Genomic DNA, 112738 nt, shown 5'->3' with positions numbered 1-112738 from the left:
ACTACATCACCAAGGGCGGCTGGGGTTACTACTACGTCAAAAGCAGCAGCCCGACCATCTCCGGAAACGTCGAAAGCACCGACGGACATTTCCCCGACCAGGGTCCCACTCCGACGCCGACACCCGATCCGACACCCGATCCGACGCCGACGCCTCCGCCGGTTACAGGCACCAGCGGCAATGACGTGATCAAGGGCACGAGCGGCGCCGATGTGATGGTGGGCGGCACCGGCAATGACACCTACACGGTCAATCACACCGGGGACAAGGTCGTCGAACTGGCGGGGCAAGGCACCGACAAGGTCGAAAGCACGATCAGTCACACGTTGGCCGACAATGTCGAAAATCTTCAGTTGATGGGCTCCAATGCGATCAACGGCACTGGCAACGCCCTGAACAACACGATCATCGGCAATGACGCTGCCAACATCCTGAAGGGCGGCGATGGCAATGACAGGCTCAACGGCTGGGGTGGCAAGGATGTCCTTTATGGCGGAGCCGGCAAGGACGTCTTCGAGTTCAGTAGCCAGTTTAGCGCCAATGGCGACAAGGTGATGGACTTCGTGCACGGCACCGACAAACTCGACTTTTCGCTGATCGATGCGAACACGTCGAAGTCTGGTGATCAAGCCTTCGTCTTTGACGGCTACCAGAATGGCGGCCAGAACGGTCACCTTTGGGCGGTTGAAGACAGCACCTCAAACGTGACCCACGTCTACGGAAAGGTGGGTGGCTTCCAGTTCGTGGTTGATCTGCAGGGCGTTCACCACGGACTTACGGCATCGGACTTCTACCTTTAAGTCCAGCTCCTACGGGGCCCGGCTTGGTATCCAGGCAGGGCCCTGCCGTCGACAAGTACTGAAGCTGACGGAGACCACTTCTTCGTCATCTAACCGACGCACCAAAAGCGGTCCCGGCACTCGCCGGGGCCGTTGCCCTCTTGTTCCACTCTGACACTTATCGATCGGTCAGCATTGCAAGATCGTTCAGCGGCAAGCTCTCGCAATTCGGTGTGGCGATGGCGGCGAGAACAGGCCGGTCCGGCGCGCTGAGGCCGAGATAGCGATTCAGCTTTCGCCAATAGTAGTGAGCCCGCGTCCGGAGGATCGGCTGCTCCGAATACATTTGCCCTTCAAAGAAATAGAAAAGCTGGTTGCCTTCGGCCATTCCGGTGACCAGAGCCTGATGCCAACCCTGCGGAGCGATGGGGGCGATCAGCACGCGGCACTCCTCGCCGATATTTCCCTCCACCCACAACAGATCGTAGTCGGAGGTGTTCTGTCTCACCTGAAAGCCTCGTTGCTCGAGCAAGCTCGCAACGTCCCGCGGGACCACATTCGGCTCGGCGACCGCGATATCAACATTTCCCGGCAGCTTGAGCGCGAGACTCGCGATCAATGCAAGGCCAAAAAGCCCGCTAAAGGCGAACCGGGGATGCACGTCTCATTCCCATCAGACAAATGCCGACGGTCGCCACGAGAATGATCCAACTCGCCACCGTCGAGCCAACCGGACCGTGGAGCAGCTCGAAGTGTTCAGGATAAAGACCTATCAAGCTGATGCGCGCAACATTGATGACCACGACCGCGGCACACGCAGCTACCACCCAGCCAATGTCTCGGATGGAGGTCGGACGATCAAAGACCTTGGAAAGCGTTACCCAACACAGAATGGCCAGAGAGATATTGGCCAGAGACGAACAGGCCGGTGCGATCCAGAGAACCCCCTCCCCGTTTGCAAACTCGATTGCGTTACCAATCCGGGGAGTTCCGACGACCCATCCGACCAAGGCCGCATCACCTTGCAGGATGGTATCGCTAAACGTCGCGAACAGAAGACGCCCCCAGAACATCGGAATGGTCAATGCCAGCACGATCCAGGCCCCTCGATGAAGGAAGGTCGAACCCTGCGACGTTCGAAGGATGTAGATCGCGAGTCCGGACATAACGAGCCAGCTCAGCGGAGCCACGGGCACGAGGAAAGCGACTAGGGCACAAGCAGCAGCGGCGATGTCAAGGCGCGTCATGGGCCGCGCAGGCTCGCGCAGGATAAATGAAATCGCAATCGCCAAAGCGCTCCAGACAATGACGCTGGTATCGAAAGTGCTCAAGAGCGACGCGCCAATTCCATTCTCCGTCACAGAGACAATCACGCGTTCGCTGATGCCATTGCAAAAGCCGAGTACGACGAGACCGGCAAACAGCTCGTTTCGTGAAACGCCGGTCCCTTTTGCTTGGCGCTCACCAGACTTTCCCTCCGCCCCAAGGGGCGAAGGGGAAATTCCTGTATCCGCAAGCATGGGATACGCTGGTCGATTGAACGACATGCAATCACGTCATTCTACGAGATTCGGTTTGCGGTACCGCCGGATCAAAGCATATCCGCCAGCGATCAGAAGGAAGGGCAAGCCGGCTCCGGCGATTGGACCGGGAGTCCCTTTCGACCCGCCACGTCCCCAGCCGCCTCCGTGCCAGCCACCGCGTCCCCAGCCACCGTGCCCGTTGTCACCATGCCCCCAGCCCCAGCCCCAGCCTGAACGATTCCCGCGGTCTGACGGCCCGGCGGTGGCGGCAGTGGCAAGCGTCAAGACGCAGAGTGCGGCCGCTGCGGGAAGGATCTTTTTCCAGGAAACCATAGAAACCTCCTCCAGAGCAGAACCCTCGATTGAGCAACCATACTCCGCGGGTTGGTCATCTTCGCAAAGCGCCCAAAATGGGTACTCGTGGAATCTTTGGAGGGTGAAGGGAGCGCCACTGCGACCAATCAATCGTTTGGCGTATCGCAAAAGCAGCAACCGGTCAGTCAGATGTGGAAGCGTACTTTTCGAGACTTAATCGCACACTAGCTAAGCGCCCGACATCATTCCAAACCGCGGCAAGGATACCCGAAATGACCGGGACTTTCTGTATTTTCCGGCTACGGTTATTGCCGAGGTACTACGGCTCACGGCCAAGCGCTTCGCTCATTGGCGCAGCCGGTCTTGCTGTTGCATTGTTCGCTTTCGCCTCGCCCGCCGATGCTGCGATGGTCGAGCTTTTCGCGAATAAAAGAGACATTTTGCCTTCCGGCCAGAATTTCGAGCTCATCACGAGCGCGTCGTCTCAAAGGCGCGTGATTCCTTCCGGCTTTCCGGATGCTTCGAACACGGGTGTTCCTGCTGGCGTTATTCTGACGCCGTCGGGGGGTATCACGGTCACGAAGGCCGGGACGGTGATCGAGGGTCTGGACATCAAGGGCCCGGTCAATATTCAAGCGGCGAACGTGATACTGAAGAACTGCAAGATCACCTCGTCGGGCTATGCGCCGGTCAACATCAAGTCGGGTCTGACGGGCGTTGTCGTACAGGATTGTGAAATCAACGGCACGGGCAGCAACAACGACGGTTCGCACGGCATCGCCGGACAGGGAACCTTCCTGCGCAACAACATCTACAATGTCGAGAACGGCATCAACGTGCAGGGCAACAACACCGTGATCGACGGCAATTACATCCACGATCTCAACGCTTCCGGCGCGCCGCACTATGATGGCGTCCAGATCGATGGCGGCGTATCCAACGTCACCGTCACCCACAACACCGTCATCAACAACCAGCCGGGTGTTTCGGCTGTGATGGTCGACAACTACTTCGGCGCCGTTTCGAACATCAAGATCGACAGCAACTACCTCGCCGGCGGTGGCTTTCCCCTCTACTCCGACGGAAACTTCACCGGCTCGGCGATGACGAACGTGTCCTTCACCAACAACCACATCGTCAAGGGTGGCTGGGGCTACTACTACGTCCGCGACAGCAGCCCAACCATCTCCGGAAACGTCGAAAGCACCGACGGAGATGGGCCTTAGGGTTTAAACCGTTTTCCTCCTGGGTCGATCATCGCGGGCGGGCGCTTTGCTCCGCGCGGCGGGTCATCCTTTCCCTCAAGAAGCCACACCCCACTCCCCATCAAGAAAATGAACAGGGCATACGTGGCATTCCAGAAATGAACGGTCCATCCGACAATAAAAAACCCGGCCATGACAAAAAGATATGCGGCCCGATATTCACAGCGTTTGTCGCTCAATCCCTTTTTGAAACTCACTGACCAAAAAAGCGATCCGAATGCGAGCAGCATGAGAAATGCTGCTGGAATGCCGAAGTAAACAGCATGGATGAGCCAGAACATGTCGATGCTCGGCGGCATCCAGTCTGGACGATCCCATTGACCCAGCCCCACGCCAAAGAGTGGATGGTTGAGGACGGATTCAGATCCAAACCTCCATATTAGAACGCGATAATATGCAGACAGCTCATCGAAACTGAAATGGGTAATGTAGAATTCAGGAACTGATTGATTCGAGATCAGTGCTATGAACAGGTAGGCCATAAACAGCAGACCCCAGAGAATTTTCCATCTGCCTGTGTTTTTCTGCAGAGTCCGGTTCCAGGTCATCAACATGATCTGGGTTGCAACAGCGGTCAAAGGCCCTGCGGACAAGGACAAGAACGCAGTCGCCGCAATAACTCCCGATCTCTTCAGGCGTTGCAAGAATGGCTTGCCGTAACCCAGCACCAAATGCGTCATCGCAAGGATGCTGCCCGTGAAAACTCCGTACAAAATCGGATGTTCGAGAAAGGCCTGCACTCTCCTGTAGCCCCATCGCGGCTCATAGACGGTATCCGGCGGCGTCGGGAATATCAGGCCGAATAGCTCCAGCGTGATATTGCGGCCGGTAATCGTTTCGAAGAGTGCGAACGGAAGGAATATCGCGATAGCCCTAGAGAGTAGAAGGGTCATATTATAAAAATCATCCTCATCGCGAATGTAGCAGCGGGCGAGAAAATATGGCCCAACCGTCTCGAGAACGATGATTGCGCCCGGCTGAACAGCGAGGCCCCACGGGTGAAGAACGAAGAGGCCGAGAGCGCACCAGAGAGAAAATAAAATCAGCGCAGTATCGGCGATCCTGACTTTCCCCGCCTTTCCCATCACCCACATGACCAACGAAGGCGCCAGCGTCGCAAGCAGAACGAACCTGTAGAGGGAAAGGCGTGCCGGGCCGATCTGAATGATCCATGGCACAACAAGAGTGGCGAGAAAAAGCGAAGCCGCCCAGGGCAGTTTCTTCCGCCGGCCCAGTTCGGAAATGGGCTCTTCAGGATCCGTGGAACTGTCGCCTTTTCCGAGTTGACGCCTGCGCCGCGCTACCGTTTCGTCCGGTGGACTCGTGTGTAACGCAGAATGAGCGCCTCTTCGTTTGACGCGGAGTTGCATATTATGGCTTGTCCCCGGTCGCCGGCTCAACAAGGCGTGTGTTTTTGGTCGACCGGAACGGTGGCGACGGCGCGAAGAACTCGCGGGCTGTCAAGAGCAGGAACTCGGCATTTGTCGTCAAGTATCGCCGCCACATTCGGCGCGGCTCCTGCAGGAGGCGGAATGCCCATTCCATACCCATTCGTTGCCAGCGGACCGGTGCGCGCCGCGTGATGCCGGCCAGAACATCAAACGATCCGCCGACCCCGTGTAGGATGGGAACGTCGAGAGCATCCTTGAACGAGCCGAGAAAAATCTCCTTCTTGGGGGAGGCCATCCCGATAAAAAGCATATCCGCTCCTGAGTTGCGGATATCTGCCGCGACTCGTGCCGCCTCGCTATCGGGGAAATAGCCGTCGTTGCGGCCGACGATTTTCAATCCTGGAAACCGCTCTTGCAGTCGCATCTCAAGCAGTTCGAGCACGTCCGCGCGCGCGCCAAGCAAATAGACGGAAAGTCCTTCACGGTGAGCAAGCCCGAGCAATTTCTCAAAGAGGTCGATTCCTGTCACACGCTCCGGAAGTCGGCGGCGGAGAAGCGTGCTCGCCCACACTACTGACTGGCCGTCGGCAAGGAGAAGATCGCATTCGAGGAGAGAAGCGCGAAGCACCGGATCCTTCCGCAGCTTAACCACCTTTGCGGCGTTGAGAACCCCGAGAAGAAGCGGACTGCGCTTTGTAAGCGCCTGACGGCAACGCTCCAGCACCTCATCCATCCTGAGCGGATCGAGATACAGACCGAAGAGAAGCCGCCGATTGTCTTGCCCATCGGGACGCTCTTGGGGGACGACGTCGGACAACGCCTGCTTCAGATCGTCCATAGGCCACAAGCCTTTCGCTAAGATCGGCGTCCGATCATGCTCCAATCCAACACCGCGCCTATTCGCAATGGCGACTTACCCCTATCAAGCACAACAACGGACGGCGTTCGGATACCGATCTGGCTATTGTGACGGAGCCGCACTCGACACAACGCCGACCCGCGGCCGCGATCGTTGGTTGATGGTGACTTTCACCACATCTCCCGGCAAAAGCAGCGTCGATTCCGATCCAGCCACCTCGTCGATCTTGCCCTGCGTCTGTCTCACGATCGCAAATGACAAGCTCGGCTCTGCCGTGTCTTCGTTCTGGCGGTCATTTGTCATCGAGGACCCGTTGACGATCAGAACTTTCTTAAGGACGTCTTCCTTGATCTTCAGCCGATCCAGATTGGCTTGTGCATCCTGCATGTCGGCAGCGATATCCGTTTGATGTTTGTCGCGCAGACTTAAGGAGTTGCGCGTCGCTTCGCTGAGGTTCTGACGGGCCCGCATTGCGGCCGTGACTTCATCGAGCCGGTTCGACTGCAGGCCCGCAACGGCCCGTTCCAACTCCGATCGACGGGAAACCGTCGCGATGCCGCGATCAACAAGGGACTTAACGCCGGCAAGCTCGTCCTCGACAAGCTTGATTCCTTTGTCGAGTGTCTCTGTCTTTGTTCCGAGAATGTCTATTTCAGCGGAAAACAACCCCCTTAATTCGGACAGATTGTCGAGTTGGCGTTCCAGCCCTTTTGTGCGCGCAGCAAAAATGATTTGCTCCTGCGCCATAATCTCGGCAGCCGTTTTGTCGTCTTGAATCGCGGTCAGTTCAGAAGGGAAATGGATCTCCTTGGCGTCTGCCGCTTCGGCCTGCAGCCGCGCGATCCGCCCCAGCGTGCGCAGGATATCGTTGCGGGCTTCCTGCAACTCGCCGAGCATCCCGATCTCGCCCTTGGACCCTCCCTCGGTGTTGGACCGATATCGACCACCACTGAGTGCCAGCGCCTGAAGCACGGTCATCCCGGGCTTGAACTGGTACGCTCCCGGAGTCGTCACGCTTCCGACCATATAAATCTGAGGATATTCCAGGATCTCCACCGTCGCATCGGGAGTATTGATCAAGCCGGTCTTGGCCTTCAGGCGCTCGGCGATCTCGGTCGCCAGGTCCGAGCTATCGATGCTTGTCACATCCATGGACCCGATCAGCGGCAGGGAAATCGTCCCAGCCGCCGAGACGACGTACTCGCCGCCGACAGGCTCCCATTTTTGATACTCGCCCTTTGCCGGAATCCATTGCACCACGGTCACGCGCAACTTCGTCTGCGGCGCGAGAGGGTAGCTATCCGCATAGCCTGGCTGAGGACATGCCATTGCAAAGGCGATGCCGACAACTGCCGTTATCGTACGACGCGCGAGCTTTTGCGTAGCGAAACTTGAACTCCGCATCGTTACGACCATCCCGCCAACATCAAACAGATCCATCGGGTCACAGACCGCGCCTGCGTTGACAACATGGACCCCTATCGTCAGAGGGACAACATCATCTCTTCGAGTTAGTCCTTATGGATCTTTTGAGTATAAGCTTGCGCTCTATAACCATATCGAGATTGCGCCTATAAGGACAGGAAGCATAGCCGAATGTGGAATGAGCCGTGACTGCCACTTCACTCATCCCGGGCCAATATTCGCTCATGACAGGCGGACCAGTAATTGATCGCAGTTGAACTTCCAGAAAGATACGATCTCGTCCGCGGATAGCTTTGAATTAAGTGAGCTTGCAATGAGCAATATCGACCTTCGATTCTATCTCTCGATTTTCCTCAGACGCTTTCCCTATTTCATTGCAATCGTCATTCTCGTTTCAGCGGCTGGATTGGCGCTCGCCTATGTTCTGCCGCCGGTCTATCGGGCCGATGCAAGAATCCTCGTGGAATCCCCACAGATCTCAACAGATCTCGTCCGCTCCACGGTCCCTGCCGAGATCGTCAAGCAGCTTCAGGTCATTGAGTTGCAAATGATGACACGTGAGAACCTGCTCGCACTTGCAGACAAACTCCACCTCTATAGTGACCGGCCGAATTTTTCCGCGAACGATATCGTGGACGATATGCGCTCAAGGGCCACGATTGAGCCCATTCGGTTTGATACGCCACGAGGATCGGACGGCGCCACCGCATTCTCTGTGTCCTTTAAAGCAAAGAACCCAATCGTCTCCGCTGATGTCGTCAACGAATTCGTCAAGCTGATTTTGCAAAGGAATGTTCGTTTTCGCACAGACCAAGCCAGCGACACACTCTCATTTCTTCAGCAAGAGACAGAAAAGCTCAGCGTCAAGCTCAATGAGATTGAGGCCAAGATCCTCGCGTTCAAAAACGATAATAGGGATGCCCTGCCGGAAAATCTGGGCTTCCGTCGCACACAGCAGATAAATTTCCAGGACCGTCTTTTGCAGCTTGAGCGAGAGGAGGCTTCTCTTCGCGAAGGGCGCTCCAGGCTCGTCCAGATTTTCGCGAGCACTGGCCGCATATCGAACGCCTCGATGTCTCCTGCCGAACAGACATTGGAGCAGTTTCGCCGCATCCTAACCGAACAGAGGGCTGTCTTTTCCGAGACGAGCCCTAGCATCGTTGCGCTTCAATCCCAGATATCGGCGCTCGAAAGGCAGATCCAGACCGAAGCGGCAAGCGGCACCGACAGTACCGGCGGCCGGAGGCGTCCTCTTGAAATGGACATGCAACTCGCGGAAATGGATCGCCGGCTCACACTCATCGCTCAAGAGAAGACCGCGCTTAAACAGGACCTTGCAGAGCTCAATCAGTCGATCTCTGCAACCCCAAGCAATGAAATGGCGTTGAACGCCCTGGAGCGGCAGCGCCAGACCATTCAAACCCAATACAACATGGCGAATGCGCGGTTGGCGGATGCCTCCGCAGGCCAGCAGATCGAACTCCGGTCGAAAGGAGAGAGGCTATCTGTATTGGAACTGGCGACACCTCCGCAGCGCGCCATTGGCCCCAATCGTCTTGGGATTGCTTTTGGAGGCTTGGTCGCAGGCGTTGCTCTCGGCCTTGGCTTCATCGTGTTGCTGGAATTGTTGAACAAGACCATTCGCCGGCCGATCGAGCTCGTCGAAATGCTGGAGATCCAGCCCTTGGCTACGATCCCCTACATTCGGACCAGAGGTGAGGCCCATTCGCGAAGCCTGATGCTTCTTCCAGCAACGCTTCGCCGGACATTGAGAATTTAGGCGTATCCCATGGAACGGACCCAAGCAGCCGCCGAAAAGTCGGAACGCGAGAAGTCCCTCTTTGCCTTCCCAGAGGCGTCGGCGTCGCCACGGGCAACGGGGGATGACGTGTGGGCGAAGCTGGCGCCGCTTAATCTTGACAAGAAGCGCATTGCGCAGCGGCGGATCGTGACCTTTGACCGATCCGACAATGCAAGCGTCGCGTTCGACATTCTGCGAACGAAAGTCCTCAAGACCCTGCGCCAGAATAACTGGACTTCAGTCGCCATCACCTCACCGACGCAAGGCTGCGGCAAGACTCACGTCGCTCTCAATCTCGCCTTCAGCTTCGCCAGTCTGAAGGATTTCCGCACCGTCCTTGTCGACCTCGATCTCCGCCGACCGCAGGTCGGTCAGACTTTGGGTATCGAGAAAGGATACTCGATGGAGCGGTTTCTGAAAGGAACAAGCTCCGTTGAGGAAACCTTCGTTCGGTATGAGAACAATCTCGCTGTCGGCGCCAATGGCCAGCCTGTTTGCTATGCCGCCGAGCTGCTCCAAAGCCCCGATACGCCGCCCATTCTTACCAATTTGAGAGATCGCCTGAAGCCCGATATCTTGCTCTTCGATCTGCCTCCAATGCTGGCCAACGACGATGTCCTGGCGTTTCTCCCCAACGTCGATTGCGTCGTTCTGATCGCTGCCGCCGAGGCAAGTACCCTCGGCGAAATCGATATCTGCGAGCGAAGCCTCTCGAAAGAATCCAATTTCCTCGGAGTGGTTCTCAATAAATGCCAGTATCGTCTGGAGGAGCACGGTTACTGACCGACCGATCGTGCAGCGTCGCTCGCTGCCGTTCAGGGGAGCGAGGAAATGCATCAGGGGAGTTCAGCCGAACTCCCCTCGTTTTATTGGCGGGCCATGTGAACCGGTCCTAGCCCGCAACGACCGCCGCTCTGTGGGGATCATCTGAGCCTAGCGTTAAGAATATTTTCAGTCGATAGCGGCTTTGCCTTTTTGCAAACAGCATTCCTTTTTCTGCAAGCTTCTCACCGTCATGATATTTCAAAACATTGACTTTAAGGTTCAGCGCTTGGGCACGCGAATATCCAAACGTCATGCTGAACGGGGTCTCAGCCCTTGCCGCCCGTAAAGAAGCGTTTAAGGTCATTGGCTATGTTATAGCATTAAATGCGGACAACACCGCAGAACCTTGGGGGCAACCAATGACCATCGTCACCGAATGGGGAAGCAAAGATCCCTTCCTGATCAACACCACGACAGATCTGAGCCAGAGCAAGGGAAGGGTGGTTGCTCTCAAGGACGGGACGTTTCTGGTGGTTTGGGAGCATACCCGCCTGACGTCGCCCGGCGCCACATCCTCTGAAACCGATATTTACGGCCAGATCTTCAATGCGGACGGCACGAAGAAGGGGGGGGAGCTCGTCATCAACGGCCGGGCGGGAAATCAGATGGATCCGAAGGTGGCGGTTCTGGCTGATGGTCGCGTTGTCGTGACGTGGGTGGACAAGAGCGGCTTCTCGGAAGCCGGCGGAGACATTCGCGCTCAGGTTCTGAACGTGGATGGCACGCCCAGCGGCAGCGATTTCGCCGTCAATACGGCGACCGCCGGCATTCAGCAGGACCCGGTCATCGCCGCTTTGGCCGATGGTGGTTTCGTGGTCAGCTGGACAACTTGGGCCGGCTCCGACCCCGATATCAGATCCCAGGCTTTCAAGGCTCCCGTCGGCACGGCCGTGCCGGAGAAGGCGAGCCCGACGGAAGTCAATGTCAACACGACGACATTTCTTCCTCAAATGACTCCCACAGTCGCAGGTCTCAGCAATGGCAACTATGTCGTTCTCTACTACGACGTGAGCGGCGGTACTTCCGGGCTTCCACCGACGATCCGCGGGCGCATCCTCAAGCCGGATGGCACCCCCGCCGTCGATGCGTCAAACAATCCCATCGCCGAGTTTGCAGTCGCAAAATCCCTGGGCCAAAAAAGCCTCCCGAAGGTGGTTGCCCTGGCCGATGGCCGTTTCCTCGCTACGTGGAATTATGACGATCCGGAGAGCGGCGACGGTTCCGGCTTCAGCGTCAAGGGGCAGCTCTTCAATGCGGACGGAACGAAAGCTGGTGGCGACTTTGTGGTCAACACGTCGACCGAAGGAAACCAGAAATTCTCCTCGATCGTAGCACTGTCGGATGGCGGGTTCGCTGCAGCGTATGCGGATTTCGGGCCTCAGACGGGGATCCGTGTCGCCATTTTCAACAGCAAGGGCCTTCGCGCGGATGAGGACTATTTCCTCCCCATGCCAATCGTTGAATCGGTTGACGAAACCAAGCCCCTTCCAGGGAAAGCAAACGTTGCTGCGAACGCGATTTCTCTCGCCGCACTTGAGGATGGTCGCCTTGTGTTGACCTGGGCCGAGAATGGATGGCGGCCTGAGGATATGGCTGGCGTCTACGGCATCATTCTGGAGCCCCGCAACAAGGGCGTGACGCTGGGCGGCAATGGGCTCGACAACAACTACATCGGCACGAAGTATGCCGACGTCATGTTTGGCCAAGCCGGAATCGACAATCTTCGGGGCGAAGATGGCGACGATATTCTCGTCGGCGGCAGTGGGGCCGACGTGCTCAACGGAGGCAGTGGTCGAGATACGGCTTCCTACGTCGATGCGGCGGCTTCCGTCACCGCAAACTTGCGCACGCCCGGCCTCAATACGGGTGATGCAACCGACGATACTTATATTTCTGTCGAAAACCTGACCGGTTCGGCCTTCGGCGATACGCTCAGCGGCGATGATGGCGATAACGTTCTCGACGGCTGGAGCGGAAGCGATAGCCTGGTCGGCGGCGGTGGGGCCGATGTCCTGATCGGTGGCGACAGCGCCACGGATACCGACAATGACGATACCCTCGATGGCGGTATCGGAGCCGATACCATGATCGGCGGCAAGGGTAACGACACCTACTACGTGGACAACGCGGGCGATAAGGTCGTCGAGGCCGTGGGCGGCGGACGGGATGTGGTTCACACCTCCGTTAGCTATGCCCTTGAAGCCGGTCTCGAGATCGAGGAGCTGCGAGCCGCGGGCGGCACTGCCGTCATCAACCTGACTGGCAATGAATTCGCCAACAGCCTCTATGGCAACGGCGCTGCGAATGAGCTCAATGGCGGCGCCGGAGCCGATTACATGGAAGGCGGCGCCGGCGACGACACCTATTATGTCGACGACCAGGGCGACGTCGTTGTCGAGGCCTTCGACCAGGGTGTCGATACTCTCGTCATCACCAAGGACTTCGCGAGGGACAGCACCTACAATCTCGGTGCTTACGCGAACATGGACGACATGCGGGCCTTCAATGAGGCCGGGAACGTCGCCCTCATCGGCAACAGCGGCGCCAACCGGATCACTGGCAACGACGGCCACAACCGCCTGGACGGTGGTAACGATACGCTCGTCGATACGCTCGCCGGCGGCAAGGGTGACGACACCTATGTCATCCGTCACGAGGGCGACGTTCTGGTCGAGTTGAACGCGGAGGGCACGGATACCGCCCTTGTCGCCACCAGCAGCTTTACGCTCCGCAAGGATGTCTCGATTGAAGTCATTCAGGCCGACAAGAGCAGTGGCGTCACCAACTTCACGCTGACCGGCAACAATCTCGCCAACACCATCAAGGGCGGCGATGACGACGACGTTCTCGATGGCGGCGGAGCGGCCAACGATGCGGCTGACAGGCTCGAGGGTGGGCTCGGCAACGATACGTATCATGTCCGCCATGGTGGCGACGTGGTCGTGGAGGCTGCCGATGGAGGTGCCGATGACAAGATCATCGCCCATACCAGCTATACGCTCGGGGCTGGCGTCTTCGTGGAAACGCTCGAGGCTGCCACGGGCAGCGCGACCATCGCCCTGACCGGTAACGCAGAAGGCAACGTTATCATCGGCAATGCCGGCGACAACGTGCTGGAAGGGCGTGGCGGCAATGACACCATCGACGGCGGCGGCGGCTTGAACACCGTTGTCTTCACTGGCGTGAAGGCGGATTACACCATCACCAAAAACCTCGACGGCACCGTTACCATTGCCGACAAGCAAGCCGGCCGGGATGGTACCGACCTCATCAAGAGCGTGAAATATGCTCGCTTCAGTGACGAAATCGTCGATCTGCAGGCGCGTCCGACTCTCTCCATCACAGCCACCGATGCGGTAAAGCTCGAGGGCAGCGACGGGAGCTGGGTGGATTACACCTTCACCGTGACCCGCAGCAACACGGAGGGCGGCCCCACGGCCCGTTGGACGGTTACAGGCCTCTCCGACGACGAGATCCTGGCCCGGGAAGGAACCGTCACCTTCAATCCCGGTGTCACTACCACAACCATCACCATCAAGATCAAGGCCGATACGCTGATCGAGGACAACGAAGTCTTCACGGTCGCCTTGTCCGATGCAAGCGGCGCGACGATTGCCAACGGCACGGCGACGGGCACGGTCATCAACGACGACACGCTGCCCGCGCTGTCGATCGTGGCCGAGGACGCGGTGAAGCTCGAAGGCAATGACTCTGCGTTCACCGAATTCACCTTCGTCGTCACGCGCAGCAGCGGCTTTGGCCCGTCTTCCGTCAATTGGACAGCGTCGGGCTATGGCCCGAACCCCACTTCGGACGATGACTTCGAGATCAACCCGCTAACCGGGAAGGTGTCCGGCACGGTGGTTTTCGCCAATGGCGAGACCTCGAAGATCATCAAGGTGAAGATCAAGGTCGACACGCAGTTCGAGCAGAACGAGGGCTTCATCGTCACGCTCTCCGATCCCACGGACGCTGTCATCGCCAACGGCAGCGCCACTGGCGTGATCCTGAACGACGACGCGTCTTCGGCGGCGGATACGGCGCCGACCGATCTTCGCCTGACGACGGGCGAAGCGGTCGCATCGATCAACGAGAACCTGGCAGCGGGGCAAATCGTTGCCCGCGTCATGGCCAATGACAATGCTTCCGCGAGCGAGCTTCGCTACTACATCGCGGAGAACGCCAATTTCGTGATCGATGAGCTCACAGGTGAGATCAAGGTCAAGCATGGGGCCGTGCTCGATTACGAGAAAACCAAGACCTATACGATGGCGGTGACAGTGAAGGACCGGAATGGTGCCGGTCAGCAAACCACCGAGAATATCGTCATCAACCTCGTTGACGTGAACGAGGCTGCAACGGATATCGCCTTCACCAGCCTACAGGTCGTAAAGGCGGGAATGACGTCCGCAGGAGCGAATGTGGTGCTGGCGACAGCGATCGATCCGGATGCTCCCGCAGAGTTCCAAAAGGCCCTCTACCGGTTTGCCAACGGAGCGACGACGGACGGGATCTTCTCCATCGACGTCAACACCGGGCAGATTGTCACGAACCGGGCCGTCTCGGCCGAAGACGTGGGAGAGCATACGCTCAACGTGGTGACCTATGACGCCACGAACATGATACTCTCCTCCACGAAGTCTTACACCGTCAAAGTCGCGCCTGCGGCCAACCAGGCTCCGTCGAGCATTGCTCTGACGACAGGCGGCACGGTGGCCCTCGCTGACGAACACACCTGGGGCGGCACCATCGTGGCCCAGGCCGTCAGCTACGACGATGGCGGCGCGGCTGGCTTACGTTACTCGATGACCGACAACACCTTCGAGATCGATGCCCTCACTGGCCAAATCCGGGTCAAGAGCGGGCTTGTGCTCGACTTCGAAGCCCAAAGCACCCACACGTTCGCGGTCACTGCAACGGATGCTGAGGGCCTCAGCACAACCGGGAACATCACGATCAATATCGTCGACAAGCTCGATATCTGGAGAGGCACGGCGCGCAAGGACGTGCTCGTGGGGACCAATGGTCCCGACAGGTTCTACGGTGGCAGCGGCAACGACAAGCTCATCGGCGGCCAGGGTCAGGACATCTTCGTGTTCGACTCGAAGCTCGGCACGGCCAAGACGAATCCTAAGAAGAACTTCGACACGATCGTTGACTTCAACGTCGCCGATGACGGGATCTGGCTCGACGACAAGGTGTTCAACAACAAGGACATGAAGAAGCTGGGCAAGGGTGCGAACGAGCTCAAGCCGAAGCAGCTGAACAAGAATTTCTTCAGCCTCGACAAGGCCAAGGACGCAAACGATTACATCGTCTACAACAGAAAGACTGGTGTGTTGTACTACGATCCCGACGGCTCGGGCGACAAGCAGGCGATCGCGATAGCCAAGCTCAGTAAGAAATTGAAGATGACCTATAAGGACTTCTTCATCGTCTAAGCCGGGTCTCCGGTCCAGCACGGCAAAAAAGCCCCTTCCGCCGGAAGGGGCTTTTTTGATTCAAGGGAATAATCGGGCGACCGGTTCTCCGCGCCTGCGCGCGAACAGTGCGGCGCCAAAATGGGACCTGGCGGCAAAGCGGCTGAAAGTCGCCGCTTTCGAGCCTTCTTATGCGTTGACGCGACGTTCGGCGTCCCGCAAAAGCGCGGCCTGAGCGTGTTTGTTCGCTCGCCCGGCTGCTCACGATGCTCTTTAATTCCTTCGCGTTCCTGCTGCTCTTTCTGCCCGCCGCGCTGCTGCTCCACTGGCTCGTGGAGCGGTTCCGTCCAGACTGGCGGCTGCCGCTGCTGCTGTTCCTATCACTGGGGTTCTACAGCTATTGGGATTGGCGCTTCGCGCCACTGCTCGCGACCTCTGTGGTGGTCAACTGGCTGGTGGCACAAGCCTTCATCCGCACAGGGCGGGACATCCTGATCCCGCTTGCGGTTATCACGAATCTGCTCGTTCTCGCGATCTTCAAGTATTTCAATTTCTTCGCCGACATGGCGAACCTGATCCCCGGCATGCAGGCGTCTCATTGGGATCTCGCCCTCCCGCTCGGCATTTCCTTCTTCACCTTCCATCACATCATGTATTTGACGGATCTGAAGAAGGGCAAAGCACCCCGCTACGATCTCGTCCGCTACGGGCTCTACATCGCCTTCTTCCCGCAGGTTCTCGCAGGACCCCTGGTGCGCTGGAGCGAGATCATGCACCAGTTCGAGGGGCGGCCCTATCAGCGCCCCGACGCGGAAGAGCGCTTCGCCCGCGGCCTGATGCTTTTGGTCATCGGCCTCGCCAAAAAAGTGTTTTTGGGCGATCAGCTGGCGCAGCTTGCCAATCCGGTGTTTCAGGCGGCAACAAACGGCGCATCGGTGACGATGGCGGATGCCTGGCAGGGGACGCTGGCTTTCACCTTCCAGATCTATTTCGACTTCTCCGGCTACACGGACATGGCGCTCGGTATCGCGCTGTTGTTCGGCATCGTACTGCCGCAGAATTTCGATGTGCCTTATCGCGCCACCTCGCTGCAGGACTTCTGGCGGCGCTGGCACATGACGCTCTCGCGCTTCCTGCGTGATTATCTCTACATCCCCATGGGCGGAAACCGGCACGGGCTTGCGGTGCAACTCGGCGCGCTCTTCGCGACCATGGCGCTCGGCGGCCTGTGGCACGGGGCCAATCTCACCTTCGTCGCCTGGGGAGCGCTGTTCGGCCTTGGCCTCGGGCTCGGCGTGCTGTGGCGGCGTGCGGGCGGGCTGATGCCTGCTATCGCGGGCTGGGCGTTGACCTTTCTCTTCGTCGCCTTCGCCTGGGTGCTGTTTCGCGCACCGACCTTCGAGGGGGCGCTGAAAATCTATCGTGGCCTCCTTGGTCTCAGCGGAATCGGCAGCGGCTTCAAGTGGCGGACCATTCTCATCGCTGCGGCCATTGCCACCATCGGCCCGACAACCTGGGATTTCGTGTTCAAACTGCCGGCCCGGCGCTGGCTCGTGAACACCTCCGCCATCCTCTTTGCGGTGCTTTTTGCATTGGTCATGCTCAAGCTGGGCGATGACGGCAGCTACGAATTCATCTATTTCCAGTTCTGACGGGCGCTGCAGCAGGGATCCTGATGGTGGGCACTTTCCCGCAGGGATTGAGGGATGACGAACCAGCGGGCGACCAGAGCCGCGCGGTCTGGGCCGTGTTCCCGCTTTTATTCGCTGGCCTGACGGCCCTCATCCTTTTCTCCGCCACGGGCTGGTCGCTTCTGATCGATCCCTACTGGGCTTTCCGGGCCGACCCGCCGTGGCTGAAAGCGACGCAAGGCGCGAACCGTCTGCTCGATACGGAGGACCGGCGGGCGAAGCCGCTGCAATTCGTGACGCGGACGACGCCAGACACCGTGCTCGTCGGAAGTTCCGTGGTCTATCGCGGCATCGATCCCGACGATCTCTCGCCGGAGAGCGGCAGGGCATTCAATTTCGGCCTCTCGGCGCTGATGTCCTACGAGCTACCGACGCTCGCCCGGCTGATTGCGGCAAAGCCCTCACCACGCACAGTGGTGATTGGCCTCGATTATTTCGCCTTCACGAATTTTCCCGTGCATGTTCGCGTCGCGCCTAACCTCGACACATGGACGGGACGCATGGCGCTCGTGACGTCCTCGGTCCTGAGCTGGACGAGCGTCAGCAGCGCTCGCTCAGGCTATCTTGCGCAGACCTATGAACCGGGCGGATGGAAGCCGAACGGCTTTCGCCATACGCCCGACCGCAGCGCATCCGCGACCCTTGAGGAAAACCGCATTCAGGCGGTCAACCTGCGAGGTTTCGATCCGACGCTCGTCCTTCACCTCACGGGTGCGCTGACAACGCTGCGTGACCGCCGCGTCATTCTCTATCTCACGCCTTTGAGCAAGGCGCAGCGCCGCATCTTTGCGCAAAAGGGACGTTCGGAGGATTGGGAGCGTTGGCGCGAAGCCATGACAGCGACCGCGCGCACAATGGACGTGCCGCTGCACGATCTCTCTCACACGCCACAATTCGATGATTTCGATCCGGCGCAGGGATCATCACGCTATTGGTACGACAACCTGCATTTCAAACCCATCGTCGGGCGCTGGGTTCTGCAACGGATCGGATTGGCGCGGCCTTAGAGCATGATCAGAGCAAGTGGATACCGGTTGTTCGCCCGGATCATGCGGCAATAATGAATCGGCCGCGCCGTTACTTTCTTATTTGCGCTGATAGCTCGCCTTCATGACGTGTCGCCACGTACTGTCCTCGTTGAGCATGCGCGAGGTCAGCACGCGCCGGTCGTCGCTTTCGAAGGTGATGATGTCCTGATACTTTGCGCGCCGTCCTTCAGACCAGAAATCGGGACCTTCCGTGTCGAGCGTCAGCACATTGCCGTCGACAATACCCTCGTAGATCCACATGTGGCTCATCATCGAACCGACCCAGGAGCCGATATAGCGGCTCCTCTTCGGATCGAAGCCGAGCGTCATGATGGTGGTCGCCGCGCCGCCGCCGGGCATTTCGCCCTGGCCTTCGGCGACGAACCAGAGGCCGTCGAGAGAGCGCACGCTCTCCGACCAGGTGGGCATGTCATCCGACGTCGCGGTCCAATCGCCCGCGAGCCTCTGTAGCCACTGGTGTTCTTTCGTCGGCTTGGCCTTCATCATCTCCTCCGTATCAGAGATTATGCATCGGCGGTGCAGCACGCGTGCATCTTTGCTGTGTTCTCGTATTCGTCATGGCGGCGCACCCAATCCATGATCGTCTTCTCGTTGCGACCCTTGGGCGCACGATCAAGAAACATGAAAGCGCCAAGCATTTCTTCAAGACCGCGCGCATAGGTCGAGTAGGTGTGAAACACGTTGCCCGCATCATCCTTGGCGAAGACGCTGAGGCCCGGAAGCTCTTCCGGCATGCCCTTCGCATCGAGTTCTTCGAAATTGTAGGCGAGCTTGCCGCTGGCGAGCTGATCCTTCGTGAAGGAGACGTGGTAGTCGAAGTTGAAGTCGGTGCTAGCCGACGACGCCCAAGGGAAAGTCCAGCCCATGCGCTTGCGATAGGCTTCGATCTCGGCAAGCGACGCGCGCGACACGGCCATCAGCGTGACATCGTGATGATTGAGATGAATGCGCGCGCCCTCGAAATGATCGGCAACGAACGAGCAGCTCGGGCAACCCGCACCCCAGCCGGAGCCGAGCATGAAGTGATAGACCAGAAGCTGGCTGCGACCGTCAAAGAGCTCGGCCAGGGTCTTGCGCCCGCTAGGCGTGTCGAAGACATAGTCCTTCTCGACCTTCACCCAGGGCAGGGACATGCGCTCGGCGTTGAGTTGGTCGCGGAAGCGCGTAAATTCCTTCTCGCGTGCAAGCAGCGCCTTGCGCGCGTTCAGCCATTCTTCCTGCGAGACGACCCGGTTGTGCGACATCATTTCATCCTCCGGCTCGAGATATTCTGTTGCATTGTGTCTTGACAAGTTACGTTGATATCAACATTACTGGATCATGTCAAAATTGGTCAATGTTCCCTTTGAAACAACCCTTTTCGTCCGAGACTCGTGCCTGTGCCTCTATGTGCAGCGGGCGGCCCGCGCACTGGCGCGGCGGTTTGACGACGCGTTGCGGCCTGTCGGCCTGACGAACGGCCAATTTTCCCTGCTGATGTCTCTGAATCGGCCTCACCCGCCAAGCATGGGCGCGGTATCGTCGCTTCTCGCCATGGACCGCACGACGCTCACCGCCGCGCTCAAGCCGCTGGAGCGGCGCGGGCTTGTGACGATCGCCCCCGACCCGAAGGACAAGCGCAGCCGGCTGCTGACATTGACGCTGGAGGGCCGCCGCGTGCTGGCAAGCGCGGTGCCGATTTGGGAGAGCACGAACGCCGCAGTCGAGACTCTTCTGAAACGGAGCGACCCGGCTGCGTTCCGAGATGATCTTCGCGCCCTGTCGTGATCAAACGAACGCGAATTGCTTCTCGATGGCCTGCCGGAAGAGATCCGGTTTTCCGTAAAATTGTTGATGCGGTAGAGCGTAAAGCTGGCCCTCGTGCTCCAGAATGAGGCTCGGGAATCCGCCAAGCCCTAGCTGCGCCATGATGCCCCGCGTCTCGTCGATATGCGCATCGACGGGCACAGCGCGAAGAGCGTCGGTGAAAGCAGCCTCGGGCAATCCGATCCCAGTGGCGAGCGCAATCAACACTGGCTCTTCGACGACACGCTTTCCGTTCACGTAATGCGCGCGCTGAATCGCGCTGAGCATCGTGAGCGCCTTACCCGCATCGAGACTCTGCGCAGCGAGAACGGCGGCGATGGTGGGACGTGAATAGAAGACCGTGGTCTCATCCGGCAAAAGACCGTCGAGGTAGGCCGGGCCGAAGGTCTGGCCGGTCATGGCGGCAATGCGCGCGTCGGCCCCGCGGATCATCTCGCGCTTGGCGGGCGGCAGATGCGTCGGCTCGGCCCAAAGCCCGCCGCCATGCAGCGTGATGGCAAGACCCGGCATTTCACCGAGCGCATCGACGAGAGGCTTGGCCGCATAGCACCAGCCGCAAAGCGGATCGTAAAAGTAATGGACCACCGCCATAGCGTTCTCTGGTCTCGACTAGGTGTCAGGTGGTTGCGCTGTAGCCGAAGATCGACTTGATCTCCAAAAATTCTTCCAACCCATAGCGGCCCCATTCGCGGCCGTTGCCGGATTGCTTGTAGCCGCCGAACGGCGCGGCGTTGGTGCCGGCGGCGCCGTTGAGATGCACCATGCCCGCCCGGATCTGCCGCGCGACGCGGCGCGCGCGCTCGACATCGGCCGAGACCACGTGGCTCGAGAGGCCGTAGGCCGTGTCATTTGCAATCGCGATGGCCTCTTCCTCGGTGCGGTAAGGCAGGATGCTGATGACCGGCCCAAAGATTTCTTCGCGCGCGATGGTCATGTCGTTGCGCACGTCGGCGAAAACCGTCGGGCGGACATAGTAGCCGCGGTTGAGCCCGGTGGGGCGGCCGGTTCCGCCGGTGATAAGCCGCGCGCCTTCCGCGATGCCCTTGGCGATGAGGTCCTGGATACGGTTGAACTGAATCTCGCTGACGACGGGACCCATGGTCGTCGCCTCGTCACGCGGATCGCCAACGATCTGGCTTTCCGCCAGACGGCGCGCGATGTCGATGGCTTTGTCCTGCATGCTCTCGGGCACGAGAAGCCGCGTCGGTGCATTGCAGGATTGGCCGCTGTTGCGGAAGCAGATGCGCGTACAGGTCGAAAGTGCGGCTTCGATATCCCCATCATCGAGAACGATGAAGGGCGATTTGCCGCCGAGTTCCTGAGCGACGCGCTTCACCGTGTCCGCCGCCGCCTTCGCCACCTGGATGCCCGCGCGCGTGGAGCCGGTGAAGGACACCATGTCGATGCCCGGATGACTTGCGATGGCATGACCGACGGTGGGCCCGTCGCCGTTCACCAGATTGAACACACCTGCCGGAACACCCGCCTCGTGCATAACCTCAGCAAAGACAAGCGCGGAGATAGGCGAAACCTCGCTCGGCTTCAGCACCATGGTGCAGCCTGCAGCAAGCGCCGGGCCGACCTTGCAGGCGATCTGGTTCAGCGGCCAGTTCCACGGGGTGATGAGGCCGCATACGCCGATGGGCTCGCGGGTGACGAGCGCGGCCTCAACGACCTCGTCGAACTCGTAAGTCTTCAGCACCTTGATGATGCGCGTCAGATGCGAAAGTCCCGCCGCCGCCTGTGCGGAGCGTGCAAGCGTCAGCGGCGCGCCCATCTCGCGCGAGACGGCCTCCGCGATGTCGTCGCTGCGGCGGCGATAGATGGCGAGGATGGATTCCAGAAGCTCCAGCCGCTCCTGACGCGTCGTGCGCGCATAGGACGGGAAAGCGCGGCGGGCGGCCTCGACTGCCCGGTCCACATCGCGGGCATTGCCAAGCGCGATGCGGGTGAAGGGCTCTTCCGTCGCCGGATCGATTACGTCGAGGAGACGAACCTCATCGGGCGCAACCCACGCGCCATCGATATAGAACCGGTCATGCTGTGCCATGGTGCTCCCCGTATGCGGCTCAAGCGCCAGGCGCGAGCGTCGCGCTCGCGATCAGCTCAGAAGCCGGTATTGAACGAATAAGACACGGTCAGGCCGACAGTGACCTGGTTCTCCGAGCCGAGGCGCTTGACGATGGGGCTGTTCGCGGCATCGCCGACAAGGCGCTTATAGGTCACAAAGGCGGTGGTGGACCATCGCGGCGACCAGTCATAGGTCAGACCCGCCGTCGCGCCAACCGAGGTTACGCCGCCAGTCGGATTAAAGGGCGTCACGAGGCCGTTCAGCGAAGCCTCGAAAGGCGTCACGCCAAAATAGGTCTTCGTGAATTCGGTGTCGCCGAGGGCGACGCGGGGGCCGAGAGAAAGCGTGAAAGCGCCAAGCCGCCGCACGTAGTCGAGGCCGAGATCCGCGACGAAACCGTTGTGGCCATTGATGCCGTGGCGCAGTTCCACGCGAGCGCGCAGAAAGCTCACGGGCCAGTATTCGACGAAGACGCCGGGCTCCACGGCCCAGTTGATCTTGTCCAGGCCGAAGAGGCGGTGGTCGGTCTGGAGGTAGCGCCCGCCCTGGAAGCGGCCGACGACGCCCACGCGCAACGCGGAATCGTCGAGAATCGAGAAGCTGAACCCGTCATCGGGCGCGCTGAAACGCTCCGGCGTGCCCGCGCGGCGAAAGCTGAGGGACGGATAGCCGAACACGGTTAATTTGTCCGCGCCCGGATAGGCGGGGCCAACTTGCACATTGCCCTTGACGGTCGCGATCCAGCCGGTCTCAGCGACAGGAGCCGCAGGCGGCTCGGCCGCGAATGCGGGTGTCAAAGCCGAACCGACGGCAAAAGACGCGAGGACGGGCAAAATCTTTGACGAACGCATGACGTTTCCTGCACGGAGCTGAGCGGCTCGTTCAGACCCCAAAATAGGCATAAGGTCAAGCATCGCCTGCCGTGGTACCCACGCCGTCGCTCACGCGACCTCGGCACTCAACTGGCGGGGCGCGAGCGAGAAAACGAGCTCCTTCAACGGCTTCGGGAACCCGAAATAATAGCCCTGCACCTCGGTGCAGCCGGCCGCGCGAAGTTGGACGAACTGATCCTCCGTTTCGACGCCCTCGGCGGTTGTGGACATCCCGAGGCTTTCCCCGAGCCGCGTGATCGATTGCACGATGGCCAGGCAATCCGCGCGCGTGGACAGTTCGCGCACGAAGGATTGGTCGATCTTGATCTTGTCGAAGGGAAAACTGCGCAAGTAGCTCAGCGAGGAATAGCCCGTGCCGAAATCGTCGAGCGCGATGCGCACGCCAAGGCCGCGCAACTCGTGGAGGATGGTGAGCGTCGCGTCGTTGTCCTGCAACAGCACCGACTCGGTGATTTCCAGCTCCCGCCGATCGGGCGCAAGGCCCGAGGCCGAGAGCGCATTGACCACGCTCGTCACGAGACCCTTGTTACGAAACTGGACCGGCGACAGGTTGACCGCAACCTTGAGGTTTCCCGGCCAGGTCATCGCATCCTTGCAGGCCTTGGCGAGAACCCATTCGCCGAGCGGGGCGATCAGGCCGGTATCCTCCGCAATCGGAATGAACTCGCCGGGCGGGATGAGGCCGCGCTCCGGGTGCCGCCAGCGCAGAAGCGCTTCGAAGCCGCTGATTTCGCTCGACGCGATATTGACCTGAGGCTGGTAGAACGGCTCGAACTCGCCGTTGGCGAGCGCCTTGCGCAAATCCAATTCCAGCACCCGGCGCGCCTGGAGCTGCACGTCCATGTCCGGCTCGAAGAACCGATACGTGCCGCGTCCCTGCGATTTCGCGCCGTAGAGCGCGAGATCCGCGTGCTTCAACAACTGATCGGGCGAGACCGCGCCATCCGCCGTCAGCGCGATGCCGACGCTCGCGCCGATGACGACTTCCTGTCCCTCGAGATCATAGGGCGCGCCCAAGGTTTCCACGATGCGCGCAGCGAGCGACGCGCTGGCCTGAGCCTCAGTGACTCCGATCTGGAGAACCGCGAATTCGTCGCCGCCGAGGCGCGCGACCACATCGCCGTCACGCACACAGCTCAACAAACGCGCCGCGACCTCCTTAAGAAGCAGGTCTCCGGTTTCATGGCCGAGGGAGTCGTTGACGTCCTTGAAGCGGTCGAGATCAAGGCACAGAACGGCAATCGTGACGTTCTGGTTCTGCGCGGTGGCCAGCGCGTCCTCCATGCGCTCACGGAAGAGGACGCGGTTGGCGAGATCCGTCAGCGCATCGTGATGCGCCATGTAGGCGATCTGCGATTCCACCCGACGTCGCTCGGTGATGTCTTCATAGGTCGCGACCCAACCGCCGGTGGCCATGGGCTGATGCGACACGGCGAGCGTGCGGCCATCGGGATGGCCCTGGATGAAGGAGGCACTGCGCCGGCTGCGGATGAGCTCCTGCTGCTCGACACAGATCTGCCTGAGGGCGTCGGCCCCCTCCCACCCCTGCAATTCGGCCTGCATCACCAGCGCGCTGAGCGGCGTGCCGGGCTGGACGGTCCTGTCGAGGCCGAAGAGCTGCGCGAAGCGCGCGTTGAACACGATGATCCGGTCGGCGGAATCGACCATGCAGAGGCCGTGCGACATGTTGTTGAGCGCAGCGTCGAAACGCTCGTTCTGGGTGCGCAGCTCCTTGCCCTGGATCTGCAGCGCCTCGTTGCGGACCTGCAGCTCCTCATAGGCATCCGCGAGCGCCTTGTTGGCCCGGGCCAGTTGAGCCGATGTCTGCCGCAGATCTTCTGCCAGATCATGCAACTCGCGATGCGCGCGGCCCAACAGCCGGTTGTGCCAGCCGAGGAGACCGATCATCAGGAATCCGCACAGGATCAATCCGCCCGCAAGCGCTGAGAACAATTGGTGCAGGCGGATGAGTTCGTGCTGGTCCTCGGCCACGCGCTGCGCGCCATAGTGATTGGCAGCGGAGGCAAGTTCGACGATCTTGGTCTCGAGCGGAGTCAAAATCTCAAGCGCGGTTTGGGCCGCGCCCGGGGCTTCGATGTTCGCGATCAACGGTTCAAGCGCGACCAGCGCCTCGTTCAGCCGCTGGACTGTGGCCTGCCGCTCGGGATCGCGCTTGATGAAGTCCTGAAATTCTCCGTCGCTCATCAGATTCGAGCGATTGAGCAGAATCTCGAAACGCAGCTCCAGATCGTCCGGCACTCCGCGGACGCCGGGGACGCTCAAGGCGACCAGGCGCTGCTCAAGCCGGGTCAGTTCGGAAACCGCCTGGCTCGCGAGCCAGGAGGTGTTGTAGCGCGCCACCTGCTTCAGAGCGTCCTGACGCTCGACGATGGTGTGCGAAATGTAAGCCGCCGACAGAAGGAAGAAGCCGATGACGACTGAAAGCAGAAGTTTGAGTATGCGCAGCGACAAAGGCTCCCCCCTTCAACGCCGTCACTTGATGATGATTTTCGCGACCTGCCAGACCGAGCGGCCGTAGAAGGTCTGGCTCTTCAATTCCGGATGATTGTCGAAAGGATAGATCACGAACAGGGGACCCTTGTCGCGGACCGGCATGTATTCACCGTTCCGCTTGAGCGCCAGGATGACGTTGTATTTGGCGAAATCCTCCACCGGGATCTCGCTGCTGTAGTCGTTGAGCGCGACGAAGATCGCGCGCTGCCCGTCGGCTCCCACATGCTTCAAGAGCGTGGCGATGGGCACGCCCTCGAACTTCACCGCACCGTTGTACCACGGCGTCGTCGTCTCCACGGTCACCATGCCGAGCGCTTCCAGCATGGGGCGGTCGAACTGGGCGCTGTCATCCTTGTTCGTGGTGTCGATCTTGCCGGAAATGGTCAGGATCGGCTTTTCGGCCGGTGTCCCCAGCGAGCCGGCCTGAGCGGTGCTGACCATGAGGAAGCCCATGGTGCCGACCAAGGCCAGAGCAAGTTTTCGTCCGATTTTTAGGCCAAGCATACCATTCTCCGGCTTGTGTCTTACGAAACCAACGCAGAAGCGTATCATTATCTCCGCATTCTTCCTATTATTCTCAAAGTATGGGATATAATTCCCCCTAATACCGGGGTCTATTCGCCTCTATCGCCACAACGTACCAGCGTCTATTTAATAGGACGTTAGGGAAAGCGTGAGTATTTGAAAAGCGGCCATATATAGGACAGACATGAATTTTCACAACCGTGACGTGAAACTCTCGCGACTCTGCAATGAAGCATTGGACGAACCGATCGACGACGCCGAACGGGCGGTCATGATCGCGTCCGCAGCAGAGAAGCTCGAAGAGCTTTTCGACATTCTACGCATCGACCATCAGAACGATCACAACACCCGCGATACCCCTCAGCGCGTGGCCAAGATGTTCGTCGAGGAGATCCTGCAGGGGCGCTACACGGCGCCGCCGCGCATCACCGAATTCGAGAACGCACGCGCCTACGATCACCTCATCATCACCGGCCCGATCGAGCTGCGCTCCATGTGCGCGCATCACCTCATGCCGATCTACGGTCATGCCTATGTCGGCATCCTTCCCTCGGCGGAGGGCAAGATCATCGGCCTGTCGAAATACGACCGTATCGTCGACTATTTCGCCTCGCGGCTGCAGATCCAGGAAGAGTTGGTCAAGCAGATCGGCGACTACATCGTGGAGATGACGAAGCCGCGCGGATTGGCCGTGCGCATCAGCGCCGTCCATATGTGCAAGACGCAGCGCGGCGTCCGCTCGAGCCACCGCAGCCGCATGGTCAATACCTGCTTCTGGGGCGACCTTGCCGCGTCGAGCGAGCTGAAAAGCGAATTTCTGAACGAGTGCATCGCGCTGGACCGCGCCGGTTCGGAATAAGCGCCGGGAGAGAGTGCCCATGAACATGACCGTCGCCCCTCCCTCGCTCAGCCACGATCGCGCACCGACGGCGCGCGCGGTCTATCGCTCGACCAAGACCTACGACCATATCGAGGGTCTTTCCTGCTGCTTCCGCCAATGGCGGGCAACGCATTCTCATTGCCGGCTGATGCACGGCTATGCGCTCGCCTTCCGGTTCGTCTTCGCCACGCATGAGCTCGACGAGCGCAACTGGTGCTTCGATTTCGGCGGCCTCAAGCCGGTCAAGGAATGGCTGAAAACCATGTTCGACCACACGCTGCTGGTGGCCGAAGACGATCCCGAGCTGCCGCGCTTCATGGAGCTTCAGCAGGCGGGCCTCGTGGACCTGCGCGTGCTGCCCGCCGTCGGCTGCGAAGCAACGGCCAAGTTCGTGTTCGACTATGTTGCTGCCTTCGTCCGTGAGCAGACGAACGCCCGCGTCTGGCTCGAAAGCGTCGAGGTCAAGGAGCACGGCGGCAACTCCGCCATCTACGGCTAAGACTCACGGATAACGGCGCAAGATGCGGCCGCCAACGGCGGCTCTAGATTCCTCCCCTCGGCGGGCGCGAACGGTTTCGCCACCGCCGTTTGAGGACGCCTCGATGCCGATGCTCGATAGCGGGATCTCCTCCCGCTCAGCCCTTCCAGCCGAACCCGAGAGGCGCGGATTGCGCGACCTCCAGCAGGCCGCGCGCCCCGTTCTCGTAGCGCTGCCTGCCCTCGGCCTTGCGCTCGGCGCTTATGCCTTCTTCTTCGGTGCCAAAAGCTGGGCCGGCCCAATCTGGGCCATCGCGACGCTTCCCGTCCTCGTGATGCTGCTGATCGAGATCGTCGCGAGCCTGCGGCGCGGCGATGTCGGCCTCGATATCGTAGCCGCGCTCTCCATGACCGGCGCTCTCGTTTTCGGAGAATATCTTGCCGCCATCGTCGTCGCGCTGATGTATGCGGGCGGGCAATATCTCGAAAGCTATGCCGAGCGTCGCGCCAACCGCGAGATGACGGCGCTTCTATCCCGCGTGCCGCGCAAGGCCATGCGCTATCGCGATGGCCAGCTGGAAGAAGTCGGCCTCAACGCCGTGGCGCCGGGCGATCGGCTGCTGATCCGGCGAGGCGATATCGTCCCCGTCGACGGTACTGTGGATGCCGGCATCGCCATTCTCGATCAATCGGCGCTCACCGGCGAATCGATCCCCGTGCAGCAGCGCGCTGGCGATGCGGTGATGAGCGGCGCGACCAATGTGGGCGATGCGTTCGATCTTTTGGCGACCTATCGGGCCGATCAGAGCACCTATGCCGGCATCGTGCGCCTGGTTGAAGCGGCGCAGCGCTCGAAAGCACCGATGGCGCGGCTGGCAGACCGCTTCGCGATGGTTTTCCTCGTCGTCACGATTGTGCTTTCTGGCGGAGCATGGTTCCTCACGGGCGATCCCATCCGGGGCCTTGCGGTGCTCGTCGTCGCAACCCCTTGCCCGCTCATCCTCGCGGTTCCGGTCGCCATCGTCTCCGGCATCTCGCGCGCGGCAAAGACGGGCATTTTGGTCAAGGGCGGCAAGGCGCTTGAAATCATGGCGCGGGTGTGCGCGCTCGTCATCGACAAGACCGGCACACTCACCCACGGCGAGGCGCGCGTGACTCATGTGCAATCGCTTAGTTCTTTGAGCGCGGACGAACTCTTACGCATCGCTGCGTCGCTCGATCAGGCCTCAAAACACATCATCGCCCGCGCACTGGTGCAGGAGGCGCAGCAACGAGACCTGCCGCTGGCGCTGCCGACCGACGTGGTCGAAACTCCGGGCGAGGGCCTGACCGGCCGCGTGGACGGTATGAGCGTGATCGTCGGCGGACGCACCTTCGTCGCCACGCGCACACCGGGCGCAAAGGAAGCCTTGGCAAGGAGCAAGCACCCGTCAGGCGCGGTGACGGTCGCCGTCGCCGTGGATGGACGGATCGCAGGCATCCTCGTCCTCGCCGATGAATTGCGCTCAGGCACGGCGCATCTGCTGCGCGACCTGCGCGCGGAGGGCGTGGAACGTATCGTGCTCGCGACCGGTGACCGGCCCGACGTCGCTCAAGCCGTCACCGCCGGTCTCCCGCTCGATGCGATCCACTCGGAGCTGACGCCCGAGAACAAGATCGCTGTCGTGAAAGCGGAAAAGCCACACGGTCCGGTGATGATGGTCGGCGACGGCGTCAACGATGCACCCGCGCTGGCGGCCGCCGATCTCGGCGTCGCCATGGGGGCGAAGGGCGCAGCGGCCTCGGCGGAGGCGGCCGATGTTGTGCTTCTGGTCGATCGTCTCGACCGCCTGCTGCTCGGCATCCGCATCGCGCGCCGCTCGCGGGGAATCGCGCTGCAGAGCGTTCTGGTGGGAATCGGCCTGTCCTTCGTTGGCATGATCACCGCCGCCTTCGGCTATCTCACGCCTGTCGAAGGCGCGCTGATCCAGGAAGGCATCGACGTGGCGGTGATCCTCAATGCGCTGAGGGCGCTGGGCGGTGGGGTGAGAGCAAACCCCAGCTGAAATCCTTTCACCCCTCGCCCGGTGTAACGAAACGGCCTATACGGCTTCCAACACAGGGGAGCATCGCAATGACCTACGGCGTTGGCGTTCTAGGTCTTGGCGTCATCGGACGCCGGTTGATCGAAGGGTTTAGGGCCAACCCGCATTTCACCGTCGTTGCAGGCTACGATCCGAGTTCGGTCGATGTGGACGTGCCACGCGCAGCAAGCGCGCAGGACCTTATCGACGATCCGGCGGTCGATTGCCTCTACATCGCGACGCCGCCAGCGACGCATGAAGAATTGGTTCGTGCTGTCGCGCAAGCGGGCAAGGTCATCTTTTGCGAGAAGCCGCTTGCGGCGACGCCCGCCTCCGCGAGGGCTTGCGTTAAAGCGACGAAAGAAGCGGGCGTTTCGGCCGCCATCAACTTTCCTTTCGCGACAGCTCCCGCCGCCGTGCGGCTGAAGGAACTGGTGGAGACCGGGGCGCTCGGAGAAAATCTCTCCGCGCATCTCACATTGCGATTCAAGACCTGGCCGCGCGGCTGGCAGCATGGCGCGGTGGGTTGGCTCGCGGGCCCCGAGCAGGGCGGCTTCACCCGCGAAGTCGTCTCGCATTTCATGTTTCTGGCACAGCGTCTCTTCGGCCCGGGCAGGCTGATCGAAAGCCAGGTCGAACGTGGACTGTCTGGCACAGAAACGCGCGTCAATGCGACCGTGCAATTCGCCCGTGCGCGCCTCGTGATCGACGGCGCGGTCGAAGGCGACATCGGCGACCTCAACCGGTTCGAGGTGAAAGGCTCCGAGGGCTCCGCCGTGATGAGCGACTGGTACCGCCTGCGCCATGCCGATGAGCACATCGAACCCGCGCGGGCCGATGGTGGCCAGATTGCCGAACTCGCCAAGCTCCTGGCCGGCGAGCCCTGCCGCCTCGCGACAATGGAGGAAGCGGCTGCGGTGGTCGATATCATTGAGGGCATTCTTGCACGATCACAGGACCTGCCATGAGCACAGTGCCTTTCAAATCCGCCCAGGGCAGATCTCGCGACGTCGTCACCACCGCTGCCGTCGTCGTAACGGTCCTTGCCTGGGCTTCGGCGTTTCCGGCCATCCGCGCCGGCCTTGCAGCCTTCGGCCCGATGGAGCTGGCCGCGTTGCGCTTCACCATTGCCGCCATTCCCGCGGCGCTCTTTCTCATCGTCGTGCGCCCCGGATGGCCTGCGCTGACGGATATCTGGCGGCTTGCCGTCGGAGGCACCGTTTTCGTGGCGCTCTATGCCGGTCTGCTCAACATGGGCGAGAAGACCGTGTCGGCGGGCGCCGCGAGCTTCATCATCAACGTCAATCCCATCATCACGGCGGGACTTGCGATGGTCGTGCTTGGCGAGCGTTTCAGTGCACGCGCCTGGGCCGGCACGGCTTTGTCGTTCCTTGGCATCGGCCTTATCGCGCTCGGTGAGGGCGGGGGTCTGCGGCTCGACACCGGCGCGCTGCTCATCCTCGGCTCGGCTTTCTGCGCCTCGATCAGCACGGTGGTGCAGAAGTCGCTGTTCTCCCGGCACAAGCCGCTGACGGTTTCGGCCTGGAACATGGTGGTCGGGGCGGTCGCGCTTGGCCCCTGGCTGCCGAACGGGATGAACGAGTTCTCGGCGGCCTCCACTGAGGCCATCGTTGCCGTGGTCTATCTCGGGATCGTGCCCAGCCTGATCGCCTACGGCACCTGGGCCATCGCGCTCTCGCGCCTACCGGCAAGCCGCGCTTCGAATTTCATGTATTGCGTCCCGCCGGTCGCGACGCTCCTCGGCTTTCTCTGGCTTGGCGAAGTGCCGACGCCGCTTGGAGCTATCGGCGGCGCCATGGCGCTTGCGGGTGTCGCGATCGTGAATTTGCGTCAGAAGAGGGCATGAAAAAGCCCCTCCCATCGGTTGGCGAGAGGGGCTGTGAGGACACCTAGAGCGGCTTCAAGCCCGCTTCGATCTGCGCACGGCGCGGCTCCAGGAAAGGCGGCAGGGCGAGGCGTTCACCGAGCTTGTCCATGGGCTCGTCGGTGGCAAAGCCCGGCCCATCGGTCGCGATCTCGAACAGGATGCCGTTCGGCTCGCGGAAATACAGGCTCTTGAAATAGTAACGGTCGATGGGACCGCTGGAGGGAGCCCGGATCGCCTGCAGCCGCTCGGCGCATTCCATGTAGGTCTGCTCGTTCGGCGTGCGGAAGGCGACATGATGCACGCCGCCCGCGCCTGGCTGGGCTGGAGGCAGATGCGGCTCGACCGCTACATGAAGCTCGGCCGCGGGACCGCCGGGACCCATCTCGAACACATGAACCGGCGTTTCGCCCCGGCGATACTCCCGCGCCGCGCGCATGTCCATGCCCGCGGTCAGCACGAGCGCGGTTCGCTCCAGCTTCGGCACGCTCAATGTGATGGGGCCGAGGCCGCGGATCTGGTGCTCGAGCGGCACGGAGCTGTGAATCCAAGGGTGAGCCTCCTCACCCTGGCCGCCATCGTCGACGAGGGCGAGGCGCTGGCCTTCCGGGTCTTCAAAATCAAGCCACAGCCGCCCGTCGCGCTCGACGATCTTGTCGTGCGTGATGTTGAGCGTCTCGAAGCGCTCCTTCCACCATTGCAGGGTCTTTTCGCCGTTCACGCGCATCGCCGTCTGGGCGATGCTGTGCGTGCCGCGCCGCTCGCGCCCCACGGGCCAGTCGAAAAAGGTGATGTCCGTGCCGGGCGAGGCCTGACCATCGGCATAAAACAGGTGATAGGCCGACACGTCGTCCTGATTCACGGTCTTCTTCACGAGCCGCAGACCGAGGGCCTTCGTGTAAAAGGCATGGTTGCCGGCCGCGTCAGCGGTCACGGCTGTCAGATGATGAATTCCGGTGAGTTGCATTTCGCTCTCCTTCTTTCCGTTGACCGGAAGATAAGATTGCGGTCACGCAAACACGAGCACGACAGTCGCCAAAGTCGGATTGCAAAAAAGCAAAATTAGCAGGAGACGCTATGCCCGCGCCCGCGCGATGGCCTCGCGCTTCTGGGCAAGGGTCATGCTGCCCACATAAGCCTCCGCGCCGACGAGGAAAGACGGCGTTGCGGAAAGGCCGAGAGAACCGCCGGCCTTATAGGTATCCTTCAGCCACTGCGCCGTGCGCTCGCTGTCGGCGGCCTCGGTCAGCTTCTTGCGGTCGCCACCGAGGCGCTCGGCCTCCGCCAGAGCACGTGCGCCATCGACCGCGCCGTGGAGGCGGAAGAGCGCGAGATGGAGCGGCAGATAGCGCTCCGGCCCGTAGAGATGGAGATAGGCGAGCGCGGCCTTGTGAGCGGTGACCGAGGGCAGGCCCAGCACCGCGAAATTGACCAGCACATAGGTCAGGTCCGGCTCGGCCTTCAACAGGTTCGGCAGATCCTGCGACGAGCGTTTGCACCAGGGGCAATTGTAGTCGAAGAACTCGACCATAATCACGTCGCCATGGTCGTGGCCGAGCTTCACGACCGACGGCAGATCGAGCGTTTCCTCGATCAGCTCCACCGGCACCCGCTGCGGCTCCGGCGCGCGCTGCGCGAAAGCGGGACCGCTCGCGCCCGAGAGGGCGAGACCGGCGAGAAGGGTGCGACGGGACAGGAGCATGGGGATCGATTCTCTCTCAACACCCTCTGGTGCCTCTCGAGCGCGGCAATAACAAGGCCGGGAGGGATGGCTTCACGGGCTCGTGATGGCGACCCGCCGAACCAAGCTCACGTCGTGGCGGAACGACTGGCGATCAGAAGCCCCGCTCCAACCATCATCGCACCCGACGTGCGGTCGATGCGCGCTTTCGACAGCGACGAGGAAAAAAGCTTGCGCGCCACTTCCGCCAGAAGCCCATAGCCGAGAGCGATCAGGGTCATCACGCCCGCGATGATGCCGCAGAGGATCGCATAGCTCGACAGCGTCACGCCCGACACGTCGATCACGCCGGGCAGAAGTGCCATGTAGAAGACGATGGCGATGGGGTTGGAGAGCGTCATGGCGAGGCCGAGCGCGATTTCAGTCATGGCGCTCAATGGCTTCTTCGCCTCGGTCGTCGCGAGCACGCGGCCCGCATTGCGCCATTTCTTGATCCCGAGCCAGATCAAATAGGCCGCGCCGCCGAATTTCAGTGCGACGAACAGAGGCCCCAAAACCTCGATGAGAGCCGATAGCCCAATCACGGCGGCGGTCAGCATCAGAATCTTGCCGAGAATGATGCCGAAGGTGAGCGGCAGCGACGCGAACATGCCGTTGGCCAGCGCCCGCGCCAACAGGCCCGCGATCTCGGGACCGGGCGCGGCTGCCGAGGCAGCGAAGGCCAGCAGGAAAACGATGTATTGAGTCACGGCGCGGTCCCCCGAACGAATGTTGCTGCAATTCGTATCACAAGTGCACCAGCACCACACACCCCTACCGCTTGCGCAGCACGACTGCGCCAGAATCGCTCTTCAAAGTCCAGAGCACAATGCGGCCGTCGCGGTCGAGTTCGAGGAACATGTCGTTCGGCGCGCGTTCGAAATAGGCGGCGAAGATGGCGAAGGCGCGGGTGCCGGAAATCGGCAGGCTGATCCGTTGCAGCGGTCCGAATGTGGCTTTGGCCTCACTCAGCCAGGAGGCGAGCGCTTCGGGCGAATATTGCGCCTGCAGATCGGGCGCGAGCATGCTGTGCAAAGCACCGGCATCGCCCGTCTGGTAAATTGTCACGAGGCGCGTCGAGACGTTGAAGAGAGTGTCCTGCTCGAGCGCCGCGCCGCTCGCGGGAACGAGAATGAGAGCGAAGCCTGAGAGGGCCTGTCGGCGCGTGAGCATGACCAGGATGCCTGAAGGGAGCTTCGCCGGGCCATTCGACCCGGCGAAAGCTTGAAAAGACTTTTTAAGCCTCTTCGCCGGTCACGCCAGCGGCGTCCTGCGCTTTGAGCACATCCGGACGCGGCATCGAGATGATGTTGTAGCCGGAATCCACGTAGTGGATCTCGCCCGTCACGCCGTTGGAGAGGTCGGAGAGCATGTAGAGCGCCGAACCGCCGATATCCTCGATGGTCACCGTGCGGCGCAGCGGAGCGTGCGCCTTCTGATAGTTGAACATCAGACGCGCGTCGGAGATCCCCGCGCCCGCGAGTGTGCGGATCGGGCCCGCCGAAATCGCGTTGCAGCGGATGCCTTGCGGGCCGAGATCGGCGGCGATGTAGCGCATGCTGGCTTCCAACGCCGCCTTCGCCACGCCCATCACGTTGTAGTTCGGCATGACGCGGGTGGAGCCGCCATAGGTCAAGGTCAGCAGCGAGCCGCCATTCTTCATGCGCTTCGCCGCGCGCTGCGCGATCTCGGTAAAGGAGAAGCAGGAGATCACCATGGTGCGCGAGAAGTTTTCGCGCGTGGTGACGTCCACATAGGAACCCTTGAGCTGCGACTTGTCGGAGAAGCCGATGGCGTGGACGACGAAATCGAGGCCGTCCCAATGCTTGTCGAGGGTGTCGAAGGTGGCATCGACGGAGGCGATGTCCTCCACGTCGCAAGCCAGCACGAGGTTCGAGCCGAGCGATTGCGCCAGCGGCGTCACGCGCTTACCCAAAGCCTCGCCCTGATAGGTGAACGCGAGTTCCGCGCCATGTTCTGCGAGCGCCTTGGCGATACCCCAGGCGATGGAATGGTCGTTCGCGACGCCCATGATGAGGCCGCGCTTTCCTTGCATCAGACCCTTCACTGGAGTCCCCCTCTCCTCCGGCTCTTTTCCGCGCCGCCCGTACGAGTCATGGCGTCCGGCGTGAACCGTTTTGGCAATGTCGGTGAGCATATCCATGCGAGGGTCCCCCTGAGCGAAGAGCCCATCGCATGAAGATATCTCAGTGGTATGACGCCCGTTATTAAGCCGCGTAACGGCTGAAAACGAGCGTAGCGTTGGTGCCGCCGAAGCCGAACGAGTTCGAGAGAACCGTGTCGATCTTGGCGTTGTCGATCCGCTTGCGGACGATGTTCATGTCCGCAACCGCGGGGTCGAGTTCCTGAATGTGCGCGCTCTCGCAGATGAAGCGGTTGTTCATCATGAGCAGCGAATAGATCGCCTCCTGCACGCCCGTCGCGCCGAGCGAGTGGCCCGTGAGCGACTTGGTAGCGGAGATCGGCGGGCACTTCTCGCCCGCGCCGAAGACCTCGCGGATCGCCTCGATCTCCTTCAGGTCGCCGACCGGCGTCGCGGTGGCGTGCGGGTTGATGTAGTCGATCGGGGTTTTGACGGTCGACAACGCCATGCGCATGCAGCGCACCGCACCCTCGCCCGAGGGGGCGACCATGTCGTAGCCGTCCGAAGTCATGCCGTAGCCGACGATCTCGCCGTAGATACGCGCGCCGCGCGCCTTGGCGTGTTCCAGTTCTTCCAACACGAGCACACCCGCGCCGCCGGCGATGACGAAACCGTCGCGGTTCACGTCATAGGCGCGCGAGGCGCTTCCCGGCGTGGCGTTATACTTGGAGGACATGGCGCCCATGGCGTCGAAGAGCACCGAGAGGCTCCAGTCGAGATCCTCGCAGCCGCCGGCGAACATCACGTCCTGCTTGCCGTACTGGATCATCTCGTAGGCGTTGCCGATGCAATGGTTCGAGGTCGCGCAGGCCGACGAGATCGAATAGTTCACGCCCTTGATCTTGAACCAGGTCGCAAGCGTCGCGGAGGCGGTGGAGGACATGGCCTTCGGCACCGCGAAGGGGCCGACGCGTTTGGGGCCCTTCTCACGGGTGATGTCGGCGGCTTCCACGATGGCGCGGGTGGAGGGGCCGCCCGAACCCATGATGATGCCGGTGCGCTCGTTGGAGACGTCGCTTTCCTCCAGGCCCGCATCGCGGATCGCCTGATCCATGGCGATGTGGTTCCAGGCGGTGCCGCCGCCGTGGAAACGCATGGCGCGGCGGTCGACCATCTCTTCGACATTGATGTTCGGCGCGCCGTGCACCTGGCAGCGGAACCCGAGCCGCTCATAGTCCGCGGCCTTGCTGATGCCGGATTTCGCTTCCCGCAGGGAGGCCAGAACCTCCTGCGTGGAATTGCCGATGGACGAAACGATGCCCATTCCGGTGACGACGACGCGTCTCATAGCCCACCTCTTCATAGGAACTTCATGCCGACCCAACGTTCTGATGCATGATCGTGTCGGAAAACCGGATTCCACTTTTCCGGATCATGCAGACGTAAGGTCGACCAGGCCCGTTCTCAACCGCGGGCCGTGACTTCAAACTTTACGCGGCGGCTTCCGCCTGGAACAGGCCGACCCGCAGGTCCTTGGCCTCGTAGATCCGGCGCCCGTCCGCCTCGAGCCAGCCATCGGCGATGCCGAGCACCAGCTTGGAACGGAAGACGCGCTTCAGATCGACGCCATAGACCACCTTCTTGACGGTCGGCAGCACCTGATCGGAAAACTTCACCTCGCCGACGCCGAGCGCCCGGCCACGGCCCGGGGAGCCGCCCCAGCCGAGATAGAAGCCGACCAGCTGCCAGAGGGCATCGAGCCCGAGGCAGCCCGGCATCACCGGGTCGCCCTTGAAATGGCAGGGGAAAAACCAGAGATCCGGCCGCACGTCGAGTTCGGCACGCACATGGCCCTTGCCATATTCGCCGCCATCCTCGCCGATGGAGGTGATGCGGTCGAACATCAGCATCGGCGGAAGCGGCAACTGGGCATTGCCGGGACCGAACATTTCTCCGCGCCCGCAGGCGAGAAGGTCTTCGTAGGTAAAGCTCGACTGGCGCGCCATGCCGGGTGCCGACCCTTTCACTCGTCTCAAAATACGGCCTCGCGAACCTCCGGAGGCCATTGGAAGGGGCTCTGGTAGCACAGGCTTTGCCGTCCATCAAAGGGACCTCCGGTAGGAATAGGCGGAAGAGCAGGATTTTGCCGAATCCGGGAGCCGCAAGAGGCCGCAGTCGCCTTGCCGCCGGGGCCTCGCTTTCCTATTATTTCAATGTTAGAAGCAGGTTTTCCGCCCTCACGCTCAGCCATGACCGATCCGCTTTCCGCCTATATCGAATCGACGACGGCCACCGCCCATCGGAAGGGATGTCCCGTTTCCGAACTGCGGGACAAGCTGCGTCGCGTCGGCCTGCGCCCCACCCGGCAGCGGGTGTCGCTGGGCTGGCTGCTCTTCGGCAAGGGCGACCGGCACGTGACGGCGGAAGCGCTGTTCGACGAGGCGACCCGCGCCCGCGTCCCGGTGTCGCTTGCCACCGTCTACAACACCCTGCACCAGTTCACGGAAGCCGGCCTCCTGCGCCAGCTCGCGGTGGACGGCTCCAAGGCCTATTTCGACACCAACCCCACCGAGCACCACCATTTCTTCCTGGAGGAAGAAGGCGAGCTGGTGGATATGCCCTCCACGGGCGTAAGCGTGGAAGACCTTCCCGAGCCGCCTCCGGGCATGGAAGTGGCGGGTGTCGAGGTCATCGTCCGTCTGCGTCGCAAGAAGTCCTGAGGCGGCGCGCCTCTCTTTTCCTCACGGAACGACTCGGATAGGAGCGGCTGTGGAGTGTTTCCATGCCGCTCACCCATGTCCTTCTCGCCCTGTCCGTCACCGTCATCTGGGGCCTGAGCTTCGTCGTCATCAAGATCGGGGTCGGAACCACGCCCCCGCTCGTGCTCTGTGCGCTCCGCTTCATCTTCGCGGCGCTGCCGGCGATCTTCTTCATTCCCCGGCCTCAGACGAGCTGGCGTAGCCTCATCGGTTACGGTTTCTTCCTCGGCGTCGCCCAGTTCGGACTTTTGTTCGCGGCCATCGCCATCGGCATGCCGGCGAGCCTTGCTTCGCTCGTCATGCAGGCGCAGGTCTTTTTCACCATCCTCTTCGCCGCACTCCTGATGGGCGAGAAGCCGTGGCCGCATCAGGTTGTGGGCGGCGTGGTGGCCTGCTTCGGTCTCATCCTGATCGCCTGGCCGCGTCTCGCGGGAAGCGGCGCGGTGCCGTTTCTGATGACTGTCGCAGCCGCGGCCTGCTGGGGCGTCGCGAACATCATTTCCAAGCGCGCGGGCCGGATCGACATGCTCGGCTACGTGGTCTGGGCGAGCCTAATCCCGCCGATTCCGCTGCTCGCGTTGTCGATGTGGCTCGACGGTCCGGCCCAGGTTGCCGGCGCCTTCACGCATCTGAGCCTCGGCACCTTGGCGTCTGCGGCCTATCTTGCTTATCCGACAACGATTTTCGCCTTCGCCGTCTGGGCGCACCTTCTGTCCCACCATCCGGCGGCCACGGTCACGCCCTTTGCCTTGCTTGTGCCGGTGGCAGGCATTTTGGGCTCCTGGCTCATTCTGGGCGAAGCCATGCGGCCGATTGAAGCGCTCGGCGGTACCGTAATCATCCTGGGGCTCATGGCCAACATCTTTGGCGCGCGTGTCATCCGTTTGCTGAGGACCTAGACTGAAGGGTTATCCGGAGGCCCGGAACCTGAGCGGAAGGCGGTCGTTTTGCCCCCGTGCCGGGCCGCCGCCCTGGGCCCCCGCCATGCGTTCCCGTAGCGTTCCCTGCGAGGCATAAAGCCCGGTTCTTCCCACGCGAAGAGGCCGCCGGGTGCGTTTTGCCCGCGCCGAGCGCGCTGCCAGGGTCGCAATCGCCGGAGCGTGCCATGAAGCTCACCGGACTGGCCTCCCCCCTCCTCGCCTGTCTTCTCACGCTCAACACAGCTCAGGCCCAGCAACCGCAACAGCCGACAACCCCGTCGTCCGGCTCTCCCGCCGCGACGCGCACGCTCGACGGGCGGGTGCTGCCGGAACCCGCGCCCCCTTCGGCGGCGTGATCAACCTCAATGCCTTCCAGTCGAAACCCTGGTGGCCGCCGCGCATCGTGCCGCCGGACGGCGCGCCGAACGTCCTGTTGATCATGACCGACGATGTGGGCTTCGGCGCGCCGAGCACCTTTGGCGGTGTCATTCCGACGCCGGCGCTCGACCGGATCGCCAATGCGGGTCTGCGCTATACCCAGTTCCACTCGACCGCACTCTGCTCACCCACCCGCGCGGCGCTGATCACGGGACGCAACCACCACTCGGTCGGGTTCGGGCAGGTGGCCGAAACGTCGACCGGATTTCCCGGCTACGATAGCTTCATCGGCACGGACTCGGCCACCATCGGCCGCATTCTGAAGGACAATGGCTACGCGACCTCATGGTTCGGCAAGGACCACAACACGCCGGTCTTCCAGGCGAGCCAGGTCGGCCCCTTCGATCAATGGCCCATCGGCATGGGCTTCGATTATTTTTACGGCTTCGTCGGCGGCGATACGAGCCAGTGGCAGCCGAACCTGTTTCGCAACACCACGCAGATCTATCCCTATCTCGACAAGCCGGGCTGGAACCTCACCACCGCCATGGCGGATGACGCCATCGACCACATCAGGATGATGAACGCCGTCGATCCGGCAAAACCGTTCTTCGTCTATTATGTGCCCGGCGGCACGCATGCACCGCACCATCCGACGCCCGAATGGATCGAGAAATTCAAGGGCAAATTCGACATGGGCTGGAACGCGCTGCGCGAGCAGATTTTTGCGAACCAGAAGCGGCTCGGCGTGATTCCGCAAACCGCGGCTTTGACGCCGTGGCCCGACGACATCCTAAAACGGTGGGATGCGCTGACCCCGGATGAGAAAAAAATGTTCGCGCGTCAGGCCGAAGTTTACGCCGCCTATCTCGCCTATACGGATCATGAAATCGGCCGCGTGATTCAGGCCGTCGAAGACACCGGCAAACTCGATAACACGCTGATCATTTATATCAGCGGCGACAACGGCTCGAGCGCGGAAGGCTCGCCCATCGGCACCCCGAACGAAGTCGCGCAGTTCAACGGCATCGAGGTGCCCGTCACCGATCAGCTGCGAGCCTTTTACGACGTGTGGGGGTCTGACCAGACCTATCCGCACATGGCGGTTGGCTGGACCTGGGCTTTCGACACGCCCTATCGCTGGACGAAGCAGGTCGCCTCGCATTTCGGCGGCACGCGGCAGGGTATGGCGATGTCCTGGCCGAAGGTCATCACCGACAAGGGCGGCATCCGCAACCAGTTCCACCACGTCATCGACATCGTGCCGACGATTCTGGAAGCGACGAAGATTACCGCGCCGAACACGGTGGACGGCATTGGGCAAAAGCCCATCGAGGGCGTGAGCATGGCGTATACGTGGGACAAGGCCGCCGCCAACGCGCCGACGAAGCACATCACCCAGTATTTCGAGATGTTCGGCAACCGCGGCATCTATCATGACGGATGGTATGCCAACACGGTGCCGATCAACGCGCCGTGGGACATCGCCTCGACGCCGAATCCCAACGTGATGAACGGCTATAAATGGGAGCTGTTCGATCTCACCAAGGACTGGACGCAGGACAAGGATGTCTCCGCGCAGAACGCAGGCAAGCTGAAGGAGCTGCAGGATCTCTTCATCGTCGAAGCGTCGAAATACCAGGTCTTCCCGCTCGACAATTCCGTCGGCGCGCGGATCGTGGCTCCGCGCCCGAGCGTGACGGCGGGGCGCAGCACGTTCACCTATCCTCCGCTCACCGGGATTCCGATGGGCGATGCGCCGCAATTGCTCGGCACGTCCTACCGCATCACTGCGGACATCGAGGTGCCGCAGAATGGTGCCGACGGCATGCTGATCACGCAGGGCGGGCGCTTTGGCGGCTACGGCTTCTACGTGCTCAAGAACAAGCCCGTCTATGTGTGGAATCTCGCCGACCTGAAACGCGTGCGCTGGGAAGGAAAGGACGCGCTCACTCCCGGCAAGCACACGCTGACGTTCGAGCTGAACTATGACGGCTTAGGGTTTGCCACGCTCGCCTTCAACAATATGAGCGGCCTCGGCCGCCCCGCCACCGGCACGCTGAAGGTGGATGACAAGGTGGTCGCCACGCAAAAGATGGAACGCACCATCCCGCTCATCCTGCAATGGGACGAGTCGCTCGATGTCGGCTCCGACACCGGCACGCCGGTGGACGACAACGATTATCGGGTGCCGTTCAAGTTCGCGGGCAAACTGAACAAGGTGGTGATCGACATCAACCGGCCGAAACTCTCGCCCGAGGACGAACGGCGGCTGATGGAGGGCATGCAGCGGAGCAACAAGTCGAGCGAATGACGCTCGACGATGGAGCGCCGCGCAAAGTCGACGCTCCGCCCACCTTTTTAGCGCAGCAGCCCAAAGCCCACGAACGCGTAAACGATCAGAAAGATCGCGACGAAGACGTTCAAGAATCGCGGCGCGACGAGAGAAGCGATGCCGAGAATCAGCGCGAGAATCGGCAGGATGTTTTTTAGGCTCATGGACAGAGTCATGCGTTTTAGGCTTTCAGTTCAAAGGGCAGTCGAGACTCACTCGACCTTTTCGTTGGGATAGACGCCCCACAGCTTGTCCTGGCGGATATAGCCGTCGACGTCGCGGGCGCGTTCGAGCACGATGAGGACCCGGCACCAGGTGCCGTCGCAGGTCTTGATGTTGGTGATGACACCGGGCTGGAGCTGGGCGACCGGATTGGCCTTGTCGTCGGCCCGGTCCAAAAGGTTGACCGAAGCGATCTTGCCCTTGGCCCAAGGCATGACGAGCGCCGTGCGGCGGCCAGAGAGCAGGGAGTGCAGAACCCACCCCTCGGTGCCCTCCGAATCACGGATGCGCCGCCAGGTCTCGTATTCGGCGATGATTTCCACCGGCAGGCCGGCGCGCTGGAACACCCAGGCGGTCCGGTGATCCTTGGACGGGCCTTCGCGCAGGTTCACGCGGTCGGTCTTGAGGCTGACATAGCGCGGAACGGGAAGCCCCGTGCCCAGGCGGCCGCCGGGGGGCTGCTGCTGCGCCAGGGCCGAGGCCGTGCTTAGGCCCAACAGGGCAAGGGCGACGACGATCTTGCGCATGATCCCCTCAAGGTCGGGTTTGTCTCAGGGCAAGCCTCTGGTAGAGAAGCTTGATGAGCCGCGCCACGCGGCGGCTCGTCGCCTTTAGTCGCCGAAACAGGGTTAAGGGAGCGTGAAGGGCCCTTAAAATCTCCTGTGGCTCTTCGAGGGATGGGAGATCGCTGGCCGATGAAGAAAAGACCTGTCGTCGTCGTCACCCGCCGTCTGCCCGACGTCATCGAGACGCGCCTGCGCGAATTGTTCGACACGCGCCTCAACCTCGAGGACAAGCCGCTCTCGGCGGAGGAGCTGGCCGAGGCGGTGAAGGCCGCCGACGTGCTGGTGCCCACGATCACCGACGACATCGACGCCGCGCTGATCGCGGAAGCCGGGCCGAACCTCAAGCTCATCGCCAATTTCGGCAACGGCGTCGACAATATCGACGTGCCGGCAGCCCTCGCCAAGGGAATCACCGTCACCAACACCCCCGGTGTGCTGACCGAAGACACGGCGGACATGACCATGGCGCTGATTCTCGCCGTCGCCCGCCGCATCCCGGAAGGCGCGCGGGTGATCCCGGACGGCGAATGGGCCGGCTGGTCGCCGACCTGGATGCTGGGCCGACGCATCACTGGCAAGCGCCTCGGCATCGTGGGCATGGGGCGCATCGGCCAGGCGCTCGCCCGCCGCGCCAAGGCTTTTGGCCTGTCGATCCACTACCACAACCGCCGCCACGTGCCGCCGAAGATCGAGGCAGAGCTGGAAGCGACCTATTGGGAATCCCTCGACCAGATGCTGGCGCGCATGGACATCGTGTCCGTCAATTGCCCGCACACTCCCGCGACCTATCATCTGCTCTCCGCCCGCCGCCTGAAGCTCATGCGGCCCGACGCGATTCTGGTAAACACGGCACGCGGCGAGATCATCGACGAGGCGGCGCTCACCAAACTCCTCGAAGCCGGCGCCATCGGCGGCGCGGGCCTCGACGTTTTCGAAGAGGAGCCAGCCGTCAACCCGCGCCTCGTGAGACTCGCGAAACAAGGCAAGGTGGTGCTTTTGCCCCACATGGGCTCCGCCACGCACGAGGGCCGCATCGCCATGGGCGAAAAGGTCATCGTCAACATCAAGGCCTTCATCGACGGCCACAAACCACCGGACCGCGTGCTGCCGAGCATGCTGTGAGGGGAAGCCGTACCCTAAGCCAAGACCGATTTCTTAGCCCTCCAAGCTACCGGGCTCATCTCCGTGATGCGACGGAACTCGCGATTGAAGTTCGACTTGGTCTGGAAGCCTGATTCCAGCATAATTTCCGTTACGGAAATATTTGTCTCCGTGAGAAGACGGCAGGCCTCTGCGATGCGACAGTCGTTTACGTATTGTGAAACGTTCTTCGACATGGCGCGATTGATCGCCGTGGAAATCCGGCGCGCGGGAATCCCCGTTTTCCGGGCAAGGCGGTCGAGATTGAGGTTGGCATCGCGGAACAACTTTTGCTCCGCCATCAAAGCGTGAACCTTGGCGAGCGTCTCCCGGTCTTCAGGCACTTCCTCGGATGGCGCCCTGTCCCCTTCATCCGCAGGAGTGCGGCTTCGGCTGGCGGCGACGGCTGCAGCGCCCAACAAAAAGAGCCCGAAGATGTTCGCGATGCTAATGATTTTCGGCGCGCTCGTCCCGTCGGACCACGTCAGGTCGAGAACCACGAATGCGTCGATCACGGCCGAGAGGCACAGCGCGCCCGTCGCTATCAAGAGCGCCCGATAGGCCGGTACGACTCCGTCAAAGGGCGCGAGACGCAGAACGTCCGGGCCGGGGCGCATCAACCATAGAAGGGCGCCCGCATAAACCAAGTAAATTGCGATCAACCCGAAATCGACCGCCCGGCGCCAAAAAATCACGAGCACAAGAACAAGAAACACGGGTAGCGCATGAAGCACTGCCACGATCGGCCATCGGCGCGCGGCTGGGCCTGTCAACCCCCGTACGCCGACATACACGAGAGGCGGCAACATCGCCCCCGTCACAGGCATGATGTGTCGCGTCACCTCCACATCATAGCCCCAGCGCAGGCCGATCAACATCGATTGCGCGGCGCAAGCGATGATCAGGGCCAGGAAAGGCCAGTTCAGCGGCACCTCGTCGTCACGCCTCGCCACGACGGCGAAAAGAAGCACGAGCAGAAGGGCAACCACGAAGGGAAGCGGAACAAACAGCATGAGGTCGGAACCTGACATCTAAGCACTTTTTGAGCCATCATGGCCTGAATCGCGATTTCGCACGACCTGAATCGCGATTTAGGTCGCAACAACACAGCTTGAGGATCATGCGGCCCCCATTGTCACTTCAGACAACGGAGTCTTCCGATGAAGCTCAATCGTTTCCTTCTCGTAACCTGTCTCGCCGCCATGGCCCTTCAGACCGCTCATGCCGCCGATCGCGTCGGCGTCCGCACCGTCGAAGTCCCGTCGGCAGCGCGAGGTGCAAACCTAAAAGTCACCGTGTGGTATCCGGCGGCGGTCGGGGGCACACGCGTGCTCGTCGGCAACGACCGGCTCCTTAAGGGAACCGAGGCATGGAAAGATGCGCCTTTGAGCGAAGGTCCCTTCCCGCTTCTTGTGGTATCGCACGGATCGGGGGGCGGCATCGCGAACTTGGATTGGATCGCGACGCGCCTCGCCGAAGCGGGCTTTGTCGTCGCGGGTCCCAACCATCCGGGAACGACGCGAGGCGATTCGACTCCCGCTGACACGACGAAGATCTGGCAGCGCCCGGCCGACTTGTCCGACGTCATCACCGCCCTGACCACGCAGTCGCCTTGGAGCAGTCATGTCGACACGGGCCGCATTGGCGCTTTCGGTTTTTCGCTCGGGGGGCACACGGTCCTTGCGACCGCCGGCGGGCGTGTGAAGCTGGAGGCCTATGCGCGCTATTGCGAGAACAACCCGATGATGCCGGATTGCGTATGGTTCGCGAGCGGCGGAGTCGATCTGCGCAAAACCGATAAGGCGCTTTTCGAACAATCCAACCGTGATCCGCGCATCAAGTCGGTCGTCGCCATCGACCCGTCGATAGCCCCGGCCTTCACGGTCGAGAGCCTCCGGGCGGTCGCTATACCCGTTCACATCATCAATCTCGGCAATGCCAGAACGATCCCCGTCGCGGTCAAGTTCGACAGGCTTGCCTCCGAAATCCCGGACGGCGACTACAAAACCGTCGATGACGCCGTGCATCTGAGCTTTCTGGCCGAGTGCCAGCCGGGGGCCCACGAGCTTCTGAAAGCGACGGGTGATGACGACCCCATCTGCGACGATGCGAAAGACAGCCCAAAAACCAGAGCCGACATTAACGCCGAAGTGGCGGCGATGATGGAGGCCGCATTTCTACGCGATCTCGGACGCTAAAGTGCGAGACTGCGTGCTGCCGAGCATGCTCTGAGGGCCTTTACGTGGACGAGGCCAAACGCGCTCTCCCTCTTCCCTCACTGGAGCCTCAGGGCTGCAACTCCCAGGTCTTGAGTTTCTTGCGCGCTGTTCCGAAATTGCCGAGCTGGTAAACGGAGGCTTCTGAGGGCGAGAACGTGAACGCGTCGAACGGTTCGGCGAGCATCGTCTTCAGGTCATCCTGGGGGGCGACGCCGACCGTGACGTGCGGATTGAAGTTCTTGCCGGTCGCCTTCGGAACGAACGCTGCGACATAGTCGATCGTCGGCTTGTTGATACCGGGTTCTGCCGGCGTGGTCACGAATGCCGCGGCACTGCCCGTTTTTGTCGTGAAAGGGGCAACGGCGTCGATCAATTCTTGTTGCAGCCGAAGCAGGTCGTCTGTCGGCTCGACGACGATCCCCGCAAGGCCGATGCTCTTCCAGGGGATGTAATAGTACTTGGTCGCCTTTAATTTCCAGCCAGACGCCTTCTCGTTGGCCAGAATCCTATCGACTGCGGCGTAGACTTTATCGAGGTCAGAAGTGTGGACGTATCGCTGCAGGATCGAGATGTGCGGGTGGTGCGTCGCGCCCAGAGAGAAGCCCTTTGGGAAAACTTTGAGCAGGCGGGCGTTGACGGCCTCCGCCCGCTGAATCATCGTCGCGTCCGGTTCCAGTGCGATGTCGATAGCCATCACGGGGTTTGGTTTCGTGCTGGCTCCCTGCGCATCGTCGAGCATTGATGCCAAGCCGATGCCGAGCGCCACCAACACCTTCATGTATCGAAGCATGGAAACTCCTGTCGTTGGTACCCGCCCGCCGCCGAGGCGCTCTGCGTATCCGTGACAAGACGGCTAATCGAACGGAAAGATCCGCTTCCAGTCGTTCTTCATGCTGATGACCGGCCAGTTGTTCTTACTTGCCTCGTCATAGAGCGCCTGGGTGAAGGTGCCGATTTTGCCGTCGAGCAGGCCTGTTGCCGGGCCGTAGGCGTATTCGCGCGCGGCATCGTCGTGCAGCACCAGCATGGTCAGCCGCGTGCCGGTGCCGGCGGCGGTCCATTCCAGCATCTGCCGGTCGCCGACCGAGTTGCCGAAAGCCGCATGGGGCCGCCTGCCGATCATAAGGTGAATGCCTTCTGGCTTGCCCGCATGGTCATCGTTGAGCAGCAGTTTCGGTTCCTTGGTCAGGAAAGGCTTGCCGTCCTTGGTGTAGCCGAATGTCGTTCCGCCCACGCTGCCGACCACCTGCTCGGGCGGAATGCCGTAGACCTGCTCAGCATAAACGCGCACGAAATCCTGGCCGCCGCCGGTCACGATGTAGGTCTTGTAGCCGTTGTCGCGCAAGAAGCGCAGTACTTCGAGCATCGGCTGATAGGTGAGTTCGGTATAGGGGCGCTTCCAGCGCGGATGCCGGGCGGTCGCGAGCCACTTTTTCACATCGGCTTCGAAATCCTCCACGCTCATGCCGGTCAGCGTGGCGGCGAGGATTTTTTCGAGATCCGGCAACGAAAGCTTCGCTATCGCCTCCCGGTTTCCGGAGAGAACGGTTTTGAAGGGCTCGACGCCTTTGAGTTCCGGCCTCGCCGCGACCACGGTCGGGACGCGCTCGAGGCAATAAACCACCTGCGTGTAGATCGGATGCTCCACCCAAAGCGTGCCATCCTGGTCGAACGCCGCGATGCGCTCCTCCGGCGCGACATAGCTGGGGCTTGCCCGATCGGTGGTGACGCGCACGAAATCGAGGATCGCCTTCTTAGCCGCACCCTCATTCCACGACGACAGCGGGTCGGTCGTCTGCGCGGAGGCTGGAAGAAGCGTTTCGGAGAAGGCAGCAAGGAGCGCGGCGCCCAAAAGCAGCGCACGGCGGCTCATTCCAGAGGAAGAGCGATTCTGGGACATCGGCGGCCGCCTCTCGGATTGGGGGCAATCTGGCGACGAAGAAACGCCTCAACCGGCGAAAGTGTCCCCCGGATCAATCAGCCGCGTTTGCGCGGCGCCAAGTCTGCCTTCAACCGCTCCAAAATCTCCCCTGCCGTCCGCGTGCCTTCCTCCCATGCGCCTCCCGCCGTACCCCATTGCGCGCGTGAAAGCGCTTCGCCCGCGAACCAGATGCGGTCGTCGACCGGCGCTTTCAGCGCGTCGCGGATCGTGGCGAGCCCCGGTGGCACCACGGCCCAGGAGGCTCGCGACCAGGGATCGTGGCGCCACGCAGTGCTGCGGCAGACGCGCAAATTGCGGATCGCCCGGTGGCCGAACTGGTCGGCCAGAATCGTCCGCGCATAGCGGCCCGGCGCATCGGCATCGCGCCCGTCGAGCAGGGCTGCGGCGGGCTGGTCGAGTTCGAAGAAATGAAACGGCGTGCCGTCGATGCGCGTCAAAAGTCCCGGCGGCTCGCGATGATGCCCCAAAAGACTTGCGAGCCGATCCGGCCCCCGAAACGGCGAATCCGGCCAGTGCAGCACCACGTGCTCATAAACCCCTTGGGTGAAGCCGTGGATCGCCGCCACGACCGGCTCCGGCAGGGCGGGGGCGAAGCGAATAACTTCCTGCTGCAGCAGTGCCATCGGTGTCGTCACAACGGCAGCCTTCGCGCGAAATGTTCCGGCGGTGGTCTCAACCCGCACGCCCGCTTCCGACCAATCGAGCGCCGTCACCGCCGTGTTCAGGCGGATCGGCAGGCCTTGAGCGAGGCGCGCCACATAGGCCCCGAGCCCGCCTGCGATGAAAAGGTTGTCGGCATATTCCATACTCGGAAAATCGTGCAGGCTCACCTGATCGAGCGGGCGGCCCGAGACGAGGCCGTGGATGGCGGCAACGCGGGCACCGTAGCGCCCGAGCCGCGGCAGCACCTTTCCCGCGGGCTGATCTTCGCGCGCGCGGGCGGCTTGCGTCATGGCCCGGTCGGCAATTTCGAAGGCCCGCCCAAGCGCCGCGCTCTCGGAGGCGCGCGCCTCGCGCCGCCCGATGAAAAGATGTCCATGCACAGGCGCGCGGCGTAAGGGCTCGCCCCGTTCGCGGCCGAGCTTCACCAGCGGGTTGATCGGCCCCGCATGGAGCCAATGCGCCCCCAGATCGACGGGATGCCCTTTCATCGACACCGTCAAAGTGCGTCCGCCGATGCGGTTTCGCGCCTCGATCACGACCACGCTCAGCCTGGCCGCGATGAGACGGCGCGCGGCAGCAATGCCGGCAGCACCCGCGCCGACAATCAAAACATCCGGCTCTTGCGACAGCTTGGCAGGGTCCACGGCGTCGTTGCCCCCTCGTCTTGCGGCGGGTTCGTTCATAAGTATTGTCCGCGCGTCAGCTCAGGAGTTTTCATGCCGGGACCAATTTTCACGTTCGCCTGCGAGGCCGCATGCTGATTCAGGCCATTTATGCCGCCGCGCGGCAGGTGCTTTCGCCCGGCCTGCGCAGCATCTTGTGGAAGTCGCTGGCACTCACCGCGGCGCTGCTGGTGCTCGTCTGGATCGCGCTGACGCGCCTTTTCAGCTATTTTTTGCAAAACCACACCATCAGCGCGGATTATCCGATGCTCGACGGCTTCGCCTCGTTCCTCGCCGGGGCGGGCCTGATCGTTGCCTTGATTTATCTCCTGCCCGCCGTCTCGGCCATCGTCGCGGGTTATTTTCTCGATGATGTCGCGGAGGTGGTGGAGCGAAGCGACTTTCCCGCCGATCCTCCGGGCCGGGCGCTGCCGGTCGGGCGCGCCATTCTCTACGGCCTGCGCTTCGCGGGGCTTTCGCTCCTCGTCAACCTCGTAGCGCTTCTGGTGTTCTTCATCCCCGGCGTGAACATCAGCGTGTTCTTCATCGCCAACGCCTATCTTCTGGGCCGGGAGTATTTTGAACTCGCCGCCGGACGCTTCCGGGCGCCGGAGGAAGCGGCGCAGATGCGCGTGGCGAACCGGGGCACGGTGTTTGCCGGCGGCTTCATCGTCGCCGGCCTCGTGCTGGTGCCGATCGTCAACCTCGTCATGCCGATCTTCGGCGTGGCGCTGATGGTGCATCTGCACAAGCGCCTGGAGGCAAGGGGGCCGTCCCGCAACGGTGCGGCCCGGATGGAGATCGACTCGTCGCCCTTGCCTTAGGCCTTCGAGCCGCTGGCCCGCTTGAGATCGAACTGGCCGGTCTTGCGGAAGCGTATGAGGTAGGCGGGCGCGATGGCCTCGATGGTGGTGGGCGTGACGCCCTGCGCCTCCAGCGTCCGGCCTTCACGGATCGCGCCCTCGGAAACCACGTTGTCCTTCTCCAGCAAAATCGCCTGATCGCGAGTCATGGCGAATTCACGCGGCAGCAGGCCGAGGCTGATCTTGTCGAGGAAGCCCATGAGGGTCCCCTGCGCGCGCCCAACGGGTGAGGGCAGCGGAACGATGAAGCGCTTGCGCTCGGTCACTTCGAGCACGTACTGCACCAGCTGCTGCAGGGTGCGGACTTCCGGCCCGCCGCATTCATAGATCTTGCCGGCCGGCACCGCGCCGTCCACGGCGCGCACGATCAGCTCGGCCACGTCGCCCGCATAGACGGGCTGGAAGCGGGTGTCCGCGCCCGCAAGCGGCAGGACCGGCAGCATACGGGCCAGCGCCGCGAAGCGGTTAAAAAAGTTGTCGCCCGGCCCGAACATCAGCGAGGGGCGCACGACGATGGCATCGGGACGGACCTCGAAAAGCCCAGCCTCGCCGGCCGCCTTCGAGCGGGCATAGGCCGATTCGGACTGCGCATCGGCCCCGATGGCCGAGATGTGGACGATGTTGGCCTTAGCCGGGGCGGATTGCGCGATCAGGCGCGGCCCTTGCGCCTGAAGCGTGTCGAAGCGCTGGCGGCCGCCTTCCTGCAGAATACCGACGAGGTTCACCACGTGATCGGCATTCGCCACCGCGCGGGCGACGGAGGCCGCATCGCGCAAGTTGGCCTGGACCACCGTGATCTGCCCGACGGTGCCGAGGGGCTGGAGGTAATTGGCGAGATCCGGCCGGCGGGTCGCCACCTTGATGCGATAGCCGCGCTTGGCCAGAGCCTGCACCACAAAGCGGCCGAGAAAGCCGGAGCCGCCGAAAACCGTGACCTGTTGCTGGGCGGGCGTGCGAATGGCGCCGATCATGAGATGCCTCCTGTCCCTCCACCCCGGTGGAACGCGGACCTTTGGACGTGAAATTTCGAAACCGTCTCTAGAGCATGATCCCCAAAAGGGAAATGCGGATTTTCCATCGATGGCGCCTCGCGGCCTCCAAGCCCCAAGAAGCCGCCGCGCCATGGGGCTGCGCGCTCGTTCGGTTGGGCCAAAAGCCTCCTTTTCAGGGGTGCGCTCAAAAGGAATGCGCCAAAGATGATTTTCGACGATTGACGCGCCGCCCCGTCGGCCTTAAACGAACCTCGCCGACAAGGCATGCCCAGGTGGCGGAATTGGTAGACGCACTGCTTTCAGGTAGCAGCGGGTAACACCGTGGAGGTTCGAGTCCTCTCCTGGGCACCATCAACCCTTCTCAAGTGGTTGATCGGCAAAGAAATCCAGACCAAGCAAGGCTGAGAGGCTGCCCGAGTGGTACACACGGGTGGTACATGGCCCTTTTCACGTCACGGCCCTGGAAACATCTCAAGGCCGGAATAGGCTGGTTCCTGCGAATTTTGGCGCGCGCCCTCCCGTTTGTAAGTCGAGTTCACAAGCGCTATGTCCCGGCTTTCGGAAGAAGCCTGATATGACAATCTCGAATGAGGACGACCTCACCCGCCTGAAAGAGGTCGGGCGTATCGTCGCCAATACCCTTGAGGCGATGGGGAAAGCTCTTGAGCCGGGCATGACCACCTCGGAGCTCGACCAGATCGGGCGAAAGCTCCTGGAGGCTGAAGGCGCGCGTCCGGCTCCGGAGTTGGCGTACGCTTTTCCTGGGGCGACCTGCATCAGCGTGAACGAAGAGATCGCTCATGGCATCCCGGGTGCCCGACGGATCGAGCGTGGCGACCTGGTCAACATCGACGTTTCAGCCGAGAAGAACGGCTTCTTTGCGGATACGGGAGCCTCGTTCGCCGTTCCACCCGTAACCCGCTCGATTGAACGTCTTTGCAGAGATGGTCGGCGGGCCATGTGGACGGGCCTGCGGCAGGTTGGAGCCGGCAAGCCGATTGCTGGCATCGGTCAAGCCATCGGGACCTTTGCGCGGAAAAATGGGTACAGTCTCGTCAGGAACCTTGCCAGTCACGGTGTCGGCTTATCACTCCATGAGGAACCGACAGAGATCGCAACATGGCCCGACTCTTCCGAACGTCGCATCATGAGCGACGGCTTGGTGTTCACCGTCGAGCCATTCCTGTCCTTTGGCGCGGAGTGGGCCGAGGATGGTGATGATCCATGGACGCTCTACAGCAGTCCTGAGGCCCCGACCGTTCAGTACGAACATACCGTTGTCGCAACCCGAAACGGACCTTTGATCGTGACAATGGCCGGTTAAGGCCGTCTCCGCCAGCGCCCGGAAGCTGTTCACGCGCTATTCGCCAAGCTGTGAGCTTCCGCGACGTCTGATCTTGGAGGACGGACGAGTGACGCGTCTGCGCGTCGCCTTCAGGAGCTTACGGAAGGTTGGGCATTCCAGATGCGATGGGGCGGGACAATCGGCAACATGCCGAAGGGCGTCCCGCAACAATCGCAGGTCGAGCATCTGTCGCTGTAAATCGTCCGCCTTGGCGCGCAACTGATCGCGGGGGATGTCGGGCCGGCCGTCCTCCCCGAACATGTTCGCGACCTCCGTGAGCGAAAAGCCGGCCGTCTTCCCAAGTTCGATCAGGGACAGCTTTAGGAGGACGTCGGCCTCGAATTGTCGCCGAAGTCCATGCCGGCGGATGGATTGGATCAGGCCGATCTCCTCATAATAGCGCAGTGCCGAGGGCGGCACGCCCGATCGTTCCGCTACCTCCCCAATATCTAAAATTTGCATGCTTGACCTCAAGTCGACTTGAAGTCGTACCCTCTCTCGAATCTTCAATTCGATCAAGAGGAGCGTCATGGTGCGCAATCCATCCTATGGGCCTGTATGGCGAGATCCGCGAGCAGTGGCGCTGCTGATGGCAGCAGCGCTCACCACCATGGCCAATGCCACGATCAGTCCCGCGCTACCGGGACTCGAGCGCCTGTTCGCGGATGATCCGAACGCTGCGATGCTGGTGCGCCTGCTCGTGCCCGCACCCTCACTAAGCGTCGCGCTCTGCGCGCCGTTCGCTGGCCTTGTTGCTGATCGGTGTGGTCGGCGTCAGATGCTCCTTGCCGGGGTCATCCTCTTTGTGATCGCCGGCTCTGCGGGGTTGTTCCTTCCCGACCTTCCAACCATCTTTGCCAGCCGCCTGGTTTTGGGGTTCGCTGTCGCCCTCATCATGACAGCCCAGACCGCCCTCATCGGCGACTACTACACCGGTGACGACCGGGGCACGCTGACGGGACTTCAGATATCGGCTCGGAACTTCGGAGGTCTCGCCTTTATCTCGCTCGCTGGATGGTTCGCGGTGGTCTCGCCACGTCTGCCGTTCGTCATCTATGGCGTTGCCGCGGCCTTCTTGCCGTTGATGTGGAAGGTCATCGTCGATCCACCACGGACATCGCCCAATCCTGATGCCAGGCCGGAGGACAGCGTCCCAGAACTTTCATCATGGGGCTTCGTCTTCGCGTTGCTCGCGCTTCTCCAGGCCGCGACGAACATGATCTTTTTTGTCATGCCGACCCAGTTGTCGTTCTTCTTCGAAGCGGCAGGCTACGACAGCCCGATGATGACCGGCTCAGCACTCGGCATCCTGATGCTCTCAGGCGGCAGCTTCGCGCTGCTGTACGGCCGAATCCAGCGAGCAACAGGTTACGTTGGCGTTTTCGCTCTGGGCTATGGCGCGATGGCTCTCGGTTTCCTGTTGCTGGCCCTTCCTGCGATGCCCCTGGCCTGGTTCGTGGCGACCGCGGCCATCGGTGCGGGCTACGCATTGGCCTCGCCAAGCTTCGTGATCCTTGCGTTGAGGCTTGCTCCGCTCCGGCGAAGAGGACTGGCTGGTGGTGTCCTGACAGCTTCCGTTTTCATCGGCCAGTTCTGTTCGCCGCTTCTCAGCACGCCCGTGATTGCAGCATGTGGTTATGAGGGTCTCTTCCGCAGCACCGCTTTGCTTGTTTCCGCGATGGCTGTTGCAAGCGTCGTGAAGGGCTGGACGATGGGGCTGCTAGCATTGAAAGCCCGGATCCCGTCTATGGAGTAGCAGCCCACAGCGGAACAATGGCTATTGAGGTGGGCTCGCAGGCCAAATTGTAGAGCGACGCCTTTTGGCACATTGGCATCTCCACCCTTTGAGCCCCGCCGCTACCCGTGCTAGCGAGGTGACATCCTCATCGCCCTCGTTAGGAGAACTACCCCATGGAAATCGGAGTCTACACCTTCGGTGACGTGGGTATCGATCCTGTGACGGGGCGGCGGATCAGTCCGGCGGAGCGGTTGCGCAATCTCGTGGAAGAGATTGTGCTGGCCGATCAGGTGGGGCTCGATGTGTTTGGGCTCGGCGAGCACCACCGGCCCGATTATGCGGTGTCCGCGCCGCCGGTAGCGTTGGCGGCGGCGGCGACGCAGACGAACCATGTTCGGCTGACCAGTGCCGTGACGGTGCTGAGTTCGGATGATCCCGTGCGCGTGTTCCAGCAATTCGCGACTCTCGACAATCTGAGCCGCGGGCGCGCGGAGATCATGGCGGGGCGCGGCTCCTTCATCGAGTCGTTTCCGCTCTTCGGCTATGACCTCGACGATTACGACACGCTCTTTGCCGAGAAACTGCAGCTTCTGATGCAGCTCAACGAGAACGAGCGGATCAGCTGGCCGGGCGGGCAGCACACGCCGCCGATTGCGGATCGCGGCGTCTATCCGCGGCCCTATCAAGACAAGCTGCCGATCTGGATCGCGGTCGGCGGCACGCCGCAATCCGTGGTGCGCGCGGGAATGCTCAACCTGCCGCTGGCGCTCGCCATCATCGGCGGCGAGCCGGCGCGCTTTGCGCCGCTGTTCGATCTCTATCGGCAGGCGGGCGAGCGCGCGGGCCATGATCCGGCGGGCTTGAAAACTTCGATCAACGTGCACGGCTTCGTCGCCGACACCACGCAGGACGCCGCCGACACGTTCTATGCTCCGCAGGCCGAGGTGATGAACCGGATCGGGCGCGAGCGCGGATGGCCCCCAACGAGCCGCGCGCATTTCGATGCCGCCCGTGGCCCGCGCGGCGCGCTCTTTGTCGGCAGCCCCGCCGAAGTGACGGACAAGATTTTGGCGGCCTACGAGATCTTTCGCTTCGACCGCTTTTTGATCCAGATGGCGATTGGCGTGCTGGATCATGCCAAGCTGATGAAGGCGATCGAATTGTTGGGCACGAAGGTCGCGCCGGAGGTGCGCAAGGCCATCGGGTCAGCACGCGAAACTGCGTAACCGCTCTCCGGCGAGACGCGTTGCCTCCTCGACCCTATTGCGCCTTGCTCGGGTCGTCGGCCGGGTTCACGTATTTGATGACGAAGGGCCCTTCCGAATTGATCTGCACGATGGTTCCCGTGCTCATGAAAGCGTAGTGGTTCATGTTGGCGGGAAGGTCGACGAAGCCGCCTGTTTCGAGGGAGTCCGTCTTTGCCTCGTCGAGCTTGTCGCCCATGCCGACATGGAAATTCCCCGAGATAACCGTGACCCGCTCCGCGGTCGGATGGCTATGCGCGGGGATCTTGTAGCCCGCAGGAACCTTCAGCCGCATCGTGAATGGCCCAGGCTTGCCGGGATCGCCTGACAGGACAGCGAACTCGGCGCCCTTGGGCAGGACTGGCGGGCCGGGCATCCATTTGAGCTGATCGGCCTTCATAGCGTGGCCGGCCGTGTGCTCCTGGGCGAGCAGGCCGCCTGTCGTGGCGAGGAAGAGAGCAGCAGTCACGAGAACGGGACGCATGGCGAACCTCCGTTTCTTAAGTTCCGATGGCTTCAACTGGCCGGCCTTTACGCCCAAGGCCGGATACGCAAGCTCGCGGGAAGGTGGCGGCGGTGCCCCCAAAGCCATCAGAGAAAAGCCTCTCTGAAGCTGTCGCGATGCTCGGACTTGCCTGTACAATCGCCAAACCGGCAATGAGTTGCGGCGAGCGGCACGAGAACACGCCGGGCGCCGGCCCGCACTTCAAAAAATCCAAGCAAAAGCTTCACGACGTTGTTGCCACCTCTTCAGCGAGAGCGTCACAGCCTTGGCTCTCTAGGCGGGACTCAACCTAGTCGTTTGAACAGTTCGGCCTCACTCCAAGCTCGATAATGAATCTCGCGACATAAGCGGGAGAGAATGGTGGCCCCTTCAGGCAAATTAGCGGGCGTGGTGTTGCTGTGCTTCGGCCAGATCGCTTGCAACCAGACGGCCAGCATGCAGGTGGCCAATGCGGCCGCCGGTCTCGATCCGACGGGGGTGGCGGGAACGGCCCTGAGTTTTGCGCAGAGCGTTCAGCCCGAAGAGGACCATGATGCCGAATCCGGATTCAAATTGAGCCAGATTGCGGTCTCGCTCGACGACGTCGCGGCTGGGCGAACGGCCCGCCCGCGCCTTGCCAATCCCATTCAGGGCATGATGACGAAGATGGCGGCGAATCAGGCCATGAACATCGCATCGACGATCATCGGCGGCGCGATGACGGGAGGCGTCGGGCTCGCCGCTGCCGCGCCAGGCCTCCTCATGCAGGCCGCCTCCACGGGGATGGTCATGGGCCAGATGGCCGCCATGGATAGTCAGGTCGAACAGGCGATGGCTCAAGCCGAAGCCGCACGGGCCGCCAACCGCATTGTCCCAGACGAGGATCGCCCGGCTGAAGCACGGGCGATCCTGTCGATCGTCAATGGAGGCCGAAGCGCGGTCTGGCGCAACGCCGAAAGCGGCGCTTCGGGAAAGGTCTCCCTAGGCCATCTAAACAAGGCGGAGGGGATGTCCTGCCGCGTCGTCGAGCAGGAATGGAAGGGTGGCGGAGAGACCCGGAAGGGCAATTTCGTCATCTGCATACAGGACGGCATCTGGTACGATCTGTCCTGAGCCGCTTTGCGACAGAACCACTTGGAAAACGCGCCATGACAGAGGCTGCCATGGCGCGTCAGGGACGCCCCTTACTTCACCTTGTCCCGCGAAACGTCCATGATCAGCCACGTGGCCAGATAAAGACGCGGGACAATGCTCCCGATCTGAATGTACTCGGCATCATTCGAATGCGCTCCGAAGCCCTCAGACCGAATCCTTCAATGACTGCGCCCTTGGCCTTCACGCCCGCGAAGGCCGCATCGGTGCCGCCTCCGGTGGCGACATCCAGCACCTTCATCGGCACGCCGATCTCATCGTAGATCGCCTTGGCGTGTGAAGACAGCTTGCGCGAGGCATCGGTGGCCTCCAGTGGCGGGCGGCGCACCTCGAACTTCAGCTGCACCTTGGCCTCGGGCAGCAACTTGTTCTTGATGCGCTCCTGCAGCGTCGCCTGCAGCTGGTCGAAGTCGGAGATTTTCAGCGCCCGGGCATCGGCCTGCGCTGTCGCCTCTGCGGGGATTACGTTGCGGTTGGTGCCCGCCTGCGACACTGTCCAGTTCAGCTTCAGGCCGCGCTCGTTCTGCGACAGGTCCTTCAGCTGCAGCAGCTGATGCGAGAGTTCGTAAAGCGCGTTGACACCGCCCTCGGGCCGGGCGCCGGCGTGCGAGGCCTTACCCTGCACGGTGAGGTACGCCGCACCGATACCGCTGGTGGCGAGGCGCAGACTTCCGTCGGTGCCACCAGACTCAAACGACAGGACAGCATCTTGGTCGGAGGCAAGCTGGGTGATGGTGCCGCGTGCGCCCGGCGAGCTGATCTCCTCGTCGCCGTTGATCAGTACGGTGAGGGTGCCATAGTCCTTGAAACCAAGCTTTTGCAGCATCGCAATGGCGTGCAGGATGGTGGCGATGCCTTGCTTGTCGTCGGCAATGGCTAGGCCGTACGCCTTGTCGCCATCGATGCGGAACGGCTGATCCTTGAGCATGCCACGCAGATAGACGGTGTCCATGTGCGCGATGAGCATGATCTTGGCCTTGCCGGTGCCCTGGAATTCGGCCTTCACCATGGCGCCAACCTTCTCGGGCGTGTCGTCCATGCGGTAGATGTCGGTCGGCTGGATCAGCTCGACCTTACCGCCGAGCTGCTTCAGGCGATCGGCGATCAGGTCGGCGATCTTGGCCAGACCCTCCAGGTCCTTGCTGCCCGACTCGATGGCAACCAGATCGCGAAGGGTATCCAGCAGCGGCTGCTGCTGCTGCTTGGCGAGGTCATGAATGGCTGTAACCGGCTCTGCCAGTGAGGGGCCGGCGGCGGCGACCATGGCCACGGCGAGAAGGGCGGAGTGCAAGCGACGGTTTTTTGGAAGCATGGATGTCATGGGGCTTTCTGAAAGGAGAGGCTCCGGACGCCCCGCCAACCTCTGAAGTCCGTCGGAACGCGGGAAAAGTGAGTAACACAGCGGGGACGGGCTGTCCCTTGGCCATCTGAACAAGGCGGATGTCCTGCCGCGTCGTCGAGCAGGAATGGAAGGGTGGCGGAGAGACTCGAAAGGGCAATTTCGTCATCTGCACGCAGGATGGCGTCTGGTACGATCTGTCCTGAGCCCACAAGCGGGCGCAGCGGGCTCGGAAACGATGCACTTTAGAATTATTACAAACTTGTAATTTGCTGCGCCGCACAAGCTGAGCCAGCATGAGGGGACTGGAGACATCGTCATGACCCGTTATCCCCGCGCTCTCATCGTTCTGCACTGGCTTGTCGCGCTTCTCATCGTCGCCGCCTGGTTCACGGGCGAGGGCGGGCGCAGCGTGCGGGCCAATCCGCCGGTTCTGCATTTCGCCTTTGGGCTCTCGGTGCTGACGTTGGTGGTGCCGCGCCTTCTCATCCGGCTCTTCAAGGGCACGCCGGCCCTGCCCGAAAGCACGGGCCCGTTCATGAAGATCGCGGCGAAGCTCGGACACGGGGTGCTCTATCTCTTCATGATCGGCCTGCCGCTCTCCGGCTGGTATGCCGCCTCGCGCATGGGCGTGCCCGTGACCCTTTTGGGCTATCCCCTGCCGAACCTGACGAGCGCCGTGCAGGGGCCGCCCGGCCTGATCGGGGATCTGCACGAGACGGGTGGGACGATCATCCTGATTCTGGCGGGCCTGCATGCCCTTGTCGCGCTCTGGCACCACTTCGTCTTGCGGGATGGGCTTCTCAAGCGCATGAGCCTGTCCGCCGGGTAGAATTGCTCTTTTCCCCAAACCCCGCTCTCGCGGGGTTTTTCTCGTCCGTTGATGCCGGGGCCGAGACAGGTTACAGCCTGTTTTCAAAGATTTCGGACATTCGCATTCCCTGGACCACTCGGATGACAACGCGCTTCCATCGCGGCGACCTGCCCGCGGATTACCGGCCCGGCCCGGCCATCGCCATCGATACGGAGACCTTGGGTCTCAACCCGCATCGCGACCGGCTCTGCGTCGTGCAGATCTCCACCGGCGACGGCACGGCGGATGTGGTGCAGATCCTCAAAGACGGCCCGCGCCCGGAAAACCTGATCCGCGTTTTGGCCGACGAGAGCGTGGTCAAAATCTTCCACTTCGCCCGGTTCGACCTCGCGGTGCTGTTCCACACCTTCGGGGTCATGCCGCGCCCGGTCTATTGCACCAAGATCGCCTCACGACTGGCGCGCACATACACCGACCGCCACGGGCTGAAAGACCTGGTGCGGGAGCTTTTGGGGGTCGAACTCTCCAAGCAGCAGCAATCCTCCGACTGGGGCGCGGACACTCTCACCCAGGCGCAGCTCGATTATGCCGCCTCGGACGTGCTGCATCTCCATGCGCTGAAGGAAAAACTGGATCGGATGCTGGAGCGGGAGAACCGGCTCGGCATCGCGCATCAGTGTTTCCATTTCCTGCCGACCCGGTCGCAGCTCGACCTCATTGGCTGGCCGGAAACGGATATCTTTGCCCATAGTTGACGGGGTCTTAAACTTTCGCCCATAAAACCTATCTCCGTCATAACATCGCCATGGCTCGAGGCCATGGCACTGTTCCAGGCGCGAGACGCAAGGGGCTTTGAAAAATTGGCGGGACTTGAGGGCATCACGATGAGTGAGGGCCTGGCTGCGCGGCCGGGCGCGCGTTCACGCGACTTCTCCGCCGCCCAACGCCATTCCCGCTGGGTGCGCTTCGCCAAGAAGGCGATCCCCTTGGGCTCCCTTCTCGCGATGAGTGCGATCCTTCTGATCGCGTATTTCGACCCCTTCCGCAGCATCAAGGGCCTCACCATGGGGCCGATTTCGGTCAGCGGCACCAATGTCACCATGGAAAGCCCGAAGCTGACCGGCTTTCGCAACGACAACCGCCCCTATGAGGTGACAGCCAGCGCCGCGACGCAGGATGTGCGCAAGCCCAATTTCGTGGAACTGAAGGACCTGCGCGCGCGCATCGCCACCGACGACAAGGGCGGCCTCGCCCGGCTCGAAGCGAGCGTCGGCGTGCTCGACACCCAGAAAGAGCAGATGAATCTGCGCCAGGACGTCCGCGTCCGCACGGAAAACGGCCAGGAGGTGCGCCTGCAATCCGCCTTCGTGGATTTCAAGGCCGGCACGGTCCTGTCCGAAGAGCCCGTCACCGTGGTGCTCACCAACGGCCTCGTCGAAGCCACCGGGCTCGAAGTGCTCGAAAACGGCAAGGTCATGCATTTCAAGGGCCGGGTCCGCACCACCTTCGAGCGTCCCGAGCCGTCCTCATCTTCCGCTTCTCCTGCCGGCGCGGGCCCGCGCCCGGCGCAACCGACAAGTTTCCGGCCATGATGACCATCCGTTACGCCGCGCTGACGAGCGCGCTTCTTCTTGCAACGCCCCTTTTGACCGAAGCGGTCCAGGCCCAGCCGCAGCCGAACGCCAAGGAGCGCGCCGTCGGCTTCGGCAATTTCGGGGCGAGCAAGGAGCCGATCAAGATCGATGCCGACCGGCTCGACGTGTTCGACAAGGAAGGCCGTGCGGTCTTTTCCGGCAACGTGGTGGCGGTGCAAGGCGATGCCACCATGAACTGCTCGCTCATGACCGTGCTCTACGAACAGAAGAAGAGCGGCGATGCGGCAAAACCCGCCGCTGCCGCCGCCGGGCCACAGGCCGATGACAGCTCGATCAAGAAGATTGATTGCAAGGGCCCGGTCACCATCGTCTCCAAGACCCAGGTCGCCACCGGCAACGACGCCACCTTCGACCGGGTCGCGAACAAGATCCTGCTCACCGGCAACGCGGTGCTGAGCGACGGGCCGAACGTAACCCGTGGCGAGCGCGTGGTGTATGATCTCAACTCCGGCGTCGCCAATGTGGAGAACGCTCCGGGCGGGCGCGTGCGGGCGCTCTTCGTACCCGGCAGCGGCTCGCAGGACGCAGCCGGCGCCGACAAGGCGAAACCGCAGAAGCCGGCGACGAACTAAAGCCGCCCCCTTCCGCATTTTCCGATTCCTCCTTTTTCGCGATTGTGCCCTTGAAGTTCTTTTTCAACCGCTCCGCCGCCGCCTCACCGGACGCGCGCGTCATGAAGGTGGATTTGACCGATCCGAAGGTTTTTGGGCGGACGCAGACCGATCCGACCTTCGGCGGCCCCGGCGTGCTCGCGGTCAAGGGATTGCAGAAGAGCTATCGCGGCCGCACCGTGGTGCATGATGCGGCGCTGAATGTGCGCGCAGGCGAGGCCGTCGGCCTGCTGGGCCCCAACGGCGCGGGCAAGACCACGATCTTCTACATGATCACCGGCCTCGTCTCGGCGGATCGCGGGCTCATCAGCCTCGACGGGCATGACGTGACGCAATTGCCGATGTATCGCCGCGCGCGCCTCGGCATCGGCTACCTGCCGCAGGAAGCGTCGATCTTCCGCGGTCTGAACGTGGAAGACAACATTCGCGCCGTGCTCGAGGTCGTCGAGCCGAGCAAGAAGGAGCGCGAGCGCAAGCTCGATGCGCTGCTCGACGAGTTCAACATCACGCGCCTGCGCAAATCGCCCTCCATCGCGCTGTCCGGCGGTGAGCGCCGCCGCTGCGAAATCGCGCGCGCGCTCGCAGGCGAGCCGACCTTCATGCTGCTCGACGAGCCGTTCGCGGGCATCGATCCGATTGCGGTCGGCGACATTCAGAACCTCGTGCGCCACCTCACGCGTCGCGGCATCGGCGTGCTCATCACCGACCACAACGTGCGCGAGACGCTGGGCCTGATCGACCGCGCCTACATCATCCATTCCGGCCGCGTGCTCACCGAAGGCCACCCGGACGAAATCGTCGCCAACGAAGACGTGCGCCGCCTCTATCTCGGCGAAGATTTCAGGCTCTAGCAGGCCTCAGTAGGTCGGCCAGAGCCCCGGTGTGGCCAGCTCGAGGAGATGGCCGTCGGGATCGCGGAAATAAACGCTTTTGCCGCCTCTCGCCCAACGCGTGCGTCCCTCGATTGAGACGCCGTGGGTGGTGAGGCGTCCTTCCCACCCCTCGAGATCGGCGGCATCCACCGCCAGCGCGATGTGTTGCGGGCCGCTGCCGTCATGCGGCGGGATGGTGCCGCCGGGAAGTTGGGTGGTCTCGGTCGAAGCACCTCGTTTGAACAAGAGAAGAATGCTGCGTCCCCCCACGTCGTAGGCGCAGAGCCGCTGATCGGAAAAGACGGATTTCAGCGCCATCACCGTCTCATAGAAGTGCCGCGCGCGCGGCAGATCATCGACATAGAGGGCGGTTTCCAAAACGCCGTTGAGATGGGGCATCCGCGCTCTCCCGCGCCTATGAAAGAACTCACACGACCTGCTTTGCGTTTCCGGAATTGTAGGACGGACGCTTCGTCCGCCGGAAGGCATTTTAACAAATGAACGAGCGCCCTGGCCCTGCCATGCCCCCCATCGTCGATCCGCGCCTCGGCGACGCGGAAGACGATGCATCCAGCACCAAGCAGCGCTCGCTTCTCGCCATTGCCGGCAGCCTGCTGGCCGAGGTCAACCTGCTGCGGCTTTTCCTCGCCTGGATCGTCCTGATCGTTTTGCCCGGCCTTCTGCTCGGGATCGCTCCGCTCGTCGCCTCCGCATGGCTTGAGACCTTTTCGCGAGCGCTTGCGGCCTCGCTTGGGGGACTCTGGGCGCTTGGTCTTCTCGTGCTGGCGGCGGCGGTCGCGTGGATCGGCGGGCAGCCGCTGTTCCGGGAGGCGGAGCGGGGGTTCTGGTCGTTGAACGCGCTCGCGGTGCAGCCGGGCTATGCGCTCTGCCGCGAAGGGTTGCGCCACCTTGTGGAACTCAAGACTACGCGCCGGGCGAACCCTGACCGAATGGAACGACTGCGCGCCGCCATGGCTTTCGGCGGCGGAATTCTGGCCTGCGGGCTCGCCCTGATCGCAGCGGCTCTCGCCTGGCCTTTCTCGCGATGGGTGGGGCATATTGCGGACCTCGCCGCACCCCACCGACTCATCGTCCCGGCGCTTGCCAACGCCGTGGTCGTGGTCGGCTCTTATTCGGCGCTGGCCGCCCTGCTCTGGGGCGTGGCCGACGCCACCATGCGCCAGCCGCGCGATGCGGCGCGCTTCGACCACCCACCGCCCGGCCGCCGGACCTGGCGCGTCGCGCATCTCTCCGATCTCCATGCCGTCGGCGAGCGCTATGGCTTTCGTATCGAGAGCGGGCGCGGCGGCCCGCGAGGCAACGACAAGCTAGCCGCGGTTCTCGCAAGGCTCGACGACATCCACGCAGCGCATCCGCTCGATCTCGTCCTCGTCACGGGCGACGCAACCGATGCCGGGCGCTCAGCCGAGTGGGCGGAATTTTTCGCGATCCTTAGCCGTTACCCGCACCTCGCCGAGCGGATGCTGCTTCTTCCCGGCAATCACGATGTGAACGTGGTCGATCGCGCCAATCCAGCGCGACTCGACCTTCCTTTGAGCCCCGGCAAACGGTTGCGCCAGATGCGCACGCTCTCGGCCATCGCGGCGATACAAGGAGACCGGGTGCGAGTGGTGGACCCGAACAGTGGGCTACTCGGCCAAACCTTATCCCAAGCCCTTGAGCCGCATCGCGACGCCATTGCCGCTTTCGCAAATGCGGGGACGATGCGTCTCTCGCACAGCCTTGCGGAGCTGTGGGAAGGGGCCTTTCCGATGGTGCTGCCGCCCGAGCCGGAGGATGGGCTTGGCGTGATGCTTCTCAACTCCAACGCCGAGACGCATTTCTCCTTCACCAACGCGCTCGGCCTCGTCGGCGCGGAACAGGCGCACGGCCTTGCCGCCGCGACGCAGGCCTTTCCCCGCGCGTGCTGGATCGTGGCGTTGCATCATCATCTCGTGGAATATCCGCAGCCTGCCAAAGCCTTTTCGGAGCGCATCGGCACGGCGCTGATCAACGGCACCTGGTTTCTGCGCCAGCTCCGCCCGCTCGAGGGCCGCGCCATTGCCATGCACGGCCATCGTCACATCGACTGGATCGGCGAATGCGGCGGCCTGCGCATCGTCTCCGCGCCCTCGCCGGTCATGGAATCGAAGAACGGCGAGGCGAGCTATTTCTACCTGCACACGTTCTTCACCGATGCGGAGGGAAAGCTTTGCATGACGTCCCCTGAGCGCATCGTCATCGCTGGTGAAATAGAGCCGACATAGGGCACTTGGGACACCTTGCCTTTTGACGGAGACCCCATCGCGCATTACATCTAACCAAGCATGGACCACCATGCAGAGGTCTGCTGGATGCCGTCATGAGTTCAATGCAACGGCTGGAGCTTCGCCAGGGGCAATCCCTGGTCATGACTCCCCAACTGCTCCAATCCATCAAGCTTTTGCAACTCTCTCACGCCGAGCTTGCGGCCTATGTGGAAGCCGAACTCGAGCGCAATCCGCTGCTGCAGGAAGCCGAAGGCCGCGTGAAGGCGCCGCGCCTGAATCCGGCGGCTCCGGCTCCCAGCTCGGAAGCGCCTACGCTACGCATGGTGCCCCGCTCGGCCCCGACGCCATCAGGCAGCGGGTCGGATTCATCCGCCCGCGCGGTTGCCGCCAGCACCGGCGAACTCGGCGCGGATCTTGAAGCAACGCTCGCCCGCGCGGTCAGCCTGGCGGAACATCTCGAAACGCAGCTCGACCTGGCGACTGCCGACCCGCAACAGCGCGCTGTCGGGCGGCACCTGATTCACAGCCTCAACGAGGCGGGCTATCTCACCGAAAACCTCGACGACATCGCGGACACGCTTCATGTCGCGGCGGATGAGGTCATGGCCGCGCTTCGGCTGATCCAGAGTTTCGACCCCGCCGGCATCGGCGCGCGCAACCTTGCCGAATGTCTGTCGCTGCAATTGAAGGAGCGCGACCGGCTCGACCCCGCGATGGAGATTCTCGTCAGCCGCCTCGATCTCGTGGCCAAGCGCGATTTTGTAACGCTCACGCGCCTGTGCGGCGTGGACGACGAGGATCTGGCCGAGATGCTGGCCGAGATCCGACGCCTGGAGCCGAAACCGGGCCTCGCCTTCACGCCGGCGCGGGTGGAGGTGCTGATTCCGGATGTGCTGGTGCGCCCTTCTCCCGAAGGTGGTTTCATCGTCGAACTTAATCCTGACACGCTGCCGCGCATCCTGCTCGACCGCTCCTATTACAGTCGCGTCGTGCAATCGGTTCGTAGTGACAAGGAAAAGGACTTTTTGTCCGAATGTCTGCAAAGCGCGAGCTGGCTCACGCGCAGCCTCGACCAGCGCGCGCAGACGATTCTGAAAGTCGCGACCGAAATCGTGCGGCATCAGGAGGATTTTTTCCGCGAGGGCGTCGCAGCGTTGCGTCCGCTCACCCTGAAGGATGTCGCCGAGAAAATCGGCATGCACGAATCCACTGTGTCGCGCGTCGTCGCGAACAAAGCCATCGGCACCGCGCGCGGCTCATTCGCGATGAAATTTTTCTTCAATGTGGCCTTAGGCGATGCGGGCCATTCGGCACAGGCCGTGCGTTATCGAATCAAGCAGCTCATCGCAGGCGAAGCGGCGAAAGGCATCGTGCTCTCCGATGATGCAATTGCCCAAAAATTGAAGGCCGACGGCATCGAGATCGCCCGTCGTACGGTCGCGAAATATCGCGAGATTCTTCAGATCCCGTCTTCGGCGCAACGGCGTCGCACGGCGGAAACGAAGGCGCATGCCCTGTGAGGAAAAAAGATCAAGTCTTGTTTTGAGGCCAGGAACCATCATCATCTTACTAAGCGTCAGATAACGAACGAGAGACGCTGAAGAAGCTGGAGGAAGTCGATATGACGTTGAGGGTATCCGGTAAGAATCTCGATATCGGCGAAGCCCTTAGGTCCCAGGTCGAAGCGCGGGTGGACAGCGCTCTGGCGAAATACTTCAACGGAGGCTATTCCGGACACGTCACAGTCACCCGCGACGGCACGGGTTTTCGCACCGATTGTGTGCTTCACCTGACTTCCGGCATGACGCTCGAGGCCTCGGGTGCCGCGCAGGACGCCTATGCCAGTTTCGACCAGACCGCCTTGCGCCTCGAAAAGCGCCTGAGCCGTTACCGCCAGCGCCTCAAGGAGCACGCCACGGCCACGAACGGACGCAATGTCAGCCTTCAGGCCCCGTATTCCGTTCTGGAAGCCCCGACGGACGAGACTGTGGAGGAAGAGAGCTACCACCCCGTCGTCATTGCCGAGACCACCAAGCCGCTGCATCGTCTGTCCGTCAGCGACGCGGTGATCCGGCTCGATCTGACGGGGGCCGCAGCCCTCGTCTTCATCCACTCTAGCACCGGACGCGTGAACGTCGTATATCGCCGCGGCGACGGGGCGATCGGTTGGGTCGATCCGCCGCCGGCCCAGCCTTGAGCGGCTGTGTCCCTTTGGCCTGAGAATTGCTTGGAACGGCGCAAGACCGTATCGGCTTCACAACAGATGCAGCGTGATCGATGCCTTTGCTCGACTTTCTAGACTCCCAGGCCGTGTTGCCGACATTGCGCGTCAACGGCAAGAAGCAAGCTTTGCAGGAACTGGCGGCCCACGCGGCCCGTCTGACCGGCCTCGATGAGAACACCATCTTCGAGGCCCTCCTGCAGCGCGAACGCCTCGGCTCGACCGGAATCGGCGAGGGCATCGCCATTCCCCATGGCAAATTGCCCGGTCTCAACAAGATTTTCGGCCTCGTCGCCCGGCTGGAGAAGCCGATCGATTTCGAGGCTCTCGATGGCCAGCAGGTCGATATCCTCTTCCTGCTGCTGGCCCCCGAGGGAGCAGGTGCCGATCACCTCAAGGCGCTGGCCCGCGTCGCCCGCGTCTTGCGCGAACCCGGCCTCGTCGACCGCGTCCGCGCCACCCGCGACCGGGATGCCCTCTACGCGATTATGACCGAGCTACCGCAGGCGGCGTGAGGCCGGCTGCGCGCTTCGGATCTGACTTTGTCATGGCCGGGCTTGTCCCGGCCATTTCGTTTGCGGACCCGTGGCGAGAAAGGCATCGGCATCCCCCGGACGAACCCGGGGATGACAACGTGAGTGCCTAAGGCTTCGCCGCCATTTCCCAAACCAACTGAACGTTGGCCGTGTAGCGGATCGTCGCTGGGGGCACGACCGGGATGGTGTCGGCGGGCGCGCCCTTGGCCATGGCCATGCGCATCGGCATGTCGGGGTGCTGTTCGTAGGGCTGGGCGGAGCCGTCGCGGATTTCCAGAAGACGGCCCAAGCCGACGCCGGCGGCCGCAGTATAGACCTCGGCCTGACGCTTGGCGTCGCGCACGGCGGCTTCGCGGGCGCGGTCGGCACCCTCCTCCTGCCGGTCGAGGCCCCAGGTGACCGACTGGAAGGTCATGTCGCCACTGGCCAGAATCTCGCCCGCCAGCCTCCCCACGCCCTCGAGGTCGCGGGTGGTGATTCGCAGCTGATGTTGGGCCGCAAAGCGCGGCGCTTTCACCGGCTTGCCGTCCGGCCCGATCTGTTGCGGAGCCTGGAAAACCTGGAAATTGGCGGTCTGGATGTCTTCTTTCTTGAGGCCAAGCGCCAGGATGCGGGCCAGGACCCGCTCGGTGGCGGTGCGGTTGGCGCTGGCGGCTTGAGCGACCGTGTCGGTTTCGGTGACGACGGTCACGCCGATCCGGGCGAAATCAGGCTTCAGCTGAGCTTCGCCTGTGCCCATGACGCTGATGGTCGGAACGGGCGGCGTGGCGGTCTCGGAAAGGGCAGGGCTGGCGAGGGCGGCCAAAGCGGCTGCCATGGCAATGCGCATGGTCAAATTCATCTCCAAAAACGACTGCTCCGCCTTAAAGGCGGAGCAGGAAGGCTTTTTCTTACCGGCCGGTCTTCACCCGGGTCCACAACCGGGTGACGGCCCGTTGCGCGCGCTCGTCATAAGCGGTGTTGGTGAACAGCCGCTTGAACGTCGCGTCGTCCGGATAGATGCCCGGATCGTTGAGGATCTCGGGCTTCACGAATTGCTTCGCGGCGAGGTTGCCGGAGGCGTAGGAGACAAAATTCGTGTTCATGGCGGCAATTTCAGGGCGCATCATGAAATTGATGAACTCGTGCGCCTCGGCCACGTTCTTCGCGTCGTTGGGAATAGCGAAGCTGTCGAACCACATCAGCGCGCCTTCGCGCGGGATGATGTAAGAGACTTCAACGCCGTTCTTCGCCTCTTCGGCGCGCTTCCTGGCCTGGATCATGTCGCCCGAATAGCCCACCGCCACGCAGATATCGCCGTTGGCGAGCGCGTTGATGTATTCCGACGAGTGATACTTCTGAATGTTGCCGCGGACGCGGAACAGAGCGTCACCCACCCGATTCAAGTCTTCCGTGCGCTTCGAATCCGGATTGATGCCGAGATAAGCCAGCACGCCGGGGAAGAGGTCCTCTGGCGAGTCGAGCATGTAGATGCCGCAGGCCTTCAGCTTGGAGGAGATTTCGGGCTTCAGCACCAGGTCCCAGGTGTTGAGCGGCATGTCGCCCAGAATCGCCTTGACCTTCTTGGTGTTCATGCCGATGCCCGTGGTGCCCCACATGTAGTTCACGGCATATTGGTTGCCGGGATCGAACACGGCCAGGCGCTGGCTGATGTCGGGCCACTGGTTCGAGAGGTTCGGCAGCTTCGCCTTGTCGAGCTTCTGGAAGATCTTGGCGCCGATCAGGCGCTGCAGGAACGGGCCCGAGGGAACGACGATGTCGTAGCCCGACTTGCCGGCCAGAAGTTTCGTCTCGACGATCTCGTTGTTGTCGTAGGTGTCGTAGACGACCTTGATGCCGGTCGCCTTCGTGAATTCGTCCAGCGCCTTCGGGTCCACGTAATCGGACCAGTTATAGACGTTGACGGTGCGCTGCTGGGCAGAAGCGGCGGTGACAAGGCCGAGACCAAGGACGGCGGCCGAAACGAGAGCGCGGATCATCTCAAGCGAAACTCCCAAGGGGTTGTTGACCCCGGGAGGCTAAAATTTTCCGCTCAAAGAAACAATGTTGAAGAATGGGCCAAGGCACAGCTTCCCAACGGGTTTTTGCTCAAGCGGCCCTTTTGGCCGCTTTCGCTAGCCGCTCCAGCCCCGCATCGAGGGTGGAATCCTTCTTGGCGAAGCAGAACCGCACCACGTTCTTCACCGCACCTTGAGCATAAAAGGCCGAAACCGGGATCGCCGCGACACCGAAATCGGTCACCAGACGGCGGCAGAAGGCGACGTCGTCGGTTTCCCCTAAAGGCGCGATGTCGATGTTGAGGAAGTAGGTGCCCTGGCTCGGAATGACATCAAAGCCCAAGGTCTTCAGCCCCGTCGTAAAGCGGTCGCGGCTTTTGGTGAAATCGCGCCGCATGGTCTCGAAGTAGCTGTCGTCCTTGGCCAGTCCGTAGGCCACGGCTGTTTGGAGGTTCGGCGCGGTGGTGAAGGTCAAAAACTGGTGGGCCTTGGCCAGCACCTTCATGAGATGCGGCGCGGCGCAGACGAAGCCGACCTTCCAGCCGGTGAGGCTGAAAATCTTGCCCGCCGAGCCGATCTTGACCGCGCGCTCACGCATGCCGGGGAGGCTCAGCACGCTCTGGTGGCGGCGTCCGTCGAAGACCACGTGCTCCCACACCTCGTCGGAAATCACCACCGCATCGAAGCGGCGGCAGAAATCCGCGAGCAGCGTGAGGTCTTCGCCCGAAAAGATCGTGGCCGTCGGGTTGAGCGGATTGTTGAACAACACTGCCTTGGTCTTGGGCGAAAACGCCTTGGCGAGCGCCTCCTCGGTGAGCCGAAAATGCGGCGGCTGGAGTGTGACGAACTTTGGGATGCCGCCCGCAAGCCGCACCAGCGGCAGGTAGGCGTCATACATCGGCTCGAACAGCACCACCTCGTCGCCGGGTTCAACGAGGGCGAGGATCGCGCCCGCCAGCGCCTCCGTCGCGCCGGAAGTCACCATCACCTCGCTCATCGGATCGAGATCGACACCCTGCCAGTGCTTGTAATGGGCAGCGATGGCGCTGCGCAGCTCGGGCAGCCCCATCATCGGCGGGTACTGGTTGTAGCCGTCGAGCACCGCCTCCGCCGCCTTGCGCCGCACGTCCTCCGGGCCCGGATCGTCCGGAAAGCCCTGTCCGAGATTGACCGCTCCGGTCTCCCGGGCAAGTCCCGACATCACCTCGAAGATGGTGGTGGGGAGATTGGCGAAGATCGGGTTCATGCCGGGCTCCGATTGGCGTTCGGTTTGGATGTACGGTTCGTAGCATGGAAGGCGGGGAGATCGAACAGTTCTCGTCGTCCGATGATGAGGAAGCCTGCCCACAGCACGCGGTATTTTTCCCTCGCTCCAAGCGGCGGGTCTTCAAACACCGCGTCGGGCGACAACCGCCTCATAGGCCGCCTGCAGACGGGCGGCGACGGAAGGACCTTGCCTCGCTCCATTGCGCGGCGCCGCGCCCAGATGGGTCTCCCGCAGCTCATCCATGAATTCGGACCAGAGGGCAGGCCCGCCTTCCTCCAGCAATTGCGCGCGGATGCTCAATTCTTCCGTGACCGGCAGATATTTGCGCCCCCACACCGCCATTTGAGCGAGAATCGGAAGCAGTTCGATGCCCTTTTCGGTCAGGCTGTAGACCGTTTTCTGCTTGTGGCTCGGGTCGTCCGCCTTGGTGATGATCCCCTCATCAACGAGGGTCTTGAGGCGGTCGGCCAGGATATTCGAGGAAATCCCCTCCTCCGATTTCAGCATTTCCCGGAAATGCCGCCGGTTGCCGAAGATCATGTCCCGGATGATGAGCAGGCTCCATTTATCACCCACGACCTCGAGGGTGAGATTGATCGGGCAACCGGATCTATGACCGCCATCCATTCAGGCCTCCAAAAATCGCTTGCATTTTCGCACCGGCTACCCCTACCTTGCAACCGGTTGCAAAATGCAATTAGTATTGACACTGGAATCACGAGGAATATCGCCGATGTCTCTGGAACTCCATTTCCACCCGCTCTCCTCGTTCTGCCACAAGGTGCTGATCGCCCTTTACGAGAACGCGACGCCCTTCGAACCGGTCATCGTGGATCTCGCCGACGCGGACGCGCGGGCTGCTTTCGAGGCGATCTGGCCGATCCGCCGGTTTCCCGTGCTGCGGGATCGATCAGCCGGTTGCACGATCCCCGAAACGAGCATCATCATCGAGTATCTCGACCGGCACTATCCCGGTCCGGTGCGGTTCATTCCGAAAGACGACGAACAGGCGCTCCAGACGCGTCATTGGGATCGCATCTTCGATCTCTACGTGAATGTATCGATCCAGAAGATCGTGACCGACCGGCTCCGTCCGGAGGGAGAGAACGATGCGTATGGGGTCGCTCAGGCGCGAAGCCTCCTTGTGACCGCGCTGAGCCTCATCGATGCGCAGATGGCGGAACGGACCTGGGCCACGGGAGAGGAATTCGGCATGGCCGATTGTGCGGCCGCGCCCTCCCTGTTCTACGCCGACAAAGTGAACCCCCTCGGCAAAACACACCCGAACGCCGCGCGGTATCTGGACCGCCTGATGGCGCGACCTTCCTATGCCCGCGTGCTGGCGGAGGCCGAGCCCTATTTCGCGCTGTTTCCGAAGGACGAGAAAGTTGTCTCGGAGAAAACGGCTGGGTGACACTCGCCGCGGCCCTTGCTATCGCCAGATGAGGAACCTCATCTGGCTCATGTCCCGTTCGCTCACGCCCCTGACCTTCGGCCTTGCCGCGCTGCTCGCGATCCTCGCCATCGCGTCACTCGCCATTGGCCCGGCCCCGATTTCGCCTTGGCTTGCGGCGAAGGCGCTTGTCTCGGATCAGGGGTCTGCCAGCATCGTGGTGCGCGAAATCCGCCTGCCGCGCACTCTTCTCGCACTCCTGGTCGGCTGGATTTTTGGGCTCACAGGGGCGAGCCTGCAGGGGCTGTTGCGCAATCCGCTCGCCGATACGGCGGTGTTCGGCGCGCCCCAGGCGGCGGCGCTTGGGGCGGTGGCGGTGCTTTATTTCGGCCTTGTCGGCGCGTTGTCCTGGACGCTGCCGGTCGCCGCGATTGTCGGTGCTCTTCTGTCCGTCACGCTGGTGGTGACGGTGGCGGGGCGCAACGCCACCGTGGTGGTGCTGGTGCTCACGGGCCTCGCGGTCGGGAGCCTCGCTGTCGCAGGCACGGCGCTCGCCATCAGCCTGTCGCCCAATCCCTTCGCGGTGACCGAGATCGTGTTTTGGCTTCTGGGCTCCTTCGAGGACCGCTCCGGTGTCCACGTGATGCTAGTCCTCCCCTTCATTGTTGCCGCCTCCCTGATGGTTCTGGCCGCCGCGCCTGGCCTGCGGGCCCTGGCGCTGGGCGAAGAGACAGCGAAAAGCCTTGGGGTGAACGTGCCGCTTCTCAGGCTGCTGATCGTCGGCGGTGCGGCCATCGGCACCGGAGCGTCCGTCGCGGTGGCGGGGTCCATCGGCTTTGTCGGCCTTGTGGCGCCACATCTGGTGCGGCCCTTCGTGGGCTACGATCCGGCGCGGACGCTTGTTCCGGCAGGGCTGACCGGCGCCGTGCTGCTGCTCGCCGCCGATTGCGCGGTGCGGCTCATTCCGTCCGGCGTCGAGGTCAAAATCGGGGTTCTGACGGCGCTTCTCGGCGTGCCGTTCTTTCTCTGGGTCATCGCCAAGCGCAAGGCCGAGTTGGCGGAGACCCCGGCATGAAGCGCCTTGTCGCAACCTCGCTTACCGTCGATCTCGGCCGCCGCCGGGCGCTTGCAACGGTCGACCTGACCCTGGAACCGGGCCGCCTCACCGTCATCGTCGGCCCCAACGGGGCGGGCAAGACAACGCTTTTGCGGGCGCTGGCAGGCCTCGTCGCGCCGGTCGGAGGCGATGTCACCCTCGACGGCGAGCCCGTGCGGTGGATGCGTACATCTGAGCGCGCGCGATCCATCGCCTACCTGCCGCAGGGCGGCACCATCGCCTGGCCTCTGCCGGTCAGGAACGTCGTGGCGCTCGGTCGCCTGCCCCATGGCGAAAGGCCCGATTCCCTCTCCGATTCCGGCCGTAAGGCCGTGGCCGAGGCGATGGCGGCGGCGGATGTGACCGGTTTCGAGGACCGTCCCGCGACCGAGCTCTCCGGTGGCGAGCGCGCCCGTGTGCTTCTGGCCCGGGCGCTCGCAACCAAGGCCCCCGTGCTTCTGGTGGACGAGCCCGTCGCCGCGCTCGACCCGCGCCACGAACTCACCGTGCTTCAGGTCCTCAAGGCTCACGCCGCCGCCGGGGCGAACGTGGTCGCCATCATGCACAACCTGACGCTCGCAGCCCGCTTCGCCGATGACATCGTGGTGCTGGACCGGGGCCGCATCGGCGCTCACGGCACGCCGGAGGATGTCTTCACAGAGGCGCAGCTTGCCGCCAGCTTCGGCATCTCAGCCCATGTCTCGCGGGAGGCGGGCGGTCTCGTGGTGGTGGCGGAAAATCCCTTAGCCGAAGCGCCCTGACGCCCCTTGGGCCACCGGACCGCAGGCCCCGTCGCATTGACAAAGCCGGAAGCGCGGCGGATACCCCCTGTCACAAGGTGGCAGGGCCCATGAATCGCCAGGATTTCAAGAAAACGCTCGTGGTCCTCCACGATCTCGTCATGACGGCCGTCGCGGTGGTGGCGACGTTTTTCGTGCGCTTCGATGGAACTCTCCTCCACGAGCGCCTGAACCACCTGCCGCTCTTTCTGCCGCCCTTCGTCGCCTTTGCCGGCGTGGTCTACTGGTTCTTCCAGCTCTACCGCTCGAAGTGGCGCTTCGCGTCCCTGCCGGATCTTTTCAATATTTTCCGCGCCACGACTGTTCTCGCGCTCACGCTGCTCATCATCGACTACGTCCTGGTCTCGACGCAGCTTTCCAGCCTCTTCTTCGGCAAGATCACGATTGCGCTCTACTGGCTGATCCAGATGTTTTTGCTGGGCGGCCCGCGTCTTGCATTCCGCTATTTCAAGTACGCGCGCTCGCGCAATACGTTGGAGCGCGACGCCACCACGCCGATCCTGCTGCTCGGACGCGGCACGGACATCGAGGTGATGCTGCGCGCGATCGAGACCGGCACGGTCAAGAAGCTGCAGCCGAAGGGCGTTCTGTCGTTCCGCGCCGACGATCTCGGCCATTCGATCCGCGGCGTGCCGGTGCTCGGCACCTTCGCCGATCTCGATCAGGTGATTCAGGATTGCCAGGAGCGCGGCACGCCGATCCGCCGCCTTGTCGCGACGCCGAGCGCGCTCGCGCCGGAAGCGCATCCCGACATGCTGATCGCCCGCGCCCGCCGTCTCGGCCTGCCACTGGTGCGGGTCACGAGCCTCGGCGAAGGCATGCGCGACGCGGAACTCGCGCCGCTCGAGATCGAAGACCTGCTTTTGCGCCCCACGGTGCAGATCGACCGGCAGCGCCTCGAGCACTTCATCCGCGGCAAGCGCGTGCTGGTCACGGGTGGCGGCGGCTCCATCGGTTCGGAAATCTGCAACCGCGTCGTGGCCTTCGGCGCGCGCGATCTTCTCATCGTCGAATTCTCCGAGCCGTCGCTCCACGGCATTCTGGAAAATCCCACCCTTCTCGCGAGCGACACGAACGTGGATGGCGTGATCGCCGACGTGCGCGACCGCGACCGCATCTTCGACGTCATGAAAGAGTTCCGCCCGGACGTGGTCTTCCACGCCGCCGCGCTCAAGCACGTGCCTTATCTCGAAAAGGACTGGGGCGAGGGTATCAAGACCAACGTGTTCGGCTCGGTCAACGTGGCGGATGCGGCGGTCGAAGCGGGCGCAGGTGCCATCGTCATCATCTCCACCGACAAGGCCATCGATCCCGTCTCCATGCTCGGCGCGACCAAGCGTCTGGCGGAGATGTACGGGCAGGCGCTCGATGCGGAGTTCATGGGCCGCAACGGCGCGACCCGCATCATCGCCGTGCGTTTCGGCAACGTGCTCGGCTCGGTCGGCTCTGTGGTGCCGAAGTTCAAGGCGCAGATCGCACGCGGCGGGCCGGTCACTGTCACGCATCCCGACATGGTGCGCTATTTCATGACCACGCGCGAAGCAGCCGACCTCGTGCTCACCTCCGCCTCGCATGCGGACGTGGAAGGCCGGCGGCTCAACGAGAGCGCGAACAACGATGAGCGCGCCTCCGTTTATGTGCTGAAAATGGGCCAGCCTGTGCGCATCTATGAACTCGCTGAGCGCATGATCCGTCTCGCCGGGTACGAGCCGGGCGAGGACATCGAAATTTCCGTGACCGGCACCCGCCCGGGCGAGCGCCTGCACGAAATCCTGTTTGCCCGCGAGGAGCCGCGCGCCGAAATCGGCATCGACGGCGTCATGGCGGCGAAGCCGATCTTCGCCGACCGCGCGAAGGTCGACCGCTGGCTCGACAGTCTGGTGCAAGCGCTCCGCAGCGGCGACCGGGCGGCGGCGGAACAGGTGTTCGAGGACGCGATCCCCGAATTCAAGCGCCGGGAGCAATCTCCCGCGCCAGCTGCGCCAGCGCGTCTCGCGTCGAAGTAACTGGCTCCCAACCAAGCTTTTTCAGCGCGTCGGGGCTCGCGACGAGCGAGCCCGCCAGTCGCTCGTAGGCTTCTCCGCGCCCCGCCAAGGCAGCAGCACCCTTTAGGAAAAGCGCGGGCACCGGGACGAGGCCCGGATTGCGGCCGAGCCCTAAGCGAAGGGCGGCGACGATCTCGGCCACCGTGACCGGCTCCGGATCGGCCACGATGAAGGGGCGTCGCAACGGGCCCTGCGCTTTCAAAACCGTGTCCACCGCTGCCGTCAGGTTGTCGAGCGAGAGAAGGGAGCGGCGGCTGTGAAGGCCGCCGAGCGGCAGCGGCCAGGGCGATTGCGCCAGATTCAACAAAGCCGCCATGTTGCCCTTCACTCCTGGCCCATAGACGAGCACCGGGCGAAGTGCCGCCCAGTCGATCGAGAGCGCGCTCAAGCCCTGCTCCGCTTCGAGTTTCGAGCGGCCGTAAGGATCGGTAGGGCGCGCCTCGGACTCTTCGGTAAGAACGCCGGCGGCGGTCGGGCCGCTCTGGGCGCGGATGGAGGAGAGAAAGACGAAGCGTTTTACGCCCGCGCGCTCCGCACCCTGCGCCAGCGCGATGGTGCCTTGCGTGTTGATGGCGCGATAATCGTCCTCTGGCCGTCCCGACATGGCATGCGCGAGGCCCGCCGAGTGAATCACCGCATCGACGTCGCGCAAGGCGGCGGACATGTTTTGCGGCGAGGCGATGTCGCCGATCACCGCGCTCGACGCGCCTTCGGGCACCTCGGACGGACGCCGCAACAACACGCGCACCCGGTAGCCGCGCTTCGGCAATTCGGCAAGAAGATAACGGCCGATGAAGCCGGTTGCGCCGGTGAGCGCGATCAGAGGAGAGTTCATCGCGAAAAGACCTCCGGGCGGCGCGCGGCAAAGCGCCTGAGCAAGAGGCTGACGAGAAGGACGCCAGCGGCAAGGCAAACCACCTGGACCGCAGGCGCGTTCCACAAGAGCGTCACTGTGGCCAGTGCGATCAGCGCGATGTTGAGCGCGAACACGTGCGCGCTCACCGACAGCGCCGAGAAACCGTTCTCCGTCGCCTGCTGATAGAAATGCGAGCGATGCGCCTGCCACACCTTTTCACCGCGCGCGAGCCGGCGCAGGAGCGTGATGGTCGCGTCCATCAGGTGATAGAGCGGCAACAGGATCGCGGCGGCGAGAGCACCCGTCCCGGCCAATTCCAACAGCATCCAGCCGACCAGAAGGCCGACAGGCAACGAGCCTACGTCGCCCATGAAGAGGCGCGCTACGGGCTTGTTGAACGGCGCGAAACCGAGAAGTGCGCCGCACAGAGCGGCGGCGACGAGCGCTACCGTCGGCGGCAGCAGGCCCGCCCATCCGAGAAGCGCGAGAAAGGTGGTGATCGGCACCATCTCGGCGACCGTGATCCAGTCGAGCCCGTCCATGAAGTTGACGAGGTTCACGAACCACACACCGGCCAGGATGATGAGGGCACGCTCGAGTCCGAGCGGAATCGCCTCGGACAACAAACGCGCATCGCTCGTCAGCGTGATCGCCGCCACCGCGACGACCTGCAAGGCCAGGCGCGGACCGGCGGGCAATGGACGGATGTCGTCGATGGCGCCGACGACACCAAGCACCACGGTCGCAGCGGCGAGAATAGGGAAGGGGCCAAGCGCGGTTCCTGCCAGCAGCAGAGCGCCCGCCACGACGACGAGAGTGGCAATGATGATTGCGATGCCGCCGCCCTGCGGGGTCGGCACCTTGTGGCTGGAGCGCGCATTGGGTCGCGCCAGCGCGTAGCGAATCAGGAGAGGCTTCAGCACGACGATCAGCAACGCCGACAACAGCGCCGAAGCGACGAGAGGGAGAAGAATTTGCATCTCAAACGCCGTGATAATCGCGATACCAGGCCACGAACCGGCGGACGCCCTCTTCCAGCGATGTCGAGGGCGCAAAGCCCACGTCGCGGCGCAGGTCCGACACATCGGCGCGGGTTTCCAAAACATCGCCGGGCGGGAGCGGCACGTCCTTACGTTTGGCTTGTCTGCCCAAAGCCTCTTCGATGATGGCGATGAGGCGGTTCACTTCTTCCGGGTTGTCGTTGCCGATGTTGTAGACGCGATGCGGCGCGGCACTGGTGGCAGGATCGGGGTTTTGCGCGTTCCATGCCGGATCGGGAGAAGCCGCGCGGTTCACGAGCCGCACGATGCCTTCCACGATATCGTCCACGTAAGTGAAGTCGCGCCAGACCTTGCCCGCATTCGCGACCTGAATCTCGCGTCCCTCCGCAATGGCGCGGGTGAACGTATAGACCGCCATGTCCGGGCGGCCCCATGGGCCGTAGACGGTGAAAAAGCGCAGGCCCGTGGAGGCTAAGCCGAAGAGATGCGCGTAGGAATGCGCCATCATCTCATTGGCCTTCTTGGTCGCGGCATAGAGGCTGATCGGGTGATCGGCCATGTCGTGCTCGGAAAACGGCAGCTTGCGGTTCGCGCCATAAACCGACGAGGACGAGGCATAGACGAGATGTTCGATGCCGCCGTGGCGGCAGGCTTCGAGCATGTTGGTGAAGGCGACGAGGTTCGAGGTCACGTAAGGCGCCGGATCGACGAAGCGCACGCCGGGCTGCGCCGCCAGATGAATCACCCGTTCGAAGCGATGGCGCTTGAAAAGATCCTTTGTCGCCTCGGCATCCGCAAGATCGAGCCGCACCCCGTGAAAAGTGTTGTGCGGTGTCAGGTTCGCGAAGCGGGCCTCTTTCAGCGCCACATCGTAATAGGGCGAGAAGCTGTCGACGCCGACGACCTGATGCCCCTCCTTCAGGAGGCGCTGCGCCACATGAAAGCCGATGAAGCCGGCCGCACCGGTCACGAGGATGGGAGCTGACATGAAAACCCGGTCTGTTGATGCGCCGGCACCTTAGAGCGGGATCGCGAAAAGGGGAAACCGGTTTTGCAACCTCGGGGCGCGTTCTGAACGGCTGAATCGCTCTAGGCGACGGCCGTCTTCGCCTTGTCGGCAGCCGCTTCGCCAGCGGGCTGAAGCGCGATGCCCTGGCGCTCGCGGGCGATGAAGGCGGTGGGCATCACGGCCTGCATGTCCTTCTCGGCGGCTTTCAGAAAAATATCGTCATGGCCGGGCAAGACATGGAAGATCGCCAATGCCTTCACGCCGGCGGCCTTCGCCAGCTCGACGCCCTTCTGCCAGGTGGAATGGCCCCAACCCTGACAGTAGGTATATTCCGTCTCCGAAAACATGCCGTCGTAGATCATCAGATCCGCGTTGCGGATGAAGGCAGCGAGGCCGGGATCGGGCCAGGGGTCGCTGTGCTCGATATCGCTGATGTAGCACACGCTCCGGCCGCGATGGTGGAAGCGGTACCCAGTCGCGCCGCCGGGATGGTTCAGGGGATGCGTGCCGACGGTGAGGCCGTCCTCAAAGGTGAGGGTCTCGCCGGCCTTGAAGCCGTGATGCTCGAAATGGGCGGGGAGCTGATCCAGCCTGATCGGGAAAAGCGGCGGTGCGAAGAGTCGGTCAAAGGCCGCCTTGGCGCTTTCGCCGTCGAGATTGCCGCAATAGGTGCGGATGGTGCGATCCTTGCCCAGAAGCGTCGGCTTGAAGAAGGGCAGCCCGCCCACGTGGTCGATATGGAGGTGGCTCAGCAGGATGTCGACCTTGGCCGGAGCGTCCATGCCTAAGGAAGCACCTAGGGCCGAAATCCCCGTCCCGGCATCGATGACGAAGAGACGTTCGCCGCACCGGATTTCGACACAAGGGGTATGCCCGCCGAACTCGACGTATTGGGGCCCCGACGCGCAGGTCGAGCCCCTGACACCCCAGAATCGAACCTGGAGCGCATCAGCCGATGCAACCCGCCTATTCATTTCCGCATCATGGCCAATTTTGAACCCCTTCGATGTGCGTTTTCGCACATGTCCTCCAAGGTGATAGCGTCCGGCGGAGGCGGTCAAGGCCCAAAACTGTCACGCCGGCACCGGTTCCGGCTGGCCGATGCGGGGCACCGCCACGGCCTCGCCGCGTTCGAAACGAATAACGGCATCGAACGGCGGTTGATCCATCGCTTCCGTCACTCCCGGCGTCACGAGGATCAGCCCGCGGCCCGCCCGCGCGCGGCGCAGAGCGGCCACAAGCGTGTCGGCAGCGGGGCCGGGCAGCCCTTCCAGGGCCCGCTGCACCACGAGAATATCCGGCTGGCGCACGAGGCAGCGCACGAGGTCCACCGCCGCGATCTCGCTCAAGGTGAGATCGCTCCCTTGCGGATCGATGGGCATGTTGAGGCCGATCCGCGACACGTCGGCGTCGAGGCCGCACTCGGTCAGCACGCGGCGGATCACCTTCTGCACCGATGCGGCGGCCCCCGCCTGATCGGAGGCGATGCGTCCGAAGAGCACGTTGTCCTGCACGCTCGCCGCCGCGCAGAAGCGGTGTTCGTCATAGAATTCGATAGCGGGCCTGAGGCTCGCCGGCAGCATGCGGGTGAAGTCGGCGCGCGCGGCGAGAATGCGCCGCTCCATGGCTTCGTCGAGAAGCCCCAAGCGATGCCGGCTTTCGTTATAGCGCAGGGCAAGGCCGATCAGGCGCTCCTGGTCGCGTCCGCTCTGGATGCCGCGCCGCCTCTCGCTGCGCCGTTCGACCAGATCCTCGAAATAGGCGCGGTCCGCGGCAGAGAAAAAGCCGAAGCGCTCGAAGAGCGGATGCCCGTCCGGGATCTCGGCAAAAATCTCGATCATGCTGGTGGCAATCGACAGGCCGATGCGCGCGAGCGGCTTGGTCAGGTCGTCGGCTTCGAGAATCGCGCGTACGAAGGGATGGCCGGAGAGCCTGTCCTCCCGAAAAGTGTCGCCGATGGCTTTGCCGAACAAAAGGTTCTCGCCGAGAGTGGCATAGCGGTTGTAGCGCTCGGCGTTGAACGGATCGACGAAACGGTCGAGCCCTTCGCGCGCGAGCGCGTCCTGCACCGCGCGGCGGGATTCGACGAGGGCTGTCGCGAGTTCCGGCTCGCGCTTCGGGTTGAAGGTGCCGGAAAGGCCGCGCGCATGGGTCAGCTGGTCGAGGCCCGCGACTGCGATGGCCTCCGTAAGACGACGGTCGATCTCCGTCTCCGGCGCGGATGCGCCGTAGAGCAGGTTTTCGCGCAAAGTGCCAGGAATCAGCACCGTATCGCCCGCGAGCGCGATGCGGCGAGCGCGCTCGACCGGATCGGCGGCCGTCAGGTCGGCCCCGCCGAAGGTGAGCTGGCCGGTGGAGGGCGGCAGCTGGCCGGCAATCAGCGCCGCCAGCACACGCGAACCGGAATCCCCGTCGCCCACCAGGGCGACATGGGAGGGGAAGGCGAGGTTCAGGTTGACGCCGGTGATCCGCGTGCCCGTCGCCGAATCGTAGGCCGAGACGCCCTGCGCGACGAGCGCGCCATTCTCGGGGAGAGACGCTTTCTTGAGGTGATCGCGCGGTTGCAGGGCGATCAGCCCCTGCGCCAGATCCGACAAAAGGGCATGAGCGCGGTTCGCGAGGCGCTGCCAGAGAATCAGCTCGCGCACGGCAAAGGCCGCAAGCGCCGCGGCGAGGATGCAGGCGGCAAGCGCGCCGCCGGTCAGGGGAAGTTCCGCCGCGAACCACACGCCCAACGCCAGCACCACCATCGGTGCGAGCATGAGCACGGTCGCAGCGAGCGATTCGTTAAGAGCGAGATGTCGCTCGCGTTTCTCGACCGGGCGGTGGTTCTGCACCAACGCGTTGCGCACGCGCTCGCGCTCGTAGCGACCGGTTCCATGCGCTCTCAGCGCAGGCATCCGGTGCCTCAAGTCGGCAAAAGCCGCATCACCTGCCTCGCCCTCCCGGTGCCGCGCCTTCACGGCGACGACCCGCAGGGCGAGGCGACGGGCGTTCATGATGCCGCCGAGCGCCAGCACGACCGTCAGGGCCAGGCCGAGCCGCCAGCTGGTGGCAAGCACATAGGCAAGCGCAAGCCCGACCATGCCGCCGAGCCGCACGGGAACGAACAGGGCGGAGCCGAGGACGCTGCCCTCCCGCGCCAGCGTCACGCTGCCGAGAGCGCTGACGGTTTCCACCTCGTCCTGGGCGGAGGGCGGGGCCTTGAGCACCGCATCGAGAATTGTCGAGCGGATGCGCGTCAGCACCGCCGCGCCGATACCGACAGCCAGCCAATCGACAACGGTCAGGATCGCCGCAATCAGAAGCGGGACCAGCACAAGGCCGCCGATCGTGGCGATGGCAAAGGCTGGGGGGTTCAGCGTGAAGCCCGGAAACAGCACCAGCGACTCGCCGCCGCCTCCGAAGGGCGTCATGGCGATCTGCAAGAACGTCGACGACCCCTGCGTGCCGCCCGCAAGCGCCCGGTCCACCACGGTGCGGACGAGATCAAAGCCGAGCAGAAGACAAAGCCCGGCCATCGCCAACAGCAGGAAACCGAACAGGTGCCTGAAGGGCTTCGTCTTCCACGCGAGGCGCAGCGGGTCCCGCTCCATGACAGCTCCGATATCGTTCAACCGGGTGACGTTAGAGCATCCTCACCGAAAAGGGGAATATGCTTTGGCGCGAAAAGATCGTGCATGACCAAAAGCATAGGCCCCCGCGACCACTTTTCCCCTCGTCGATTGAGGCATCGACTCTATGTCCCTCTGGGGCGAGGAACATACCGGGGAGGATCGATCATGCCGATGACATCATCTCTTCCGTTCGATTCCCTGTTCCAGCTCGTCGTCGATCTACCCTCCCGCCGGCCGTCGCCCGCCCTGCCGCAGCGCCTTGCGGTGCTGTTTCGCGAATTGGCAAAGCCCCATTCCGAAGGCGCCGCCGACGAGATCGAGGATCAGATCTGGGCGTTGTGGATCTCCCATGAGGACCGTGCGGCTGAAGAGGCCATGGCCGCCGCCATCGAGGCCTTGGGGACGGGCGCGCTCGATGAAGCTGCACCGCTGCTCGACGATCTTGTGTCACGCTATCCCGATTGGCCCGAGGCATGGAACCGGCGTGCCACGCTCGCCTCCATCGAGCAGCGCGACGCCGACAGCCTGGAAGACATCAAGCGCACGCTGGAGCTGGAGCCGCGCCATTTCGGTGCGATTGCGGGTTTCGGCGAAATCTGCCTGCGTCACGGCCTTCTCAACGAGGCCCGCGCAGCGTTCCAGATCGCGCTGGCGCTCGATCCGCATCTCGAGGGTTTGCGCGAAATTCTCGACGATCTCGCGCCGGAGAACCTGATGCTGCATTGAAACGCGACAACGGCGTCGTTTGCAGTCGAAGCACCGCCGCGTAGTCTGAAAATATGTCCGAATCGCCCATCGCGTCCGCCCCGTCGCTCGTTCTTCCACCCGATGGCCGTCAATCGGCCGCCGCGGCCGGCATTCAGCGCGGCGTACGCCGTCTTTTCGCGCAGCTCGGTCATGCGACGATTCCGGAATTCACCCTCGCCAGCGGCCGCCGAGCGGATGTGATCGCGCTTTCGTCCAACGGCGTTCTCACCATCATCGAGATCAAATCGAGCGTGGCCGATTTTCGCGCCGACCGGAAATGGCCCGATTATCAGGATTTTTGCGACCGGTTCTATTTCGCGGTTCCGGAGAGCCTGCCGCTCGATATCCTGCCGGAAGATCGCGGTCTCATCGTTGCAGATACCTTTGGCGCGGCGATCTTGCGGGAAGCGACGCATCATCCGCTCTCGGGGGCCCGCCGCAAGGCGGTGACCTTACGCTTTGCCCGGGCTGCGGCTTCAGCACTGCATGCGCTGGCGGACCCGGACTGCGTCCTTGATGGAAAGTTCTGACAGGTTACCCTGAGAAGATTGCCCCCTAAGAAGAAAAAGTAATTGGAGGGGCAGCGATTCTCTGAGATAGATAGGATAATTTCCCGAACGCTTTGCAATTATTGCCTAATATTTTGTCGGGAACTGACATACGGATAGGGGATAATGCCATGGCGACGATCGTCGGCACGCGAAATATCAAAGTCCTGACTGGCACTTCGTCAAACGATTCAATCTATGGCAATACCGCAGGGGCCCTGAGCACCGGGATTGGCAGCCACAAGAAGATCCTCGGCTTCGGCGGTAACGACAAGATCTTCGGCGATGCGATGACGCTCACATTGTCCGCTATCGGCGGCAATGACTATATTTACGGCGACGCCGGCACCGGCACTGCCGGCAAGGATTATATTTACGGCGATGCGTTCACGTTCCTGCGCTATGCGCGGGGCGGAAATGATGTGATCTCCGGAAACGAGGGGTGGGATGCCCTCTATGGTGACGCACATGTCATGCGCAACTATTCGCGAGGCGGTGCCGACATCATTAATGGCCGTAATGGTTACGATGTCGTCGTCGGCGACGCGGCCTATATGTGGAATTCAAGTCGGGGCGGTGCCGATCGGCTTTTCGGCGACAATGGGAGGGATACCCTGATCGGCGACGCCACCCAAATGCACGACAAGGCCAGCGGCGGCAACGATCGTCTGTATGGTGGCTGGATGGACGACGATCTGCGTGGCGATGCTTTCAGCATGGACGGCTATTCACGCGGCGGCAACGACACGCTTGATTCGGGGGCATCATTCGAGTGGATCGAGAAGCTCCACGGCGACGCAGTGAAAATGTCCGGTCATGCGAGGGGCGGAGCCGATGTTCTGACCGCCGAGAAAAGCGGTAGCGCATGGTGTTTAGGCGACGCCTGGACCATGACGGATCAAACGCGCGGCGGCAACGATGTGATCTATAGCGCCATGGATGATGCCCGCTCATATGGCGATGCTTACGTCATGAGTGGGTCTGCCCGCGGTGGCGACGATCGTATCTACGGAGGAGGTGGCGCGTTCAGTAGCTCTCTCGCGGGAGACGCTTACCGCATGTCCAACCACACCGTCGGCGGTAACGACAAGATCTTCGGCTTCGGCGGCAACGACAAGATCGCCGGAGACGCCTTTACCGGATTGGATTTCGCGGTCGGCGGCAACGACATGCTCTTCGGCGACGTGGGCAACGACGAAATCTACGGCGACTTCCAAGCGGTCGTGGGCGACAACGTTTCGGGCGGCAACGACACGCTGAACGGCGGAACCAGCAACGACACGCTCACCGGTGGCGGCGGGGCAGATGTGTTCGTGTTCGCCAAAGGGGACGGCATGGATATGATCACCGACTTCTCACATACCCAAGGCGACAAGATCGACCTGACGGCTTATGGGTTCAAGGCTTTTTCCGATCTGGTGATCGGTGACAACGCCGCCGGTAATGCCCAGATCATCCTCGCAGCCAACGCCACGATCATTCTGACGAGCATCAAAGCCGCGCAGCTGACCGCGTCGGACTTCTACCTCTAAACGCTGGAGCTTCGATCCCGAAAGCGGAACCCGCTTTTGGGATCACCCGCTCGACCAACTTTAAATGTGCAGAACAATACGCCGACGTCCGGAAGGAGGCCGGCCTTTTCGTTTTCCGGCGGTCCGGCGCCTGCCGCTCGACATTCTGCCCGAGGATCGCGGCCTAATTGTCGCCGATCCATTCGGCTCGGTGAATTTATGGGAAGAACGCATTATCCACTCTGCCGCAAAGCAGTGACATTGCGTTTCGCGCAAGGCGGCAGCGCTGACGCTGCACGCGCTGGCAGATCCGGCTTGTGCTCCTTAAGGGAAGCTCTGAATACGATTCGGAAAAACTTCTTTTAGGCAAATCTAGGAAAAGAAGTTACTTCAGCTATCTTATCTCACTTGCATACGTGATGTTATCGCCTTAAATCGTCGCGTATCATATACTGAGAGGTAATTCCCATGGCGACGATCGTTGGTACACGAAACATCAAGGTCCTGAATGGCACTCCGTCAAACGATTCAATTTATGGCAATACCGCAGGTACCCTGAGCGTTGGGCGCGGCGGTAACGACAAGATTTTCGGCTTCGGCGGCAACGACAAGATCTTCGGCGATGCGATGACGATCACGTTGTCCGCTATCGGCGGCAACGATTACATTTATGGCGATGCTGGCCCCGATACCGCCGGCAAGGATTACATTTACGGCGATGCGTTCACGTTCCTGCGCTATGCGCGGGGTGGCAATGACGCGATTCGCGGAAATGAAGGGTGGGATGCTCTCTACGGCGACGCCTCTGTCATGCGCAACTATTCGCGGGGCGGTGCCGACATTATTCATGGCGATAACGGCTACGATGTCGTCGTCGGCGACGCCGCCTATATGTGGAATTCGAGCAAGGGCGGCAATGACAAGCTGTACGGCGACAATGGTCGCGATACGCTGATCGGCGACGCCACGCAGATGCATGACAAGGCCATCGGCGGCAACGACTATCTGAATGGCGGCGCGATGGACGACGATCTGCGTGGCGATGCTTACAGCATGGACGGCTCTGCACGCGGCGGCAATGACACACTCTTTTCGGGCACCTCTTTCGAGGGGAATGAAAGGCTCTGCGGCGATGCCGTTGTCATGAAAGACTATGCCGTCGGCGGCAACGATGTCGTGCACGCCGAGCAAAGCATAAATTCTTTTGTGGCCGGTGACGCGAGCAATATGAGTGACTATACGCGCGGCGGCAATGACGTGCTCTATGGATCGGTCGATTTTGGCACCGTCGTTGGTGATGGTAACCTCATGACCGGTCAGGCACGGGGTGGTGATGACCTCATCTACGGCGGAAGCAATGGCACGAGCGGCGGCAGTTTCCTGTGCGGAGATGCCAATACGATGTCGGATAGTGCGATCGGCGGCAATGATATCGTCAAAGGCGGCAGCTCGAGCGACTGGCTTTACGGGGACGCGGTAAGAGCGTCGGGCAGCGTCGTAGGCGGCAACGATTCTCTCTTCGGCGGTGCGGGCGACGACGAAATCTATGGCGACTTCAAAGTCATTGAAGGCGACAAGGTTTCGGGCGGCAACGACACGCTGAACGGCGGCACGGGCAACGACACGCTGAACGGCGGTGCCGGGGCAGACGTGTTCGTGTTCGGCAAGGGCGACGGGTTCGACCGGATCACCGATTTCTCGCACGCCCAGGGCGACAAGGTCGACCTGACGGCCTATGGTTTCAAAGCCTTTGCCGATGTGACGATCCGTGACAACGCTGCCGGGGAGGCCGAGATCACTCTCGCAGCCAATGCCACGATTACCCTGACGGGCCTCAAGGCCGCACAGCTGGTCGCGAGCGACTTCTACCTCTAAGCGGCTCGCTTCGATCCTGAAAACGGGCTCCACTTTTCGGGATCACTACACCCGCAGAAGACAGCGCCGGCTTCCGGAAGGAGGCCGGCCTTTTCGTTTCTGGAGGTCCGGCTCCCGACCATGCGCGCCACTCAACGCGGCGCGCGCTTCGCCAGAATCCGCTGCAGCGTGCGACGGTGCATGTTGAGACGGCGCGCCGTCTCCGACACGTTGCGGCCGCACAGCTCATAGACCCGCTGGATATGCTCCCAGCGCACGCGGTCAGCCGACATGGGGTTTTCCGGCGGCGTCGCGCGCTCGCCGGCCTGGGCCATCAGGGCGGCGTGGATTTCATCCGCGTCGGCGGGTTTGGCGAGATAGTCGAAAGCGCCCATCTTCACGGCAGAGACTGCCGTCGCGATGTTGCCGTAGCCGGTGAGAATGACGCCGCGCGCGTCGGGACGCCGGTTTTTCAGCCGCTCGATCACATCGAGACCGTTGCCGTCGCCAAGCCGCATATCGATGACCGCAAAAGCGGGAGCTGCGCTCTCGATGGCGGCCAGGCCATCCGCCACGCTCTCTGCAACCCGAACCTGATAGCCGCGCGATTCCATGGCTCGCGCAAGGCGCGTGGAGAAGGGCCGATCGTCATCGACGATCAAGAGGCTCTTGTCGGCGCGATCCTCGAACGCAACAGGTGCATCGGCCATAAGAACATCTCCCTGCATCCTCGAAGCACTCCTACGCAAAAGTCAGACCGAGCGATTCACCCGTGGATATGGGAATTCTTCCCCGGATCTTTGAGTGCCGCCTCGGACACAACCTGCGGCGCAATTGCCGCACCCTGGTCAAACGCATGACGCGGCCAAACGATCCGCGCGATGGCCCCCGAGGCCGGCGGGGCGGCATTGGTGAGGATCAGCTGCGCGCCCGAGCGTTCGAGCAGGGTTTTGGCAATGAAGAGGCCAAGCCCTAAGCCCGAAGCTGCGCTTTCCTCGCTCTCGGCCCCCTTCGCCGCGCCGCGGGTCGTCACATAGGGCTCGCCCACGCGCAGCAGGATATCGGGCGCATAGCCCGGCCCGTCGTCGCGGATCTCGATGGCGACGCTGTGGGACGACCACGTCGCCTCCATCGTGACCCGGCTCACCGCGAAGTCGGCGGCGTTGTCGAGAATGTTGGACAGGCCATAGATCACGCCGGGATTGCGGCGGGTCACCGGCTCAGGCCCCTCGCCGTGGCAGACAACCTCCACATTGAGGCCAAGCGGGCGATGGGGCGCGACGATCTCCTCCACCAGCTGGCTGAGCACGACGGTTTCCAGGAACCCGCCCTGATCCTGGTCCATGGACGTCAACTTGGTGAGGATCGTGCGGCAGCGCTCCACCTGTTCGCGCAAAAGCTTCAGGTCCTCGGCAATCGGATCGTCGGGAGGAACGGCGTGGTTCAGCTCCTTCGCCACAAGGGCGATGGTGGCAAGCGGCGTGCCAAGCTCGTGGGCAGCAGCAGCCGCGAGCCCGTCGAGCTGGGACAGATGCTGCTCGCGGGCGAGCACCAGTTCGGTCGCGGAAAGGGCCTGGGCCAGCTGGCGCGCCTCCTCAGCCACCCGCCAGGCATAGATGCCGGTAAACGCCGTGCCGAGAAGGATCGCTGTCCAGATCCCCGTCACATAGAGGAACGGGATGTTGATGGCCTGGCCCGCAAACCAGGGCAGGGGCCTGTGCGTGAGCACGAGCAAGGTCGCCATGCCGACCGCGAGCAGGCCGAGGCCCAGCGTCCGCTCCGGCGTCAGCGACGTCGCCGAGATCAGCACGGGCACCAGAAACATCAGCGAAAAGGGGTTGGTAAGGCCACCCGTCAGGTAGAGCAGGGCCGCCAGCTGCACGACATCGAAGGCCAGGAGCGCGGTCGCCGCATTGTCGCTGAGCCGGTGGCTCGCCGGAAAGCGGATGCGCAGGATCAAATTCACCCAGATCGAGGCGGCGATGACCATGAAGCACATCCCGAAGGGCAGCGAAAAGCCAAGCCCGAAGCGCACCACCGTGACCGCGATCGACTGACCCGCAATCGCAATCCACCGCAACCGGACCAGCGTATCGAGACGCAGGTGCCGGGCGTCATGCGCCAGGCGGGTCGATTCGATCTCAACCATCGCTCAAAAGGATAGGGCCGGGCGGCGATTCGCCAAGAAAGACTTTTTGGAGAAGACGTTGGGATAAAGGCACATGCCTGCCGCCGAGCTTTTCTGCGGCCTCCCTTCAGGATCATCCTTTCGAGGGAGGCCCTTGAATCACGGACATTTGTGGCCGCTGCGACCTTAACGGCATTGCATTTGGGGGCAGAAAATTCCATTTTTAGGCCACGGCCAAGGATAAACCGACCCCCGCTTGCGAGGAGAACAGGTGACCGGGCCGGTGGGGATAGCGATGAACCTGTCGTATTACTGGTACGAAACCGCGCATTGGCTTTTGGGCCCGGCCCGCGCGGCCACCGATGTCACTAAGATTTTATTCGAAAGCCCGGGCAACCCGCTTACCAACACGCCGTACGGGCGCACCGTGACTGCGGCCTGTGAGCTGTTTGAGCGCACGACGCGGCGCTACGGCAAGCCGGAATTCGGCCTCGCCTCCACCGTGATCGACGGCGAGACCGTCGCGGTGACCGAGCGGATCGTGTGGGAGCGCCCCTTCTGCGATGTCATTGCCTTCGACCGGGACCATGCCAAAGCCAAGGCGCAGCCGAAGCTTTTGATCGTGGCCCCCATGTCGGGCCACTACGCCACGCTGCTCCGCGGCACGGTCGAGACCTTCCTGCCCACCCATCAGGTCATGATCACCGACTGGGCCGATGCCCGCATGGTGCCGCTGGCGGAAGGCTCCTTCGACCTCGACGATTACATCGACTACATGATGGCGATGTTCCAGTCCTTCGGGCCGGACCTGCACGTGATGGCCGTTTGCCAACCGGCGGTGCCGGTGATGGCCGCCATCGCCCGCATGGAGGCTGAGAACGATCCCGCCACGCCGCGTTCCATGATCCTCATGGGCGGCCCCATCGACACCCGCCGCTCGCCGACCGCGGTCAACCAGCTGGCCGAGGAGCGCGGAATCGAGTGGTTCCGCCAGCACTGCATCTCCAAGGTGCCCCCGGCCCATCCGGGCTTCTGGCGCAGCGTCTATCCGGGCTTCCTGCAGCTCTCCGGCTTCATGGCCATGAACCTCGACCGGCACGTGAGCGCCCATTGGGAGATGTTCAACCACCTCGTGGACGGCGACGGCGATTCCGCCGAGAAGCACCAAAACTTCTATGACGAATACATGGCCGTCATGGACCTGACCGCCGAGTTCTATCTCCAGACGGTGGACAAGGTTTTCGTGCGGCACGAACTGCCGAAGGGCGAGATGATGCACCGGGACCAGCCGGTGGATCTCATGGCGATCCGCCGTTGCGCGATCATGGCGATCGAGGGCGAGCGGGACGACATTTCCGGCGTCGGCCAGACCAAGGCGGCGCTCGATCTCACGCCGAACTTGCCCTCGGATAAAAAGCTTTACCACTTGCAGGCGGGGGTCGGCCATTATGGCGTATTCAACGGCTCTCGGTTCAGGGCTGAAATCGCTCCTCGAATCGTTGAATTCATTCAGTTCCACGCGCCCGAGCCGGCCCGAAAGAAGCCGTCAAGATCGTAATCCCTCCGAAGAGCCATTCTTGGCAGCGGCAAACGGCTGCGCTGACAAAGAGCCTCTAGCGGGGCAGATTGCAGACATGAGAGCTGCACTGTTCCGCCGCGTTCCTGCGGACCCTCCTCATCTCAAGGTTTTGCACCAGGGCCGGGCCTTTCAGGTGGCGCTCAAGCGCCGCCCCACGGCCAAGCGCATTACGCTGCGCGTCTCCAACGCCACCGGCGAGGTGGTGCTGACCATTCCCGAACGCACGGATATCGGCCTCGCCCAGCGCTTCGCCGACAGTCACGGCAGCTGGATCGCGACACGCCTCGCGAAGGTGCCCAAGCGCGTGCCCTTCGAGCCAGGGTCGCTCGTGCCCTTACGCGGCGTGCCGCACAAGGTCGTGCACTGGTCGGGGCTTCGCGGCGTCACCCGAGCGACCACGGGCGCCGGGGGCGAGCCCATCATCGCGGTCACGGGCGATCCGGCCCATGTCACCCGCCGCGTGCAGGACTTTCTGCAAGCGGAAGCGCGCCGCGATTTCGCCGAGGCCGTGAAGCGCCACACCGCTGCGCTTGGCGTGCCGGCGCGGCGCATCACCGTGCGCGACACCAAGAGCCGCTGGGGATCCTGCTCGGCCCAAGGGGCGCTGAACTTTTCCTGGCGCCTCATCATGGCCCCGCCCTTCGTGCTCGACTATCTCGCCGCCCACGAAGTGGCGCACCTGCGCGAACTCAACCACTCCCAGAAGTTCTGGAAGCTGACCTACCAGCTCTGCCCCCGCACGGACGACGCGGAAGCCTGGCTCAAGGCCTACGGCAGCGCACTTCACCGCTTCGGGTGAGGCCCTTTCCACCCTCGAAAGCATGGGGAGCGGGTGACAACCGCGCATTTTCGGCCTAGGCCGAAAATCCCGCATCGTTCTGCTATCCCATGCTCAAGCCCGACACTCTGGCCCTCACCATCCTCCTGGCGCTGCTGACCGCGATGGGTCCGCTGTCGACGGATATGTATCTACCGTCCCTGCCGGTGATCGCGGCGGAGCTACGGGCCACGACGAGCCAGACGCAGCTCACCTTGTCGACCTTCCTCCTCGGCTTCGCGGCGGGGCAGTTCGTCTATGGCCCAGCGTCCGACCGAGTCGGGCGAAAACCCGTGCTGCTGTTCGGCCTCGGGCTTTTCACGGTCGCCAGCATCGTCTGCGCGCTGTCACCCACCATCGAAGCCCTGACCGTGGCGCGCTTCGTGCAGGCCTTCGGTGCCTCCGGCCCGGTCGTGCTGGCCCGCGCCATCGTGCGGGACCTCTATGACGGCACGCGCGCCGGCAGAGAACTTTCCCGCATGGGATCGATCATGGGCGTCGTCCCCGCGGTCGCCCCGGTAGTGGGCGGGCTTGTCGCGCAGGCCGGCGGCTGGCGGATGAACTTCGTCATCACGGTGTTGAGCGGCGCGGCGCTCGCGGCAGCGGTTGCCCTTCGCCTCGCCGAACCGATCCGCCAGAAATCCGACCGGCCGGTGTCGTTCCTTACAATCCTCGAAGGGTTCCGCGCGCTCCTCAAGCATCGCGGCTACCGGGTCTATGTGCTCCTGTCGACGCTGACCTATGGCGGGCTTTTCGCCTTCATCTCAGGCTCGTCCTTCGTGCTCCAGGGCCTTTATGGTCTCGGCCAGCTTCCTTACGCTTTTTCCTTCGCCTTCATGGTGGTGGGGTATGTCGCCGGGACCTCGCTCGCGCAGCGTATCGTGGGGCGGCGCGGCCTCGATGGAACGATCAAAATCGGAACCACCAGCCTCGCGCTCGGCGGCGTGATGATGGCTGTGCTCGTCGCCGCTGGCGTCCCGTCGTCCTTCGCCATCACCGGACCGATGGCGATCTACGCCTTCGGCGTCGGCCTGACCATGCCGCAATCCATGGCCTCAGCCCTCATGCCGTTTCCGGACCGGGCCGGCGCGGCCTCCTCGCTTCTCGGCATCTGCCAGATGACCACCGCCGCGATCCTCGGCATCGTCCTCGGTCAGAACCTCGACGCGTCTCCACTGCCCCTTCCGCTGACCATCGCGGGAACGGGCGTGGCGGCGCTCACGCTGTTCGCGACGACGACGCGGGCGCGCGCTATCGAACCTTTGTCACGATGAATGAAAGGGTGCCCCACATCTCAACGGTTTACGGCGTGGGCGGTTCGTAATTCCGTTTTTGGACATCGACAAATTCCTGCGGTGAAGGGCCGTGCCACCAGCTTCGGCGCACCTGAACCCGTATCGGTACTCGCTTGTCAGGATCGATCAACATTCGTTGGGTTCCAAGTAACTGCTTCTCGGTTTTTTCTTCCCCATACGCAATTTTTCTCTCCGCATACGAATCATATTCGATCGCATCGTATGCTTGTCCTTCGTATGAAACCCTGCCGAGGCAGTGTGTTGCGCCAACCTCGTTCGGAAGCGGCATCAACGCATATCGGAAGAACTTGAGGTCACGATAGACCTTCGCCTCGTCATACCCCGCTTCGGCCCAGGGGTCTTCGGCGGTGTAGCTGGAGGTTCTCTCGGGAATGGCATCGCCAATAATGTACTGTCGAACGACGAAGGAAAAGGGTGGTGTGAAGACTCCGTTAGTGCCGCCATCATGCGTGGTGAAAGTCTGGATTGAGAATCGAAACGGGATTTTGCGTCCCCGCTCGACAGCATCTAAAAAATTCGCACGGCACACCGGATCGGATGTGCTCACCGCCGCCTCGAGGTGAGCGATGGCGTTAAGGCGTCTTTTTTCGAGATCAACGACCGGGGCTTCAATGCGGATCGAGAGATCGTAGGTATAGGTCGAGATGCTGTTGATGCTCCCGCCTCGCTCCCTCCGAACGGGCAATCCGCTGGATGAATCGACGAAAAGCGTTTCGGTCGAGCGGCGCGTTCCTTCTGTCGTGAAACGATACCGCTCCAACGTACGCTCCCCCTCGGTCACGGTACCGAGGCAGCTGATGTCTTCATCCGAAGATGTGTTGGATACGGAAGGCAAGATTGTTCTTGAGAGGAGCCAGCCAAGTCGGTCATTCTTCCAAACATCGCGACCTATGACGATTCTTTCAGCCTGCCGGCCGGTCTCGGACGCGCACGGATATTCGTGTTCGGCGCGGCCGGGATCGACGGCACCGCATTCGCGGCGCCTGAAATTCTCATTCCAGACTTCCCGTTCGTAGCGGTAAGGGCCCGACATTTCGATTCTGCCGCGGGCGGCCAATGCGTCATTCCGGCATTCGGCAAAAGCCGGACATGCGCCAAGGAGAACGAAAAGGCTCCAGAAAGAGACTCGCATGCTATCGACCCTTGGCAGAAAAATCCGTCGGCTATTCGGATACACTATCACATTATCGACGACAGACGCGAGTGGACGAGCCATAACGCGAACGACTTCCGCGCGGCGGGTTTAAGCGAATCTGACAGCGCCAACATGGAGATCTCGCTTCTATACGGATAACGTATCATTCACATTGGAGCTCATTCATGCGTCGCGCGCTTCTTCTCGGTACTGCGCTCGTGCCAATTTTCATGTTTGCGATCATCGCCGTGAGCACGCTCGGCTTCGGCATTCTGATCCCGGCGATTGGCCTCGGGATTCTTTTCACCAACTGGCCGGAGCTGATGATGTGGGGTGTTCTCATGACGCTCGTCGCGTTTCCGCTCATTGCGCGCCGCGCGGGCCGCGACTCGATGCCTTATGTCGCCGCCGGGGCAGCGCTTGGAGTCGCTTTCCCGCTCATCGGTCTTGGCCTCACCACGGCGGCGACGGGGACGATCAATCTTCTCGGCGACAGACTGGAGCCGAAGCTGTCCACCTTCGCAATCATGGTAGCCTGTCTTGGAGCGACCGGCCTCGTCGCCGGCATAAGCATGGCCTTCGTCTATGTCATGCTCGCGCGGCTCTTCGTATTTCAGGGATGGGCGGAGAACTGACGCTTCGGGTTTCCGGCCATTGTGTAACGCCCCGGCCATATGGCATGCGGTGCCGGACAATTGTCTTTTGACGAGGGGCTAAAATGGGCGGAGCATCAATCTGGCATTGGATCATCATCCTGATCGCGTTCGGCCTGCCCGTCATCCTGAAGCTGTGCGGCGTCGGCGCGAAGCGCGTCATGTTGAAAAGTCCGGTGACCGGCCAGCTCAAGCAGGGCTTTTACGGCTTCTCGTGGACCTATCTTTATTTCGGATTCTGGGTGCCACTGATCCGTGGCGAACTCGTCGTCGCGGTCCTGCACTTGGTGTTAAGCGTCGTCACTTTCGGCCTGTGGCAGATCGTTGTGAGCTTCCTCTACAACAAGCAATACACGAACCGGCTGCTCGAGAAGGGTTTCCGCCTCACCGACACGCCCGAGCGCAATCAGCGTGCGGCGGCGGCGCTCGGAGTCGATCTTTCGGTGCACGCGGCGCGGGCGGCTTGAGCAGTTAGAGCCCGAAGAGGCGCTCCAAAAAGTTCTTCTGGCTCCGCCGCTGCTGCGCGGGAGGGACCCAGCCTGTTTCGCGCATCTGTGGCGTCGTGGTGCCGGAGCCTCCGAAGATCGAGGCGAGCGGCGAGTCCGGCGATCCCGGCATGAAGCGTTCGCTACCAGGGAGCGGCACGGGCTGCTTGTCCTTGAGCGCGGTCTTCATGAAGGTGTGCCAGACTTCCGTCGGCAGGTTGCCGCCGGTCACGCGCTTGGTCAGCGTGCCGTCGTCGTTGCCGAGCCAGACGCCCGCCACCAGATTGCCGGTAAATCCAACGAACCAGGCATCCTTGTAGTCCTGCGTCGTGCCGGTCTTGCCGGCCATGGTCCAGCCAGGGATCTGCGCCTTCTGCGCGGTGCCGATGACGAAGGTGTTGTGCATCATCTCGTTCATCATCGCGACCGCGCCGGGCTCGATGACGCGGCCCAAGCCGCCGCCCTGCGGGCGTCTGTAAACGACCTTGCCGTCCGTGCCCTTCACCTGATCGATGACGTAAGGAATGACGCCGTTACCGCCATTGGCGAAGGCCGCGTAGGCCGAGACGAGTTCGAGCGGCGTCACCTCGGAGGTGCCGAGCGCGAGCGACGGATTGGCCTGAAGCGGCGAGGTGATGCCGAGGCGCTGCGCCGTCTGCACCACCGCCTTCGGACCGACTTCGAGGTTGAGTTTGACCGCGATGGTGTTGAGCGACAATGCCAACGCGTCGCGCAAGGTGAGGGGGCCGCGATAACCGCGGTCATAGTTCTCCGGCGTCCAGCCCTTGTAGTTGACGGGCGAATCTTCGCGCACCGTGTCGGGCGTCAACCCGCGCTCGACGGCGGTGAGATAGACGAACGGCTTGAAGGACGAACCCGGCTGGCGGCGCGCCGCGGTCGCGCGGTTGAACTGGCTCGTCTCGTAATTGCGGCCGCCGACGAGCGCGCGCACTGCGCCGTCCGGCTGCAGTGCCACGAACGCACCCTGGCTCACGTTGAATTTCTGGCCCTTGGCGTTGAGTTCATCCACCAGCGAACGCTCAGCGGCATTCTGCAAGGAGGGGTCGATGGTGGTTTGCACCACGATGTCGGATTCGATGGTGCCGACGAAATCGTCGAGCACGTCCATCACGTAATCGGCAGCGTAGTTGACCGAACCCGCGCCCTGCGGCCTCACGGGCTGGGCCGGCGCGCCGAGCGCCGTCTTGGTCATGCCCGGCGTAATGAACCCGAGTTCGTTCATGGCCGCGATCACGAGTTCGGCGCGCGACTGCGCCGCCTCGCGGTTGCGATTGGGCGCGAGGCGCGAGGGCGCCTGCACGAGACCCGCGAGCACCGCGGCCTCCGACAGCGACACGGCGCGCGCGGACTTGCCGTAGTAGCGCTGCGCCGCCGCTTCGACGCCATAAGCGCCCGCGCCGAAATAGACCCGGTTCAGGTAGAGTTCGAGGATCTGGTCCTTGGTGTAGTTGCGCTCGAGCCAGAGCGCCAAAATCGCTTCCTGAATCTTGCGCGAGGCAGTGCGTTCCTGCGTCAGAAACAGGTTCTTGGCGAGCTGCTGGGTGAGGGTCGAGCCGCCCTGCATGCCGCCGCCGCGCCGCATAATGTTGCGGACGACCGCGCGGGCGATGCCGACCGGGTCGATGCCATAATGGTCATAAAAGCGCCGGTCCTCGATGGCAACGAAGGCCTTTGGCAGATAAGGCGGCAATTCCTTGATCGAAACCGTGCGTCCGCCCGTCTCGCCGCGGTTGGCGATGAGCGTACCGTCGCTTGCGAGAATGGCGATATTCGGCGGGCGCTTGGGCACCGTGAGCTGGTCGATGGGCGGCAATTGCGCGGCGTAATAGGCCACCACGCCACCGACCGCGATAATGCCCCAGAGGCAGAGCACCACGCCGGCATAAAACAGCTTTCCAATTAGCGAGCGGCCAGATCCCCGACCGCGCTTGCGCTTCGCCTTCTTGGTGCGCGGCTTGCGGGCCGGCTTATCGCCGTCGTCATCGTCATTGCGGCGGCGGCGCGGCATGGACCCTCCAGCCCGATCCTCCGGCGAGAGGTGGAAATCCATGCCTCCCGCATCGTCTGCGGGCGCGTCAAAGACCGGCTCGCGCCGGTCGCGTCCGTTCGCCACTCGAAAAACCCCATAAGATTAAGCCGGTAGAGTCCGGCCTTTGCCATGTCCACAGCAACGTAATTGTGGCGGTTTAAGGGGCAGTTAAGCCGTAACGCCAGCTATTTTGCAGGTGGTTTGCTTTTCCCCATGGAGGGTGGCTTTTCCGCATCGGGAGACGCCTCCAGAAGAGTGCGGATACGCCGCAGATCGGCGACAAAGGCCTCATAGGCCGCCCGCTTCGCCGCCTCGTCGGGCACGCGCAGCAAGTAGGACGGGTGCACGGTGACATAGCCCTCGTAAGGGCCGAACCGCGTCTCGCCCCGGGCGCGCGAAACGGCGACGGGCCGCCCGGCGAGGGCCTGGGCCGCCGTGGCACCCAGGGCCACGACGAGCTTCGGGTGCACCAGATCGATCTCCTTCATGAGGAAGGGGCGGTAACGCCTCACCTCGCCGGCGCTCGGCCTCGCGTGAAGCCGCCGCTTCCCGCGCTGCTCGAATTTGAAGTGCTTCACCGCGTTGGTGACATAGGCCTTTTTCCGCGAGAGCCCCGCCTCCTCCATCGCCTCGCTCAAGATCCGGCCCGCCGGTCCCACGAAGGGCCTGCCCTGGATGTCCTCCTGATCGCCCGGCTGTTCGCCGACGAAGACAAGCGCCGCATGATCCGGCCCTTCGCCGAACACCGCCCGCGTGCCGCCGGACACGAACGGCCCGGCCTCGTCGATGGCGGCGTTGAGGGCCGCAAGATCCTTTGGCTCCTCATCCCACGGTGCGTCCGGGGCTTTTCGGGGCATCGCCACTAGGCGAGGGTGAAATTCATCGTGATCTCGGCGTTGAGCACCTTCGAGACCGGGCAGTTCTTTTCCGCCGCGCGGGCCAGCTCCTCGAATTTCGCGCTGTCGATGCCAGGCACTTTGGCGGCGAGCGTCAGGGCCGATTTCGAAATCTTGAAGCCCGCGCCTTCCGGTTCGAGGGTCACGACCGCCTCGGTCGACAGTTCCGTCGGGGTGAAGCCCGCCGTCTGGAGCTGGAAGGCCAAGGCCATGGTGAAACACCCTGCATGGGCCGCCGCGATCAGCTCTTCCGGGTTCGTGCCCTTCTCGTTCTCGAAGCGGGTCTTGAACGAATAGGGCGTCGCCGACAGCACGCCGGAATCGGTGGTGAGATGGCCAGCACCATCCTTACCGGTGCCCTGCCAGGCGGCCTTCGCCTTGCGGTTCATGAGGGTTCTCCTTAACGGTTGCGCCCCATGATGTAGGACACTCTGCCCATGGCACCAGAGCGCGACACTGGAAACGCGCTTGGCGCGGATGCAGGACGCGACATGTTTGGGGCAAGCCCGCGGATCGTTTGACATGGATGAACTGACCAAAATACGCCTTCAGGCTTATGTGCGCCCGCGGCTCCTTGGATCCACAATCGCGGCTCTGATGGTTTTTGCGGCGCTGCCGCAAATGCTTCTGACGAGCACGCGCGTCCTTATCGCGTGGGATGCGGGCATCGTTATCTATCTCGTCCTTGCCGCGTCCATGGCGGCGCATTCCTCCATCGGAAAAATGCAGAAGCGGGCGAGCATCGAGGACGAAGGCGCAGTGGTCGTTCTTATCCTGACCATGACGGCGGCCATCGCCAGCCTCGTCGCGATCATGGTGGAGCTTTACGGCATCCATGACGACAAGTCGGGCTGGCAGGCCTTTCGCCTCGCGGTCGCGGCTTTCACCATCCTGTGCTCGTGGTTTTTCATGCACACGATCTTCGCCATTCACTACGCGCACGAATACTACGGCGATGCGGGTGAGCGGCAGGGCCTGAACTTTCCGCACCATTCCAAACCGGATTACTGGGACTTCATGTATTTCGCGGTCAATCTCGGCGCCGCGGCGCAGACCTCGGATGTCATGATCGTGACGAAGCGCATGCGGCGGCTGGCGCTCGCCCACTCGATCCTTGCGTTCTTGTTCAACACGACGATTCTGGCGCTCGCGGTGAACGTCGGCGCGGGGCTGCTTTAAACTTCCAACGCTTCAAGCTCCGCATCGACGATACGGCGCGCGACATCGAAGGCGAAGCCCGCGCGCGCAAGCGCTGCAAGGTCCTTGTCGCGATAAGGCGCGCGCTCGCCGGGACGGAAGGGCCCAAGCTTGCGGCGGCGGGCGAAGGCGCGGGCGGCTTCCTCCTCGCTGCCATCCTCGCCGTCGAGCGCTGCTGCAATGGTTTTTCGGTCGACTCCTTTGGCGGAAAGCTTTGCCTGAATCGCGCGGGCCGAGCCGCCGCGGCGGCGCAAGGTTGCGACGCGCGCTTCCGTATAGCGCGTGTCGTCGATGAGGCCGATGCGCAGGCTTTTCGCCACGACCTCTTCGATCATCTCGCCGTAGTCGGCCGCGTCCTCGCCGCGGAGACGGCAGCGCTTCTCGACCTTGCGGCGGAGCACGCGGCGCAGGTTCTCGGTCGACGAGGCATAGCGTTCGAGATAGGCGAGCGCCGCCCGTTGCAGATAGGCAGGCGAAACCTGTCGCGGAATTTTTCGCGAGGGCGCGGCGTCATCCGTCATGCGTCGCGACCGTTCTCCACCTGCCCGCTGCGCTGCAATTGCAGCGCCACGAACCAGCACAGACAGGCCCATGCCGCGCCGACGGACCAGCCGGCCAGCACGTCGCTTGGCCAATGAACGCCGAGATAGACGCGGGTGATGCCAACCAGCAGCGTGACGGCCACCGCGAGGCCCATGATGAAAAGCTTGATCGAGCGGCTTTCTTCCACGCGGGCGAGCAGCGCGCCGAGGGTCAGATAAGTCACGGCGGACAGCGTCGCATGGCCGCTGGGAAAGCTCGGCGAATAGACCCACGCCGCATGCGGCACGAGATCCGGGCGCGGCCGGTCGAAGCCGAGTTTGAGCAGGGTGGACAGGAGTGTTCCTCCTAAAACCGCGCCGATCACCACCAGCGCCGCGCCACGCTTCTTCGCCATCAGCAGATAAATCACCGTCGCGACCGTGACGATGGTCAGCACCGCACGGCCGCCGAGCCCCGTAATGTCGCGCGCCGCCTCCTCCAGCCAGCGCGGCCCCAGCGGATCGGCGGGGTTTTGGGGGTCGCGCAGGGCAAGCAGCAGCGCGCTGTCGAAGGCACGCGTACTGCCCTCGCGCACCTCGTCGGCGATGGCGGCGAAGGCCCAGGCGAACAGTCCGAACCCGACCAGCGAGATCAGGGGACCGATTTCATTGAGACGCAGGCGCAGCCAGAGGCGGTTGGCGGGGGCGAGAAAAGGAATCATCGGAAGGAACAATAGGGCTGGAGGCGCGAGGTGGCGAGGGCTGTCGGTACCGGCCAGCAGCACCCTAGACCTCTCAAACCCCCAACCGTCCCCGCCAGGCCTTCGGCGCGGCGATATCGCTGAGGCCGAGCCAGTCGGCCATCAGGCGAAGCTCCTCGCCGAGCGCGGGCGCAATGGCATCCGGCGCGGCATGGTGTTCGGGATGGATCGAGTGAACGATCAGGCGTCCCGCCGCGCGATCCGCCTTTAGGTCGAGACGGGCCACAATGTCCTCGCCGAGCAGGAAGGGTAGACAGTAATAGCCATATTCGCGCTTCTCGGCGGGGGTGTAAATCTCGATCCGGTAGTGGAAGTCGAACAGTCGCTCAGTGCGCGTGCGCTCCCAGACGATGGGATCGAAAGGCGAGACCAGTGCGCGGGCGTCGACGCGGCGGGGCATGCGGGCCGAAGGATCGAGATAGACCGGGCCGTTCCAGCCCTCCACCGTAACGGGCAGCAGGTCGCCGGCTTCGACCAGTTCGGGAATGCGCGCCTTGGCGTCGGTCGGGCCGATGCGGAAATAATCGCGCAGGCAGCGCTCGCTGGCGATGCCGAGGGCCTGGATCGAAAGCTTGAGCAACTCGCGCTGCGCCTCTGCTTCCGGAGGCGTCGGTGCGTTGAGGATGTCGGCGGGGATGACCCGCTCCGGCAGATCATAAAGCCGCTCGAAGCCGCGCCGCGTGGCGGTGGTGACCTCGCCTGCCCAAAAGAGCCACTCGAGCGCCCGCTTGCCGTCGCTCCAGCCCCACCAGGAGCCCTTACCCTTGCCGCCGCCGGTCAGTTCGCCCGCCCCGATGGGGCCGCGCTCGGCAATCTCGCGGCGGACCTCCTCGATGAAGGCGCGCTTTTCCTGGCCGAACCGCGCAAGGCCGCCATAGATCCCCTCGCCTTTCGCGGCACGCGCCATGCGCCAGCGGAAGAGGGGTTGGAGGTCCAGCCGAATCAGCGACGCTTCGTGGCCCCAATATTCGAAGGTCGCCCGCTTTTTCGGGTGATAGGCGGCCTTCTCCAACAGATCGCGCTCATAGGCCCCCAGCCGCGAGAAGAGCGGCATGTAATGGGCGCGCACCAGCACGTTGACCGAATCGATCTGCAACAGATGCGAGCGGTCGAGCGCGCGGGTGATATGTCGGGTGGTCGGCGATTCGGGCCGCTTCTCGCCAAACCCTTGCGCGGCAAGGGCGATGCGGCGGGCCTGGGCGAGAGAAAGACGGGTGCGGGCCATGAAGGAACATTCCGAGAACTTACACAGCTAGCGCGATGTCGGGCCGTTCCGCAAGCCGTCCCGGAACCGGATTTTCGTCTCGCGTTTAAGGAAAGGGTCCGCGCGCATGCCTGTCCTGCAGGCTTGTTCAGGACAAGATAACGGTTGTCCCGTAAACCATCTGCGCGTAACGCGATGGACATCATGGATCAGTCGACGATCAAGCCCTCGGCGCAGCAGCCGAGGCCGGCGCTCAGCCAAGCCGAAATCCGCACCATCATCATCGGCATCATGCTGGCGCTGCTGTTGGCCGCGCTCGACCAGACGATCATCGCGACCGCGCTGCCAACCATGGGGCGCGAGCTGGGCGACCTGGAGCATCTGCCCTGGGTGGTGACGGTGTATCTTCTGACCGCGACCGCCGTGACGCCGCTCTACGGCAAGTTCAGCGACAGCCATGGCCGGCGTATCACCATGCTGATCGGCATTGTGGTGTTCATCCTCGGCTCCATCGCCTGCGCGCTCGCACCGACCATGCTCATGCTGATTCTGGCGCGCGGCGTGCAGGGTCTCGGCGGCGGCGGGCTGATGGCGTTGTCGCAGACCATCGTGGCCGATCTTGTGCCGCCGAAGGAGCGTGCCAAGTACCAGGTGTATTTCGCCAGCGTGTTCATGACCTCGAGCCTGCTCGGGCCGGTGCTTGGCGGCTTTTTCGCCGAACACCTGCACTGGTCGGTGATCTTCTGGATCAATCTGCCGCTCGGGCTGATTGCTCTCTTCATCTCCTATCACGGCCTGAAAAAGCTGCCGCGCTTCGACCGTCCGCACCGGCTCGATCTTTTGGGCGCGCTGCTGCTCGTGGCCGCGACCGTCTCGCTGCTTCTGGCCTTGAGCTGGGGCGGCCTGCGCTATCCGTGGGGATCGCCGCCGATCTTGAGCCTTTTCGCAGGCTCAGCCCTGCTCTGGGTGTTGTTTGCCGCGCGCATGAAGAGCGCATCCGAGCCGCTGATTCCGCCGGGCGTGCTGCACAATCCCGTGGTTCGCATGGGCACGCTATCGGCCTGCTTCGGCATGGGCACCTATATCGGCCTCACCATCTATCTGCCGGTCTATTTCGAGGCGGTGCGCGGGCTCAGCGCCAGCGAATCCGGCCTGGCGCTCATCCCCCTCATGGCAGGCACGGTCGTGGGCGCAACGGCTTCGGGCCGCACCATGGCGCGCGTGAAGCACTACAAGCGCCTGCCAACCATTGGCCTCATCGTTGCCATGGCGGCAACCGGCGTTCTTGCGGCCTTCGGCGATCGCCTGCCAATTGCGGCGATCGAAGCGGTGCTGGCGATCATCAGCATCGGCCTCGGCACGCTGTTGCCGGTGTCCACGGTCGCGATCCAGAACGCAGTCGCGCCGCATGAACTCGGCACCGCAACGGGCACCGCGAACTTCTTCCGCTCGCTGGGCGGTGCGTTGATCGTGGCGATCTTCGGCGCCATCGTGCTGAGCGGCGCCCATCTCGAAGGCGCCGCGAGCTTCGAAAGGCTCGCCGCCTCCGCCGCAAGAAGCGGCGTCAATCTCGCCGATGTCTTCGCTTATGTCTTCATCGCTGCGGTGATCGGCTTCGGCCTCGCCTTCGTGTTCCTGTTCGCCATGGAAGAGCGGCCGTTGCGCGGCAGCGCGATCAAGGCGGCGGAAGCGGCCGTGGCGGATTGACGTTCAATCCAACGTCTGCCGGAACCGCGCCACCGCAAGCGCCATCGCGGCAAGCGTGAAGAGGGCGAGCGCCAGCACGTCAAACTGCAAATCAACGAAGGTTGCGCTTTTCAGCATGATCCCGCGCACGATGCGCAAATAATGGGTCAGGGGCAAAAACTCGCCCACATGCTGCGCCCAACCCGGCATGCCTTTGAACGGGAACAGGAAGCCCGACAACAGCATGTTCGGCAGAAAGTAAAAGAACGACATCTGCATCGCCTGCAATTGGCTTTTGGCGATAGTCGAGAATGTGTAGCCCACGGACAGATTGGCGAGGATGAACAGGAGCGTCAGCGCCAGGAGAAGCGGCAGGCTGCCTTCGATGGGGACGCCGAAGAGAAGCCACGCGGCGCCCAAAATCAGCGTCATCTGCAAGCCGCCGACCACCAGATAGGGCGCGATCTTGCCGAGCATGATCTCGACCGGGCGGATCGGCATGGACAAAAGGCTTTCCATGGTGCCGCGCTCGATTTCGCGCGTGACCGACAGGCCGGTGAAAATCAGCATCGTGAGCGTCAGGATCGTGCCCATCAAGCCCGGCACGATATTGAGCCGTGTCTCGATGCCCGGGTTGTAGCGTAAGTGCACACGCAGATCGAAAGGCGGCGGCTTGGGCGCGAGGTTCGCGGCGGGCCCGGTCAGCTCGCGGGAGAACACCGTCTCCGTGATTCTGTTGAGCGCCGCGATCGCGTTTCCCGTCGCCGTGGGATCGGTGGCATCCGCGATAACCAAAATCTCGGGCCGGTCGCCGCGGATCAGGTCGCGTCCGAAATGGGCCGGGATCTGCACGCCGAAGAGCGCCTGTCCCGACCGGATGAGATGGTCGAGATCCGCCTCGCTCGTCGCATTCAGGCTGATGTCGAAATAATCGGTGGCGCGCATGGCGGCGAGGTAGGAGCGCGCAAAGGAGCTGTCGTCCTGGATCAACACCGCCGTCGGGAGGTGGCGCGGATTGGTGTTGATGGCCGTGCCGAACAACAGAAGCTGCATGAGCGGGATGAAGAGCATCGTCGCGAAGGTCAGCCGGTCGCGGCGCAGTTGCAGGAATTCCTTGATGAAGGTCGCGCGCAACCGCGCGAGCGAGGCGCGAAAGCCCCGCGTGCGCCGGTCGATGTCGCTTCCGTTGCTCATACGCTGTTATCCGGCACGCGGCTCATCAGGTCGATGAACACATCCTCGAGCGTCGGCTCGCCGCGCGTCCAGACCTGCGGCCCCTTCGCGCGCAAGTCGGCTGTCGCCGCTTCGAGCTTTTTCCCGTCGCGTCCGCTCACATGAAGCTCGACGCCGAAGGGCGCGACCATGTCGACGCCGTCGCGCTTTTCCAGCTCCTCCGCGAGCTCCGCGAGTTGCGGCCCCGTCACGATGTAGGTCGACAGATGCGCCTCAGCGACGACCTCGGCGACCTTGCCATGGGCCAAGATCTCGCCATAGGCGATGTAGGTGATCTCATGGCAGCGCTCGGCCTCGTCCATGTAATGGGTCGAGACGAGAACGGTCAGGCCCTCATGCGCGAGGCGATGGATCTCGTCCCAGAAATCGCGCCGCGCCTTCGGATCGACACCCGCAGTCGGCTCGTCGAGAAGCAGCAGCTCCGGCTGCGGCAGAATGCATGCGCCGAGCGCGAGACGCTGCTTCCACCCGCCCGAGAGATCGCCCGCCAGTTGATCCGCGCGCCTTTCCAGGCCAAGCCGCACGATGGCATCCTGCGCGGCTTTGCGCGGCTGGTCGAGGTTGTAGATTCGGGCCACGAATTCCAGGTTCTCGCGGATCGATAGATCGGCATAGAGCGAGAAGCGCTGCGTCATGTAGCCCACATGCCGCTTGATGTCGGTGGTCTGCGTGCGGATGTCGTAGCCGAGGCACGTGCCGTGCCCGCTGTCGGGCGTAAGAAGTCCGCACAGCATCCGCAAGGTCGTGGTCTTGCCGCTGCCGTTGGGGCCGAGGAATCCGTAGATCAGGCCCTTGTGCACCTGCATGGTCAGGTTTTTCACCACCGGCGGGCCGCCGAAGGATTTGGTGAGGCCCTCAACGTCGATGACGATGTCCGAGACCGGATCTGCGCTGGCTTGTGCGGTCATGGGCGTTTCTCCGACGGGATCACGTCAACCGGCTGGCCTACGGGCAGCACGTAATCGCCAATCGGCGTCGCCTCGACGCGAAAGACCAACTTCGCCCGCTCCGCCAGGCTGAAGATCACCGGGGGCGTGAATTCCGCGTCGTGGGAGATGAACGTGATTTTTGCGGTCAGGCCCTTCTGACAATTGTCGCAGGCGACGCCCACCACTTGCCCGAGCGCGATGGTCGAGAGCTTCGGCTCCGGCACGTAGAAGCGGATGCGCCGGTTGCCCGGCGGCAGGATGGAGAGCACCGGCTGGCCGGCATTGGCCACCTCGCCGGTCCGGAAAAAGACATCCTGCACCTGCCCATCGGCGGGCGCATAAACCTTCAGCTTCGCCAAGCGCGTCTCGGCCTGGTCGAGATTGGCCTGCGACGCTTTCACATTCGCTTCCGCAGCCTGGATCTCGGCCGTGCGTGCCGCGATCCGCCCCGCGCTGATCTGGCGCTGCACGGCTTCGAGCGCCGCCTTGTCGCGGTCGTTCGTCGCCTTGGCCTGGTCAAAGGTCGTCTTTGCGCTGATGCCGCGCTCGAAAAGCGTCTGCTGACGCTGCAGTTCGTTGGTGGACAGGGTTAGTTGCGCCTGCGCCGAGCGTTCCTGCGCCTGCAGTACGGCGATTTCTTCCGGGCGTTGCAGGGAGGCCTGGAGATTGGTGAGCTGCGACTGGGCCTGCTGCAGCTGCGCCGCCGCCTGATCGCGCTGCGCCTGCTGCATCGAGCCTTCGATCTGGAACACGAATTGTCCGGCCTTGACCTGCGAGCCCGAATCCACGGTCAGGTTTTCGATGCGTCCGCCCGTCTCCGGGGCGGCATAGACGTAGTAGCCCTCCACATAACCCTGGAAAGAGTTGGTGCCTTGCTCGCTGCGCCAGATGACCCAGGCGATCACGCCTCCGACCACAAGGATGAGCGCGAACACGGCGAGAATCGTCCGATTCATGCCGCATCCTCCTTCAGCGCCCGCATGAGCAGCGAAAGATGCGCCTCGAACATCGCCTCGATGTCGATAGGTTCGATGCGCTGAAAAAGCTCGGACCAGATCAGCGCCACGAGGCCGGGAGCCACGATCAATTGCGGGAAGCGCACGAGTTCGTCGGAGGTGAACTCGCCGCGCGCCACCGCATCGCACGCGATGGTGCGCAACAGGCGAAGCGCCCGCGTCAGCACCTCGCGATAGTAGAAATCGGCGAGCGCCGGGATGCGCTCCGCCTCCACGATCAAGAGCCGCACGATGTTGCGGCGGCGGGTTCCCAAAATCTCCGTGCGGAAGAAATGAAACAGCGCACGCAGCTGCATCTCGGCGGAGCCATCAAGAGACGTGAGGCGCCCCTCCAACTCCTCGACCGCGCCGCCGATGCCGGAATGGATCAGCGCTTCAAAAAGCCCCTGCTTCGACGGCACGTAAAGATAGATCGTGCCCTTGGCGATGCCCGCCCGCGCCGCGACATCCTCCAGGCGGCTGCGTGCGAAGCCCTTTTCGGAAAACACGTCGAGGGCGGCGTCAAGGATGTGGTTGAACTTCTCCTGCCGGTCCTCCTCGCTGCGGGCCGGAGCCCGGCGCGAGGGGCGCCGCGAAACCTTAAGCGGCGATGCGCGAGGCATCTTTTTTGGTTCCCATGACTGACTAGCCAGTCATTTAGGAAGCGCCAGCGTGAGCGGGATGAGGCATCTCGCCGCCAGCACCATTTCCCTCCCCCTTAGGCCCTGCGACCCTAAATCCGCAGCCGTCGGGCGGCCAAGATTGTGGAAAGCCTCGGTCGATTCTGCCCCTTTCCTGACCTTGCCGTGCTAGGGAGAACCTTCATCGGCAACGCAAAGGTGGGAATCGAACGGGCATGAAGGTCGGCATCGACATGGGGATCGCGTCCTCCGGGGCGGCGTCCAATGGCCCGGCCCTGCTCGACCTGGAGGAGCTTCTGGCGACGCGCCTGCTCGTCCAGGGCAATTCCGGCTCCGGCAAGTCCCACCTGCTGCGCCGCCTGCTGGAGCAGAGCGCGCCTTATGTGCAGCAGGCGGTGATCGACCCCGAGGGCGATTTCGTTACGCTGGCGGACAAGTTCGGCCATGTGGTGGTGGATGCGGCGCGCAGCGAGGGCGACTTGCAGCGCATCGCCGCCCGCGTGCGGCAGCACCGGGTCTCGGTGGTGCTGAGCCTGGAAGGCCTCGACACCGAGGCGCAGATGCGCTGCGCCGCGGCCTTTCTAGGCGGACTCTTCGATGCGGAGCGTGACCTCTGGTACCCGATGCTGGTGGTGGTGGACGAGGCGCAGCTTTTCGCTCCCGCCGCCGCCGGTGAGGTGTCCGACGAGGCGCGAAAGGTCTCGCTGGGTGCCATGACCAATCTCATGTGCCGAGGCCGTAAGCGCGGCCTTGCGGGCATCATCGCGACACAACGTCTGGCGAAGCTCGCCAAGAACGTGGCGGCGGAAGCCTCCAACTTCCTGATGGGCCGCACCTTTTTGGACATCGATATGGCCCGCGCCGCCGACCTGTTGGGCATGGAGCGCCGCCAAGCCGAGATGTTCCGCGATCTCGAGCGCGGACATTTCGTGGCCCTCGGCCCCGCTTTGTCGCGCCGCCCCCTGCCGATCCGCATCGGCGTGGTCGAAACCGCGGCGCGCAGCGGCAGCTTCAAACTCCTGCCCCTGCCGGAGCAGCCGACCGAGGATGCCCGCGACTTGATCTTCAAGGCGGGCGAAGACGAAATGGTCGCAAGGCCCGTCGCTCCACGCCGTGCCCCTCCACCGCCACCCGCGCCGTCCACCAACGACCTGCTGGCGCAGCTCGCCCGCACCCGCCCGGCCAGCGCGCCGGAGGCACCGGCCGAGGTGACGGAAGAGACGAAGGCCGAGCGCGAGGCTGCCCTCGACGCGATCCTGCGCGAAATTTTGGACGCCCCGGAGGCGGCGTTCCGCACCGTGGCGGTGCTCTATCAGGACTTTCTGGTGCGCTGCCGCATCCGCCGCGTCAGCGGCGAGCCCTTGAACCTCCCCGCCTTCCGCCGCCGCCTCGCCGTCGCGCGCGCGGGCGTGAACACGGCCACCGCCGAAGGCTCGGAATGGGACCGCGCGGTGGCCTTCGCCACCGATCTGGAAGAGGACATCCAGGGCGTCTATCTGCTCCTCGCCCGCGCGGCGATGGAGGGCGCGCCCTGCCCGCCGGACGGCGAGATCGCGCGCGCCTGCGGCAGCCGCTCCCCGGGCCGGGCCCGCCGCCTCGTGGCCTACATGGAAAGCCGCAACTTCGTGGTGACGCGCAACGACCCGCGGGGTCTGCGCATCATCGCCCTGCCCGATCTCGGCTGGGAAACGGGGCCGGGCGACCCCAACGCCTTTGAGGAGCCTCAGGCGCCGGGCGGCCAGGATCTTTTCGCGCTGGGCTCTTAAGCAGCCATATCGACCATTGCCAGCCGCCCGCCGGTGATCGGCTGCTTCACGCCGGTGGTCAGCGGGAAGCTGATCGGCATGCCGCGAAGGGCGCGTACCGCGAGGAAGGCGAAGCATTCCGCTTCCACCGCATCGCCGCGCCAGCCGACCGCTTCGGACATCACCGGCTCGACCTTGGCGCGCTTGGCGATCTCCTTGACGAGTGTCGGGTTGCGCCGTCCGCCGCCGCTGAGAATGAGACGCGGCGGGCGCTGCGGCAGGAGATCGAGCGCCTTGCCCACGGCTCCTGCCGTGAAGGCGGTAAGCGTCGCGGCGCCGTCCTCCAGGCTCAGGCCCTCGGCCATCGCGGCGGTGAAGTCGTTACGATCCAGCGACTTCGGGTAGGCGGCGGTGAGATAGGGGTGTTCCAAAAGCTTGGCGAGACGCGCCTCGTCCACTGTGCCGCGCGAGGCGATCAGGCCGTCGCGGTCCATGTCGCCGAGGCCGTGCTGGCGGATCCAGTCATTGAGCGGCGCATTGGCCGGGCCGGTGTCGAAGGCGATCATGGTGTCGCCGCCGCCCCACCACGTGACGTTGCTCACGCCGCCGAGGTTGAGCACCGCCGAATTCGGCTTGGCATCGATGCTGCGCAGCAGCGCGACGTGGTAGCTCGCCGCCAGCGGCGCGCCCTGGCCGCCGGCTGCCATGTCGGCGGTGCGGAAATCGAATGCGACGCTAGTGCCGACAAGCTTCGCCATGAGGGCGCCGTTGCCGAGCTGGCGCGTCTGGCCGTGGCGCGCGCCATCGGGGGCGCGGTGCAGCATGGTCTGGCCGTGAAAGCCGATGACCGCGATGTCGGAGGGCTTGATGCCCTCCTTCGCGAGAAAGGCCGTGACCGCGGCCGATTGCGCGCGGGTCAGCGCATCCTCGGCTTCGGCGAAAATTGTGGGCTCCGGCCCCTGAAAATTCCAGTCGCGGGCCTGCTCCATGGACTTGCGCAGCAGAGGCGTCAGCCCGGCCGGATAGGGGGCGAGCGTCCAGGGACCGAATTCCTGGATGGTCTGCCCATCCGTCTTGATCAAGGCGATGTCGATATTGCCGTCGAGAACGGTTCCCGTCATCAATCCAATGGCCCACACTGACGTCACAACGTTCTCCCCGTTCACAAATCGGCGGCGATCATATCGTCACGTCCCGCCGCCGCAAATGGCAATGATCGCGGCTGTCGATGTGACAAAGGCATGGCTCGTCTCACCGCAAAGCAGTTTCAGCGCGCGGCAACCTGTTCTAAAAAACGCGTCATGCCTCCTTTGTATTTCCTCCGTCATGGCGAAACCGAATGGAACCGGGCCGGAAGGCTCCAGGGCCATCTCGACTCGCCCCTGACCGAGAAGGGACGGAATCAGGCCGCTCTGATGGCCTCGATTCTGCTCCGTGAGCTCGGGCCACGGCCCGCCTTACGTCTCGTTTCAAGCCCGCTCGGACGCGCGCGCCAGACGGCTGGCTTCGTCAGCGAGGCGCTGGGGCTGTCCCTTGAGACCGATCCGCAATTGGCCGAACTCACGATGGGTTCGTGGGACGGCTTGACCCGCCCCGAAGTCGAGGCGCGCTGGCCGGGGCGCCTCACTGGCGCGACGGATCACGACTGGTATTTCCGCTCGCCCGATGGCGAAACGGTCGATGAGGCTCGAAAGCGGGCGAGCGCATGGCTGCAATCCGTGACGCAGCCGACCATCGCCGTCGCGCACGGCTTCTTCGGCAAGATTTTGCGCGGCGTCTATGCAGGTCTCGACCACGACGCCGCGCTGCATCAATCAGAGCCGCAGGACGTCGTCTTTCGCCTGCACAACCGCACTATCGAGCGGCTGACCAGCAACGACATCGCCGCTTGAACAAACGATAAAACACCTGAGGAACAACGCCATGCTGAACGACCGCCTGAGCCTCGATGAAATCGCCCGCCGCGTGGAGGCGAAGAGCAAGGCCTTCTGTGATTCGAGCGACCGCATCTGGGCCATGCCGGAGTTGGCTTTCGAGGAGCATCGCGCGGTCGAGGAGCAGATCACAATGCTCGAAGCCGAGGGCTTTAGTATTACGCGTAACGTGGGCGGCATGGCGACGGCCTTCGTGGCGGAGGCGGGCAAAGGCGGCCCCATCGTCGGCATTCTGGGCGAGTTCGATGCGCTGCCCGATCTCGCGCAAATTTCCGGCGTGACGGAACATGCGCCGACGAAGGCGGGCACGCCGGGCCATGGCTGCGGCCACAACCTGTTGGGCTCGGGCTCGGCGCTCGCCGCCGTGGCGTTGAAGGACGCGCTCGAAGGCGAAGGCATTGCCGGCACCGTGCGCTATTACGGGTGCCCTGCGGAAGAGAGCGGCTCGGGCAAGACCTTCATGGCTCGCGCTGGGCTCTTTGACGATCTCGATGCCGCGTTCTGCTGGCATCCGAACGTCATCAACGAAGTCTCGACCATGAGCTCGCTCGCCTGCGTGCAGGCCTACTTCCGCTTCACCGGCCGCGCGGCGCACGCCGCCGCCTCGCCCCATCTCGGACGCAGCGCGCTCGATGCGGTGGAATTGATGAATGTGGGCGTGAACTACATGCGCGAGCACATGCCCTCCGACGCACGCGTGCACTATGCCACCACCAACACCGGCGGCATCGCGCCGAACGTGGTGCAGGCCTATGCGGAGAGCCTTTACCTCGTGCGTTCGCCGCATCTGCCCGATGCGATGACGCTGTTCGAGCGCGTGAAGAAGATCGCGGAGGGCGCAGCTTTGATGACGGAGACGAGCGTCGAAGTGCAGATCACGGATGCGACCTCCAACATCGTGCCGAACAAGGCGTTACAGGACGCGATGTACGAAAACATGAAGCGCCTCGGCCCACCGCCGTTCGATGCGGCGGATGTTTCTTTCGCCGACAAGCTCCAGAAAGCCGCACTGACGGCAGCCGACATTCAGGAAAACGTGAAGGTGCACGCCAGCCTCAAGGGTAAAGCGCTTCACGACGCCGTGCTCGCGATGCCCGAGCGCGAAGGCGTGATGATGGGTTCCACCGATGTGGGCGATGTGAGCTGGGTCGTGCCGACCGCGCAATGCCACACGGCGTGTTTTGCCGTCGGCACCGCCTTCCACACCTGGCAGCTCGTGACGCAGGGCAACCTGCCCGCCGCGCACAAGGGCATGGTGCTCGCCGCCAAGGCCATGGCCACCACCGCCGCCGATTGCCTGCGCAACCCCGATCTCATCGCCCGCGCCAAGGCGGAGTTGCGCGAACGCACCGGCGGCAGGCCTTATGTCTGCCCAATCCCGCCCGAGGTGACGCCGGAGCATCTGAACGGCAAGGCGGCATAAGGGATCAGCCCTTCGTCGCCTTGGACAAGCAAACCGGAAAGGCTTAATCGCCAAAGGGCATGTCGCTTATCCGCTCCTCCCTCCTCGTCGGGCTCGGCGCCGTCGCGTCGCGGGTCTTAGGCTTTGTCCGAGACATCCTGTTCGCGCAGGCGCTCGGCGCAGGGCCGGTGGCGGATGCCTTTCTGGCCGCGTTCCGCCTGCCCAATCTCGTGCGCCGCATCGCCGCCGAGGGCGGGCTGAACCCGGCGCTGATCCCGGCACTGGCGCGCCTGGAGCCCGAGGAGCGGGCGAAGCTCGCGGGCGATGTCATCACCACCTTCGCGCTGGGTCTTTTAGGCCTCACCGCGCTCATCGAAATCGGAGCGGGCGTCATCGCCTTCGTGCTGGCCCCCGGGCTTCAGGGCGATGACGGGACGCTGGCGCTCGTCGCGCTCTATACCCGCCTC

General features: G+C 62.9%; 103 protein-coding genes, 1 tRNA gene and 2 pseudogenes (2 of these 106 only partly in view). 52 read left to right on the top strand and 54 right to left on the bottom strand.

Features of this window, described 5'->3' with window-relative positions:
- Window positions 1–800, top strand: the 3' portion of a protein-coding gene (locus tag HB375_RS03525; RefSeq protein ID WP_167671547.1) for a calcium-binding protein. The gene continues 649 nt to the left of window position 1, outside the view; 800 of the gene's 1449 nt are visible here — the last part of the coding sequence; its start codon lies beyond the left edge, outside the window; it ends in the stop codon at window positions 798–800.
- 157 nt (window positions 801–957) lie between these two features.
- Here HB375_RS03525 and HB375_RS03520 read toward each other — a convergent pair whose 3' ends face one another.
- Window positions 958–1440, bottom strand: coding sequence for a hypothetical protein (locus tag HB375_RS03520; protein WP_167671546.1), 483 nt, complete (start codon window positions 1438–1440; stop codon window positions 958–960).
- Window positions 1418–2326, bottom strand: coding sequence for a hypothetical protein (locus HB375_RS03515; protein WP_167671545.1), 909 nt, complete (start codon window positions 2324–2326; stop codon window positions 1418–1420). The genes HB375_RS03520 and HB375_RS03515 overlap by 23 nt, the downstream gene beginning before the upstream one ends.
- A gap of 563 nt (window positions 2327–2889) precedes the next feature.
- Between HB375_RS03515 and HB375_RS03510 the strand changes: the two genes are divergently transcribed.
- Window positions 2890–3843 (top strand): right-handed parallel beta-helix repeat-containing protein, encoded by a 954-nt coding sequence (locus tag HB375_RS03510; protein ID WP_167671544.1) that lies wholly within the window; start codon window positions 2890–2892, stop codon window positions 3841–3843.
- On the opposite strand, the gene HB375_RS03505 is transcribed toward HB375_RS03510, so the two are convergent.
- From HB375_RS03505 to HB375_RS03495, 3 genes are all read right to left on the bottom strand, one after another.
- Window positions 3840–5252: an O-antigen ligase family protein gene (locus tag HB375_RS03505; protein WP_167671543.1), complete on the bottom strand. Its 1413-nt coding sequence runs from the start codon at window positions 5250–5252 to the stop codon at window positions 3840–3842. The two genes, HB375_RS03510 and HB375_RS03505, sit on opposite strands and share 4 nt — an antisense overlap.
- A gap of 1 nt (window position 5253) precedes the next feature.
- A complete protein-coding gene (locus tag HB375_RS03500) occupies window positions 5254–6006 on the bottom strand; it encodes a WecB/TagA/CpsF family glycosyltransferase (RefSeq protein ID WP_246728306.1) in 753 nt (250 codons plus the stop codon).
- Between the two features lie 228 nt (window positions 6007–6234).
- Window positions 6235–7572 carry a polysaccharide biosynthesis/export family protein gene (locus HB375_RS03495; RefSeq protein WP_167671541.1) on the bottom strand — a complete coding sequence of 446 codons (1338 nt, stop codon included), beginning with the start codon at window positions 7570–7572 and terminating at the stop codon, window positions 6235–6237.
- Window positions 7573–7870: 298 nt separating this feature from the next.
- Between HB375_RS03495 and HB375_RS03490 the strand changes: the two genes are divergently transcribed.
- Window positions 7871–9337, top strand: coding sequence for a GumC family protein (locus HB375_RS03490; RefSeq protein ID WP_167671540.1), 1467 nt, complete (start codon window positions 7871–7873; stop codon window positions 9335–9337).
- A gap of 9 nt (window positions 9338–9346) precedes the next feature.
- A complete protein-coding gene (locus HB375_RS03485) occupies window positions 9347–10141 on the top strand; it encodes a CpsD/CapB family tyrosine-protein kinase (RefSeq protein ID WP_167671539.1) in 795 nt (264 codons plus the stop codon).
- 109 nt (window positions 10142–10250) lie between these two features.
- Here the strand turns inward: HB375_RS03485 and HB375_RS17935 are convergent, their stop codons facing one another.
- On the bottom strand, window positions 10251–10436 hold the full coding sequence (locus HB375_RS17935; RefSeq protein ID WP_205800019.1) for a hypothetical protein: 186 nt from the start codon (window positions 10434–10436) through the stop codon (window positions 10251–10253).
- A 106-nt stretch (window positions 10437–10542) separates the two neighbouring features.
- Here HB375_RS17935 and HB375_RS03480 point away from each other — a divergent pair, with 106 nt between their 5' ends.
- From HB375_RS03480 to HB375_RS03470, 3 genes are all read left to right on the top strand, one after another.
- Window positions 10543–15624, top strand: coding sequence for a cadherin domain-containing protein (locus HB375_RS03480; protein ID WP_167671538.1), 5082 nt, complete (start codon window positions 10543–10545; stop codon window positions 15622–15624).
- Window positions 15625–15869: 245 nt separating this feature from the next.
- A complete protein-coding gene (locus HB375_RS03475; RefSeq protein ID WP_167671537.1) occupies window positions 15870–17255 on the top strand; it encodes an MBOAT family O-acyltransferase in 1386 nt (461 codons plus the stop codon).
- Between the two features lie 23 nt (window positions 17256–17278).
- The gene (locus tag HB375_RS03470; RefSeq protein ID WP_167671536.1) at window positions 17279–18301 is read left to right on the top strand and encodes a hypothetical protein; all 1023 of its coding nucleotides are present in this window, start codon (window positions 17279–17281) and stop codon (window positions 18299–18301) included.
- Between the two features lie 78 nt (window positions 18302–18379).
- Here the strand turns inward: HB375_RS03470 and HB375_RS03465 are convergent, their stop codons facing one another.
- Both HB375_RS03465 and HB375_RS03460 read right to left on the bottom strand, forming a co-directional pair.
- Window positions 18380–18826 carry a DUF1579 domain-containing protein gene (locus tag HB375_RS03465; protein WP_167671535.1) on the bottom strand — a complete coding sequence of 149 codons (447 nt, stop codon included), beginning with the start codon at window positions 18824–18826 and terminating at the stop codon, window positions 18380–18382.
- Window positions 18827–18846: 20 nt separating this feature from the next.
- Window positions 18847–19587 (bottom strand): DUF899 domain-containing protein, encoded by a 741-nt coding sequence (locus HB375_RS03460; RefSeq protein WP_167671534.1) that lies wholly within the window; start codon window positions 19585–19587, stop codon window positions 18847–18849.
- A gap of 76 nt (window positions 19588–19663) precedes the next feature.
- Between HB375_RS03460 and HB375_RS03455 the strand changes: the two genes are divergently transcribed.
- Window positions 19664–20110 (top strand): MarR family winged helix-turn-helix transcriptional regulator, encoded by a 447-nt coding sequence (locus HB375_RS03455; protein ID WP_167671533.1) that lies wholly within the window; start codon window positions 19664–19666, stop codon window positions 20108–20110.
- On the opposite strand, the gene HB375_RS03450 is transcribed toward HB375_RS03455, so the two are convergent.
- The 5 genes from HB375_RS03450 to HB375_RS03430 all read right to left on the bottom strand — a co-directional run bounded on the left by HB375_RS03450 (window position 20111) and on the right by HB375_RS03430 (window position 26080).
- Window positions 20111–20740, bottom strand: coding sequence for a DsbA family protein (locus tag HB375_RS03450; RefSeq protein WP_167671532.1), 630 nt, complete (start codon window positions 20738–20740; stop codon window positions 20111–20113).
- A gap of 25 nt (window positions 20741–20765) precedes the next feature.
- Complete coding sequence (locus HB375_RS03445; protein WP_167671531.1) at window positions 20766–22199, bottom strand: aldehyde dehydrogenase family protein; 1434 nt, start codon at window positions 22197–22199, stop codon at window positions 20766–20768.
- Between the two features lie 56 nt (window positions 22200–22255).
- Window positions 22256–23071, bottom strand: a complete 816-nt coding sequence (locus HB375_RS03440; protein ID WP_167671530.1) for a MipA/OmpV family protein — start codon at window positions 23069–23071, stop codon at window positions 22256–22258.
- 90 nt (window positions 23072–23161) lie between these two features.
- The gene (locus tag HB375_RS03435; protein ID WP_167671529.1) at window positions 23162–25585 is read right to left on the bottom strand and encodes a putative bifunctional diguanylate cyclase/phosphodiesterase; all 2424 of its coding nucleotides are present in this window, start codon (window positions 25583–25585) and stop codon (window positions 23162–23164) included.
- A 21-nt stretch (window positions 25586–25606) separates the two neighbouring features.
- The gene (locus HB375_RS03430; protein ID WP_167671746.1) at window positions 25607–26080 is read right to left on the bottom strand and encodes a putative pterin-binding protein; all 474 of its coding nucleotides are present in this window, start codon (window positions 26078–26080) and stop codon (window positions 25607–25609) included.
- A gap of 256 nt (window positions 26081–26336) precedes the next feature.
- Here HB375_RS03430 and folE point away from each other — a divergent pair, with 256 nt between their 5' ends.
- The 5 genes from folE to HB375_RS03405 all read left to right on the top strand — a co-directional run bounded on the left by folE (window position 26337) and on the right by HB375_RS03405 (window position 31439).
- Window positions 26337–27011, top strand: coding sequence for a GTP cyclohydrolase I (folE, locus tag HB375_RS03425; RefSeq protein ID WP_167671528.1), 675 nt, complete (start codon window positions 26337–26339; stop codon window positions 27009–27011).
- Between the two features lie 19 nt (window positions 27012–27030).
- On the top strand, window positions 27031–27531 hold the full coding sequence (locus HB375_RS03420) for a 6-pyruvoyl trahydropterin synthase family protein (protein ID WP_246728305.1): 501 nt from the start codon (window positions 27031–27033) through the stop codon (window positions 27529–27531).
- 103 nt (window positions 27532–27634) lie between these two features.
- Entirely contained in the window at window positions 27635–29554 is a 1920-nt protein-coding gene (locus tag HB375_RS03415) for a heavy metal translocating P-type ATPase (RefSeq protein WP_246728304.1), read from the top strand.
- Window positions 29555–29622: 68 nt separating this feature from the next.
- The gene (locus tag HB375_RS03410; protein WP_167671527.1) at window positions 29623–30540 is read left to right on the top strand and encodes a Gfo/Idh/MocA family protein; all 918 of its coding nucleotides are present in this window, start codon (window positions 29623–29625) and stop codon (window positions 30538–30540) included.
- Entirely contained in the window at window positions 30537–31439 is a 903-nt protein-coding gene (locus tag HB375_RS03405; protein WP_167671526.1) for a DMT family transporter, read from the top strand. Before HB375_RS03410 ends, HB375_RS03405 begins: the two co-directional genes overlap by 4 nt.
- 43 nt (window positions 31440–31482) lie before the next feature.
- On the opposite strand, the gene HB375_RS03400 is transcribed toward HB375_RS03405, so the two are convergent.
- The 7 genes from HB375_RS03400 to fabA all read right to left on the bottom strand — a co-directional run bounded on the left by HB375_RS03400 (window position 31483) and on the right by fabA (window position 37287).
- Window positions 31483–32424: a ring-cleaving dioxygenase gene (locus tag HB375_RS03400; protein ID WP_167671525.1), complete on the bottom strand. Its 942-nt coding sequence runs from the start codon at window positions 32422–32424 to the stop codon at window positions 31483–31485.
- 108 nt (window positions 32425–32532) lie between these two features.
- The gene (locus HB375_RS03395; RefSeq protein WP_167671524.1) at window positions 32533–33159 is read right to left on the bottom strand and encodes a DsbA family protein; all 627 of its coding nucleotides are present in this window, start codon (window positions 33157–33159) and stop codon (window positions 32533–32535) included.
- 107 nt (window positions 33160–33266) lie between these two features.
- Window positions 33267–33887: a LysE family transporter gene (locus HB375_RS03390; RefSeq protein WP_167671523.1), complete on the bottom strand. Its 621-nt coding sequence runs from the start codon at window positions 33885–33887 to the stop codon at window positions 33267–33269.
- Window positions 33888–33951: 64 nt separating this feature from the next.
- Complete coding sequence (locus tag HB375_RS03385) at window positions 33952–34350, bottom strand: hypothetical protein (RefSeq protein WP_167671522.1); 399 nt, start codon at window positions 34348–34350, stop codon at window positions 33952–33954.
- A gap of 64 nt (window positions 34351–34414) precedes the next feature.
- Window positions 34415–35245, bottom strand: a complete 831-nt coding sequence (gene fabI, locus HB375_RS03380) for an enoyl-ACP reductase FabI (RefSeq protein WP_167671743.1) — start codon at window positions 35243–35245, stop codon at window positions 34415–34417.
- A 160-nt stretch (window positions 35246–35405) separates the two neighbouring features.
- Window positions 35406–36629 carry a beta-ketoacyl-ACP synthase I gene (gene fabB / locus HB375_RS03375; protein WP_167671521.1) on the bottom strand — a complete coding sequence of 408 codons (1224 nt, stop codon included), beginning with the start codon at window positions 36627–36629 and terminating at the stop codon, window positions 35406–35408.
- Window positions 36630–36771: 142 nt separating this feature from the next.
- Window positions 36772–37287, bottom strand: a complete 516-nt coding sequence (fabA, locus tag HB375_RS03370) for a 3-hydroxyacyl-[acyl-carrier-protein] dehydratase FabA (protein ID WP_167671742.1) — start codon at window positions 37285–37287, stop codon at window positions 36772–36774.
- A gap of 243 nt (window positions 37288–37530) precedes the next feature.
- Here fabA and irr point away from each other — a divergent pair, with 243 nt between their 5' ends.
- The 3 genes and pseudogenes from irr to HB375_RS03355 all read left to right on the top strand — a co-directional run bounded on the left by irr (window position 37531) and on the right by HB375_RS03355 (window position 41652).
- Window positions 37531–38001 carry a Fur family transcriptional regulator Irr gene (gene irr, locus HB375_RS03365; protein ID WP_167671520.1) on the top strand — a complete coding sequence of 157 codons (471 nt, stop codon included), beginning with the start codon at window positions 37531–37533 and terminating at the stop codon, window positions 37999–38001.
- Between the two features lie 62 nt (window positions 38002–38063).
- Window positions 38064–38939, top strand: a complete 876-nt coding sequence (locus HB375_RS03360; protein WP_167671519.1) for an EamA family transporter — start codon at window positions 38064–38066, stop codon at window positions 38937–38939.
- A 206-nt stretch (window positions 38940–39145) separates the two neighbouring features.
- Window positions 39146–41652 (top strand): annotated as a pseudogene (locus HB375_RS03355) (arylsulfatase).
- Between the two features lie 47 nt (window positions 41653–41699).
- Here the strand turns inward: HB375_RS03355 and HB375_RS03350 are convergent.
- A complete protein-coding gene (locus HB375_RS03350; protein WP_246728303.1) occupies window positions 41700–41837 on the bottom strand; it encodes a DUF3096 domain-containing protein in 138 nt (45 codons plus the stop codon).
- 48 nt (window positions 41838–41885) lie between these two features.
- The gene (locus HB375_RS03345; protein WP_167671518.1) at window positions 41886–42422 is read right to left on the bottom strand and encodes an SH3 domain-containing protein; all 537 of its coding nucleotides are present in this window, start codon (window positions 42420–42422) and stop codon (window positions 41886–41888) included.
- A gap of 168 nt (window positions 42423–42590) precedes the next feature.
- Here HB375_RS03345 and HB375_RS03340 point away from each other — a divergent pair, with 168 nt between their 5' ends.
- Window positions 42591–43583 carry a 2-hydroxyacid dehydrogenase gene (locus HB375_RS03340; RefSeq protein WP_167671517.1) on the top strand — a complete coding sequence of 331 codons (993 nt, stop codon included), beginning with the start codon at window positions 42591–42593 and terminating at the stop codon, window positions 43581–43583.
- 14 nt (window positions 43584–43597) lie between these two features.
- Here HB375_RS03340 and HB375_RS03335 read toward each other — a convergent pair whose 3' ends face one another.
- Window positions 43598–44632, bottom strand: a complete 1035-nt coding sequence (locus HB375_RS03335) for a helix-turn-helix domain-containing protein (RefSeq protein ID WP_246728302.1) — start codon at window positions 44630–44632, stop codon at window positions 43598–43600.
- A 129-nt stretch (window positions 44633–44761) separates the two neighbouring features.
- Between HB375_RS03335 and HB375_RS03330 the strand changes: the two genes are divergently transcribed.
- Complete coding sequence (locus HB375_RS03330) at window positions 44762–45799, top strand: alpha/beta hydrolase family protein (RefSeq protein WP_167671516.1); 1038 nt, start codon at window positions 44762–44764, stop codon at window positions 45797–45799.
- Window positions 45800–45887: 88 nt separating this feature from the next.
- Here HB375_RS03330 and HB375_RS03325 read toward each other — a convergent pair whose 3' ends face one another.
- From HB375_RS03325 to HB375_RS03315, 3 genes are all read right to left on the bottom strand, one after another.
- A complete protein-coding gene (locus tag HB375_RS03325; protein WP_246728301.1) occupies window positions 45888–46598 on the bottom strand; it encodes a 2'-5' RNA ligase family protein in 711 nt (236 codons plus the stop codon).
- 75 nt (window positions 46599–46673) lie between these two features.
- On the bottom strand, window positions 46674–47720 hold the full coding sequence (locus HB375_RS03320; protein ID WP_167671514.1) for an HAD family hydrolase: 1047 nt from the start codon (window positions 47718–47720) through the stop codon (window positions 46674–46676).
- A gap of 77 nt (window positions 47721–47797) precedes the next feature.
- Window positions 47798–49108 (bottom strand): flavin monoamine oxidase family protein, encoded by a 1311-nt coding sequence (locus HB375_RS03315; RefSeq protein WP_167671513.1) that lies wholly within the window; start codon window positions 49106–49108, stop codon window positions 47798–47800.
- Between the two features lie 71 nt (window positions 49109–49179).
- Here HB375_RS03315 and HB375_RS03310 point away from each other — a divergent pair, with 71 nt between their 5' ends.
- On the top strand, window positions 49180–49911 hold the full coding sequence (locus HB375_RS03310) for a sulfate transporter family protein (protein WP_167671512.1): 732 nt from the start codon (window positions 49180–49182) through the stop codon (window positions 49909–49911).
- On the opposite strand, the gene HB375_RS03305 is transcribed toward HB375_RS03310, so the two are convergent.
- A complete protein-coding gene (locus HB375_RS03305) occupies window positions 49908–50921 on the bottom strand; it encodes a complex I NDUFA9 subunit family protein (protein ID WP_167671511.1) in 1014 nt (337 codons plus the stop codon). The genes HB375_RS03310 and HB375_RS03305 overlap by 4 nt on opposite strands.
- Before the next feature lie 287 nt (window positions 50922–51208).
- Here HB375_RS03305 and HB375_RS03300 point away from each other — a divergent pair.
- Window positions 51209–51293: transfer RNA gene (locus HB375_RS03300), tRNA-Leu, on the top strand.
- Window positions 51294–51516: 223 nt separating this feature from the next.
- Complete coding sequence (map, locus tag HB375_RS03295) at window positions 51517–52266, top strand: type I methionyl aminopeptidase (RefSeq protein ID WP_167671510.1); 750 nt, start codon at window positions 51517–51519, stop codon at window positions 52264–52266.
- A gap of 36 nt (window positions 52267–52302) precedes the next feature.
- On the opposite strand, the gene HB375_RS03290 is transcribed toward map, so the two are convergent.
- The gene (locus HB375_RS03290) at window positions 52303–52749 is read right to left on the bottom strand and encodes a helix-turn-helix domain-containing protein (protein ID WP_167671739.1); all 447 of its coding nucleotides are present in this window, start codon (window positions 52747–52749) and stop codon (window positions 52303–52305) included.
- Window positions 52750–52816: 67 nt separating this feature from the next.
- Between HB375_RS03290 and HB375_RS03285 the strand changes: the two genes are divergently transcribed.
- Both HB375_RS03285 and HB375_RS03280 read left to right on the top strand, forming a co-directional pair.
- Window positions 52817–54043: an MFS transporter gene (locus HB375_RS03285; protein ID WP_167671509.1), complete on the top strand. Its 1227-nt coding sequence runs from the start codon at window positions 52817–52819 to the stop codon at window positions 54041–54043.
- A gap of 155 nt (window positions 54044–54198) precedes the next feature.
- Entirely contained in the window at window positions 54199–55251 is a 1053-nt protein-coding gene (locus tag HB375_RS03280; protein WP_167671508.1) for an LLM class flavin-dependent oxidoreductase, read from the top strand.
- A 34-nt stretch (window positions 55252–55285) separates the two neighbouring features.
- Here HB375_RS03280 and HB375_RS03275 read toward each other — a convergent pair whose 3' ends face one another.
- On the bottom strand, window positions 55286–55753 hold the full coding sequence (locus HB375_RS03275) for a cupin domain-containing protein (protein WP_167671507.1): 468 nt from the start codon (window positions 55751–55753) through the stop codon (window positions 55286–55288).
- 381 nt (window positions 55754–56134) lie between these two features.
- Between HB375_RS03275 and HB375_RS03270 the strand changes: the two genes are divergently transcribed.
- A complete protein-coding gene (locus HB375_RS03270; protein WP_167671506.1) occupies window positions 56135–56866 on the top strand; it encodes a hypothetical protein in 732 nt (243 codons plus the stop codon).
- 103 nt (window positions 56867–56969) lie between these two features.
- On the opposite strand, the gene HB375_RS03265 is transcribed toward HB375_RS03270, so the two are convergent.
- The gene (locus HB375_RS03265) at window positions 56970–58226 is read right to left on the bottom strand and encodes a M20/M25/M40 family metallo-hydrolase (RefSeq protein WP_246728300.1); all 1257 of its coding nucleotides are present in this window, start codon (window positions 58224–58226) and stop codon (window positions 56970–56972) included.
- A gap of 337 nt (window positions 58227–58563) precedes the next feature.
- Between HB375_RS03265 and HB375_RS03260 the strand changes: the two genes are divergently transcribed.
- The 5 genes from HB375_RS03260 (at window position 58564) to lptB (ending at window position 62175) form a co-directional block, all read left to right on the top strand.
- A complete protein-coding gene (locus tag HB375_RS03260) occupies window positions 58564–59076 on the top strand; it encodes a cytochrome b (RefSeq protein WP_167671505.1) in 513 nt (170 codons plus the stop codon).
- Between the two features lie 122 nt (window positions 59077–59198).
- On the top strand, window positions 59199–59813 hold the full coding sequence (locus HB375_RS03255; RefSeq protein WP_167671504.1) for a ribonuclease D: 615 nt from the start codon (window positions 59199–59201) through the stop codon (window positions 59811–59813).
- A gap of 129 nt (window positions 59814–59942) precedes the next feature.
- Window positions 59943–60650, top strand: a complete 708-nt coding sequence (gene lptC, locus HB375_RS03250) for an LPS export ABC transporter periplasmic protein LptC (RefSeq protein WP_167671503.1) — start codon at window positions 59943–59945, stop codon at window positions 60648–60650.
- A complete protein-coding gene (locus HB375_RS03245) occupies window positions 60647–61285 on the top strand; it encodes an LptA/OstA family protein (RefSeq protein WP_246728299.1) in 639 nt (212 codons plus the stop codon). Before lptC ends, HB375_RS03245 begins: the two co-directional genes overlap by 4 nt.
- A gap of 101 nt (window positions 61286–61386) precedes the next feature.
- Window positions 61387–62175, top strand: coding sequence for an LPS export ABC transporter ATP-binding protein (lptB, locus tag HB375_RS03240; RefSeq protein WP_246728344.1), 789 nt, complete (start codon window positions 61387–61389; stop codon window positions 62173–62175).
- Between the two features lie 6 nt (window positions 62176–62181).
- On the opposite strand, the gene HB375_RS03235 is transcribed toward lptB, so the two are convergent.
- On the bottom strand, window positions 62182–62595 hold the full coding sequence (locus tag HB375_RS03235) for a VOC family protein (protein ID WP_167671501.1): 414 nt from the start codon (window positions 62593–62595) through the stop codon (window positions 62182–62184).
- A gap of 98 nt (window positions 62596–62693) precedes the next feature.
- Between HB375_RS03235 and HB375_RS03230 the strand changes: the two genes are divergently transcribed.
- The 4 genes from HB375_RS03230 (at window position 62694) to ptsN (ending at window position 67202) form a co-directional block, all read left to right on the top strand.
- Window positions 62694–64463: a metallophosphoesterase family protein gene (locus HB375_RS03230; protein ID WP_246728298.1), complete on the top strand. Its 1770-nt coding sequence runs from the start codon at window positions 62694–62696 to the stop codon at window positions 64461–64463.
- Window positions 64464–64558: 95 nt separating this feature from the next.
- Window positions 64559–65986, top strand: coding sequence for an RNA polymerase factor sigma-54 (rpoN, locus tag HB375_RS03225; RefSeq protein WP_167671500.1), 1428 nt, complete (start codon window positions 64559–64561; stop codon window positions 65984–65986).
- 101 nt (window positions 65987–66087) lie between these two features.
- Entirely contained in the window at window positions 66088–66663 is a 576-nt protein-coding gene (gene hpf, locus HB375_RS03220) for a ribosome hibernation-promoting factor, HPF/YfiA family (protein WP_167671499.1), read from the top strand.
- 80 nt (window positions 66664–66743) lie between these two features.
- Window positions 66744–67202, top strand: coding sequence for a PTS IIA-like nitrogen regulatory protein PtsN (gene ptsN, locus HB375_RS03215; protein ID WP_167671498.1), 459 nt, complete (start codon window positions 66744–66746; stop codon window positions 67200–67202).
- Window positions 67203–67329: 127 nt separating this feature from the next.
- Here the strand turns inward: ptsN and HB375_RS03210 are convergent, their stop codons facing one another.
- From HB375_RS03210 to HB375_RS03195, 4 genes are all read right to left on the bottom strand, one after another.
- A complete protein-coding gene (locus HB375_RS03210; protein WP_246728343.1) occupies window positions 67330–68052 on the bottom strand; it encodes an SIMPL domain-containing protein in 723 nt (240 codons plus the stop codon).
- Between the two features lie 61 nt (window positions 68053–68113).
- On the bottom strand, window positions 68114–69202 hold the full coding sequence (locus tag HB375_RS03205) for a polyamine ABC transporter substrate-binding protein (RefSeq protein ID WP_167671496.1): 1089 nt from the start codon (window positions 69200–69202) through the stop codon (window positions 68114–68116).
- A gap of 109 nt (window positions 69203–69311) precedes the next feature.
- On the bottom strand, window positions 69312–70466 hold the full coding sequence (locus HB375_RS03200) for an aminotransferase (protein WP_167671495.1): 1155 nt from the start codon (window positions 70464–70466) through the stop codon (window positions 69312–69314).
- A 141-nt stretch (window positions 70467–70607) separates the two neighbouring features.
- Window positions 70608–71114, bottom strand: coding sequence for a winged helix-turn-helix transcriptional regulator (locus HB375_RS03195; RefSeq protein ID WP_167671494.1), 507 nt, complete (start codon window positions 71112–71114; stop codon window positions 70608–70610).
- A 106-nt stretch (window positions 71115–71220) separates the two neighbouring features.
- On the opposite strand from HB375_RS03195, the gene HB375_RS03190 reads away from it, so the two are divergent.
- From HB375_RS03190 to HB375_RS03175, 4 genes are all read left to right on the top strand, one after another.
- Window positions 71221–71901: a glutathione S-transferase family protein gene (locus tag HB375_RS03190; RefSeq protein WP_167671493.1), complete on the top strand. Its 681-nt coding sequence runs from the start codon at window positions 71221–71223 to the stop codon at window positions 71899–71901.
- 49 nt (window positions 71902–71950) lie between these two features.
- Entirely contained in the window at window positions 71951–72955 is a 1005-nt protein-coding gene (locus HB375_RS03185; protein WP_167671492.1) for a FecCD family ABC transporter permease, read from the top strand.
- Window positions 72952–73737, top strand: coding sequence for an ABC transporter ATP-binding protein (locus HB375_RS03180; RefSeq protein WP_167671491.1), 786 nt, complete (start codon window positions 72952–72954; stop codon window positions 73735–73737). The genes HB375_RS03185 and HB375_RS03180 overlap by 4 nt, the downstream gene beginning before the upstream one ends.
- Window positions 73738–73826: 89 nt before the next feature.
- Entirely contained in the window at window positions 73827–75782 is a 1956-nt protein-coding gene (locus HB375_RS03175) for a nucleoside-diphosphate sugar epimerase/dehydratase (protein ID WP_167671490.1), read from the top strand.
- Here HB375_RS03175 and HB375_RS03170 read toward each other — a convergent pair.
- The 5 genes from HB375_RS03170 to HB375_RS03150 all read right to left on the bottom strand — a co-directional run bounded on the left by HB375_RS03170 (window position 75724) and on the right by HB375_RS03150 (window position 82283).
- On the bottom strand, window positions 75724–76656 hold the full coding sequence (locus HB375_RS03170; RefSeq protein ID WP_167671489.1) for an NAD-dependent epimerase/dehydratase family protein: 933 nt from the start codon (window positions 76654–76656) through the stop codon (window positions 75724–75726). The genes HB375_RS03175 and HB375_RS03170 overlap by 59 nt on opposite strands.
- Window positions 76653–77657 carry an MraY family glycosyltransferase gene (locus HB375_RS03165; protein WP_167671488.1) on the bottom strand — a complete coding sequence of 335 codons (1005 nt, stop codon included), beginning with the start codon at window positions 77655–77657 and terminating at the stop codon, window positions 76653–76655. The genes HB375_RS03170 and HB375_RS03165 overlap by 4 nt, the downstream gene beginning before the upstream one ends.
- Window position 77658: 1 nt before the next feature.
- Entirely contained in the window at window positions 77659–78666 is a 1008-nt protein-coding gene (locus HB375_RS03160; RefSeq protein WP_167671487.1) for an NAD-dependent epimerase, read from the bottom strand.
- A gap of 101 nt (window positions 78667–78767) precedes the next feature.
- Entirely contained in the window at window positions 78768–79661 is an 894-nt protein-coding gene (locus HB375_RS03155) for an MBL fold metallo-hydrolase (protein WP_167671486.1), read from the bottom strand.
- A gap of 99 nt (window positions 79662–79760) precedes the next feature.
- Window positions 79761–82283: an ABC transporter ATP-binding protein gene (locus tag HB375_RS03150; RefSeq protein WP_167671485.1), complete on the bottom strand. Its 2523-nt coding sequence runs from the start codon at window positions 82281–82283 to the stop codon at window positions 79761–79763.
- A gap of 192 nt (window positions 82284–82475) precedes the next feature.
- Between HB375_RS03150 and HB375_RS03145 the strand changes: the two genes are divergently transcribed.
- From HB375_RS03145 to HB375_RS03130, 4 genes are all read left to right on the top strand, one after another.
- Window positions 82476–83030, top strand: a complete 555-nt coding sequence (locus HB375_RS03145; protein ID WP_167671484.1) for a hypothetical protein — start codon at window positions 82476–82478, stop codon at window positions 83028–83030.
- Between the two features lie 53 nt (window positions 83031–83083).
- Window positions 83084–83581, top strand: coding sequence for an MmcB family DNA repair protein (locus HB375_RS03140; protein ID WP_167671483.1), 498 nt, complete (start codon window positions 83084–83086; stop codon window positions 83579–83581).
- A 149-nt stretch (window positions 83582–83730) separates the two neighbouring features.
- Window positions 83731–85131 carry a calcium-binding protein gene (locus HB375_RS03135; RefSeq protein ID WP_167671482.1) on the top strand — a complete coding sequence of 467 codons (1401 nt, stop codon included), beginning with the start codon at window positions 83731–83733 and terminating at the stop codon, window positions 85129–85131.
- Between the two features lie 447 nt (window positions 85132–85578).
- On the top strand, window positions 85579–86985 hold the full coding sequence (locus HB375_RS03130; RefSeq protein ID WP_167671481.1) for a calcium-binding protein: 1407 nt from the start codon (window positions 85579–85581) through the stop codon (window positions 86983–86985).
- A gap of 131 nt (window positions 86986–87116) precedes the next feature.
- Here the strand turns inward: HB375_RS03130 and HB375_RS03125 are convergent, their stop codons facing one another.
- Window positions 87117–87674, bottom strand: coding sequence for an ActR/PrrA/RegA family redox response regulator transcription factor (locus HB375_RS03125; RefSeq protein WP_167671480.1), 558 nt, complete (start codon window positions 87672–87674; stop codon window positions 87117–87119).
- A 56-nt stretch (window positions 87675–87730) separates the two neighbouring features.
- A complete protein-coding gene (locus HB375_RS03120; protein ID WP_167671479.1) occupies window positions 87731–89113 on the bottom strand; it encodes an ActS/PrrB/RegB family redox-sensitive histidine kinase in 1383 nt (460 codons plus the stop codon).
- 274 nt (window positions 89114–89387) lie between these two features.
- On the opposite strand from HB375_RS03120, the gene HB375_RS03115 reads away from it, so the two are divergent.
- The 3 genes from HB375_RS03115 to HB375_RS03105 all read left to right on the top strand — a co-directional run bounded on the left by HB375_RS03115 (window position 89388) and on the right by HB375_RS03105 (window position 92762).
- Entirely contained in the window at window positions 89388–90650 is a 1263-nt protein-coding gene (locus tag HB375_RS03115; RefSeq protein WP_167671736.1) for a polyhydroxyalkanoate depolymerase, read from the top strand.
- 76 nt (window positions 90651–90726) lie between these two features.
- Entirely contained in the window at window positions 90727–91470 is a 744-nt protein-coding gene (locus HB375_RS03110; RefSeq protein WP_167671478.1) for a M48 family metallopeptidase, read from the top strand.
- Between the two features lie 89 nt (window positions 91471–91559).
- On the top strand, window positions 91560–92762 hold the full coding sequence (locus HB375_RS03105) for a multidrug effflux MFS transporter (protein ID WP_167671477.1): 1203 nt from the start codon (window positions 91560–91562) through the stop codon (window positions 92760–92762).
- 28 nt (window positions 92763–92790) lie between these two features.
- Here the strand turns inward: HB375_RS03105 and HB375_RS03100 are convergent, their stop codons facing one another.
- Window positions 92791–93936, bottom strand: a complete 1146-nt coding sequence (locus tag HB375_RS03100) for a hypothetical protein (protein WP_167671476.1) — start codon at window positions 93934–93936, stop codon at window positions 92791–92793.
- A gap of 188 nt (window positions 93937–94124) precedes the next feature.
- Between HB375_RS03100 and HB375_RS03095 the strand changes: the two genes are divergently transcribed.
- Together HB375_RS03095 and HB375_RS03090 are read left to right on the top strand one after the other, a co-directional pair.
- Window positions 94125–94574, top strand: a complete 450-nt coding sequence (locus HB375_RS03095; protein WP_167671475.1) for a hypothetical protein — start codon at window positions 94125–94127, stop codon at window positions 94572–94574.
- Between the two features lie 83 nt (window positions 94575–94657).
- Complete coding sequence (locus HB375_RS03090; RefSeq protein WP_246728297.1) at window positions 94658–95059, top strand: Sec-independent protein translocase family protein; 402 nt, start codon at window positions 94658–94660, stop codon at window positions 95057–95059.
- Between the two features lie 4 nt (window positions 95060–95063).
- On the opposite strand, the gene HB375_RS03085 is transcribed toward HB375_RS03090, so the two are convergent.
- The 3 genes and pseudogenes from HB375_RS03085 to HB375_RS03075 all read right to left on the bottom strand — a co-directional run bounded on the left by HB375_RS03085 (window position 95064) and on the right by HB375_RS03075 (window position 98412).
- Window positions 95064–97211 carry a PBP1A family penicillin-binding protein gene (locus tag HB375_RS03085; protein ID WP_167671474.1) on the bottom strand — a complete coding sequence of 716 codons (2148 nt, stop codon included), beginning with the start codon at window positions 97209–97211 and terminating at the stop codon, window positions 95064–95066.
- Between the two features lie 101 nt (window positions 97212–97312).
- Window positions 97313–97951, bottom strand: a pseudogene (locus tag HB375_RS03080) (UdgX family uracil-DNA binding protein); the annotation flags it as partial.
- 38 nt (window positions 97952–97989) lie between these two features.
- Window positions 97990–98412 (bottom strand): OsmC family protein, encoded by a 423-nt coding sequence (locus HB375_RS03075; protein ID WP_167671472.1) that lies wholly within the window; start codon window positions 98410–98412, stop codon window positions 97990–97992.
- A 133-nt stretch (window positions 98413–98545) separates the two neighbouring features.
- Here HB375_RS03075 and HB375_RS03070 point away from each other — a divergent pair, with 133 nt between their 5' ends.
- Entirely contained in the window at window positions 98546–99202 is a 657-nt protein-coding gene (locus tag HB375_RS03070) for a DUF1345 domain-containing protein (protein WP_167671471.1), read from the top strand.
- Here HB375_RS03070 and HB375_RS03065 read toward each other — a convergent pair.
- From HB375_RS03065 to HB375_RS03055, 3 genes are all read right to left on the bottom strand, one after another.
- On the bottom strand, window positions 99199–99741 hold the full coding sequence (locus tag HB375_RS03065) for a regulatory protein RecX (protein ID WP_167671470.1): 543 nt from the start codon (window positions 99739–99741) through the stop codon (window positions 99199–99201). The two genes, HB375_RS03070 and HB375_RS03065, sit on opposite strands and share 4 nt — an antisense overlap.
- Window positions 99738–100463, bottom strand: coding sequence for a phosphatase PAP2 family protein (locus HB375_RS03060; protein ID WP_167671469.1), 726 nt, complete (start codon window positions 100461–100463; stop codon window positions 99738–99740). The genes HB375_RS03065 and HB375_RS03060 overlap by 4 nt, the downstream gene beginning before the upstream one ends.
- A 73-nt stretch (window positions 100464–100536) precedes the next feature.
- On the bottom strand, window positions 100537–101727 hold the full coding sequence (locus HB375_RS03055; protein WP_167671468.1) for a winged helix-turn-helix domain-containing protein: 1191 nt from the start codon (window positions 101725–101727) through the stop codon (window positions 100537–100539).
- Window positions 101728–101901: 174 nt separating this feature from the next.
- Here HB375_RS03055 and HB375_RS03050 point away from each other — a divergent pair, with 174 nt between their 5' ends.
- Window positions 101902–103413: an MDR family MFS transporter gene (locus HB375_RS03050; RefSeq protein WP_425515153.1), complete on the top strand. Its 1512-nt coding sequence runs from the start codon at window positions 101902–101904 to the stop codon at window positions 103411–103413.
- 3 nt (window positions 103414–103416) lie between these two features.
- On the opposite strand, the gene HB375_RS03045 is transcribed toward HB375_RS03050, so the two are convergent.
- Genes HB375_RS03045 through HB375_RS03030 form a run of 4 tightly spaced genes read right to left on the bottom strand, consistent with a single transcriptional unit; the run spans window position 103417 to window position 107172 of the window.
- Window positions 103417–104586: an ABC transporter permease gene (locus HB375_RS03045; protein WP_167671466.1), complete on the bottom strand. Its 1170-nt coding sequence runs from the start codon at window positions 104584–104586 to the stop codon at window positions 103417–103419.
- Window positions 104583–105533 carry an ABC transporter ATP-binding protein gene (locus tag HB375_RS03040; RefSeq protein ID WP_167671465.1) on the bottom strand — a complete coding sequence of 317 codons (951 nt, stop codon included), beginning with the start codon at window positions 105531–105533 and terminating at the stop codon, window positions 104583–104585. The genes HB375_RS03045 and HB375_RS03040 overlap by 4 nt, the downstream gene beginning before the upstream one ends.
- On the bottom strand, window positions 105530–106510 hold the full coding sequence (locus tag HB375_RS03035; RefSeq protein WP_167671464.1) for an HlyD family secretion protein: 981 nt from the start codon (window positions 106508–106510) through the stop codon (window positions 105530–105532). The genes HB375_RS03040 and HB375_RS03035 overlap by 4 nt, the downstream gene beginning before the upstream one ends.
- Window positions 106507–107172: a TetR/AcrR family transcriptional regulator gene (locus HB375_RS03030; protein WP_167671463.1), complete on the bottom strand. Its 666-nt coding sequence runs from the start codon at window positions 107170–107172 to the stop codon at window positions 106507–106509. The genes HB375_RS03035 and HB375_RS03030 overlap by 4 nt, the downstream gene beginning before the upstream one ends.
- Before the next feature lie 233 nt (window positions 107173–107405).
- Here HB375_RS03030 and HB375_RS03025 point away from each other — a divergent pair, with 233 nt between their 5' ends.
- Entirely contained in the window at window positions 107406–108956 is a 1551-nt protein-coding gene (locus HB375_RS03025) for a helicase HerA domain-containing protein (RefSeq protein WP_167671462.1), read from the top strand.
- Here HB375_RS03025 and HB375_RS03020 read toward each other — a convergent pair.
- A complete protein-coding gene (locus HB375_RS03020) occupies window positions 108953–110083 on the bottom strand; it encodes an anhydro-N-acetylmuramic acid kinase (protein WP_167671461.1) in 1131 nt (376 codons plus the stop codon). The two genes, HB375_RS03025 and HB375_RS03020, sit on opposite strands and share 4 nt — an antisense overlap.
- Before the next feature lie 153 nt (window positions 110084–110236).
- Here HB375_RS03020 and HB375_RS03015 point away from each other — a divergent pair, with 153 nt between their 5' ends.
- The 3 genes in view from HB375_RS03015 to murJ are tightly spaced (at most 59 nt apart) and all read left to right on the top strand, a layout consistent with a single transcriptional unit that may run on beyond the window.
- Window positions 110237–110827 carry a histidine phosphatase family protein gene (locus HB375_RS03015; protein WP_167671460.1) on the top strand — a complete coding sequence of 197 codons (591 nt, stop codon included), beginning with the start codon at window positions 110237–110239 and terminating at the stop codon, window positions 110825–110827.
- A 31-nt stretch (window positions 110828–110858) separates the two neighbouring features.
- Window positions 110859–112292, top strand: coding sequence for a M20 family metallopeptidase (locus HB375_RS03010; RefSeq protein ID WP_167671459.1), 1434 nt, complete (start codon window positions 110859–110861; stop codon window positions 112290–112292).
- A 59-nt stretch (window positions 112293–112351) separates the two neighbouring features.
- On the top strand, window positions 112352–112738 hold the 5' end (the start) of the coding sequence (murJ, locus tag HB375_RS03005) for a murein biosynthesis integral membrane protein MurJ (RefSeq protein WP_167671458.1). It continues 1251 nt past the right edge of the window; 387 of the gene's 1638 nt are visible here — the first part of the coding sequence; its start codon is at window positions 112352–112354; its stop codon lies beyond the right edge, outside the window.

The organism is Microvirga terricola, assembly GCF_011777495.1.
GTDB classification, from domain to species: Bacteria; Pseudomonadota; Alphaproteobacteria; order Rhizobiales; family Beijerinckiaceae; genus Microvirga; species Microvirga terricola.
The sequence above is the reverse complement of the archived record's forward strand: the minus strand, read 5'-3'. Positions and strand labels throughout refer to the sequence as shown.

What these genes read in the sequence shown, in the direction of transcription:
- fabB (WP_167671521.1), bottom strand. Translation starts at nt 36,629, where the DNA reads ATGAGACGCGTCGTCGTCACCGGAATGGGCATCGTTTCGTCCATCGGC.
- HB375_RS03305 (WP_167671511.1), bottom strand. Translation starts at nt 50,921, where the DNA reads ATGATCGGCGCCATTCGCACGCCCGCCCAGCAACAGGTCACGGTTTTC.
- HB375_RS03130 (WP_167671481.1), top strand. Translation starts at nt 85,579, where the DNA reads ATGGCGACGATCGTTGGTACACGAAACATCAAGGTCCTGAATGGCACT.
- HB375_RS03360 (WP_167671519.1), top strand. Translation starts at nt 38,064, where the DNA reads ATGCCGCTCACCCATGTCCTTCTCGCCCTGTCCGTCACCGTCATCTGG.
- HB375_RS03170 (WP_167671489.1), bottom strand. Translation starts at nt 76,656, where the DNA reads ATGAACTCTCCTCTGATCGCGCTCACCGGCGCAACCGGCTTCATCGGC.
- HB375_RS03235 (WP_167671501.1), bottom strand. Translation starts at nt 62,595, where the DNA reads ATGCCCCATCTCAACGGCGTTTTGGAAACCGCCCTCTATGTCGATGAT.
- HB375_RS03290 (WP_167671739.1), bottom strand. Translation starts at nt 52,749, where the DNA reads ATGCAAATTTTAGATATTGGGGAGGTAGCGGAACGATCGGGCGTGCCG.
- HB375_RS03145 (WP_167671484.1), top strand. Translation starts at nt 82,476, where the DNA reads ATGACATCATCTCTTCCGTTCGATTCCCTGTTCCAGCTCGTCGTCGAT.
- HB375_RS03090 (WP_246728297.1), top strand. Translation starts at nt 94,658, where the DNA reads ATGGGCGGAGCATCAATCTGGCATTGGATCATCATCCTGATCGCGTTC.
- HB375_RS03345 (WP_167671518.1), bottom strand. Translation starts at nt 42,422, where the DNA reads ATGCGCAAGATCGTCGTCGCCCTTGCCCTGTTGGGCCTAAGCACGGCC.
- HB375_RS03285 (WP_167671509.1), top strand. Translation starts at nt 52,817, where the DNA reads ATGGTGCGCAATCCATCCTATGGGCCTGTATGGCGAGATCCGCGAGCA.
- HB375_RS03410 (WP_167671527.1), top strand. Translation starts at nt 29,623, where the DNA reads ATGACCTACGGCGTTGGCGTTCTAGGTCTTGGCGTCATCGGACGCCGG.
- HB375_RS03030 (WP_167671463.1), bottom strand. Translation starts at nt 107,172, where the DNA reads ATGCCTCGCGCATCGCCGCTTAAGGTTTCGCGGCGCCCCTCGCGCCGG.
- HB375_RS03040 (WP_167671465.1), bottom strand. Translation starts at nt 105,533, where the DNA reads ATGACCGCACAAGCCAGCGCAGATCCGGTCTCGGACATCGTCATCGAC.
- lptC (WP_167671503.1), top strand. Translation starts at nt 59,943, where the DNA reads ATGAGTGAGGGCCTGGCTGCGCGGCCGGGCGCGCGTTCACGCGACTTC.
- HB375_RS03420 (WP_246728305.1), top strand. Translation starts at nt 27,031, where the DNA reads ATGAACATGACCGTCGCCCCTCCCTCGCTCAGCCACGATCGCGCACCG.
- HB375_RS03025 (WP_167671462.1), top strand. Translation starts at nt 107,406, where the DNA reads ATGAAGGTCGGCATCGACATGGGGATCGCGTCCTCCGGGGCGGCGTCC.
- HB375_RS03105 (WP_167671477.1), top strand. Translation starts at nt 91,560, where the DNA reads ATGCTCAAGCCCGACACTCTGGCCCTCACCATCCTCCTGGCGCTGCTG.
- HB375_RS03115 (WP_167671736.1), top strand. Translation starts at nt 89,388, where the DNA reads ATGAACCTGTCGTATTACTGGTACGAAACCGCGCATTGGCTTTTGGGC.
- fabA (WP_167671742.1), bottom strand. Translation starts at nt 37,287, where the DNA reads ATGGCGCGCCAGTCGAGCTTTACCTACGAAGACCTTCTCGCCTGCGGG.
- lptB (WP_246728344.1), top strand. Translation starts at nt 61,387, where the DNA reads ATGAAGGTGGATTTGACCGATCCGAAGGTTTTTGGGCGGACGCAGACC.
- HB375_RS03315 (WP_167671513.1), bottom strand. Translation starts at nt 49,108, where the DNA reads ATGAACGAACCCGCCGCAAGACGAGGGGGCAACGACGCCGTGGACCCT.
- HB375_RS03075 (WP_167671472.1), bottom strand. Translation starts at nt 98,412, where the DNA reads ATGAACCGCAAGGCGAAGGCCGCCTGGCAGGGCACCGGTAAGGATGGT.
- HB375_RS03400 (WP_167671525.1), bottom strand. Translation starts at nt 32,424, where the DNA reads ATGCAACTCACCGGAATTCATCATCTGACAGCCGTGACCGCTGACGCG.
- HB375_RS03050 (WP_425515153.1), top strand. Translation starts at nt 101,902, where the DNA reads ATGGACATCATGGATCAGTCGACGATCAAGCCCTCGGCGCAGCAGCCG.
- HB375_RS03175 (WP_167671490.1), top strand. Translation starts at nt 73,827, where the DNA reads ATGAATCGCCAGGATTTCAAGAAAACGCTCGTGGTCCTCCACGATCTC.
- hpf (WP_167671499.1), top strand. Translation starts at nt 66,088, where the DNA reads ATGACGTTGAGGGTATCCGGTAAGAATCTCGATATCGGCGAAGCCCTT.
- HB375_RS03060 (WP_167671469.1), bottom strand. Translation starts at nt 100,463, where the DNA reads ATGATTCCTTTTCTCGCCCCCGCCAACCGCCTCTGGCTGCGCCTGCGT.
- HB375_RS03470 (WP_167671536.1), top strand. Translation starts at nt 17,279, where the DNA reads ATGGTGGGCACTTTCCCGCAGGGATTGAGGGATGACGAACCAGCGGGC.
- HB375_RS03160 (WP_167671487.1), bottom strand. Translation starts at nt 78,666, where the DNA reads ATGTCAGCTCCCATCCTCGTGACCGGTGCGGCCGGCTTCATCGGCTTT.
- HB375_RS03125 (WP_167671480.1), bottom strand. Translation starts at nt 87,674, where the DNA reads ATGGCCGATGCACCTGTTGCGTTCGAGGATCGCGCCGACAAGAGCCTC.
- HB375_RS03330 (WP_167671516.1), top strand. Translation starts at nt 44,762, where the DNA reads ATGAAGCTCAATCGTTTCCTTCTCGTAACCTGTCTCGCCGCCATGGCC.
- HB375_RS03500 (WP_246728306.1), bottom strand. Translation starts at nt 6,006, where the DNA reads ATGGATGAGGTGCTGGAGCGTTGCCGTCAGGCGCTTACAAAGCGCAGT.
- HB375_RS03045 (WP_167671466.1), bottom strand. Translation starts at nt 104,586, where the DNA reads ATGAGCAACGGAAGCGACATCGACCGGCGCACGCGGGGCTTTCGCGCC.
- HB375_RS03510 (WP_167671544.1), top strand. Translation starts at nt 2,890, where the DNA reads ATGACCGGGACTTTCTGTATTTTCCGGCTACGGTTATTGCCGAGGTAC.
- rpoN (WP_167671500.1), top strand. Translation starts at nt 64,559, where the DNA reads ATGAGTTCAATGCAACGGCTGGAGCTTCGCCAGGGGCAATCCCTGGTC.
- HB375_RS03385 (WP_167671522.1), bottom strand. Translation starts at nt 34,350, where the DNA reads ATGCTCACGCGCCGACAGGCCCTCTCAGGCTTCGCTCTCATTCTCGTT.
- HB375_RS03110 (WP_167671478.1), top strand. Translation starts at nt 90,727, where the DNA reads ATGAGAGCTGCACTGTTCCGCCGCGTTCCTGCGGACCCTCCTCATCTC.
- HB375_RS03180 (WP_167671491.1), top strand. Translation starts at nt 72,952, where the DNA reads ATGAAGCGCCTTGTCGCAACCTCGCTTACCGTCGATCTCGGCCGCCGC.
- HB375_RS03350 (WP_246728303.1), bottom strand. Translation starts at nt 41,837, where the DNA reads ATGAGCCTAAAAAACATCCTGCCGATTCTCGCGCTGATTCTCGGCATC.
- HB375_RS03140 (WP_167671483.1), top strand. Translation starts at nt 83,084, where the DNA reads ATGTCCGAATCGCCCATCGCGTCCGCCCCGTCGCTCGTTCTTCCACCC.
- HB375_RS03095 (WP_167671475.1), top strand. Translation starts at nt 94,125, where the DNA reads ATGCGTCGCGCGCTTCTTCTCGGTACTGCGCTCGTGCCAATTTTCATG.
- HB375_RS03135 (WP_167671482.1), top strand. Translation starts at nt 83,731, where the DNA reads ATGGCGACGATCGTCGGCACGCGAAATATCAAAGTCCTGACTGGCACT.
- HB375_RS03035 (WP_167671464.1), bottom strand. Translation starts at nt 106,510, where the DNA reads ATGAATCGGACGATTCTCGCCGTGTTCGCGCTCATCCTTGTGGTCGGA.
- HB375_RS17935 (WP_205800019.1), bottom strand. Translation starts at nt 10,436, where the DNA reads ATGACGTTTGGATATTCGCGTGCCCAAGCGCTGAACCTTAAAGTCAAT.
- HB375_RS03310 (WP_167671512.1), top strand. Translation starts at nt 49,180, where the DNA reads ATGCTGATTCAGGCCATTTATGCCGCCGCGCGGCAGGTGCTTTCGCCC.
- folE (WP_167671528.1), top strand. Translation starts at nt 26,337, where the DNA reads ATGAATTTTCACAACCGTGACGTGAAACTCTCGCGACTCTGCAATGAA.
- HB375_RS03195 (WP_167671494.1), bottom strand. Translation starts at nt 71,114, where the DNA reads ATGGATGGCGGTCATAGATCCGGTTGCCCGATCAATCTCACCCTCGAG.
- HB375_RS03230 (WP_246728298.1), top strand. Translation starts at nt 62,694, where the DNA reads ATGAACGAGCGCCCTGGCCCTGCCATGCCCCCCATCGTCGATCCGCGC.
- HB375_RS03015 (WP_167671460.1), top strand. Translation starts at nt 110,237, where the DNA reads ATGCCTCCTTTGTATTTCCTCCGTCATGGCGAAACCGAATGGAACCGG.
- HB375_RS03070 (WP_167671471.1), top strand. Translation starts at nt 98,546, where the DNA reads ATGGATGAACTGACCAAAATACGCCTTCAGGCTTATGTGCGCCCGCGG.
- HB375_RS03275 (WP_167671507.1), bottom strand. Translation starts at nt 55,753, where the DNA reads ATGCGTCCCGTTCTCGTGACTGCTGCTCTCTTCCTCGCCACGACAGGC.
- HB375_RS03395 (WP_167671524.1), bottom strand. Translation starts at nt 33,159, where the DNA reads ATGCTCCTGTCCCGTCGCACCCTTCTCGCCGGTCTCGCCCTCTCGGGC.
- HB375_RS03450 (WP_167671532.1), bottom strand. Translation starts at nt 20,740, where the DNA reads ATGGCGGTGGTCCATTACTTTTACGATCCGCTTTGCGGCTGGTGCTAT.
- HB375_RS03200 (WP_167671495.1), bottom strand. Translation starts at nt 70,466, where the DNA reads ATGAACCCGATCTTCGCCAATCTCCCCACCACCATCTTCGAGGTGATG.
- HB375_RS03445 (WP_167671531.1), bottom strand. Translation starts at nt 22,199, where the DNA reads ATGGCACAGCATGACCGGTTCTATATCGATGGCGCGTGGGTTGCGCCC.
- HB375_RS03475 (WP_167671537.1), top strand. Translation starts at nt 15,870, where the DNA reads ATGCTCTTTAATTCCTTCGCGTTCCTGCTGCTCTTTCTGCCCGCCGCG.
- HB375_RS03100 (WP_167671476.1), bottom strand. Translation starts at nt 93,936, where the DNA reads ATGCGAGTCTCTTTCTGGAGCCTTTTCGTTCTCCTTGGCGCATGTCCG.
- HB375_RS03335 (WP_246728302.1), bottom strand. Translation starts at nt 44,632, where the DNA reads ATGTCAGGTTCCGACCTCATGCTGTTTGTTCCGCTTCCCTTCGTGGTT.
- HB375_RS03155 (WP_167671486.1), bottom strand. Translation starts at nt 79,661, where the DNA reads ATGAATAGGCGGGTTGCATCGGCTGATGCGCTCCAGGTTCGATTCTGG.
- HB375_RS03205 (WP_167671496.1), bottom strand. Translation starts at nt 69,202, where the DNA reads ATGATCCGCGCTCTCGTTTCGGCCGCCGTCCTTGGTCTCGGCCTTGTC.
- HB375_RS03430 (WP_167671746.1), bottom strand. Translation starts at nt 26,080, where the DNA reads ATGGGCTTCCTCATGGTCAGCACCGCTCAGGCCGGCTCGCTGGGGACA.
- HB375_RS03460 (WP_167671534.1), bottom strand. Translation starts at nt 19,587, where the DNA reads ATGTCGCACAACCGGGTCGTCTCGCAGGAAGAATGGCTGAACGCGCGC.
- HB375_RS03150 (WP_167671485.1), bottom strand. Translation starts at nt 82,283, where the DNA reads ATGGAGCGGGACCCGCTGCGCCTCGCGTGGAAGACGAAGCCCTTCAGG.
- HB375_RS03255 (WP_167671504.1), top strand. Translation starts at nt 59,199, where the DNA reads ATGACAACGCGCTTCCATCGCGGCGACCTGCCCGCGGATTACCGGCCC.
- HB375_RS03210 (WP_246728343.1), bottom strand. Translation starts at nt 68,052, where the DNA reads ATGCGCATTGCCATGGCAGCCGCTTTGGCCGCCCTCGCCAGCCCTGCC.
- HB375_RS03465 (WP_167671535.1), bottom strand. Translation starts at nt 18,826, where the DNA reads ATGAAGGCCAAGCCGACGAAAGAACACCAGTGGCTACAGAGGCTCGCG.
- HB375_RS03065 (WP_167671470.1), bottom strand. Translation starts at nt 99,741, where the DNA reads ATGACGGATGACGCCGCGCCCTCGCGAAAAATTCCGCGACAGGTTTCG.
- HB375_RS03455 (WP_167671533.1), top strand. Translation starts at nt 19,664, where the DNA reads ATGTCAAAATTGGTCAATGTTCCCTTTGAAACAACCCTTTTCGTCCGA.
- ptsN (WP_167671498.1), top strand. Translation starts at nt 66,744, where the DNA reads ATGCCTTTGCTCGACTTTCTAGACTCCCAGGCCGTGTTGCCGACATTG.
- HB375_RS03405 (WP_167671526.1), top strand. Translation starts at nt 30,537, where the DNA reads ATGAGCACAGTGCCTTTCAAATCCGCCCAGGGCAGATCTCGCGACGTC.
- HB375_RS03505 (WP_167671543.1), bottom strand. Translation starts at nt 5,252, where the DNA reads ATGCAACTCCGCGTCAAACGAAGAGGCGCTCATTCTGCGTTACACACG.
- HB375_RS03415 (WP_246728304.1), top strand. Translation starts at nt 27,635, where the DNA reads ATGCCGATGCTCGATAGCGGGATCTCCTCCCGCTCAGCCCTTCCAGCC.
- HB375_RS03260 (WP_167671505.1), top strand. Translation starts at nt 58,564, where the DNA reads ATGACCCGTTATCCCCGCGCTCTCATCGTTCTGCACTGGCTTGTCGCG.
- HB375_RS03320 (WP_167671514.1), bottom strand. Translation starts at nt 47,720, where the DNA reads ATGTCCCAGAATCGCTCTTCCTCTGGAATGAGCCGCCGTGCGCTGCTT.
- HB375_RS03265 (WP_246728300.1), bottom strand. Translation starts at nt 58,226, where the DNA reads ATGACATCCATGCTTCCAAAAAACCGTCGCTTGCACTCCGCCCTTCTC.
- HB375_RS03010 (WP_167671459.1), top strand. Translation starts at nt 110,859, where the DNA reads ATGCTGAACGACCGCCTGAGCCTCGATGAAATCGCCCGCCGCGTGGAG.
- HB375_RS03440 (WP_167671530.1), bottom strand. Translation starts at nt 23,071, where the DNA reads ATGCGTTCGTCAAAGATTTTGCCCGTCCTCGCGTCTTTTGCCGTCGGT.
- HB375_RS03490 (WP_167671540.1), top strand. Translation starts at nt 7,871, where the DNA reads ATGAGCAATATCGACCTTCGATTCTATCTCTCGATTTTCCTCAGACGC.
- HB375_RS03485 (WP_167671539.1), top strand. Translation starts at nt 9,347, where the DNA reads ATGGAACGGACCCAAGCAGCCGCCGAAAAGTCGGAACGCGAGAAGTCC.
- HB375_RS03340 (WP_167671517.1), top strand. Translation starts at nt 42,591, where the DNA reads ATGAAGAAAAGACCTGTCGTCGTCGTCACCCGCCGTCTGCCCGACGTC.
- HB375_RS03495 (WP_167671541.1), bottom strand. Translation starts at nt 7,572, where the DNA reads ATGGATCTGTTTGATGTTGGCGGGATGGTCGTAACGATGCGGAGTTCA.
- HB375_RS03185 (WP_167671492.1), top strand. Translation starts at nt 71,951, where the DNA reads ATGTCCCGTTCGCTCACGCCCCTGACCTTCGGCCTTGCCGCGCTGCTC.
- HB375_RS03055 (WP_167671468.1), bottom strand. Translation starts at nt 101,727, where the DNA reads ATGGCCCGCACCCGTCTTTCTCTCGCCCAGGCCCGCCGCATCGCCCTT.
- HB375_RS03515 (WP_167671545.1), bottom strand. Translation starts at nt 2,326, where the DNA reads ATGTCGTTCAATCGACCAGCGTATCCCATGCTTGCGGATACAGGAATT.
- HB375_RS03190 (WP_167671493.1), top strand. Translation starts at nt 71,221, where the DNA reads ATGTCTCTGGAACTCCATTTCCACCCGCTCTCCTCGTTCTGCCACAAG.
- HB375_RS03325 (WP_246728301.1), bottom strand. Translation starts at nt 46,598, where the DNA reads ATGAAGGTGTTGGTGGCGCTCGGCATCGGCTTGGCATCAATGCTCGAC.
- irr (WP_167671520.1), top strand. Translation starts at nt 37,531, where the DNA reads ATGACCGATCCGCTTTCCGCCTATATCGAATCGACGACGGCCACCGCC.
- HB375_RS03165 (WP_167671488.1), bottom strand. Translation starts at nt 77,657, where the DNA reads ATGCAAATTCTTCTCCCTCTCGTCGCTTCGGCGCTGTTGTCGGCGTTG.
- HB375_RS03245 (WP_246728299.1), top strand. Translation starts at nt 60,647, where the DNA reads ATGATGACCATCCGTTACGCCGCGCTGACGAGCGCGCTTCTTCTTGCA.
- HB375_RS03120 (WP_167671479.1), bottom strand. Translation starts at nt 89,113, where the DNA reads ATGGTTGAGATCGAATCGACCCGCCTGGCGCATGACGCCCGGCACCTG.
- HB375_RS03480 (WP_167671538.1), top strand. Translation starts at nt 10,543, where the DNA reads ATGACCATCGTCACCGAATGGGGAAGCAAAGATCCCTTCCTGATCAAC.
- HB375_RS03280 (WP_167671508.1), top strand. Translation starts at nt 54,199, where the DNA reads ATGGAAATCGGAGTCTACACCTTCGGTGACGTGGGTATCGATCCTGTG.
- map (WP_167671510.1), top strand. Translation starts at nt 51,517, where the DNA reads ATGACAATCTCGAATGAGGACGACCTCACCCGCCTGAAAGAGGTCGGG.